This is a genomic window from Streptomyces sp. NBC_00354 (assembly GCF_036106915.1).
In the GTDB taxonomy this organism is placed as follows: Bacteria; Actinomycetota; Actinomycetes; order Streptomycetales; family Streptomycetaceae; genus Streptomyces.
In genome coordinates this window covers 3,592,450-3,704,256 of the sequence record NZ_CP107983.1, presented here as the reverse complement: position 1 = coordinate 3,704,256, position 111,807 = coordinate 3,592,450, and the positions used below count along the sequence as shown (strand labels likewise).

The 111,807-nt window shown below is 71.1% G+C and carries 110 protein-coding genes and 4 tRNA genes (1 of these 114 only partly in view); 71 read left to right on the top strand and 43 right to left on the bottom strand.

Annotated elements, in window-relative coordinates; translation table 11 throughout:
* Positions 1-450, bottom strand: partial view of a helix-turn-helix domain-containing protein gene (locus OHT74_RS16525; protein ID WP_328620606.1) — the 5' portion only. Its footprint begins 411 nt before the window's first position; 450 of the gene's 861 nt are visible here — the first part of the coding sequence; it begins with the start codon at positions 448-450; its stop codon lies off the left edge, out of view.
* A gap of 156 nt (positions 451-606) precedes the next feature.
* On the opposite strand from OHT74_RS16525, the gene OHT74_RS16520 reads away from it, so the two are divergent.
* The 4 genes from OHT74_RS16520 to OHT74_RS16505 all read left to right on the top strand — a co-directional run bounded on the left by OHT74_RS16520 (position 607) and on the right by OHT74_RS16505 (position 5,797).
* Positions 607-1,014 carry an ATP-binding protein gene (locus OHT74_RS16520; RefSeq protein WP_328620605.1) on the top strand — a complete coding sequence of 136 codons (408 nt, stop codon included), beginning with the start codon at positions 607-609 and terminating at the stop codon, positions 1,012-1,014.
* Between the two features lie 325 nt (positions 1,015-1,339).
* On the top strand, positions 1,340-2,203 hold the full coding sequence (locus OHT74_RS16515) for a helix-turn-helix domain-containing protein (RefSeq protein WP_328620604.1): 864 nt from the start codon (positions 1,340-1,342) through the stop codon (positions 2,201-2,203).
* Positions 2,204-3,351: 1,148 nt separating this feature from the next.
* A complete protein-coding gene (locus OHT74_RS16510; RefSeq protein ID WP_328620603.1) occupies positions 3,352-3,978 on the top strand; it encodes a lasso peptide biosynthesis B2 protein in 627 nt (208 codons plus the stop codon).
* Positions 3,979-4,057: 79 nt separating this feature from the next.
* Entirely contained in the window at positions 4,058-5,797 is a 1,740-nt protein-coding gene (locus OHT74_RS16505; RefSeq protein ID WP_328620602.1) for an asparagine synthase-related protein, read from the top strand.
* On the opposite strand, the gene OHT74_RS16500 is transcribed toward OHT74_RS16505, so the two are convergent.
* Positions 5,781-6,992, bottom strand: coding sequence for a hypothetical protein (locus OHT74_RS16500; protein WP_328620601.1), 1,212 nt, complete (start codon positions 6,990-6,992; stop codon positions 5,781-5,783). The genes OHT74_RS16505 and OHT74_RS16500 overlap by 17 nt on opposite strands.
* A 464-nt stretch (positions 6,993-7,456) precedes the next feature.
* Between OHT74_RS16500 and OHT74_RS16495 the strand changes: the two genes are divergently transcribed.
* Positions 7,457-9,328 (top strand): AMP-dependent synthetase/ligase, encoded by a 1,872-nt coding sequence (locus tag OHT74_RS16495; protein WP_328623330.1) that lies wholly within the window; start codon positions 7,457-7,459, stop codon positions 9,326-9,328.
* 48 nt (positions 9,329-9,376) lie between these two features.
* On the opposite strand, the gene OHT74_RS16490 is transcribed toward OHT74_RS16495, so the two are convergent.
* Both OHT74_RS16490 and OHT74_RS16485 read right to left on the bottom strand, forming a co-directional pair.
* Positions 9,377-10,228 carry a MerR family transcriptional regulator gene (locus OHT74_RS16490; protein ID WP_328623329.1) on the bottom strand — a complete coding sequence of 284 codons (852 nt, stop codon included), beginning with the start codon at positions 10,226-10,228 and terminating at the stop codon, positions 9,377-9,379.
* A gap of 130 nt (positions 10,229-10,358) precedes the next feature.
* Positions 10,359-10,784, bottom strand: a complete 426-nt coding sequence (locus tag OHT74_RS16485) for a GlcG/HbpS family heme-binding protein (RefSeq protein WP_266664944.1) — start codon at positions 10,782-10,784, stop codon at positions 10,359-10,361.
* Between the two features lie 125 nt (positions 10,785-10,909).
* Between OHT74_RS16485 and OHT74_RS16480 the strand changes: the two genes are divergently transcribed.
* On the top strand, positions 10,910-11,341 hold the full coding sequence (locus OHT74_RS16480; protein WP_266664942.1) for a MarR family winged helix-turn-helix transcriptional regulator: 432 nt from the start codon (positions 10,910-10,912) through the stop codon (positions 11,339-11,341).
* A gap of 31 nt (positions 11,342-11,372) precedes the next feature.
* Here the strand turns inward: OHT74_RS16480 and OHT74_RS16475 are convergent, their stop codons facing one another.
* Together OHT74_RS16475 and OHT74_RS16470 are read right to left on the bottom strand one after the other, a co-directional pair.
* Positions 11,373-12,548 (bottom strand): lipase family protein, encoded by a 1,176-nt coding sequence (locus tag OHT74_RS16475; RefSeq protein WP_328620600.1) that lies wholly within the window; start codon positions 12,546-12,548, stop codon positions 11,373-11,375.
* Positions 12,549-12,676: 128 nt separating this feature from the next.
* Positions 12,677-13,687 carry an AraC family transcriptional regulator gene (locus tag OHT74_RS16470; RefSeq protein ID WP_328620599.1) on the bottom strand — a complete coding sequence of 337 codons (1,011 nt, stop codon included), beginning with the start codon at positions 13,685-13,687 and terminating at the stop codon, positions 12,677-12,679.
* 134 nt (positions 13,688-13,821) lie between these two features.
* Here OHT74_RS16470 and OHT74_RS16465 point away from each other — a divergent pair, with 134 nt between their 5' ends.
* On the top strand, positions 13,822-15,606 hold the full coding sequence (locus OHT74_RS16465) for an AMP-dependent synthetase/ligase (protein WP_328620598.1): 1,785 nt from the start codon (positions 13,822-13,824) through the stop codon (positions 15,604-15,606).
* Between the two features lie 42 nt (positions 15,607-15,648).
* Complete coding sequence (locus OHT74_RS16460; RefSeq protein ID WP_328620597.1) at positions 15,649-16,359, top strand: alpha/beta fold hydrolase; 711 nt, start codon at positions 15,649-15,651, stop codon at positions 16,357-16,359.
* 31 nt (positions 16,360-16,390) lie between these two features.
* Here the strand turns inward: OHT74_RS16460 and OHT74_RS16455 are convergent, their stop codons facing one another.
* From OHT74_RS16455 to OHT74_RS16440, 4 genes are all read right to left on the bottom strand, one after another.
* The gene (locus tag OHT74_RS16455) at positions 16,391-17,083 is read right to left on the bottom strand and encodes an LppU/SCO3897 family protein (protein WP_328620596.1); all 693 of its coding nucleotides are present in this window, start codon (positions 17,081-17,083) and stop codon (positions 16,391-16,393) included.
* 141 nt (positions 17,084-17,224) lie between these two features.
* Positions 17,225-17,698 (bottom strand): carboxymuconolactone decarboxylase family protein, encoded by a 474-nt coding sequence (locus OHT74_RS16450; RefSeq protein ID WP_266664930.1) that lies wholly within the window; start codon positions 17,696-17,698, stop codon positions 17,225-17,227.
* Positions 17,699-18,116: 418 nt separating this feature from the next.
* Positions 18,117-18,593, bottom strand: a complete 477-nt coding sequence (locus tag OHT74_RS16445; RefSeq protein ID WP_328620595.1) for an SRPBCC family protein — start codon at positions 18,591-18,593, stop codon at positions 18,117-18,119.
* A gap of 47 nt (positions 18,594-18,640) precedes the next feature.
* Entirely contained in the window at positions 18,641-19,051 is a 411-nt protein-coding gene (locus OHT74_RS16440) for a VOC family protein (protein WP_443047412.1), read from the bottom strand.
* Positions 19,052-19,102: 51 nt separating this feature from the next.
* Here OHT74_RS16440 and OHT74_RS16435 point away from each other — a divergent pair, with 51 nt between their 5' ends.
* A complete protein-coding gene (locus OHT74_RS16435; protein ID WP_266664926.1) occupies positions 19,103-19,546 on the top strand; it encodes a MarR family winged helix-turn-helix transcriptional regulator in 444 nt (147 codons plus the stop codon).
* A 1-nt stretch (position 19,547) separates the two neighbouring features.
* On the opposite strand, the gene OHT74_RS16430 is transcribed toward OHT74_RS16435, so the two are convergent.
* A complete protein-coding gene (locus OHT74_RS16430; RefSeq protein WP_266664924.1) occupies positions 19,548-19,940 on the bottom strand; it encodes a hypothetical protein in 393 nt (130 codons plus the stop codon).
* Between the two features lie 290 nt (positions 19,941-20,230).
* On the opposite strand from OHT74_RS16430, the gene OHT74_RS16425 reads away from it, so the two are divergent.
* On the top strand, positions 20,231-21,910 hold the full coding sequence (locus tag OHT74_RS16425) for a lytic transglycosylase domain-containing protein (protein ID WP_328620594.1): 1,680 nt from the start codon (positions 20,231-20,233) through the stop codon (positions 21,908-21,910).
* Between the two features lie 179 nt (positions 21,911-22,089).
* Here OHT74_RS16425 and OHT74_RS16420 read toward each other — a convergent pair whose 3' ends face one another.
* The gene (locus OHT74_RS16420) at positions 22,090-22,293 is read right to left on the bottom strand and encodes a cold-shock protein (protein ID WP_030162033.1); all 204 of its coding nucleotides are present in this window, start codon (positions 22,291-22,293) and stop codon (positions 22,090-22,092) included.
* A gap of 237 nt (positions 22,294-22,530) precedes the next feature.
* On the opposite strand from OHT74_RS16420, the gene OHT74_RS16415 reads away from it, so the two are divergent.
* The 5 genes from OHT74_RS16415 (at position 22,531) to OHT74_RS16395 (ending at position 28,335) form a co-directional block, all read left to right on the top strand.
* A complete protein-coding gene (locus OHT74_RS16415; RefSeq protein ID WP_266664919.1) occupies positions 22,531-23,394 on the top strand; it encodes a menaquinone biosynthetic enzyme MqnA/MqnD family protein in 864 nt (287 codons plus the stop codon).
* Positions 23,395-23,684: 290 nt separating this feature from the next.
* The gene (locus OHT74_RS16410) at positions 23,685-24,506 is read left to right on the top strand and encodes an MBL fold metallo-hydrolase (protein ID WP_266664917.1); all 822 of its coding nucleotides are present in this window, start codon (positions 23,685-23,687) and stop codon (positions 24,504-24,506) included.
* A gap of 59 nt (positions 24,507-24,565) precedes the next feature.
* Positions 24,566-26,368 carry a protein kinase domain-containing protein gene (locus OHT74_RS16405; protein ID WP_328620593.1) on the top strand — a complete coding sequence of 601 codons (1,803 nt, stop codon included), beginning with the start codon at positions 24,566-24,568 and terminating at the stop codon, positions 26,366-26,368.
* An 87-nt stretch (positions 26,369-26,455) separates the two neighbouring features.
* Positions 26,456-27,655, top strand: a complete 1,200-nt coding sequence (gene mqnC / locus OHT74_RS16400; protein WP_266664913.1) for a cyclic dehypoxanthinyl futalosine synthase — start codon at positions 26,456-26,458, stop codon at positions 27,653-27,655.
* Between the two features lie 29 nt (positions 27,656-27,684).
* Positions 27,685-28,335, top strand: coding sequence for an imidazolonepropionase-like domain-containing protein (locus OHT74_RS16395; protein ID WP_328620592.1), 651 nt, complete (start codon positions 27,685-27,687; stop codon positions 28,333-28,335).
* Here the strand turns inward: OHT74_RS16395 and OHT74_RS16390 are convergent.
* Complete coding sequence (locus OHT74_RS16390) at positions 28,332-28,601, bottom strand: response regulator transcription factor (RefSeq protein WP_328620591.1); 270 nt, start codon at positions 28,599-28,601, stop codon at positions 28,332-28,334. The two genes, OHT74_RS16395 and OHT74_RS16390, sit on opposite strands and share 4 nt — an antisense overlap.
* A 62-nt stretch (positions 28,602-28,663) precedes the next feature.
* Positions 28,664-29,572: a DUF3152 domain-containing protein gene (locus OHT74_RS16385; RefSeq protein ID WP_266664907.1), complete on the bottom strand. Its 909-nt coding sequence runs from the start codon at positions 29,570-29,572 to the stop codon at positions 28,664-28,666.
* 242 nt (positions 29,573-29,814) lie between these two features.
* Between OHT74_RS16385 and OHT74_RS16380 the strand changes: the two genes are divergently transcribed.
* Positions 29,815-30,507, top strand: coding sequence for a demethylmenaquinone methyltransferase (locus OHT74_RS16380; protein ID WP_266664905.1), 693 nt, complete (start codon positions 29,815-29,817; stop codon positions 30,505-30,507).
* Positions 30,508-30,513: 6 nt separating this feature from the next.
* Positions 30,514-31,425 carry a glutaminase gene (locus OHT74_RS16375; RefSeq protein WP_266664903.1) on the top strand — a complete coding sequence of 304 codons (912 nt, stop codon included), beginning with the start codon at positions 30,514-30,516 and terminating at the stop codon, positions 31,423-31,425.
* Positions 31,426-31,458: 33 nt separating this feature from the next.
* Here the strand turns inward: OHT74_RS16375 and OHT74_RS16370 are convergent, their stop codons facing one another.
* Positions 31,459-31,989, bottom strand: a complete 531-nt coding sequence (locus OHT74_RS16370; protein ID WP_266664901.1) for a GNAT family N-acetyltransferase — start codon at positions 31,987-31,989, stop codon at positions 31,459-31,461.
* Between the two features lie 100 nt (positions 31,990-32,089).
* On the opposite strand from OHT74_RS16370, the gene OHT74_RS16365 reads away from it, so the two are divergent.
* A complete protein-coding gene (locus OHT74_RS16365) occupies positions 32,090-33,373 on the top strand; it encodes a geranylgeranyl reductase family protein (RefSeq protein ID WP_266664899.1) in 1,284 nt (427 codons plus the stop codon).
* A 61-nt stretch (positions 33,374-33,434) separates the two neighbouring features.
* On the opposite strand, the gene OHT74_RS16360 is transcribed toward OHT74_RS16365, so the two are convergent.
* Together OHT74_RS16360 and OHT74_RS16355 are read right to left on the bottom strand one after the other, a co-directional pair.
* Positions 33,435-33,716: a hypothetical protein gene (locus OHT74_RS16360; RefSeq protein ID WP_266664897.1), complete on the bottom strand. Its 282-nt coding sequence runs from the start codon at positions 33,714-33,716 to the stop codon at positions 33,435-33,437.
* Positions 33,717-33,921: 205 nt separating this feature from the next.
* Positions 33,922-34,755: a C40 family peptidase gene (locus OHT74_RS16355; RefSeq protein ID WP_266996488.1), complete on the bottom strand. Its 834-nt coding sequence runs from the start codon at positions 34,753-34,755 to the stop codon at positions 33,922-33,924.
* 759 nt (positions 34,756-35,514) lie between these two features.
* Between OHT74_RS16355 and OHT74_RS16350 the strand changes: the two genes are divergently transcribed.
* Genes OHT74_RS16350 through nuoN form a run of 14 tightly spaced genes read left to right on the top strand, consistent with a single transcriptional unit; the run spans position 35,515 to position 51,389 of the window.
* Positions 35,515-35,874 carry an NADH-quinone oxidoreductase subunit A gene (locus OHT74_RS16350; RefSeq protein ID WP_030028256.1) on the top strand — a complete coding sequence of 120 codons (360 nt, stop codon included), beginning with the start codon at positions 35,515-35,517 and terminating at the stop codon, positions 35,872-35,874.
* Positions 35,875-35,889: 15 nt separating this feature from the next.
* Positions 35,890-36,444 carry a NuoB/complex I 20 kDa subunit family protein gene (locus OHT74_RS16345; RefSeq protein WP_030298030.1) on the top strand — a complete coding sequence of 185 codons (555 nt, stop codon included), beginning with the start codon at positions 35,890-35,892 and terminating at the stop codon, positions 36,442-36,444.
* The gene (locus tag OHT74_RS16340; RefSeq protein WP_266664891.1) at positions 36,441-37,187 is read left to right on the top strand and encodes an NADH-quinone oxidoreductase subunit C; all 747 of its coding nucleotides are present in this window, start codon (positions 36,441-36,443) and stop codon (positions 37,185-37,187) included. Before OHT74_RS16345 ends, OHT74_RS16340 begins: the two co-directional genes overlap by 4 nt.
* A complete protein-coding gene (locus tag OHT74_RS16335; RefSeq protein ID WP_328620590.1) occupies positions 37,187-38,530 on the top strand; it encodes an NADH-quinone oxidoreductase subunit D in 1,344 nt (447 codons plus the stop codon). The genes OHT74_RS16340 and OHT74_RS16335 overlap by 1 nt, the downstream gene beginning before the upstream one ends.
* Positions 38,527-39,306 (top strand): NADH-quinone oxidoreductase subunit NuoE, encoded by a 780-nt coding sequence (nuoE, locus tag OHT74_RS16330; RefSeq protein WP_266664888.1) that lies wholly within the window; start codon positions 38,527-38,529, stop codon positions 39,304-39,306. Before OHT74_RS16335 ends, nuoE begins: the two co-directional genes overlap by 4 nt.
* The gene (nuoF, locus tag OHT74_RS16325; RefSeq protein WP_266664886.1) at positions 39,306-40,652 is read left to right on the top strand and encodes an NADH-quinone oxidoreductase subunit NuoF; all 1,347 of its coding nucleotides are present in this window, start codon (positions 39,306-39,308) and stop codon (positions 40,650-40,652) included. The genes nuoE and nuoF overlap by 1 nt, the downstream gene beginning before the upstream one ends.
* Positions 40,649-43,156 (top strand): NADH-quinone oxidoreductase subunit G, encoded by a 2,508-nt coding sequence (locus tag OHT74_RS16320; protein ID WP_328620589.1) that lies wholly within the window; start codon positions 40,649-40,651, stop codon positions 43,154-43,156. The genes nuoF and OHT74_RS16320 overlap by 4 nt, the downstream gene beginning before the upstream one ends.
* Complete coding sequence (gene nuoH, locus OHT74_RS16315; protein ID WP_266664882.1) at positions 43,153-44,523, top strand: NADH-quinone oxidoreductase subunit NuoH; 1,371 nt, start codon at positions 43,153-43,155, stop codon at positions 44,521-44,523. Before OHT74_RS16320 ends, nuoH begins: the two co-directional genes overlap by 4 nt.
* Positions 44,516-45,124, top strand: a complete 609-nt coding sequence (gene nuoI, locus OHT74_RS16310; RefSeq protein WP_266996500.1) for an NADH-quinone oxidoreductase subunit NuoI — start codon at positions 44,516-44,518, stop codon at positions 45,122-45,124. The genes nuoH and nuoI overlap by 8 nt, the downstream gene beginning before the upstream one ends.
* On the top strand, positions 45,121-45,930 hold the full coding sequence (locus OHT74_RS16305; RefSeq protein WP_266664878.1) for an NADH-quinone oxidoreductase subunit J: 810 nt from the start codon (positions 45,121-45,123) through the stop codon (positions 45,928-45,930). The genes nuoI and OHT74_RS16305 overlap by 4 nt, the downstream gene beginning before the upstream one ends.
* On the top strand, positions 45,927-46,226 hold the full coding sequence (gene nuoK / locus OHT74_RS16300; RefSeq protein WP_266664876.1) for an NADH-quinone oxidoreductase subunit NuoK: 300 nt from the start codon (positions 45,927-45,929) through the stop codon (positions 46,224-46,226). The genes OHT74_RS16305 and nuoK (OHT74_RS16300) overlap by 4 nt, the downstream gene beginning before the upstream one ends.
* A 12-nt stretch (positions 46,227-46,238) precedes the next feature.
* Entirely contained in the window at positions 46,239-48,134 is a 1,896-nt protein-coding gene (gene nuoL / locus OHT74_RS16295) for an NADH-quinone oxidoreductase subunit L (protein WP_266664874.1), read from the top strand.
* A gap of 1 nt (position 48,135) precedes the next feature.
* The gene (locus OHT74_RS16290) at positions 48,136-49,737 is read left to right on the top strand and encodes an NADH-quinone oxidoreductase subunit M (RefSeq protein ID WP_328620588.1); all 1,602 of its coding nucleotides are present in this window, start codon (positions 48,136-48,138) and stop codon (positions 49,735-49,737) included.
* 5 nt (positions 49,738-49,742) lie between these two features.
* Complete coding sequence (gene nuoN, locus OHT74_RS16285) at positions 49,743-51,389, top strand: NADH-quinone oxidoreductase subunit NuoN (RefSeq protein WP_266672806.1); 1,647 nt, start codon at positions 49,743-49,745, stop codon at positions 51,387-51,389.
* A gap of 62 nt (positions 51,390-51,451) precedes the next feature.
* Here nuoN and OHT74_RS16280 read toward each other — a convergent pair whose 3' ends face one another.
* From OHT74_RS16280 to fahA, 8 genes are all read right to left on the bottom strand, one after another.
* The gene (locus tag OHT74_RS16280; protein WP_266664870.1) at positions 51,452-52,057 is read right to left on the bottom strand and encodes a Uma2 family endonuclease; all 606 of its coding nucleotides are present in this window, start codon (positions 52,055-52,057) and stop codon (positions 51,452-51,454) included.
* A gap of 105 nt (positions 52,058-52,162) precedes the next feature.
* Positions 52,163-54,865: a fumarate reductase/succinate dehydrogenase flavoprotein subunit gene (locus tag OHT74_RS16275; RefSeq protein ID WP_328620587.1), complete on the bottom strand. Its 2,703-nt coding sequence runs from the start codon at positions 54,863-54,865 to the stop codon at positions 52,163-52,165.
* A gap of 76 nt (positions 54,866-54,941) precedes the next feature.
* The gene (locus OHT74_RS16270) at positions 54,942-55,631 is read right to left on the bottom strand and encodes an ABC transporter ATP-binding protein (RefSeq protein WP_328623327.1); all 690 of its coding nucleotides are present in this window, start codon (positions 55,629-55,631) and stop codon (positions 54,942-54,944) included.
* Positions 55,632-55,749: 118 nt separating this feature from the next.
* Complete coding sequence (locus OHT74_RS16265; protein ID WP_328620586.1) at positions 55,750-56,580, bottom strand: ABC transporter permease; 831 nt, start codon at positions 56,578-56,580, stop codon at positions 55,750-55,752.
* Complete coding sequence (locus OHT74_RS16260; RefSeq protein ID WP_328620585.1) at positions 56,577-57,914, bottom strand: ABC transporter substrate-binding protein; 1,338 nt, start codon at positions 57,912-57,914, stop codon at positions 56,577-56,579. Before OHT74_RS16260 ends, OHT74_RS16265 begins: the two co-directional genes overlap by 4 nt.
* A 14-nt stretch (positions 57,915-57,928) precedes the next feature.
* Positions 57,929-58,156, bottom strand: a complete 228-nt coding sequence (locus OHT74_RS16255) for a 4Fe-4S dicluster domain-containing protein (RefSeq protein WP_030298062.1) — start codon at positions 58,154-58,156, stop codon at positions 57,929-57,931.
* 38 nt (positions 58,157-58,194) lie between these two features.
* On the bottom strand, positions 58,195-58,965 hold the full coding sequence (locus OHT74_RS16250) for a GntR family transcriptional regulator (RefSeq protein ID WP_266664861.1): 771 nt from the start codon (positions 58,963-58,965) through the stop codon (positions 58,195-58,197).
* A gap of 151 nt (positions 58,966-59,116) precedes the next feature.
* Positions 59,117-60,343: a fumarylacetoacetase gene (gene fahA / locus OHT74_RS16245; RefSeq protein WP_328620584.1), complete on the bottom strand. Its 1,227-nt coding sequence runs from the start codon at positions 60,341-60,343 to the stop codon at positions 59,117-59,119.
* Between the two features lie 141 nt (positions 60,344-60,484).
* Here fahA and OHT74_RS16240 point away from each other — a divergent pair, with 141 nt between their 5' ends.
* The gene (locus tag OHT74_RS16240; RefSeq protein WP_266664857.1) at positions 60,485-61,306 is read left to right on the top strand and encodes a Cof-type HAD-IIB family hydrolase; all 822 of its coding nucleotides are present in this window, start codon (positions 60,485-60,487) and stop codon (positions 61,304-61,306) included.
* A gap of 26 nt (positions 61,307-61,332) precedes the next feature.
* Here the strand turns inward: OHT74_RS16240 and OHT74_RS16235 are convergent, their stop codons facing one another.
* Together OHT74_RS16235 and OHT74_RS42140 are read right to left on the bottom strand one after the other, a co-directional pair.
* Positions 61,333-63,333, bottom strand: coding sequence for a CocE/NonD family hydrolase (locus tag OHT74_RS16235; RefSeq protein ID WP_328620583.1), 2,001 nt, complete (start codon positions 63,331-63,333; stop codon positions 61,333-61,335).
* Positions 63,330-63,635, bottom strand: a complete 306-nt coding sequence (locus OHT74_RS42140) for a hypothetical protein (RefSeq protein WP_443047409.1) — start codon at positions 63,633-63,635, stop codon at positions 63,330-63,332. The genes OHT74_RS16235 and OHT74_RS42140 overlap by 4 nt, the downstream gene beginning before the upstream one ends.
* A gap of 190 nt (positions 63,636-63,825) precedes the next feature.
* Here OHT74_RS42140 and OHT74_RS16225 point away from each other — a divergent pair, with 190 nt between their 5' ends.
* From OHT74_RS16225 to OHT74_RS16210, 4 genes are all read left to right on the top strand, one after another.
* On the top strand, positions 63,826-64,836 hold the full coding sequence (locus OHT74_RS16225) for a polyprenyl synthetase family protein (protein WP_266664852.1): 1,011 nt from the start codon (positions 63,826-63,828) through the stop codon (positions 64,834-64,836).
* Between the two features lie 181 nt (positions 64,837-65,017).
* Positions 65,018-66,253, top strand: a complete 1,236-nt coding sequence (locus tag OHT74_RS16220; protein WP_266664850.1) for a LolA family protein — start codon at positions 65,018-65,020, stop codon at positions 66,251-66,253.
* 118 nt (positions 66,254-66,371) lie between these two features.
* Entirely contained in the window at positions 66,372-66,575 is a 204-nt protein-coding gene (locus OHT74_RS16215; protein WP_229337077.1) for a ribbon-helix-helix domain-containing protein, read from the top strand.
* On the top strand, positions 66,572-66,991 hold the full coding sequence (locus OHT74_RS16210; RefSeq protein WP_266664848.1) for a hypothetical protein: 420 nt from the start codon (positions 66,572-66,574) through the stop codon (positions 66,989-66,991). The genes OHT74_RS16215 and OHT74_RS16210 overlap by 4 nt, the downstream gene beginning before the upstream one ends.
* A gap of 35 nt (positions 66,992-67,026) precedes the next feature.
* On the opposite strand, the gene OHT74_RS16205 is transcribed toward OHT74_RS16210, so the two are convergent.
* From OHT74_RS16205 to OHT74_RS16195, 3 genes are all read right to left on the bottom strand, one after another.
* Positions 67,027-68,343: a M28 family metallopeptidase gene (locus tag OHT74_RS16205; RefSeq protein ID WP_266996526.1), complete on the bottom strand. Its 1,317-nt coding sequence runs from the start codon at positions 68,341-68,343 to the stop codon at positions 67,027-67,029.
* Between the two features lie 222 nt (positions 68,344-68,565).
* On the bottom strand, positions 68,566-69,516 hold the full coding sequence (gene rarD, locus OHT74_RS16200) for an EamA family transporter RarD (protein WP_328620582.1): 951 nt from the start codon (positions 69,514-69,516) through the stop codon (positions 68,566-68,568).
* Positions 69,517-69,661: 145 nt separating this feature from the next.
* The gene (locus OHT74_RS16195; protein WP_328620581.1) at positions 69,662-70,516 is read right to left on the bottom strand and encodes an SDR family oxidoreductase; all 855 of its coding nucleotides are present in this window, start codon (positions 70,514-70,516) and stop codon (positions 69,662-69,664) included.
* Between the two features lie 108 nt (positions 70,517-70,624).
* On the opposite strand from OHT74_RS16195, the gene OHT74_RS16190 reads away from it, so the two are divergent.
* A complete protein-coding gene (locus OHT74_RS16190) occupies positions 70,625-70,987 on the top strand; it encodes a winged helix-turn-helix transcriptional regulator (protein ID WP_030298092.1) in 363 nt (120 codons plus the stop codon).
* Between the two features lie 61 nt (positions 70,988-71,048).
* Here the strand turns inward: OHT74_RS16190 and OHT74_RS16185 are convergent, their stop codons facing one another.
* The 5 genes from OHT74_RS16185 to OHT74_RS16165 form a co-directional block, all read right to left on the bottom strand.
* Positions 71,049-72,116: a 2-oxoacid:ferredoxin oxidoreductase subunit beta gene (locus OHT74_RS16185; protein WP_443047408.1), complete on the bottom strand. Its 1,068-nt coding sequence runs from the start codon at positions 72,114-72,116 to the stop codon at positions 71,049-71,051.
* Positions 72,109-74,052, bottom strand: coding sequence for a 2-oxoacid:acceptor oxidoreductase subunit alpha (locus OHT74_RS16180; protein WP_328620580.1), 1,944 nt, complete (start codon positions 74,050-74,052; stop codon positions 72,109-72,111). The genes OHT74_RS16185 and OHT74_RS16180 overlap by 8 nt, the downstream gene beginning before the upstream one ends.
* A gap of 296 nt (positions 74,053-74,348) precedes the next feature.
* Positions 74,349-75,008, bottom strand: coding sequence for a response regulator transcription factor (locus tag OHT74_RS16175; protein ID WP_030161942.1), 660 nt, complete (start codon positions 75,006-75,008; stop codon positions 74,349-74,351).
* Positions 75,009-75,165: 157 nt separating this feature from the next.
* Positions 75,166-76,449: a sensor histidine kinase gene (locus OHT74_RS16170; protein WP_328620579.1), complete on the bottom strand. Its 1,284-nt coding sequence runs from the start codon at positions 76,447-76,449 to the stop codon at positions 75,166-75,168.
* Positions 76,450-76,687: 238 nt separating this feature from the next.
* Complete coding sequence (locus OHT74_RS16165; protein ID WP_328620578.1) at positions 76,688-77,926, bottom strand: sensor histidine kinase; 1,239 nt, start codon at positions 77,924-77,926, stop codon at positions 76,688-76,690.
* 147 nt (positions 77,927-78,073) lie between these two features.
* Here OHT74_RS16165 and OHT74_RS16160 point away from each other — a divergent pair, with 147 nt between their 5' ends.
* From OHT74_RS16160 to OHT74_RS16095, 14 genes are all read left to right on the top strand, one after another.
* Entirely contained in the window at positions 78,074-78,481 is a 408-nt protein-coding gene (locus OHT74_RS16160; protein WP_030163040.1) for an NADH-quinone oxidoreductase subunit A, read from the top strand.
* On the top strand, positions 78,472-79,074 hold the full coding sequence (locus tag OHT74_RS16155) for an NADH-quinone oxidoreductase subunit B (protein ID WP_266664831.1): 603 nt from the start codon (positions 78,472-78,474) through the stop codon (positions 79,072-79,074). The genes OHT74_RS16160 and OHT74_RS16155 overlap by 10 nt, the downstream gene beginning before the upstream one ends.
* Complete coding sequence (locus OHT74_RS16150; RefSeq protein WP_328620577.1) at positions 79,071-80,297, top strand: NADH-quinone oxidoreductase subunit C; 1,227 nt, start codon at positions 79,071-79,073, stop codon at positions 80,295-80,297. The genes OHT74_RS16155 and OHT74_RS16150 overlap by 4 nt, the downstream gene beginning before the upstream one ends.
* Positions 80,294-81,253: a complex I subunit 1/NuoH family protein gene (locus OHT74_RS16145; protein ID WP_266664828.1), complete on the top strand. Its 960-nt coding sequence runs from the start codon at positions 80,294-80,296 to the stop codon at positions 81,251-81,253. Before OHT74_RS16150 ends, OHT74_RS16145 begins: the two co-directional genes overlap by 4 nt.
* Positions 81,253-81,885, top strand: coding sequence for a NuoI/complex I 23 kDa subunit family protein (locus tag OHT74_RS16140; protein WP_328620576.1), 633 nt, complete (start codon positions 81,253-81,255; stop codon positions 81,883-81,885). Before OHT74_RS16145 ends, OHT74_RS16140 begins: the two co-directional genes overlap by 1 nt.
* Positions 81,882-82,478 carry an NADH-quinone oxidoreductase subunit J family protein gene (locus OHT74_RS16135; RefSeq protein ID WP_328620575.1) on the top strand — a complete coding sequence of 199 codons (597 nt, stop codon included), beginning with the start codon at positions 81,882-81,884 and terminating at the stop codon, positions 82,476-82,478. Before OHT74_RS16140 ends, OHT74_RS16135 begins: the two co-directional genes overlap by 4 nt.
* Positions 82,478-82,825, top strand: a complete 348-nt coding sequence (gene nuoK / locus OHT74_RS16130; RefSeq protein ID WP_030298116.1) for an NADH-quinone oxidoreductase subunit NuoK — start codon at positions 82,478-82,480, stop codon at positions 82,823-82,825. The genes OHT74_RS16135 and nuoK (OHT74_RS16130) overlap by 1 nt, the downstream gene beginning before the upstream one ends.
* Complete coding sequence (locus OHT74_RS16125; RefSeq protein ID WP_328620574.1) at positions 82,822-84,822, top strand: NADH-quinone oxidoreductase subunit 5 family protein; 2,001 nt, start codon at positions 82,822-82,824, stop codon at positions 84,820-84,822. Before nuoK (OHT74_RS16130) ends, OHT74_RS16125 begins: the two co-directional genes overlap by 4 nt.
* A 38-nt stretch (positions 84,823-84,860) precedes the next feature.
* Positions 84,861-86,426 carry a complex I subunit 4 family protein gene (locus OHT74_RS16120; protein ID WP_266672794.1) on the top strand — a complete coding sequence of 522 codons (1,566 nt, stop codon included), beginning with the start codon at positions 84,861-84,863 and terminating at the stop codon, positions 86,424-86,426.
* A complete protein-coding gene (locus OHT74_RS16115) occupies positions 86,423-87,970 on the top strand; it encodes an NADH-quinone oxidoreductase subunit N (RefSeq protein ID WP_328620573.1) in 1,548 nt (515 codons plus the stop codon). The genes OHT74_RS16120 and OHT74_RS16115 overlap by 4 nt, the downstream gene beginning before the upstream one ends.
* Positions 87,971-88,214: 244 nt before the next feature.
* On the top strand, positions 88,215-89,078 hold the full coding sequence (htpX, locus tag OHT74_RS16110) for a zinc metalloprotease HtpX (RefSeq protein WP_266664817.1): 864 nt from the start codon (positions 88,215-88,217) through the stop codon (positions 89,076-89,078).
* Positions 89,075-89,467 (top strand): YccF domain-containing protein, encoded by a 393-nt coding sequence (locus tag OHT74_RS16105; protein WP_266664815.1) that lies wholly within the window; start codon positions 89,075-89,077, stop codon positions 89,465-89,467. The genes htpX and OHT74_RS16105 overlap by 4 nt, the downstream gene beginning before the upstream one ends.
* Positions 89,468-89,507: 40 nt before the next feature.
* Positions 89,508-90,488 (top strand): glycosyltransferase family 2 protein, encoded by a 981-nt coding sequence (locus OHT74_RS16100; protein ID WP_266664813.1) that lies wholly within the window; start codon positions 89,508-89,510, stop codon positions 90,486-90,488.
* An 87-nt stretch (positions 90,489-90,575) separates the two neighbouring features.
* Positions 90,576-91,103, top strand: coding sequence for an SMI1/KNR4 family protein (locus tag OHT74_RS16095; RefSeq protein ID WP_328620572.1), 528 nt, complete (start codon positions 90,576-90,578; stop codon positions 91,101-91,103).
* Here the strand turns inward: OHT74_RS16095 and OHT74_RS16090 are convergent.
* From OHT74_RS16090 to OHT74_RS16080, 3 genes are all read right to left on the bottom strand, one after another.
* Positions 91,087-92,334, bottom strand: a complete 1,248-nt coding sequence (locus OHT74_RS16090; RefSeq protein WP_328620571.1) for an APC family permease — start codon at positions 92,332-92,334, stop codon at positions 91,087-91,089. The genes OHT74_RS16095 and OHT74_RS16090 overlap by 17 nt on opposite strands.
* An 18-nt stretch (positions 92,335-92,352) precedes the next feature.
* Positions 92,353-93,780 carry a SulP family inorganic anion transporter gene (locus tag OHT74_RS16085; RefSeq protein ID WP_328620570.1) on the bottom strand — a complete coding sequence of 476 codons (1,428 nt, stop codon included), beginning with the start codon at positions 93,778-93,780 and terminating at the stop codon, positions 92,353-92,355.
* A 202-nt stretch (positions 93,781-93,982) separates the two neighbouring features.
* Positions 93,983-94,471 carry a YajQ family cyclic di-GMP-binding protein gene (locus tag OHT74_RS16080; protein ID WP_030163016.1) on the bottom strand — a complete coding sequence of 163 codons (489 nt, stop codon included), beginning with the start codon at positions 94,469-94,471 and terminating at the stop codon, positions 93,983-93,985.
* 200 nt (positions 94,472-94,671) lie between these two features.
* Here OHT74_RS16080 and OHT74_RS16075 point away from each other — a divergent pair.
* Positions 94,672-94,753 (top strand) — tRNA-Tyr (locus tag OHT74_RS16075).
* 96 nt (positions 94,754-94,849) lie between these two features.
* On the opposite strand, the gene OHT74_RS16070 is transcribed toward OHT74_RS16075, so the two are convergent.
* Complete coding sequence (locus OHT74_RS16070) at positions 94,850-95,419, bottom strand: hypothetical protein (protein WP_328620569.1); 570 nt, start codon at positions 95,417-95,419, stop codon at positions 94,850-94,852.
* A gap of 38 nt (positions 95,420-95,457) precedes the next feature.
* Between OHT74_RS16070 and OHT74_RS16065 the strand changes: the two genes are divergently transcribed.
* The gene (locus tag OHT74_RS16065; protein WP_266996548.1) at positions 95,458-95,895 is read left to right on the top strand and encodes a DUF3574 domain-containing protein; all 438 of its coding nucleotides are present in this window, start codon (positions 95,458-95,460) and stop codon (positions 95,893-95,895) included.
* A 27-nt stretch (positions 95,896-95,922) separates the two neighbouring features.
* Here the strand turns inward: OHT74_RS16065 and OHT74_RS16060 are convergent, their stop codons facing one another.
* Entirely contained in the window at positions 95,923-96,579 is a 657-nt protein-coding gene (locus tag OHT74_RS16060; RefSeq protein ID WP_266664797.1) for an SDR family oxidoreductase, read from the bottom strand.
* Between the two features lie 67 nt (positions 96,580-96,646).
* Complete coding sequence (locus OHT74_RS16055) at positions 96,647-97,957, bottom strand: amidohydrolase family protein (protein WP_328620568.1); 1,311 nt, start codon at positions 97,955-97,957, stop codon at positions 96,647-96,649.
* A gap of 491 nt (positions 97,958-98,448) precedes the next feature.
* Between OHT74_RS16055 and OHT74_RS16050 the strand changes: the two genes are divergently transcribed.
* The 10 genes from OHT74_RS16050 (at position 98,449) to OHT74_RS16005 (ending at position 104,310) form a co-directional block, all read left to right on the top strand.
* Positions 98,449-98,521 (top strand) — tRNA-Thr (locus OHT74_RS16050).
* Between the two features lie 48 nt (positions 98,522-98,569).
* Positions 98,570-98,642, top strand: a tRNA-Met gene (locus tag OHT74_RS16045).
* A gap of 89 nt (positions 98,643-98,731) precedes the next feature.
* On the top strand, positions 98,732-98,896 hold the full coding sequence (gene rpmG, locus OHT74_RS16040) for a 50S ribosomal protein L33 (protein WP_003956487.1): 165 nt from the start codon (positions 98,732-98,734) through the stop codon (positions 98,894-98,896).
* Positions 98,897-99,017: 121 nt separating this feature from the next.
* Complete coding sequence (locus tag OHT74_RS16035; RefSeq protein ID WP_266626489.1) at positions 99,018-99,470, top strand: MaoC family dehydratase N-terminal domain-containing protein; 453 nt, start codon at positions 99,018-99,020, stop codon at positions 99,468-99,470.
* Position 99,471: 1 nt separating this feature from the next.
* The gene (locus OHT74_RS16030; protein WP_328620567.1) at positions 99,472-99,900 is read left to right on the top strand and encodes a MaoC family dehydratase; all 429 of its coding nucleotides are present in this window, start codon (positions 99,472-99,474) and stop codon (positions 99,898-99,900) included.
* Positions 99,901-100,054: 154 nt separating this feature from the next.
* Complete coding sequence (locus OHT74_RS16025) at positions 100,055-100,630, top strand: TetR/AcrR family transcriptional regulator (RefSeq protein WP_328620566.1); 576 nt, start codon at positions 100,055-100,057, stop codon at positions 100,628-100,630.
* A 197-nt stretch (positions 100,631-100,827) separates the two neighbouring features.
* A complete protein-coding gene (locus tag OHT74_RS16020) occupies positions 100,828-102,309 on the top strand; it encodes a DHA2 family efflux MFS transporter permease subunit (RefSeq protein WP_328623326.1) in 1,482 nt (493 codons plus the stop codon).
* A 34-nt stretch (positions 102,310-102,343) separates the two neighbouring features.
* Positions 102,344-102,742, top strand: a complete 399-nt coding sequence (locus OHT74_RS16015; RefSeq protein WP_328620565.1) for a DUF3291 domain-containing protein — start codon at positions 102,344-102,346, stop codon at positions 102,740-102,742.
* A complete protein-coding gene (locus OHT74_RS16010; RefSeq protein WP_328620564.1) occupies positions 102,739-103,878 on the top strand; it encodes a UDP-N-acetylmuramate dehydrogenase in 1,140 nt (379 codons plus the stop codon). The genes OHT74_RS16015 and OHT74_RS16010 overlap by 4 nt, the downstream gene beginning before the upstream one ends.
* A 15-nt stretch (positions 103,879-103,893) precedes the next feature.
* A complete protein-coding gene (locus tag OHT74_RS16005; protein ID WP_266664784.1) occupies positions 103,894-104,310 on the top strand; it encodes a hypothetical protein in 417 nt (138 codons plus the stop codon).
* Between the two features lie 3 nt (positions 104,311-104,313).
* Here the strand turns inward: OHT74_RS16005 and OHT74_RS16000 are convergent, their stop codons facing one another.
* Both OHT74_RS16000 and OHT74_RS15995 read right to left on the bottom strand, forming a co-directional pair.
* Positions 104,314-105,333, bottom strand: coding sequence for an adenosine deaminase (locus OHT74_RS16000; RefSeq protein WP_328620563.1), 1,020 nt, complete (start codon positions 105,331-105,333; stop codon positions 104,314-104,316).
* A 294-nt stretch (positions 105,334-105,627) separates the two neighbouring features.
* Positions 105,628-106,854 carry a pyridoxal phosphate-dependent aminotransferase gene (locus OHT74_RS15995; RefSeq protein ID WP_266664780.1) on the bottom strand — a complete coding sequence of 409 codons (1,227 nt, stop codon included), beginning with the start codon at positions 106,852-106,854 and terminating at the stop codon, positions 105,628-105,630.
* A gap of 192 nt (positions 106,855-107,046) precedes the next feature.
* Between OHT74_RS15995 and OHT74_RS15990 the strand changes: the two genes are divergently transcribed.
* The 7 genes from OHT74_RS15990 (at position 107,047) to rplL (ending at position 111,296) form a co-directional block, all read left to right on the top strand.
* A tRNA-Trp gene (locus OHT74_RS15990) sits at positions 107,047-107,119 on the top strand.
* 105 nt (positions 107,120-107,224) lie between these two features.
* Positions 107,225-107,506 (top strand): preprotein translocase subunit SecE, encoded by a 282-nt coding sequence (gene secE, locus OHT74_RS15985; protein WP_030298162.1) that lies wholly within the window; start codon positions 107,225-107,227, stop codon positions 107,504-107,506.
* An 84-nt stretch (positions 107,507-107,590) separates the two neighbouring features.
* Positions 107,591-108,496 carry a transcription termination/antitermination protein NusG gene (gene nusG / locus OHT74_RS15980; RefSeq protein ID WP_328620562.1) on the top strand — a complete coding sequence of 302 codons (906 nt, stop codon included), beginning with the start codon at positions 107,591-107,593 and terminating at the stop codon, positions 108,494-108,496.
* A 169-nt stretch (positions 108,497-108,665) separates the two neighbouring features.
* Positions 108,666-109,100, top strand: a complete 435-nt coding sequence (rplK, locus tag OHT74_RS15975) for a 50S ribosomal protein L11 (protein ID WP_008739735.1) — start codon at positions 108,666-108,668, stop codon at positions 109,098-109,100.
* An 87-nt stretch (positions 109,101-109,187) separates the two neighbouring features.
* The gene (gene rplA / locus OHT74_RS15970; RefSeq protein WP_030710300.1) at positions 109,188-109,916 is read left to right on the top strand and encodes a 50S ribosomal protein L1; all 729 of its coding nucleotides are present in this window, start codon (positions 109,188-109,190) and stop codon (positions 109,914-109,916) included.
* Between the two features lie 355 nt (positions 109,917-110,271).
* The gene (rplJ, locus tag OHT74_RS15965; RefSeq protein ID WP_030008449.1) at positions 110,272-110,802 is read left to right on the top strand and encodes a 50S ribosomal protein L10; all 531 of its coding nucleotides are present in this window, start codon (positions 110,272-110,274) and stop codon (positions 110,800-110,802) included.
* A 110-nt stretch (positions 110,803-110,912) separates the two neighbouring features.
* Positions 110,913-111,296 (top strand): 50S ribosomal protein L7/L12, encoded by a 384-nt coding sequence (gene rplL / locus OHT74_RS15960; RefSeq protein WP_037792014.1) that lies wholly within the window; start codon positions 110,913-110,915, stop codon positions 111,294-111,296.
* Positions 111,297-111,807 lie beyond the last annotated feature (511 nt).

Below are 111,807 nucleotides of genomic sequence, written 5' to 3'. Positions count from 1 at the left end.
CAGCTCGTCCGACGTGTAGGCGGGACGCAAGGTCCGGAGCAGCGCTCGCGCGTACTCCTCGGTCTGCAACAAGCCATGGATGTTGTGGTTCTGGTACGCGCCGATCTCTACCGCCTTGCCCTCCTTCTTCTTCAAGTCGCGGATCTTCTTCGGGTAGCGGACTTGCTCCAGGTCCGCCTTCATCGCGGAGATCTTGCCGCCTGCATTCAGTACCTCGTCCGCCCTGTCCAGGTACTCGGGGCGGGGGATCCGCTTGCCCGCCTCGACCTTGCGAACAAGGTCCTCCCCGTACTGGATGGCCACCCCGAACTCGGCGGCCCGCATGCCGGCCGACTCACGCCAGGCCTTGAGCTGGCGGGCCAGCGCGGCGAGCACCGCCACGCCCTGTTCGTCCTCCGGGTCTACGTCCCAGCCGGGTTCTTCCGTACCGTCACTGTTGTCCACGCTCATTGCGCGCCCACTTCCGACGAGCCGATGTCCTCAGCGCCCCGTACCCGTCGCGTCGGTCCGGACAGCCGCGACAGCACTGGACAAGCACCGGACAAACGCGGGACGTACAGGCGATGTCGGTTCCCACGGTACGCACCGACGGCCACGCTGAGTGACGTGATTCCTCAACTCGTCGACTTTCACGTCCAGCTGTCCGCGACCCCGCGCGGGGCTCGACTCGGGCGCGTGCTCGCCATCGAACAACTCCGCTCCTGGGGGCTGCCCTTGGAGGTTCCCGGGCAGATCATCGCGGAGCTCTCCGCCAACGCGATCACCCACGGCCGGGTTCCCGGACGGGACTTCAAACTCGCGCTCACCGTCACCCCCGAAACGCTGCTGATCGAGGTGACGGACACCAGGGGTGACCGCATCCCGGAGATCCGCGATACGGGCCGGGGTCTGGTCCTGGTCGAAGCGCTCGCGGACCGTTGGGGCGTAAGGGAAGGGCCGGCTCCGTGCAAGGTGGTGTGGGCGGAGGTCTCGCTCGCCGCCGTGTCCTGGGGTGCCGCGATCCGGCGTGCTTAGACGCATAAAGACCTAAAGAACCGGGGGAAAGAACCAACCAACCCAACCCCACCGGCCCTCGTCGCTCGGTCGGGTGAACTGTGCCAACTGGGCTGGATTTGGAGCCGGTTGCCGGGCATATGCTCGCCCCGACAACAGCAGACATGAGACGGCCCCCGGCGGGACTGCAATCCCGGTCGAGGGCCTGACCAAGCAGGAAGACACAACCTTCCCCATGGCTCTTGAGCACCCTAGCGCGCCTTCGCGCGCCTCGTCCCGAGTACGTGCCGGGACCCCCCGATCCGGTGTCATCCACGTCAACACGTGGCACGCCAGTCACTACACCGTGATCGGCAACCACCTGCTCCAGCACCGCGAGCTGTCGGCGACGGCGATCGGTGTCGCGGCGTACATCCAGTCGCTCCCTGACGGCGCCCCGGTCGGCATCAAGGCTCTCACCGAGCGGTTCACGGAGGGGGAGGCCCGGATCGGCTCCGCCCTGCGGGAGCTGGAGCGCCACGGCTACCTGGAACGCCGAACCGAGCGACTCCCCACCGGCCGGGTGGCAACCCGCACGTACTCGTACAACAAGCCGGCGACCACCTCGGGCGGGCCGCCTCCTCCGCCGGACCGGGAGCCCGTACCGGACCCGGAGCCAGACCCGGACCCGGACGCGGACCCGGACCCGGACCGGGACCGGGACCGGGACCGGGACCGGGAGCCGGTGCCGACACCGGAGGCCGACCCCTCACCGGGGCTGGGGCCGGGGCCGGGGTCCGGGCCGGAGCCGGAGCGGGGGCCTTCGCCCGCGCCGGAGCCGGATCCTGCGCCCGAACCACGGCAACTGCACCCCGGCGCGGCCGATCTGCTCGCCGGCCTTCGCCGCTACGACCCGCGCCTGCTCCTGGCGGAGCGGGACGTGCAGCGCCTCGCACCCGGCGTATCGACCTGGCTGGACCGAGGTGCGGACCCGGAGGCGGTCGGGCTGGCCCTGACCGCGAACCTCCCCGAGCCGATGCGCAGCCCCGCCTCCGTACTGGCCTACCGCCTCACGGCGCTGCTCCCGCCCCGCCTGCCACAAGCCCCGGCGGCGAGGCCGGCCAGACGGCCGGACCCCTTCCAGACCTGCGACGGCTGCGAACGCGCCTTCCGTGCCCCGCACCCAGGCCGCTGCCGCGACTGCCCGCCCGAGGCGTGCCAGGCTGCTTGAGTCGGGCCGACTTGCCGTGCCCGGCGTGGAGTTCGGGTGAATGTCGGCGCTCGCTGATACGTTCGAATCGCAACGCCAGATCGGGTTCGACTCACGGGGAGAGATCTGAATGAACATTGCGAAGCGGATAGGTGCGGCCGCTGCCGCCGCCCTCACCATCGTCGGGGGCACGGTCGCCTTCGCGTCCTCGGCCAGTGCGGCGGCTCGTGGCAGTGCCGCCACTGGACCGAGGGCACGGCCTGCGCCCGGACGGTCTCCAACGGCTATGACGTCCAGTGGTACAAGCAGCCGGAGGCCGGCGGCGCCCACCACGTCGACTTCAGCCTGGAGTGCACGAACGGGTACACCTACGGCGACCCGGGGTCCTTCTGGATCGACTCGTACCAGACCCGCAGCTACGTCTTCCCGGTCGGCGTCCGCGGCTCGTGCCGCGCCGTGGTCACCGACTACACCTCGGGCAAGACCTTCTACTCGGGCTACGCGACCAAGCTCGGCTAGTCCGCGCAGCAGGCCCGCAGTTCCCTTCGCCGCCCGCGATCCGCGGGCGGCGAAGGGGTTTTCGGCCGGTCAGACGGCCGGATCCGTTCCAGACCTGCGACGGCTGCGACCGCGCCTTCCGGTCCCGGTACGAGCCGCTGCCGCGACTGCCCGCCACCGCCCCAAGCGCGCGCGGCTGCCTGAGCCGGGCCCTCTCCGGGGTTGTCGTGCTGCGCCGTCCGGCCGCTCCGGCGGGATGTCGCCACGGTTGCGGCCTCGGGGCGTGGTCGGCTGGCCGGCGTCCCCACTGATCGACATCGAAAGGTGGACCGGGTGATGTCGTGATCAACCTGCCTGCGCCAAGGTGAATCCTGCTGGTCAGACCGCCGCGAGAGCTGCTTCGCGGTGTGCGCAGCCCGGTTGCGGGGCATTCGGCGCAGAGTAGCCTGGACTTGATCGACACTGCCCGATATCGGAGGTAGACGATGTTTGTCCGAAGGCTGTGGCGCCGTAAACCGCATCGGCTTTTTCTTCTCGGCAACGGCCGTTTGATCCGAGGCTTCAGTGGGGGTCTCTACGACGGCCACGGATATCAGTCCTGATACAGCCCACCGTGTCGAACTCGGCCTGCCGCAGAGTCCGTGCGGCAGACCGAGTTTGGAGTATGCGCGGTGGTGGAAGAGACCGACACCCTGGTGGCCATTACGCGGGTTCTGTCACCGCATTGCCGTGTCACCAGGACGTCCAGCGGTGCCCTGATCGCCGACTGGAGGCGGCGGACCCGTTTTCTCGGCATGACGACGACGGACGTTCAGAAATTCGTTGAGGGAAGCTCCGAGGAACGCGCCGAACTCGTCACGGATCTCATCCGTGCCGGGTGCGCGACGGATCACCGGAAGGCGTACTCGGACGTCGAGGTCGGGCTCTGGCTGCGCGGAGTGCACCTGTCGATCCGGACCATGGGATTCGGGCGCGTGCTTCGACTCCTCTCCTTGGCGGCCCCGGTGTACGCACGTGCGGACGCCCCTTCAGTGGAGGAGGTGGCGCGGCTGAAACGAGCAGTGCGATCACACAGTCACAGAAGCTGGTTCGTGAACGACGACTGCAAGACCGAGGCCGTGACGGCCTTCGTCCTTCTGCGGCGGTGCGGCTTGAACGCCGTGCTTCACGTCGGTGTGCGCGAGTACCCGTTCGCCTTGCATGCCTGGAGCTCTTCGGCGGGCGTGTGCATCCCTGATGCCGATCCGCGGGGGCACGCGTACGCGCCGGTTCTCTCGATCAGTTGCGGCGGGCAGTGACGTGCAAGCACTCCGCCTTGATTGGGCCGAGGGTGCACCGAGGCTCCGGGCGGCCGAGGCCATGGCTCGGCAGGGACTCGTGACCACGGTCTCCTCACGGGTCGGCACTGCGGTGGTCGTCGGCTGGGTCGGCTCGGTCCGTGACCGTGTGGCGGGCGCGCGCGGGCTCCTGGACGACGTCGGCCGACCGGGCGCCACACCACGTCTGCCGATCGGCGACTATGCGGCTGTCCTGGTGTGCCGCGACCGCATTGTGCTGATGCGTGACGACCATGCGCGCATTCCCCTGTTCTTCAGGGAGTCCGGCGGGCGCGTGAGCGCGGTGAGTACGTCGGCGCGCTGTCTGGGCGACTTCGAAGCGCTGGAACGCAGCTACTTCTGCCGGTTCCTGACGGGGAACATGGCGCAACCGCACTCGGAACTCACCCCGTTCTCCGGTGTGCACCGGATCCTCGGCGGCGAGGTGGTGGAGCTTTCGATCACCGGGCAGATGCGCGGTCGGGTGCGCAGACGCGTCGGTGAGGCCCACGACCTGCGGAAATCGACAGGAGACGGGCTCCGTCTCAGCGGGGCCGCGAAGGACCTGCGCCTCGTACTGGAGAAGGCCGTCGGGCGCCGAGTGGGCAGAAGGACGGCATGCCACGTCTCCGGCGGCACCGACTCCACCAGCATCGCGTTGCTCGCAGCCCGCCTGCTGGGCGCGGGACAGGGCCGTCGTGGGGATCTCGTCCTGCTCGCCGGGCGCTTCGACGGAGGAGAGCTGGCCGGGGAGCAGCCGTACCTGGACGAGGCAATGAAGGAGATCTGCCGTCATGCACCGGCAGCCCGCCCGGTGATTGCGGATGTCGGCGACGTGGCTGACTTCGACGACTTCGAACACCACGCGGGAGACGCGGACGAGCCCCATGCGCACGCCTTTCGCGCCCCGTTCTGGAGCAGGCTCCACGGCAAGGCGGCGGAACTCGGCTGCGACACTCTCATGACCGGTTGCGGGGCCGATCCGATCGCGGACGCCAACCCTCTTCACCTCCACAGACTGGCCCGCACAGGGCAGCTCCGGCAGATGACGAAGCAGGCACGCGGCTGGGCCGCAGGCACCGAGCGCGGCGTGCGTGACGTCGTCTACGACCACGTCGTGCGGCCGGCCCTTCCACTGGCAGCCGAACGGATCGCTGCGCTCGACCGCCGCGGGACCGTGCTGGGTGGCCTCGGCCGCTTCGGCCGCCCCCGCTGGCTGCGATACGGATTCGCGCGGGCCCACGGCTACCGTGAGGCGAGCATCGCGGAGAGCCGCTTCGTGTTCGGACGCAGGCCGGAAGAGTCGTTCTTCGAAGCGGCCAACTACCTTGCCGCTCCCGACCCGCTGTCCTGGCAGCGAGCACGGCAGGACGGATTCTTCCTCTCGCACCCCTTTCTCGACCGCGAGGTCATCGCCACGGTGTGCCACTTCCCTGCTGAAGCCACGTTCCATCCGGGCCGTCCGAAGGCGGTTCTGCGCGAGGCCATGGCAGATCTGCTCCCCTCCCGGATCCGCGGCCGAACGGTCAAGATCCCCTTCGACCAGCTCTACGCCCGCGGCTTGCGGGCACACGGCGACGAACTCATCGACCTCTGTCGCTCCGCGAGGCATCCGCTGGTCGCGGAGATGTTCGACATCGAGGTGCTGTGCCGGGCAGTGAGGGAGGCACAGCTCGGCGTGGGGAACGCGGAATCCTGGGATCGGATGAACAGCTCCCTTGCCCTCGTGGCGTGGCTGGAGGGATTGCGCCCGCGCTCCCGCGCGCTCGGTGCGGCAACGGCGGTCATCGATGGCTCTTGATGTCCCACAGCGATCGCTGGATCGGGCCCGTCACGGGATCGACGAGGCCGTACCGGTTCGTCACCTTGCGGTTTTCCGCGTCGGACTGGATACGATCTTCCTCGCCTCGTCGTGTGATTGATGAGAGGACGAGTGCGCCCTGCGTGCCGAACTTCCAATAGATGGAGACGAAACGGGGGTCCATCGTATGTTCGTTGATCGAATTATTTTCGTGCACCCTGCCGCTGTAGATGAGGGAGTCGAAAGCCTTCTGTTTCTTCACCCACTGGGGCACTTTGGCGCCACTCCAGGAATAATCGTCCAATCGGATCGCATCCAGGTTGAGCCGGTCCTTGCGTGCGAGGCTCGCGCTGGCGTAAAAGGCCACTTGGTCGTACGGCGTATCGATGGGTAGCTGCACAACCGTTCGAATGGCGAACGAGTCACTTGCCTCGATCCAGCCTCCAGGGATCATCCATGGCTGCGCCGCCAGCAACTCGCCGGTCTGGTGGGTCTCCCTGCGGGAGAGTGGGTTTTTCTCCAGGGCGTCAATCCACCGCTTGGCATCGTCCCGCCATTGCTGCCGGAGCCGGTCATGTGTGCTCACCGGCACCTTTTGCCCCATGGCGTGGAACTCGGCGCCCATGACGTAGAAACCCACATCGCTGTCGTTTTCGAGCGTGATGTCGACCGGCACGGCGAACGATTTTCCGTCCATGCTCAATTCATGCTTCCCCACGGCCAGCTTGATGACTGGCCTGGCCCCGTGCTGGTATGGCTGATAGAGGTTTTGGTAGCCAAAGTTGGCGATCGCGAATGCGGTGGAGGCGATGACCGCCATGGCCAGCCGCTTCGGAGCGGGGATCTTGACCGGTGTCCGCCACACCGCGAAGACGGCCCATGCGGAACCTGCAGTGAGAAGGCTCGACACCGCCATGTAGTACGGGGAGTCGCCGTTCGCCACCTCAAGCAGGACCATGAGATTGCTCAACGCTGCCGCGACCGTGCCGGCCAGCGCGACGATTCCGGAGTGGGGGAAGCTGCCGCCCCGGAACCAGTAGTCCACGACCGCGGCGCTGCCCAGCAGTGCGGTGGCCGAGGCTGCGAGGAGGCCGGCGCCGGTGATGCGGCCCATGAAGGTCAGGGCCTCGCTGAGGTCTTCGATACCGAACCGACCCAGGTAGGCCGCCGTCAGGAGGAGGACCAGCAGGATCAATACCGGGGTCGTCCGTGACCGTTGGGTTCTCATCGGTACCCGTCGCGCCCGCAGGCGCGAGGCAGATCCGGACTTGGGTGGAGTCCTCACGTGATCAGCTCCTGAGACTGCAGGCCATACGGGGTGATCCGGATGCGCCGATGACGACCGCGACCGGCACGGTGTCGCCTTCCCGCACCGTTCCGGGCGGTCCAGCGCTGCGCCGAGGGGCTCGAGCACCATCGTCCGTGCCGATCCGTGGGATCACCATCCGGATGCCTCTGGACGGCCCAACCGGAAGCGTCCGTGCCGGGTGGTCCCCAGGGGTCGTGCCACAGCCGGTGGGCGGACCGGTGGTGCGGGTGGTGTGGAGGAGTCGCGTGGGTTCGGGCTTGCCTGGTCGGAGGGGTGGTCAGCGGCGTTTCCGGTGCATAGATTACCGGCGGTAACTCCCCAGTCGAGCCGAGGAGAGCGCCGTGGAAGCCGTGGGAACCGTGGGGGCCGGGCCGAGGCTGGTACCACCCGTGCTGACCGTCGTCGACGGGGTCGTGCGGCAGGTGGAGGTGCCCGCGCTGGCCGGGGTGCCGGGGAGCGGGTCGCTCGGGGACATCCCGTTCCAGAACGCCCGTGAGGCCCCCGGCGAGGTGGTGCTCGCCCGCAAGGAGCGGGACGGGAGCTGGCGGGACGTCACCGCCGCCGAGTTCGCGGCCGAGGTCATGGCCGTCGCCAAGGGGCTGATCGCCGAGGGGCTGCGCGAGGGCGACCGGCTCGCGATCATGGCCCGGACCACCTACGAGTGGACCCTGCTGGACTTCGCCGGATGGGCCGCAGGGCTGGTCACCGTGCCCATCTATCCGACCTCCTCCGCGCTCCAGGCCCGCTGGATCATCCAGGACTCCGGCGCCGTGGCCTGCGCCGTCGAGGACACCGCGCAGGCCCGCATCATCAGCGCCGAGCGGGCGCACCTGCCCTGGCTGGCGCACCTGTGGGAGTTCGACACCGGCGCGCTGGCACGGCTGGTCAAGGCCGGCGAGGACCTGCCCGACGCGGTGGTGCACGCGCGCCGGTCCGTCCGTACGCCGGACTCGGTGGCCACGCTCATCTACACCTCCGGCACCACCGGACAGCCCAAGGGCTGCGTGATCACGCACGCCAACTTCTTCGCAGAGGCGGACAACGCGGTCGAGCTGCTGCATCCCGTCTTCAAGTCGGTCAGCACGGACCCGGCCTCCACGCTGCTCTTCCTGCCGCTGTCGCACGTGTTCGGGCGGATGGTGGCCGTCGGCTGCATGCGGGCGCGGGTGAAGCTCGGGCATGCGCCGAGCATTCAGACCGAGGACCTGCTCGCCGATCTCGCGGGCTTCCGGCCGACGTTCCTGCTGGCCATCCCGTACGTGCTGGAGAAGGTCTACAACACCGCGCGGGCCACGGCCGAACGGATGGGCCGGGCCTCGTCGTTCGACCGGGCGGCGCGGATCGCGCAGCGGTACGGGGAGATCGTCGAGGGCCGGACCCCCGGGGTGAGCCTGCGGGCGGCGCGGGCGCTGTACGACCCGCTCGTCTACCGGCGGATCCGGGCGGCGCTGGGCGGGCGCGTGCGGTACATCCTGAGCGGGGGCTCGCCGCTCGGGCGGCGGCTCGCGGCGTTCTACACCGGAGCCGGGATCGAGGTCTTCGAGGGGTACGGGCTCACGGAGACGACCGGGGCCAGCACGGTCACCCCGCCGCTGAAGCCGAGGCTCGGGACGGTGGGGTGGCCGCTGCCGGGCACGGCGGTGCGGATCGCGGACGACGGTGAGGTGCTGCTGCGGGGGCGCCACGTGTTCGCGGGGTACTGGAACACCGCCGCTCACGGGGGCGTGGGGGCCGGGGGCTGGCTCGCCACCGGGGACATCGGGGAACTGGACGGGGAGGGGTACCTGACGATCACCGGGCGGAAGAAGGACCTGATCATCACATCCGGCGGCAAGAACGTGGCCCCGGCCCCGCTCGAGGACTGGCTGCGGGCGCACCCGCTGGTCGGCCAGTGCATGGTGATCGGCGACAACCGGCCGTACGTCGTGGCGCTGATTACGTTGGAGCCGGAGGGGCTGGCGCACTGGCGGCAGATGCGGAAGAAGACGTCGATGCCGATGCGGGAGCTGGTGCAGGACGAGGAACTGCGGGCGGACCTCCAGCGGGCGGTGGACGAGGCGAACCAGCTGGTGTCGCGGCCGGAGTCGATACGCCGCTTCGCGGTGCTGCCGGGGGAGTTCACGGAGGCCCGTGGTCATCTGACGCCGTCGCTGAAGCTGAAGCGGGGCGTGATCGCCCGCGAGTTCGAGCGGGAGATCGACGCCCTGTACCGCCGCGCATGACCGCATGACCGGATGACCGCATGACCGCATGACCGCCGGGCCGGGGGGCTACGGGGCGTGCTGGGCGGGCTCCCCGATCGGCCAGGCGATCTCGAAGCGGTTGTCGGGGTGGTCCGGCGTCCCCGTCCAGCGGCGGTAGACCATCCGGACCGGGCCGGCGAAGTCGAAGCCATGTGCGCTGACCCAGTCGGCGACGGCATCGTACGCGGTGAGGATCGCGGGGAACCCGGCCGCCGGGCCGGTCACCTCCGTGCAGGCGAAGGTGCTCTCCGGGAGGTCGTGGACGGACATCCCCTCGGGCAGGTCGGTGGGCTGCGCGCCGTCCGCCCAGAACGGGATGCAGGCCTCGACCAGCGTCTCGTTCTCCTCGTCGCACACCCCGTGGTAGCGGACGAACGCCGGACCGGTGAAGGTCAGCGGGCCGCGGCCCGCGACGGCGTACATGTCCTGGAACGCGGTTCGGAGGAACCCGTCGAGGCCGGAGTTCTTGAGGGTCGCGCCGCGCACGAGGACGCGTTCGGCGTCGCTCTCGCGGACGGTGACGCGGTGGTTCATCTCTGCTCCTTCGGACAGGCGGGTCAACAGGCCGTGGACGAGGGCGCGCTGGACGGCCAGGCGGCTCTCCGCGGCTTTCAGGTGCGCGGCCAGTGCGGGGGCCAGGTCGGCCCCCGCCTCGGCCCGCGCGAGCATCCCGCGCACCTGCTCGACCGGGATGTCGAGTTGCCGCAAGACCCGGATCAGCTGGGCCGTCCGGACCTGGTCGCGCCGGAAGTAGCGGTAGCCGCTGTCCGGGTCGACACGGGCGGGCGGCAGTACACCACTGGCGTCGTAGTGCCGCAGGGCGGTGACCGTGAGGCCGCTGGCCTGCGCGAACTGCCCGATCGGCAGCAGGTTCGTCATGTCCACGAGGAAGACTGTGCCGTCTCGGGTAACCCGAGAGTCAACGTCCCGGCACGGGCTTGCGCCGGAGCCGAACCGGCCCCCGGGTGCTGTCTCTCGGATCGGCCCGGCAGGATCCGAAGGGCAGGCCCTACGCCGGGATGGCCGCCAGGCCCGCCTCGGCGATCTTGACATCGTCCGACCAGTGGCCGCCCGAGACGCCGATGCCGCCGACGAGCTGGCCGTCCACGACGATCGGCAGGCCGCCGCCGAACGTGACCAGGCGGTCGATACCGGTGCGGGCGCCCACCGACAGCTGCGCGTCGTTCTCGACGAACTCGTGCCAGTCGGTGGTGCTCAAGCCGAAGGCGGCCGCGGTGTAGGCCTTGTCCTGGGCGATCTGGATGGTCATCAGGCCCGAGCCGTCCATCCGGGCGAACGCGCTGAGGTGGCCGGACTCGTCGACCACCGCGATGGCGAACCGCAGCTCCGTCTCCCGGGCCGCGGCGAGGGCGGCGTCGACGATGGCGCGTGCGAGGTCGTTGCTGAGGGCGGGGCGGGTGCGGACGGCAGTCATGTCGGGCTCCTTGCAGAGGTGGCTGGCAGCTATTCGTATGCATGCAGCTAACAGCATGCGAATAGCTGTACGCAAGCTGCCTGCCATCTCGGCGAGAACTGGCGACCGTCTCCTACACTCGGCGCATGCATTACTCCGAGCGACTGTTGGTCTTCATCAAGCAGGCCGAGCGCGTGACCCAGGCCGCGAAGGAGGCCGCCGTGCGCGAGGCGGGGATCACCGCTGCGCAGCAGGGCGCACTCGCCGTGCTCAGCGACAACCCCGGGATCAACGCCGCCGAGCTCGCGCGCAAGCTCTCGGTGACTCCGCAGACGATGAACAGCCTGCTCGGCCGGCTGGAGGCGCGCGGCCTGGTCGCCCGTACCCCGCACCCGGTCCACGGCACGCTGATCGAGATCCGGATGACCGAGCGCGGCGCGGAGGTGTTCGCCCAGGCCGACGCGCTGGTGGCGAAGCTCGACGCCCGGCTCGCCGAGGGGCTTTCCGGGGACGAGTCGGCCGCCGTACGGGATCTGCTCACCCGGATCATCCGGAACGCCGAGACCCCAGGTCTCTGAGTCCTGGGGCCCGGGCCAGTGGGTCAGTGGGTCAGCAGTTCGGGTGCGTCGGGCGGCCGGCGAAGCGGTCCGCCAGCCAGTTGCCCGCCGCCGGGGAGTGGGTGATCACGCCGCTGACGTGCTCGCCGACCCAGATCGTGTCCCACTCCACGTTCGCGCCCTTCGCGCACCACTCGGAGCGCAGCTGCCGCCCGACGGCGTACGGGATGAGCTCGTCGCCGAGCGCGTGGTACTGGTGCACCGGCGCGGCCGGAGCCGTCCGCCCGAGCCTGCTCTGGTTCAACCGGGCCTGCCAGTCCGGCTGTTCGAGGGGGTTGCGGGTGGTGAGGTCGGAGATCCGCTTGAAGGATCCGGCGATCGCGTCGATCGCCACGCAGTTCTCCTTCATGCCGGCGACCAGGGCCTTGCCCGCCGGATTGAGGTACGAGTCGAGCCGCAGCTCGGGGAAGGCCGCGTCCTGACCGGCCGCCGCCATGAAGATGAGGCCGGAGCCGTACGAGCCGTTGTTGAAGTCGGCCACCTTCATCAGGTCGGCCGGGACTCCGCCGGTCGCCGTGCCCTTCACCTTCAGCTCGGGGGCGTACGAACCCTGCAGCTCGGCGGCCCAGCTGCTGGCCTGGCCGCCCTGGGAGTAGCCCATGATGCCGACCGGGGTGTCGGCGGATAGGCCCGCCTCCGGGAGGCGCTCGGCGGCGCGCGCCGCATCGAGCATGGCGCGGCCGGCCGAGGGGCCGACCGTGTAGGTGTGGACGCCCGGGGTGCCGAGGCCCTCGTAGTCGGTGACGACCACGGCCCAGCCGCGCAGGGTGAGCTGCTGGATCAGGTTGGCCTCCATGGCCGTGCCGTACGGGAGGTTGTTGCTCGGCGCACAGGAGTCGCCCATGCCGACGGTGCCGACGGCGTACGTGACGAGCGGGCGCGGGCCGGTCCGGCCGTCCTGCGGGACGATCACGGTGCCGGAGACGGTGTTCGGGGCGCCGTCGGCGGTGGTCGAGCGGTAGTGGATCTTCCAGGCCCTGGTGCCGGTCGGCTGGCCGGGCAGCGGGTGGAAGGCCGAGGGGGCGACATCGACGATGTCACCGGGCCGGCCGGCTCCGGCTTCGGACGCGGCGGCCGTGGCGGGGATCCCGGCCGAGACGGCGGCCAGTGCGGCTACGGCGGTTACGGCGGCGACGACGGTCCTGCGGGTGGGGGTTCGCGAACGCATGGGCGGCTCTCCCAACGGAACGTTTCGTGCGGGGGGTGGGTGAGGAGAAGGTAGTGACCGACCGGTCGGCACGTCGCTGACCGCGCAGCTCACCTTTCCTGGCCCCGGATCGCACCCGCCCGCCGTCCTCAGCCGCCCGACGCGATCCGGTACGCACCCGGCGTCGTCCCCGTCCAGCGGCGGAACGCGCGGTGGAAGGCGGTGTCCTCCGAGAAGCCCAGCCGGGCCGCCAGTTCCGCGATCGGCTCCCCGCTCTCCGCCAGCCCCGCGATCGCCGCGTCCCGCCGCACATGGTCCTTCAGCTGCTGGAACGAGGTCCCCTCCTGCCGGAGCCGGCGCCCCAGCGTCGCCGGGGACACCGCCAGCCGCGCCGCCACCTCCCCCAGCGCCGGCAGCCGCGGAGAGGTGCGCAACTGCCGTGCGAGGGCCCGGCGGACCTGCTCCGCGACCGTCGTCCCGTACTCCGGCCGCGACAGCAGGTCGAAGGGGGCCCGGCGCAGCATCGCGTCCAGCGCGGCCTCGTCCCGTACGAGCGGTGCGGCCAGCCAGTGCGCGTCGAAGGCGGCGCCCGTACGGTCCGCCCCGAAGCGGACCGGACAGCCGAAGAGGATCTCGTACTCGGCCTCGTGCGGCGGCGGAGGGTACGCGAACGCGGCGTACGCGAGCGGGATGCGCCGCCCGACCAGCCAGCTGCTCAGCCGGTGCCAGATGGCGAGCACGCACTCGGTCAGGAAGCGCTCCTCGTCCCGCGCGAAATCGTTGTGCACGGTGAACCGTGCCTCGTGTTCCGTTACCTCCAGGGCCAGTTCGGGGCCGCCCGGGAAGAGGCCGTAGAAGGTCGCGGCCCGCTCCACGGCCGTGCCGAGGTCCCGGCAGCCGAGCGAGGCGCAGCACATCATCGCGAACGTGCCCGGGCGGCTCGGTACCGCGGACAGCCCCAGGAACTCGTCCTGCGTGGTCCGGTACAGCGCCCGGAACAGCCGGGCGAACTGCGCCGGCGTGATCCGCGCCCGGTCGTCGCCGAGCAGCAGCGGAGGGATCTGCGCCTCCTGGAGCAGCGGCACGGTGTCGATGCCGCTGCGCGCCGCCCCCGCGAGCACGGCGCGGACATGGTGCACGGTGATCGTCCGCCTCCCCATGGGTCCGACGGTAGCCCCAATGAGCGCCGGGGTCAGCGGGGGTGACGCTTCCGGTCATGTCGCAGGGCATGCAGGCCTGCCTAGCGTCGTCCGTACGTACGTACCTCGGACGTACCCCCAGGGAGGCGAGGGCGATGGACGCTGTGCGACCGGAGACGCTGGCGGTGTTCACGGAGTGGACGGGGGAGCGGTACGGCGGCGAGACCGCCCTGCGGTTCAGAGGGGACGGGGGCTGGACCACCGTCACGTACGCCGAACTGCGCGCCCGCGTACGGCAGACCGGGCGGGCGCTGCTCGGGCTGGGGGTCGCGCCGGGGGAGCGGGTGGCGGTCCTGGCCGAGACCCGGCCGGCGTGGACGTACACCCACTTCGGGATCCTGGCGGCGGGCGCCGTCCTCGTACCGGTGTACCCGACGGCGGGGGACGAGGAACTGGCCTGGGTCCTGGCGGACTCGGAGGCGGTGGCCGTGGTCTGCGACGACGCGGCGCAGGCGGACCGGGTGGAGGCGCTGCGGGCGAAGCTGCCGGCGCTGGACCAGCTGCGCGCGGTCGTACGGATGGATGCGCTGCCGGGGCTGCCGGGTCTGCCGGGGCTGCCGGGGATCGAACCCGCCCCGGAGGCGGAACTCCTGGAGCGGGCCCGGCAGGTGGCCCCCGGCGCCGACGCGTCGATCGTCTACACCTCGGGGACGACGGGCCTGCCGAAGGGCTGCCGCCTCACGCACGGCAACCTGGGCGCCATCCAGGACGCGACGCTCCCGCTGACCCGGGGCGGACCGGGCGACTGCACTTACCTGTACCTGCCGCTGGCGCACCTGCTGGCACAGCTGATCCAGTTCACGACCCTGCTGCAAGGCGGTGAGCTGTGCTACTTCGGCGGCCGGATCGAGGACGTGCTGTCCGAGCTCGCCGAGGCACGGCCCACCCATCTCCCGTCCGTACCGCGCCTGTTCGAGAAGGTCCACTCGGTGGTGCTGTCCCTGGCGGAGTCCCAGGAGGGCGGCGCCGAGCGCTTCCGGGAGGCGGTACGGCTCGGGGTGCTGGCGGCGGAGGGCCGGCTTCCCGCCTCCTCGCGGGCGGCGTACGAGGAGGCGGAGAAGAACCTGTACTCCCTGGTCAGGGCCGCCTTCGGGGGCCGGCTGAACTGGGCGCTGACCGGGGGAGCGCCGATCGCCCCGGCGACCCTGGACTTCCTGAGGGCCTGCGGGATCGCGGTCTACGAGGGCTACGGAATGACCGAGTCCGGCGGGGTGATCAGCCTGAACCACCCGGCGGCCGTCCGCCACGGCACGGTGGGCCGGCCGATCGCGGGCTGCGAGGTCCGCATCGCGGCGGACGGCGAGGTGCTGGCCCGGGGGCCGATGGTCTTTCCGGGCTACCACGCGAACCCGGCCGCGACGGCGCAGGCGCTGGACGCGCAGGGCTGGCTGCACACCGGGGACCTGGGGGAGCTGGAGGCCGACGGGTTCCTGTCGATCACGGGCCGCAAGAAGGAGCTGATCATCACCTCGTCGGGGAAGAACATCACCCCGACGGAGGTCGAGTTCGCCGTCCAGCGTTCCCGGTACGTGTCGCGGGCGGTCCTGATCGGCGACCACCGGCCCCACCCGGTCGCCCTGATCACCCTGGATGCGGAGGAGATCACGGCGTGGGCGAAGCGGGAGGGCATCGGGCTGGACCCGGCCGGGGCGGCCGCCCACCCGGCGGTCCGCGCCCTGGTCGAGGAGGCGGTGACGGCGGCCAACGCCACGGTCTCCCGCCCGGCCCGCATCCGTGCCTTCCACGTCCTGCCCGAGGACTTCACCATCGAGGCGGGCACCTTGACCCCGACCCTGAAGCTCCGCCGCACGGCGGTGGCGGAGCGGTACGCGGCGGAGATCGACGCGCTGTACGGGGACGGGCCGGACCGCCGCGGCTGAGGGAGGACCGGGACTGTCGGAGGGGCCCGCTACGGTGCCGCCATGGCGAACTTCGTACTGGTGGCAGGTGCTTGGCTCGGCTCGTGGGCGTGGGAGGAGGTGTCCGCGCAGCTGCGCGCGGCGGGGCACGAGGCCCACCCGCTGACGCTGTCCGGCCTGGCCGAGCGGCAGGGCGTACCGGCCGGACAGCAGACGCACGTCCGGGACATCGTGGCGGAGGTCGAGCGCCTCGACCTCCGCGAGGTGGTCCTCGTCGGCCACAGCTACTCGGGCATCCCGGTCGGCCAGGCGGCCGAGCGGATCGGCGACCGGCTGGCCCGGGTGGTGTTCGTGGACGCCAACGTCCCGGTGGACGGCGGGTCGTTCGTATCGGGCCGGCCGGACGGCCGGGCGACGGTCGAGGCCGCGATCGCCGCCCACGACGGCTTCTGGCCGCCGCTGACCGCGGCCGACTGTGCGGGCCAGGGCCTGGACGCGGAGCAGATCGGCCGCATCGTGGCGGGCTCGACCCCGCATCCGGGCGCCACCCTGATGGAACCGGCGCAGCTCAAGGGCCCACTGTCCGAGCTTCCGGCGGTGTACGTGAAGTGCTTGCTGGACGGCGATGACCCGGGCCCGGAGGTGGCCGCGCTCCTCAAGGGCGAGCGGTGGAGCCTGGTGCGGATGGAGACGGGCCACTGGCCGATGTTCTCGCAGCCGGCGGAGCTGGCGGAGGTGCTGCTGGCGGTGGCGGCTGCGGCTCGGGAGAACTGAGGCCGGCGGGGCGGGCGAGGCGATCGAGGCCTCAGCCGCGGGCGTACGACCCGAGGCCGACCAGGCAGTACACGTACTCGTTGATGGTGATCCCGCCCCGGCTGTAGCGGTACGAGAACGCGTACTGGGTCTTCGGATTGCTGTTGCAGCGGTCCAGCTCCGAGGTCAGCGGGATGCTCTCGATCACCTTGTAGTGCGCGTCGGACGCCGAGCAGGAGACCTCCTCCACGCCGGTGACCTTCGTTGGGGTCGTCGAGTCGGGGAGGGTCCCGTTGAGGCAGGTTCCCCGGTCGAACGGACTGGGGGCCGGCTCCTCGGAGGGCGGGGCGAGCGGATCGCTCGAGCTGTTCACCGGGGGCGGGGCCGGGGCCGGCGACCACGAGCTGTACGAGGGCGTGGGCGTGGGCGTGCGGTTGGCGGTGCTGTCGCCGTCGTCACCCCCGCTGTTCAGCAGGATCGCGCCGATGACGATGGCGACGACGATTCCGAGTGCCACGAGGCACCCCCGCGAGCTCGACGCGGGCGCCGGCGCCGGTCCGGGCCCCGGGGCGACCCGGATGCGCAACAGCACCTCGTCCTGGCCGAGCCGGGCCCGCACGAGATCGCCGTCCCGGGAGGGCGGAATCCTGAGCCGGGCCGCGCCGGTCGCCAGCGTCACGGTCAGAATCACACCGTGGGCGGCCTGCTGCGGGGTGATGGTGATCGGGATCTCCTGAGACTCCACCGGCTGCTCCACGGGGCTAGGGGACGACTGCCTGACGGGTCCTCATCGAGTGTGCAGGACCGGCGTGTCGGGACGCAGTCGTTCCGCCGGGACGGCCCGACCGCCGTGGTGGAGGCAGCGGCCGGGCAGACCCGCTCGTGATCAGCCGAACTGGCCCGGCTGGTAGTCGCCCGCCGGCTGCTGGACGATCACGTTCATCCGGTTGTAGGTGTTGATCAGGGCGATGAGGGAAACCAGGGCGGCCAGCTGGTCCTCGTCGTAGTACTTGGCGGCTTCCGTCCAGGCCTCGTCCGTGACACCGCCGGCGGCGTCGGCGATGCGCGTGCCCTGCTCCGTCAGCTCCAGGGCCGCCCGCTCGGCGTCGGTGAACACCGTCGCCTCACGCCAGGCCGCGACCAGGTTGAGCCGCACGGCGGTCTCCCCGGCGTGTACGGCGTCCTTGAAGTGCATGTCGGTGCAGAAGCCGCAGCCGTTGATCTGGCTGGCCCGCAGCTTCACCAGCTCCTGCGTGGGGGCCGGCAGCGTCGAGTCCGAGATGACCTTGCCCGCCGAGTTGATGTACCGCGCGAACTTGGCGGCGACGGCGTTGCCGAAGAAGTTGAGTCGAGCTTCCATCGTGATCTCCTTGCCGTATCGACCGTTACACAGCTCTGACGGAACAGCCCGGGCGGATGTGACAGCTCACCGACGCGGCCGGATGTGACGCCCGTCTCACCTGGTCGGGTGTGGGGGGCGGGTCCTGGGGGCGGGGCCGAAGGCCATCGCGAAGCGACGCGACGACGTAGGAGGAGCGCCCTTGAGGGACCGGCACGACACGGAAGGACAGTGGACTGCCGGGAAACCCCCGGACTCCCTCTGATACCGGACGCGGGCACCCGTCCGCGGGAGACCCCGCGCAGGAACGCAGCCCAGGCCGTCGGCGCAACACCCGGCCCCGGCCCCGGCCCGGCCGCGACCCGACCCGGCCCGACTGTCACCACGGCCGTCGCCCCGGTCGGGCCGTCGCCCCGCCCCGCCCCGCCCCGGCCCGCCGTCATCCCCCGCCCGTCAGGGCCTCGTCCTGGTTCGCCAGGACCTCGTGCCAGGCCGACTCGTGGGCGTCGCGGGCCGCCTCGTCGTAGAAGCCGGCGTGGGTGAGGTGCAGCCGTGTGCCGATCGGGTGGGGGCTGAGCTCGACGGTGACCACCGTCTCGGCGCCGGCCGTGCCGGCCCGGCCCGTCAGCCAGGTCAGCTCCACCAGCCGGTCGGGCACCAGGCGCAGGAAGCGCCCGTAGTGCGGATGCCTGGTCCGTGGAGCCCCCGGCTCCGTCGCGGACTCCGTTTCGAAGAAGAACGGCGCGTTCACCTCGGCCGTCATCACCACCGAGCCCGGCGCGGCGAACCAGCGGTCGAACTCCTCGGTCCACGCCGCGTACAGGGTGTGCTCGGAGGCGATCATCGCGCGCTCGACGGTCAGCCGGTGGGGGCGCTCCGTCAGGTCGGGGACGCGGATCGGTGCGGTGTCGGTCATGGCACCTCACCGTAGTGAGCGGCGGGCCCGGCGCCCGGGTGCGACGCTCAGTACGACTGGAGCTCCCACAGGTTGCCCTCGGGGTCGCGGACATGGGCGCTGCGCAGGGTCGGGCCCCACTCCGGGCGGTCGGTCGGCGGGCCGGCCGGGGTGGCGCCGCGGGCCAGACAGGCGGCGTAGGCGGCGTCCACGTCCGGGACGCGGCTGACCAGCATCGTGCGGTCATCGGGGCCGGCGGGACCGAGGGGAACCGCCGTGGCGGCCATCGCCGTACGGTCGAACAGCGCCAGCACGCCTTGCCCGTCCACGTCCCACGAGGCGTACGGGCCCTCGGCGCCGCCACGGGTGCGCGTCGCGCCGAGCAGGGCGGGGAGCAGGGCGTCGTAGAAGCGGAAGGCGTCGCCGAAGCGGGCGACGAGCAGGCGGGTGTGCAGGGCGTCCATGGGGGCTCCGATCACGCGCAATCAGTAGGGTGACACCAATGGTTGGTGTCACCCTACAATGTGGCCGTGGTTGCCCCCTCGACGCCCCGACTGACCGCCCTCACCCCCTACTTGCTCTCCACGGTGGGCAAGGAGGCCCGGGCCCTCGTCGCCGAGCGGGTCGCCGCGCGCGGTCTGCGGCTGTGGGACATGGCCGTGCTCGCCGCCCTCGCCGATCACGGGCCGCAGCCGCAGCGCGATCTCGCCGAGCGGCTCGAGCTGCACCCGAGCGACGTGGTCAAGGTGCTCGACGGACTCGCACGGCTCGGACACGTCGACCGGGAGCGCGACACGGCCGACCGCCGCCGGGTCCTGGTGAGCATCAGCGAGCCGGGCCGGCGGCTCCTGGGCGAGCTGACCTCGGAGGTCGCCGCCGTCCGCGACGACCTGCTGGCCCCTCTCGGCGAGGCAGAACGGGCCACCCTGCACGCGCTTCTGCTGCGCGTGCACACGCACGCGGCGAGCCGGTGATTCAGCGCTTGGGCAGGGCTCGGAGTACGGCCAGTTCCTCGGTGTGGCGGCGCATGGCCAGGCTGACGGTGCCCGAGGTGTACTGGAAGAGGCCGACGGCCGCGAGCGGGAGGGAGACCACGAGCATGCCGAGCAGGTCGGCCGAGTCCCGTGCGGCCGCGCAGCGGTCGCCCTCGGCGTCGGCGTAGCTGCGCTTCCCGGAGTCCCCCTCGTCGTAGAAGACGCGGGAGGCGCACGTCCTGCTGCTGCTCGAGCCGCTGAGGCTGAAGGGGGCGAACAACTGGTAGGCGAGCCAGAGCCAGATGCCGCCCGTCGCGATGAACAGGAAGACCCCCAGGGTCCGCTTGCGCTCCGCCCGCTCGCGGAAGGCCGTCTCGTACGCGTCAGCAGTCATGGGCGCCGAATCTAGCCGAATCCGGCAGCGTGTCCGGATCCTTTCCTTCACGTGCGGTGCCGCGCGCTCGCGAGCCAAGAGCGGTCAAACCGGCGAGTATTGGGGTGATTCCGGCGAGGACTTAGATCCTTTGTTCGTTCGGCCGTGAGGACTCGGTGAAGCCGAGACGAATGGTGTGTCACATCTACCAGGGCGGCGGCGAGTCGTATCCGAATACCTGATAGACAGTGGATATCCACGGCTCGACCCGCCGTATACCTTGTCGGCCGCCTTGGGGGGATCGCCGTACTGTGAAGCCGCTTCACCGTCACCTCGTCAACACCTCGCGCAAGGTCCTGTGCACGGCCGCGCTCGCGGCCAGCCTGACGACCGCCGCAGTGGTGACCAACACGTCCACCGCCGACGCGGGCGAGTCCGAGCCCACCCCGGACAGCCCCCAGGCCACCGACCGCGGCGACGCCCGCCTCGATCTGCCCGACCCGCTCGCCGACCCGGCCGTACCGCCCACCGCGGGTACCGGCGCGGGCGAGGGGGCCAGCGGCATTCCCGCGACCGCCCTCGACGCGTACCGGCGCGCCGAGGTCTCCGTGGCCGCCGCGCTCCCCGGCTGCAAGCTGCCCTGGCAACTGCTCGCCGGCATAGGCCGGGTCGAGTCGGTGCACGCCTCCGGCTACGGCCTCAAGGCCGACGGCTACACCGAGAAGCCGATCCGCGGCCCCCGCCTCGACGGCAACGGCTTCGCCGAGGTCAAGGACACCGACAAGGGCGAGTTCGACGCGGACGCCGTCTACGACCGCGCCGTCGGCCCGATGCAGTTCATCCCGTCCACCTGGGCCACGTGGGGCGCCGACGGCAACGGGGACTCCAAGCGCGACCCGAACAACATCTACGACGCGGCGCTGGGCGCGGGCCTCTACCTGTGCGCCGGCGACCGGAACCTCTCGGACCAGGCGCAGCTCGACCGGGCGATCCTCAGCTACAACAACTCGCGCGAGTACGTGAACACCGTGGTCGGGTACATGCACCAGTACCAGAACGGTGCTGCCGGGGTGCCGAACCCGCCCGTCGGGAACTACCCGACGTCGCCCACGACGACGCTGCCCACGCCGTCGCAGACGAAGCCGAGCACTCCGAGTACGCCGACGCCGAAGCCCACGCCGACTCCGACCCCGACGCCCACGCCGTCGAAGCCGGCCGAGCCCCAGAAGCCCACGCCTGCCCCGACCCTGGCCAAGCTGGAGCTGCTCGGCAGCCCGGAGCTCAAGGCCGAGGCCGGGTCCGCGTTCACCGCGGTCCCGCGGATCAAGGCGGTGCTCAGCGACGGCAAGCCGGCCGCGGCGAAGCCCATCCTGTTCGAGCTCAAGGGCGACACCACGGGCAGCTTCATCGGGGCCGCGGGCAAGACCTTCCTCGTGGTCGAGACCGACGCCGAAGGCATCGCGGCCCTGCCCGGCCTGAAGGCCGGGGCCAAGGCGGGCGGGTTCACCCTGCGGGTGGCGGCCTACAACACCGAGGCCCAGCTCACGGTGAACTTCACCGGTACCGTCACGGCGAAGCCGGCCCCGGTCGCGGACAAGCTGACCCGTACCGACGCCGACGCGGCGAAGCCGCTGGAGGTCGTGGCGGGGACCAGTTTCACGGGCGTGCAGGTCACGGCCACCGCCCAGGACAAGGCGGTGGAGGGTACGCAGGTCACCGCCGGGCTGGTGGAGAAGAGCCAGGACGGCGCCGCCTGGGTGCCGGTGGACCCGGCGAAGGCCAAGGGGCCGTGGTTCAAGGACAAGGACGGCGCGAAGGTGACCAGCCTGCTGCTGGCCCCGACCGGCGCGGACGGCAAGATCGCGCTGCCGGAGCTGTTCACCACGGACGTCGCCCCGGGCACGTACCACCTCCGCCTGATCACGAAGGACAACGTGGTCCTGATCCTGGACCTGAAGATCACGGCAGCCCCGACGGCGCCTCCGGCGTAGCGGGCCCGCGCTCAGACGCCGACCGCCCCGGTCACCGTGCAACGGTGACCGGGGCGGCTTGCGTACAAAGGCCTTAAAAGCGTTCAAAGCAAAGGCAGGAGCCCCGCGACCTCCGTCGGAACGGAGGAGGCAGGGCTCCTTGGGTACTGCTATCCAACCGCGAGAGTTGGCCCAGGCGACTAGGCCGGGGTGACGTTCTCCGCCTGCGGGCCCTTCGGACCCTGCGTGACGTCGAAGTTCACCATCTGGTTCTCCTCGAGGGAGCGGAAGCCAGAGGCGTTGATCGCGGAGTAGTGGACGAAGACATCCGGGCCGCCGCCGTCCTGGGCGATGAAGCCGAAGCCCTTTTCAGCGTTGAACCACTTCACGGTTCCGGTAGCCATGAGCCCTCCTATGGGCCAAAGGGTCGCCCTGCTCCAGAACCTGCTAAGAAGTCTGAAAACTACAAAAGCCTGCGGGTCACATTCTCCGCAGGCCTCGTACTGCAAGGGAAACCAAACTGCAACTTGCGACGAGCCTAGCACGCACCCTGCGGCGGAGACCAGAGGGAAAGATCACGTCACCCGGACGTTTGAGGCCCGCCCGAAGGCTGACGGAGATCCGGGGGCTAGTCTCGCGATGTGGACGTCTATCGCAGCCGGCCCCGCGTCGGCCACATTCAGTTCCTGAACTGCCTTCCCCTCTACTGGGGGCTGGCCAGAACCGGCACGCTGCTGGACCTGGAGCTGACCAAGGACACCCCCGAGAAGCTCAGTGAGCGGCTCGTCCAGGGGGACCTGGACATGGGTCCGATCACCCTCGTGGAGTTCCTCCGCAATGCCGACCAGCTCGTCGCGTTCCCCGATCTCGCGGTCGGCTGCGACGGCCCGGTCATGTCCTGCGTGATCGTTTCGCAGGTGCCGCTGGAGCAGCTGGACGGGGCCCGGGTCGCCCTCGGCTCGACCTCCCGTACGTCCGTACGCCTCGCCCAGCTGCTGCTTTCCGAGCGGTACGGGGTCCAGCCGGACTACTACACCTGCCCGCCCGACCTGGGCCTGATGATGCAGGAGGCCGACGCGGCCGTGCTGATCGGCGACGCCGCGCTGCGCGCCTCGCTGCACGATGCGCCGCGGCTCGGCCTCGACGTGCACGATCTGGGGCTGATGTGGAAGGAGTGGACCGGACTGCCGTTCGTCTTCGCCGTCTGGGCCGCCCGCAAGGACTACCTCGCCCGCGAGCCGGTCGTCGTGCGCCAGGTCCACGAGGCCTTCCTCGACTCCCGCGACCTCTCCCTCGAGGAGGTCGCCAAGGTCGCCGAGCAGGCTGCCCGCTGGGAGGCCTTCGACGCCGATCTCCTCCAGCGGTACTTCACGACGCTCGACTTCCGCTTCGGACCCGAACAGTTGGCCGGCGTAAGGGAATTCGCCCGTCGTACGGGACCGACCACGGGCTATCCCGCGGATGTCGCGGTGGAGCTGCTGAGCGGGGACGGCGCCCGCATCTGATCACCTCCGGCCCCTTCTGCTGATCGAATTACCGGGCGGTGGCCCGGGTTCCGGTAGGGGGATATGTCGTTTCCCGGGAATTCCCCCTCTTTTCGCTTTTCTGTCCGCTTCCCGTCCGCCCCGCCGGAATGCGCGGATCCAGATGCGCGGACCCGCCGGAGTGCCCGATGCGCGCCGCCCGCGCAGGTGCGGGGCCGCGCCGCGCGGGACACCATGGACACAAGAGGAGGGGCACCACCTCCTCGGGCGGCCGCGTTCGTTCTCATGCCAGGGGGCCATGGGAGTGCGCCATGACCAATCGCAAGGTCGCCCCGGACATCACGGTCCTCGGAGACAGCCTCGAAGTGCCCGGGATCGGCTTCCTCCCGGTCAACGCGTACGTCCTGCACGCCCGGGAGCCCGTCGTCGTCGACACCGGGCTGGGTCTGCCCGACCGGAACTTCCTCGAGGTGCTGGGCGCGGCCGTCGACCCCGCCGACGTCCGGTGGATCTGGCTGACCCACCCCGACCGGGACCACACCGGCGGGATCTTCGCCCTGCTGGAGGCCGCCCCGAAGGCGAAACTCGTGACCACCTTCCTGGCCGCCGGGATCATGTCCTGCGAGCGGCCGCTGCCCATGGACAGGATCTTCCTGCTCAACCCGGGGCAGTCCCTGGACGTCGGCGACCGCTCGCTCGCCGCCTTCCGGCCGCCGCTCTTCGACAACCCGGCGACCGTCGGCTTCTACGACGACCGCTCGCGGGCCTGCTTCAGCTCCGACTGCTTCGGTGCGCCCATGCCGGACGCGGACACCGCCGACGGCGGCGATGCCGGGGCCGTCGCAGCCGAGGACCTGCGGGCGGCGCAGCTGCTGTGGGCCTCGGTGGACAGCCCGTGGGTGCACGTAGTGGACCGGGACCGCTACCTCGCCTCGCTGGCGCCGCTGCGGGAGATGGACCCGGAGATCGTGGTCTCCACGCACCTGCCGCCCGCCGCCGGGATCACCGGGCGGATGGTCGAGACGGTGAGCCTCGCGGCGGGCATCGACCCGTTCGTCGGCCCCGACCAGCAGGCCCTCGAGCAGATGCTCGCCGGGTTCGAGCCCGCGGGATCCGCCCCGGCGGGCCGGTGACACCCCCTAAGGTGCTCTAGGCGATCAGCGCTCAGGGACCGACGGGGGAGGGGGACGCGATGCAGCCGCTCGAAGCCGGCGAACCGCGGACCATCGGCGCGTACCGGCTGCTCGGCCGGCTCGGCTCGGGTGGCATGGGGCGGGTCTACCTGGGGCGCAGTACGGGCGGCCGGACGGTGGCCGTCAAGATCGTGCACCCGCACTTCGCCTCCGACGAGGAGTTCCGCGCCCGGTTCCGCCGCGAGGTCGAGGCCGCCCGGCGGGTCGGCGGCGAGTGGACCGCGCCCGTCCTGGATGCGGACCCGGAGGCCCCGGTCCCGTGGGTGGCCACGGGGTATGTGGCGGGACCCTCCCTGGGCGGCGCGGTGGCCTCGCACGGTCCCCTTCCGGAGGCCTCCGTACGGGCCATCGGCGAAGGCCTGGCCCGCGCTCTGGTGGCCGTCCACGGGCTGGGGCTCGTCCACCGGGACGTGAAGCCGTCGAACGTGATGCTGACCCTCGACGGCCCCCGGCTCATCGACTTCGGGATCGCCCGCGCCACGGACGGCACGGCCTCGCTCACCTCCACCGGCGTCTCCATCGGCTCGCCCGGCTACATGTCCCCCGAACAGATCCTCGGCAAGGGGATCACCGGGGCGGCCGACGTGTTCTCGCTCGGCGCGGTGCTGGCCTTCGCGGCGACCGGGCAGCCGCCGTTCACCGGGGACAACTCGGCGACCCTGCTCTACAAGGTGGTCCACGAACCGCCGGACCTCGACGCGGTACCGGCCGGCGGGCTCCGCGAGCTGATCGCCGGCTGCCTGGCCAAGGCGGCGGCCGACCGGCCCGCGCCCGAGGCGATTGCGGAGGCGCTCGCCGGAGCCCTGCGCGCCCCCGGATGGCTTCCCGCGCCCCTGGTGGAGGAGGCCAGCCGCGCGGCGGTGGCGCTGCTCGACCTGGAGGCGGCACCGGCCGGCCCTGCCGAGGTGGCCGCCCCGGCACCCGTCTCCGAATCCGCTTCGGGGCCGGTGCCGTTCACGGCCTCCTCGTACGGGGGACCGGCGGTCGGTTTCGGGGCGCCGGATCCCTCGTACGGGAGCGCGGCCGTGTCCGGCGCCGGCTCGGCGGGCAGCTCGTACGGCCCGTACGGTCCGCCCGCGGACGCGGTGCACGGCCCCTACGGGCCGCCGCCGGGCGCCGTTCAAGGGAGCCCCACCGAGACCGCCGGCGGCGGTGTGCCGCAGCCGCGGACCGCGCCCGACCAGGCGCGCCAGGTCAGCTTCGCCGCGGCCGGGCGGCGGTTCAGCTGCTCACTGGTCCTCGCGGCGACGGCCGTCCTGGCCGTGCTGTCCGGCGGCGGGCTGTACGGGCTGGGGCTGCTGCCCGGCACGGGCGGCGACTCCGATCACCACGCGTCGGGCAACTCCGCCGCCACGCCCCCGGCGACGGCGGAGTCCCCCGCCCCGACGGGCTCCGGCACGCCGTCGGGCACGCCCTCGGCGGTGACGCCGACCGGCACCCGGGGCGACGTCCCCAAAGAGCTCACCGGCACCTGGAAGGGCACGGTCACCACCGCCCGCGCCGGGGTCTCCAGCGAGTTCGAGATCACCATCAAGGGCGGCAAGGTCGGCGAGGCCGTCGCCCGGGACAAGTCGATCCTCCCGATCTTCGGCACCGACTGCAGCGGCGACTGGAAGCTCGCCTCCGCCACCGACCGCTCCCTCGTCCTGGACACCGCGGGCGGCCCCAACCCGGCGCCCGGCATCTGCTCCAACGGGTCCGCCGACGAGCGCTTCACCCTCAACGCCAACGGGACGCTCCACTACAAGTCGGGCGACGGCCCGGCCGGAAACCCCGAAGGCGACCTGACCCGTATCCCCTGAAATCCGCGGACGGCCCCTGGCGTAGGCTGGATCGGTCCGTACGTCTTGACACACCGCCTTGACACACCGCCGAAAGGTGACGCACCGGTGACCGACCAGGCCGCTCTCCAGTCTGTCCTCGACCGCGCCGCCGCAGGGGGCCGGATCACCAAGGAAGAGGCGCTCGACCTCTACCGGCACGCCCCGCTGCACGCGCTCGGCCAGGCGGCCGACGCGGTGCGCCGCCGCCGCTACGCCGGCACCGAGCACATCGCGACGTACATCATCGAGCGCAACATCAACTACACCAACGTGTGCGTCACGGCGTGCAAGTTCTGCGCCTTCTACGCGGCCCCGAAGGACACGAAGAAGGGCTGGTCCCGCGACCTCGACGACATCCTGCGCCGCTGCGCGGAGACCGTGGAGCTCGGCGGCACGCAGGTGATGTTCCAGGGCGGGCACCACCCGGACTACGGCGTGGAGTACTACGAGGAGCACTTCTCCGCCATCAAGAAGGCGTTCCCGCAGCTGGTCATCCACTCCCTCGGCGCGTCCGAGGTCGACCACATGGCCCGCATCTCCGGCGTCTCCGCGGAGGAGGCCATCCGCCGCATCCACGCGGCCGGCCTCGACTCGTTCGCGGGCGCCGGCGCCGAACTCCTGCCGGAGCGTCCGCGCAAGGCGATCGCCCCGCTGAAGGAGTCCGGCGAGCGCTGGCTGGAGATCATGGAGATCGCCCACAAGCTGGGCGTGGAGTCCACCTCCACCATGCTGATGGGCACCGGCGAGACGAACGCCGAGCGCATCGAGCACATCGCGATGATCCGCGACACGCAGGACCGGACGGGCGGCTTCCGCGCCTTCATCCCGTACACGTACCAGCCCGAGAACAACCACCTCAAGGGCCGGACCCAGGCGACGGTCTTCGAGTACCTGCGCATGATCGCGATCGCGCGGCTCTTCCTCGACAACATCGCCCACATCCAGGGCTCCTGGCTCACCGTGGGCAAGGAGGCGGGCCAGCTCTCGCTGCACTACGGCGCGGACGACCTCGGCTCGATCATGCTCGAGGAGAACGTGGTCTCCTCGGCCGGGGCCAAGCACCGCTCCAACCGCCAGGAGATCATCGACCTGATCCGCAAGGCGGGTCGTGTCCCCGCGCAGCGCGCGACGACGTACGAACACCTGCTGGTGCACGACGACCCGGCGAACGACCCGGTCGACGACCGCGTGGTCTCGCACATCTCGTCCACCGCGATCGAGGGCGGGACGGCGCACCCCGAGCTGAAGCTCATCTCGACGAACTGACGACGAACTGACGACGGACTGACGCGCCCGTGCTGACCCTCCACACCGCCGAACTCCTCGTCCCGGGGGCGGGTTCCGCCGCGCTGCCCGGCGGGGCGGTCCTCGTCGACGGCGACCTGATCGCCCGCGTGGGCCCGTACGCGGAGCTCGCCGCGGAGTTCCCGCACGCGCGGGTCCGGCGCTGGCCCGGGGTGCTGACCCCGGGGCTGCTCGTGCGCGGGGCGGACGTGCTGCTGGAGCGCACGTACTACCCGGACGACCCGTACGAGGTCACCGAGCTCGGCGCCGACCCGATCACCGGCGCCGAGGCGCTGGCCGATCTGAAGCTGACCGAGTCCCGCTGGGGCAACAGCGCCCGCCGGGCCACGCAGAAGCTGCTGGCCCGCGGGGTGGTGGCGGTGGCCGGGCGGCTCACGATCCCGGTGGTGCGGACGGCGGTGGTCCGCTCGGGGCTGACGCTCCTCCCGCCGGTGGCCGCGGTGTCCTCGGACCTGCCGTCGCTGGACCCGTTCGCCGGCCGGGACACGGCCGAACAGGCCTTCTTCGGCATCCTGGAGCCGGGCGCCCCGGCCCGTTTCGCTGTGTTCACGGCCCCCGACGCCGAGGCGCTGCTCGCCCAGGGCGCCACCACCTGCGTGGCCACGGTCATCACCGGCCGCCTCCTCCACCGGCGCCGCTAGGTTCTGACGCCCTCGCGGGCCAGGGCGGCCAGGAGGCAGGCCTGGAGGCGGCTTATCCCGCCCAGCTTCGCCCGTATGTTGTGGACGTGGAACTTGACCGTGCTGACGGACAGTTGCAGCTCGCCGGCGAGTTCCGCGTTGGAGGCGCCGGTCGCCAGGCACAGGAACACGGCCGACTCCTGCTCGGTGAGCTGGACCTCCCGCCGCACCTCCTCACCCCTTCGGGGCGGAAACCAGGCCGGGACGCTGAAGCTGACGACGCGCACGGTTTCCACTCCTCGCCCCCGGCCGATGCCCCTGCGGTCAACTCATCGGCTCTTCCTGTGCTCTAAGGGACGAGTGGGCCCGACAGGTAGGTTCCCTTCTGGTCGAACGGCCAGGCATTTGCCTGGCAGCCGAGCAGCCCCTTGATCTGCTGCATCATCGCCGGAGCGGGCTTGCCGGGGCCCGGGCAGGTCTCGTGGTCGCGGCCTATCTCGTGGCCCACCTCGTGGTTGACGATCAGCGCCCGGTACTCCTCCACAGGGCCCTTGAACTGCGGAGATCCCTCCTGCCAGCGCTTGAGGTTCACCACGACCGTATGGCCGGCCCGGCAGTTGGTCTCGCCGACGAGCTCGGGGGTGACCACCTCGCACAGCCGGTCGGTGGTCGAGGGCGTCGCGATCTTCACCGTGAAGTCCACGGGCTGGCCGGCCCCGACGAGCTGGAAGCCGTACGCCGGGTCCTTGGTCCAGCCGCGCGGGTCCCCGAGGATCGCCTCCACCGACTGGGCGGCGGCGTTGGGGTCGACCCCGCTGCCCTCCTCGACCTCGATCCGCCAGCGGCGGGCGGGCCCCTTGCCCTGCGGCTGCCCCGAGCGGGAGGAGGCCGCGAACACCCCCGGCCCGGACTGCGGGACCGGGGCGGTCGAGCCGGCGCCGCCCGGCTTCTGCGACGCGGCGCCCGGGCTGGATGCTGCGGCGGAGGGCTGCCCGGGCGCGGGCGAGCCGGACGAGGCCGACGGGGACGGAGCGGCGGCGGCGGGATCCTGGTCGGGTGATGCGGCAGCCGGCGCGGCCACGCTGTCGGAGACGGAGGCGGCGTCGTCCAGCGGCACGATCGCGTACGCGGTCGCCGAGACGGCGACCACCGCGGCCGAGCCGAGGACCGTCCGGCGCAGCCGCCTGCGCCGCTCGGCCCGGCGCTGTGCGCGGGGGCCGAGGGCGGAACTTCGACCGGTGGAATGGCCTGCCGGCATCGTGAACCCTTTGTTCGGCAATATCTTCGGGATCTTCACGAACGTGTTCGTGAAAATGCTCGTGAATGTCGTGTTTCGGTAGGCCTTGTCGGGCCGTACCAGCCAGTCAACGCGGACGCGCGGGCTCCGCGTAACTGTCCTTCGGGCCAGTTGTGCCCCCGGCGGTGGGGCGTGGGGGCGCCTGCGAGAATGGCCCGGTATCCGCCCACCCGCACCGCACCGCACCTGAGGGGCCAACGCCAGTGACCCGCGCTTCCCTGGACAAGCAGCCGCACGAAGTCGCCTCCATGTTCGACGGTGTGGCGGCGAACTACGATCTCACCAACGACGTCCTCTCCCTCGGGCAGGCCCGCCTGTGGCGCAAGGAGGTCGCCAAGGCGGTCGGTGCGCGCCCCGGGCACAAGGTGCTGGACCTGGCCGCCGGAACCGCCACCTCCTCGCTGCCGTTCGCCGCGACCGGCGCGTACGTCGTCCCGTGCGATTTCTCCCTCGGCATGCTCCGCGAGGGCAAGAAGCGGCACGCCTGGCTGCCGCTGACCGCGGGCGACGCGACGAAGCTGCCGTTCAAGGACGACGTCTTCGACACCGTGACGATCTCCTTCGGGCTGCGCAACGTGCAGGACACGGACGCCGCGCTGCGCGAGCTGTACCGGGTGACCAAGCCCGGCGGCCAGGTCGTCATCTGCGAGTTCTCGCAGCCGACGTGGGCGCCGCTGCGGACGGTGTACGTGGAGTACCTGATGCGCGCCCTGCCGCCGGTGGCCCGCGCCGTGTCCTCCAACCCCGACGCGTACGTGTACCTCGCCGAGTCGATCCGCGAGTGGCCGGACCAGCCGGCGCTGGCCGCGCTGCTGCAGAAGGCCGGCTGGTCCAAGGTCGCCTGGCGCAACCTGAGCGGCGGGATCGTCGCGCTGCACCGCGGTTTCAAGGCGTAGGAAGCAGTGGACTACCAGGCCCTGCTGGAGCAGATCGCGGCGGACGTCGCCCCCTTGGTGGGCAGCGGCACACCGGCCGAGTACATCCCGGCGCTCGCGTCCGTGGATCCCGGGCAGTTCGGGATGGCCGTCGCCGATCTCGACGGCAACGTCTTCGGGGTGGGGGACTGGCACGTTCCGTTCTCCACCCAGTCCATCACCAAGGTCTTCGCCCTGGCCCTGGCGCTGGCCGAGGGCGGCGACAGCCTGTGGGAGCGGGTCGGCCGGGAGCCGTCGGGCAACCCCTTCAACTCCCTCGTGCAGCTGGAGTACGAGAACGGCATCCCGCGCAATCCGTTCATCAACGCGGGCGCGCTCGTGGTCACCGACCGGCTGCAGACCCTGACGGGCGACGCGAGCAGCGAGCTCCTGAAGTTCCTCCAGGAGGAGAGCGGGAACCCGGACCTCGGCTTCGACGCGGAGGTGGCGGCCTCGGAGCAGGAACACGGGGACCGCAATGCCGCGCTGGCCCATTTCATGGCCTCGTACGGGAACATCGACAACCCTGTACCGGCGCTGCTGGACCACTACTTCTGGCAGTGTTCGATCGAGATGTCCTGCGCGGACCTGGCGCGGGCGGGCCGCTTCCTGGCCCGCCACGGGCTGCGCGCGGACGGCTCCCGTCTCCTCACGCGCAGCGAGGCCAAGCAGGTCAACGCGGTGATGCTGACCTGTGGGACGTACGACGCGGCGGGGGAGTTCGCGTACCGCGTCGGCCTGCCGGGCAAGAGCGGCGTGGGCGGCGGGATCGTGGCGGTCGTCCCGGGCCGTTGCACGCTGGCCGCGTGGAGCCCGGGCCTCGACCTCCACGGCAACTCCGTCGCAGCGGCAGCCGCCCTCGACCGCTTCACGACCCTGACGGGCCTTTCCGTTTTCTGACGCGCCGCCCGCCCGCCTCGGCGCCGACGGGGGTCACTCGGGGGCGAGGGAGAGTTCGTAGCGGCGGCCCGGGTTGCCGCCCGGGGTGATGAACTCCTCGGCCAGGTCCATGCCGAGCCGCTCCGCCACCGCCACCGAACGCGCGTTCCGGGCGTGGATCATCGCGACCACGTGCGGAACCCCCGCCTCCCGGAGCCGGTCGAGGGTGGCCAGAGCGGCGGCGTACGCGTACCCCTTCCCCCACGCGGAGCGCCCCAGCCGCCAGCCGATCTCGATCTCCCCGACCGGCCCCCACCCCTCCTGCGGCCACGGCTGCGCGCCGGTGAACCCGATCACCGCACCCTCCGCGTCCAGCAGCGTCCACAGGCAGTAGCCGAGCTGTGCATCGTGCATCCGCTGCCGCGCGGTGAACTCCTCGTACAAGGACAGCTCGGCGGGACCGCCGAGGAACTCCATGACACCGGGGTCGTCGAAGACCCCGTGCCAGGCCCGCGCGTCCTCATCGGTGGGCACGCGCAGCTGTACGACGGGGAGCGAGGCGGGCGAAGCAGGCGAGGTGGTCATCGGGGGGCAGCCCTTCGGGTTCGTGATCTCTCTCGCTGCATAGACTGCACATGTCCTGTGCCGTTGGGCACCCCTTATCGAGCCTTCGGGAGACCCCGCAGTGACCGAGCCCCTCTCCGAACACTCCGCGGATGTGATCGTCGTCGGAGCCGGGCCCGCCGGCTCGACCACCGCCTACTACCTCGCCAAGGCCGGACTGGACGTCCTGCTGCTGGAGAAGACGGCCTTCCCGCGCGAGAAGGTCTGCGGCGACGGCCTGACCCCGCGTGCCACCAAGCAGCTGGTGGCGATGGGCATCGACATCTCCGAAGAGGCCGGCTGGCTCCGCAACAAGGGCCTGCGGATCATCGGCGGCGGCCAGCGGCTCCAGCTGGACTGGCCGGAACTCGCCTCCTTCCCGGACTACGGACTCGTCCGCAAGCGGGACGACTTCGACGAGACCCTGGCCCGCCAGGCCCAGAAGGCCGGCGCCCGCCTGTACGAGCGCTGCACCGTCGGCGAGCCCGTCCGTGACCCCCGTACCGGCCACATCACCGGCGTGCACGCGAAGCTGGGCGAGGAGAAGACCCCGGTCACCTTCAGCGCCCCGCTCGTCGTGGCCGCCGACGGCAACTCCTCCCGCCTCTCCCTGGCGATGGGCCTGCACCGGCGCGAGGACCGCCCGATGGGCGTCGCGGTCCGTACGTACTTCACCTCGCCCCGGCACGACGACGACTACCTCGAGTCCTGGCTGGAGCTGTGGGACCGGCGCGGTGCGCAGGACCGGCTGCTGCCCGGCTACGGCTGGATCTTCGGCATGGGCGACGGCACGTCCAACGTCGGCCTCGGCATCCTCAACTCCTCCTCCGCCTTCAAGGAGCTGGACTGGCGCGAGGTCCTCAAGGCCTGGTGCGCGTCCATGCCGGAGGACTGGGGCTACACCCCCGAGAACATGACGCAGCCGATCCGCGGCGCGGCCCTGCCGATGGCCTTCAACCGGCAGCCGCACTACACCAAGGGCTTGCTGCTGGTCGGTGACGCGGGCGGGCTCGTCAACCCGTTCAACGGCGAGGGCATCGCCTACGCGATGGAGTCGGGCCAGATCGCCGCGGACGTCATCGTCCAGGCGCACTCCCGGGCCACCCCCGCGCTGCGCGAACTGACGCTGCACAGCTACCCGAAGGTGCTCAAGGAGACCTACGGCGGCTACTACACGCTCGGCCGCGCCTTCGTGAAGCTGATCGGCAACCCGAAGGTCATGAAGATCGCCACCCAGCGCGGCCTGACGCATCCGGTGCTGATGAAGTTCACGCTGAAGATGCTCGCCAACCTGACCGACCCGGCGGGCGGCGACGCGATGGACCGCATCATCAACGGCCTCTCGAAGGTGGCCCCCAAGGCCTGAGTTGCGCTGCGCCCGCTACGGAGCGGGTCGGGCCGGGGTTCCACCGGTTCGGCCCGCTTCGTCACTCATGGCTCCGCCGGGTCCGGTCCCCGTACGTCGGCCGCCGCGGGCCGTGGACCGTCCGTACGCAGCGGGCCACCAGCACCGTGCCCCACAGCAGCAGCGCGAACGCAACGGCCCAGCCGAGCCCCAGGATGACGGGATGTCCGGGTTTGTGCCACGGGCGGGTGGTGTTCAGCAGCCAGCCGCCGACGGCGAGCAGGAAGAGCCCGGCGGCGGCAGGTACGGCCGCAGGGTCGGCGGTCTCCCCGCCGGAGCCGGGTTCCTCGTACGCGTCGGTCATCTCGGTCCGACACCTCCTGGCCTGAATCGGGCGCTGCGCACCACCATCCTCTCAGGGCGCCGGCGAACGCGGAAAGGGCCGGCACTCCGCCCCCGAGCGGGGGAGTGCCGGCCCTCGGGGCCGTGCTGAGACGTGCTGGGCCGTGCCGAGACGCGCTGAGAGGGGCTCAGGATCCCCTGGGGAACCTCAGGGACGCCGGGGGGCCTCAGAGGACGCGGCGGGCGCCCGTCGGCGGGTCGTAGCTCAGGGAGCGCTCGACGACGCCCGTGCCGGAGTTCTGGGCGCCCACGAACTTGCCGCCGCCGACGTAGATGGCGACGTGGTAGGCGCTGCCGCTGGAGCCCCAGTACAGGATGTCGCCCGGCTGCAGGGCGCTCAGGGAGACCGCGGAGCCCCTCGTGGACTGGTCCTGCGACACGCGCGGCAGGGAGACGCCGGCCTGGCGGTAGGCGGCCTGGACGAGGCCGGAGCAGTCGAACGAGGACGGCCCGGTGCCGCCCGAGATGTAGGCCTTGCCGACCTGCGCGCGGGCGAAGTTCACGATGGCGGCGGCGGAGCCGGTCGCCGGGGCGCTGACGGTGCCCGAGCCCTGCTCGCCGGAGTCGGACGCGGAAGTGCTCTTCAGCGAGGTGCGGTCGGAGCTGCGGGTGGCGCGCTCGGCCGCGGCCTTGCGGTCCGCCTCCTCCTTCGCCTTCTTCTCGGCGTCGGCCTTCTGGGCGTCTTCCTTGGCCTTCTTCGCCTCGGCGGCGGCGCCGGTACGCGCCTGCTCCTCCTGGGAGCGCAGCTCACCGGTGACGGCGGCGGCGGCCGTGTTCTCGGCGGCGGTGGTGACGGCGGAGGAGACGTCGGCGGCCAGGTCCAGGTTCAGGACCGGCATTTCGAGCGTCGTCTCGGTCACGGGCTCGGACGGGGACGCGCTCGCCGTGCCGGCCATCGCCAGGGTGCTGAGGACGCCACCGGCAACTCCGGCGCGGACCGCGAGCTTCGAGGCGCTGCGACGGGGCTTCCGGTGGCTGGGTATGTGAGCGGTGTGGGACATGAGGACAACCGCTATCAGGGCGTCCGGGTTCCCTTCAAGAAACGTGGTCTGCGCCACAGTTGCGCGCGAAGCGGGCTAACCGGGCGCGTCGCGCGTCTTATTGACGCCGTAACGGACTTATCGGACACGCCTTTACAAGGCTGTGATCAAGGGGTTTCTGTAATAAGTCCGAATTGATCCGCGGCCTACCATCCCTGCGCACAGATGGCCAAGCCCTCTTTCGGAACCAAGAATTCGACGTGGCGCAGGTCACAGGAACGTCTCACTGTGAGGGCACTGTGGTCCGTCCGTGACCCAGTCGTGAACTTGCCGTGTGGTGGGACCCCGGCGTTCGTGAATGCGTGCACGCGTCCACCCCCGTCCCCGGAGGCTCCCCCGACCGGGCGACACGGTTTCCTTTACCCTGCAAGACTTGATGGCGCAAATTTGCCTGCACCGGCCATCGTTTGGTAGGGGCAGCCGCCTTCTACCTGCGGTAACGGGGTCGGATGTCACCTTTGGTGATCATGTGGATGCTTCGCGTATGAAGATCACGGCTCATCTGACTTCATGATCGTTCGTCAGGTGGTGGAGATCACAAACTCCTTGTTGTTACCCGTGTCGCAGATCACAGACCAGCGGGCATAAGATGCGCAGCAGTCCGGCTTGTGAACTGCCTCACATGCAAGTGGTCGATCACGGAGTGATCTTCGCGAGGCGGCTCGCTCGGCGCCGGCACAGCGGTCCAACGGTCAAGGACGACTGGAAGGAGCGAGGAGCGTGAATGCGTACGCGCCCATCCTCGTGCTCGGCGCCCTCGGCGCAGGGTTTGCGATCTTCTCCGTGGTCATGGCCACGCTGATCGGCCCAAAACGGTACAACCGGGCGAAGCTCGAGGCGTACGAGTGCGGCATCGAGCCGACGCCCACGCCGGCCGGCGGCGGTCGCTTCCCCATCAAGTACTACCTGACGGCGATGCTCTTCATCGTCTTCGACATCGAAGTTGTCTTCCTCTACCCCTGGGCCGTCACCTTCGACTCCCTGGGGATCTTCGGGCTCGTCGAGATGCTGCTCTTCGTGCTCACCGTCTTCGTCGCCTACGCCTACGTGTGGCGCCGCGGCGGCCTGGAATGGGACTGAGGGGCTGAATTTCCCATGGGACTGGAAGAGAAGCTGCCGAGCGGCTTTCTGCTGACCACCGTCGAACAGGCTGCGGGCTGGGTGCGCAAGTCATCCGTCTTCCCCGCGACCTTCGGCCTGGCCTGTTGCGCCATCGAGATGATGACCACCGGAGCGGGCCGCTACGACCTGGCCCGCTTCGGCATGGAGGTCTTCCGCGGCTCCCCGCGCCAGGCCGATCTGATGATCGTGGCCGGCCGGGTCAGCCAGAAGATGGCGCCGGTGCTGCGGCAGGTGTACGACCAGATGCCCGCTCCCAAATGGGTCATCTCCATGGGGGTTTGTGCATCTTCAGGCGGAATGTTCAATAACTACGCGATTGTCCAGGGCGTCGACCACATCGTCCCCGTGGACATCTATCTGCCCGGCTGCCCGCCCCGCCCCGAGATGCTGATCGACGCGATCCTCAAGCTCCACCAGAAGATCCAGGGCGGAAAGCTCGGCGTGAACAGGGAAGAGGCGGCCCGCGAGGCGGAGGCGGCGGCCCTCAAGGCCCTTCCCACGATCGAGATGAAGGGGCTGCTCCGGTGAGCGACACGAGCGACACCACCCCGGGCACCGACGACAACGGCAACGGGAACAACGTTCCTGCCCCGAGGGGCTCCGCCGGCGGCCCCGAGGTGATCGGCGTCCGCAAGGGCATGTTCGGGGCCCAGGGCGGCGGAGACACCAGCGGCTACGGCGGCCTCCGCCGCACCGTGGCCATGCCCGGCGCGAGCCACCGCCCGTACGGCTCCTACTTCGACGAGGTCGTCGACGAGCTCGAAGGGGCGCTGGAGGAGCAGGACCTGCTCCCGGAGAACGCGATCGAGAAGGTCGTCGTCGACCGGGCCGAGCTGACGCTCCACATCGCCCGCGAGCACCTCGTCCGCGTCGCGAAGACCCTGCGCGACGACCCGGCCCTGCGCTTCGAACTCTGCACCGGCGTCAGCGGGGTGCACTTCCCCGACGACAAGAACCGCGAGCTGCACGCCGTCTACCACCTGCGCTCCATCACCCACGGCCGGGTGGTGCGCCTGGAGGTGAGTGCCCCGGACGCCGACCCGCACGTCCCGTCGCTCGTCCGCGTCTATCCGACGAACGACTGGCACGAGCGCGAGACGTACGACTTCTTCGGCCTGATCTTCGACGGGCACCCGGCGCTCACGCGGATCATGATGCCGGACGACTGGCAGGGCTTCCCGCAGCGCAAGGACTACCCGCTCGGCGGCATCCCCATCGAGTACAAGGGCGCCCAGATCCCGGCTCCCGACCAGCGGAGGTCGTACAGCTGATGTCCACTTCCCATCACAGCTCCTCCGCCGATCACGCCTCCGCGCGCGAGACCACCGAGGGCACCGTCTACACCGTCACCGGCGGCGACTGGGACGAGATCGTCCGGTCGGCGGCCAAGGCCGACGACGAGCGGATCGTCGTCAACATGGGTCCGCAGCACCCGTCCACCCACGGAGTGCTCCGGCTGATCCTGGAGATCGACGGCGAGACGGTCACCGAGGCCCGCTGCGGCATCGGCTACCTGCACACCGGCATCGAGAAGAACCTCGAATACCGGAACTGGACGCAGGGCACCACCTTCGTGACGCGCATGGACTACCTGACGCCGTTCTTCAACGAGACGGCGTACTGCCTCGGCGTCGAGAAGCTGCTCGGCATCACCGACCAGATCCCGGACCGCGCCACCGTCATCCGCGTCCTGCTGATGGAGCTCAACCGGCTCTCCTCCCACCTGGTGTGCATCGCCACCGGTGGCATGGAGCTGGGCGCGACCACGATCATGATCTACGGCTTCCGCGACCGCGAGCTGATCCTCGACATCTTCGAGCTGATCACCGGCCTGCGCATGAACCACGCGTTCGTCCGCCCCGGCGGCCTCGCGCAGGACCTGCCCCCGGGCGCCGTCGACCAGCTGCGCGACTTCCTCAAGATCATGAAGAAGAACCTGCCGGAGTACGACAAGCTCGCCACCGGCAACCCCATCTTCAAGGCCCGCATGCAGGACGTCGGCTACCTCGACCTCACCGGCTGCATGGCGCTCGGCGCCACCGGCCCGATCCTGCGCTCCGCCGGCCTGCCGCACGACCTGCGCAAGGCGGATCCGTACTGCGGCTACGAGACCTACGAGTTCGACGTGCCGACCACCGAGACCTGCGACTCGTACGGGCGGTTCCTGGTCCGCCTGGAGGAGATGCGCCAGTCCCTGCGGATCGTCGAGCAGTGCCTGGAACGGCTCGAGCCGGGCCCGGTCATGGTCGCCGACAAGAAGATCGCCTGGCCGGCGCAGCTCGCGATGGGCCCGGACGGCCTCGGCAACTCGCTCGATCACATCAAGAACATCATGGGCACCTCCATGGAGGCCCTCATCCACCACTTCAAGCTGGTGACCGAGGGCTTCCGGGTGCCGGCCGGGCAGGCGTACGCGGCCGTCGAGTCGCCGAAGGGCGAACTCGGCGTCCACGTCGTCTCCGACGGCGGCACCCGCCCCTACCGGGTCCACTTCCGCGACCCGTCCTTCACCAACCTGCAGGCCATGGCCGCGATGTGCGAGGGCGGCCAGGTCGCCGACGTCATCGTCGCCGTCGCCTCCATCGACCCCGTGATGGGAGGCGTCGACCGATGACCACTGCGTTCTCTGGAGGGGACACCCCCCAGGCCCCCCTGTCTCTGGGCATGCCCCAGCTGCCGGCACCCGACTTCCCGGCCGACGTACGCGCCCGGCTCGAAGCGGACGCGCAGGACGTCATCGCCCGGTACCCCGACAGCCGCTCCGCGCTGCTGCCGCTGCTGCACCTGACCCAGGCGGAGGAGGGCTTCGTCTCGCGCACCGGCATCCGGTTCTGCGCCGAGGTGCTGGGCCTGACCACCGCCGAGGTCACCGCCGTGGCCACCTTCTACACGATGTACCGGCGGGGGCCCTCCGGCGACTACCAGGTCGGCGTCTGTACGAACACCCTGTGCGCGGTCATGGGCGGCGACGCCATCTTCGACGAGCTCAAGCAGCACCTCGGGGTCGGCAACAACGAGACCACCCCCGACGGCAAGGTGACCCTCGAGCACATCGAGTGCAACGCGGCCTGCGACTACGCCCCCGTGGTGATGGTCAACTGGGAGTTCTTCGACAACCAGACCCCCGAGTCCGCCAAGGCCATGGTCGACGACCTGCTCGCCGGCCGTCCCGTCGCGCCGACCCGGGGCGCGCCTCTGTGCACGTACAAGGAGACCGCCCGGATCCTGGCCGGCTTCCCGGACGAGCGCGAGGGCGCGGTCGAGGCGAGCGGCGGGGCCGGCCCCGCTTCCCTGATCGGCCTGCGCATCGCGCGCGGCGAGAGCACGCAGCTCGGCAAAGTCGTGCACCCGCGTGGTGAGGCTCCGGCTGCCACCGAGGAGGGGGAGTGATGACGGTGACTGCCGAAATGCATGAGAACGGCGCCCCGGAGAAGCTGCTGGCGCCCGTGCTGTCGGCCTTCTGGGACGAGCCGCAGTCGTGGACGCTGGAGACCTACCGGCGGCACGACGGCTACGAGGGACTTCGCAAGGCACTTGCGATGTCGCCCGACGAGGTCATCGCCTACGTCAAGGACTCCGGTCTGCGCGGGCGCGGCGGCGCGGGCTTCCCCACCGGAATGAAGTGGCAGTTCATCCCGCAGGGCGACGGAAAGCCGCACTACCTCGTCGTGAACGCGGACGAGTCGGAGCCGGGAACCTGCAAGGACATCCCCCTTCTCTTCGCCAACCCGCACTCCCTCATCGAGGGAATGATCATTGCCTGCTACGCGATCCGGTCGGAGCACGCCTTCATCTACCTGCGCGGCGAGGTCGTGCCGGTGCTGCGACGCCTGCACGAGGCGGTGCGCGAGGCGTACGAGGCCGGCTACCTCGGAAAGGACATTCTGGGGAGCGGCCTCGACCTCGACATCACGGTGCACGCGGGGGCGGGCGCGTACATCTGCGGTGAGGAGACGGCACTCCTCGACTCCCTCGAAGGCCGGCGCGGTCAGCCCCGGCTGCGTCCCCCCTTCCCTGCCGTCGAGGGGCTCTACGCGTGCCCCACTGTCGTCAACAACGTGGAGTCGATCGCCTCGGTTCCCGCGATCCTGAACAAGGGCAAGGACTGGTTCAAGTCGATGGGGACCGAGAAGTCCCCCGGCTTCACCCTGTACTCGCTCTCCGGGCACGTCGCCGGACCCGGCCAGTACGAGGCCCCGCTGGGCATCACCCTGCGCCAGCTGCTCGACATGAGCGGCGGGATGCGCCCCGGGCACCGGCTGAAGTTCTGGACCCCGGGCGGCTCGTCCACCCCGATGTTCACGGACGAGCACCTCGACGTCCCGCTGGACTACGAGGGCGTCGGTGCGGCCGGCTCCATGCTCGGCACCAAGGCGCTCCAGTGCTTCGACGAGACGACCTGCGTGGTGCGGGCCGTCACCCGCTGGACCGAGTTCTACGCCCACGAGTCCTGCGGCAAGTGCACCCCCTGCCGCGAAGGAACGTACTGGCTGGTCCAGTTGCTGCGCGACATCGAGGCCGGCAAGGGCGTCATGTCCGACCTCGACAAGCTGAACGACATCGCCGACAACATCAACGGCAAGTCGTTCTGCGCGCTCGGCGACGGCGCCGCCAGCCCGATCTTCTCCTCGCTCAAGTACTTCCGTGCGGAGTACGAGCAGCACATCACGGGCAAGGGCTGCCCCTTCGACCCCAGGAAGTCGACCCTCTGGGCTGACACGGAGGTGAACGCATGACCGTCACCACTAACGCTCCCGCCGGTGGCGGCGAGGCGGCGGTGCCGCCGGAGAATCTGGTCTCCCTGACCATCGACGGCATCGAACTGTCGGTGCCCAAGGGGACCCTGGTCATCCGGGCCGCCGAGCAGATCGGCATCGAGATCCCCCGGTTCTGCGACCACCCCCTCCTCGACCCGGTCGGCGCCTGCCGCCAGTGCATCGTCGAGGTCGAGGGCCAGCGCAAGCCGATGGCCTCCTGCACGATCACCTGCACCGACGGCATGGTCGTCAAGACGCAGCTGACCTCCCCGGTCGCCGAGAAGTCCCAGCGCGGGGTGATGGAGCTGCTGCTCATCAACCACCCGCTGGACTGCCCGGTCTGCGACAAGGGCGGCGAGTGCCCGCTGCAGAACCAGGCGATGTCCCACGGGCAGAGCGACTCGCGTTTCGAGGGCAAGAAGCGCACGTACGAGAAGCCGGTCCCGATCTCCACGCAGGTGCTGCTGGACCGCGAGCGGTGCGTGCTGTGCGCGCGCTGCACCCGCTTCTCCAACCAGGTGGCCGGCGACCCGATGATCGAGATGCTCGAGCGCGGCGCGCTCCAGCAGATCGGCACCGGCGAGGGCGACCCGTTCGAGTCGTACTTCTCCGGCAACACCATCCAGATCTGCCCCGTCGGCGCCCTCACCTCGGCCGCGTACCGGTTCCGCTCCCGCCCGTTCGACCTCGTCTCCTCCCCGAGCGTGTGCGAGCACTGCGCGGGCGGCTGCGCGACCCGGACCGACCACCGCCGCGGCAAGGTGCTGCGCCGGATGGCCGCCGAGGACCCCGAGGTCAACGAGGAGTGGATCTGCGACAAGGGCCGCTTCGGGTTCCGCTACGCGCAGCGCCCGGACCGCCTCACCACCCCGCTGGTGCGCGGCACGGACGGGGTCCTCGCCCCGGCCAGCTGGCCCGAGGCCCTGGAGGCCGCGGCCGCCGGGCTCGCCGCCGCGCGCGGCCGGGCGGGGGTCCTGACCGGCGGCCGGCTCACCGTCGAGGACGCGTACGCGTACGCCAAGTTCGCCCGGGTCGTCCTCGACACCAACGACATCGACTTCCGGGCCCGGATCCACAGTGCGGAGGAGGCCGAGTTCCTGGCCGCCACCGTCGCCGGCACCGGCAAGGACCTCGACGGTACGGGGGTGACGTACTCCGTGCTGGAGGCGGCGCCCGCCGTCCTGCTCGCCGGCATCGAGTCCGAGGAGGAGGCCCCCGGCGTCTTCCTGCGGCTGCGCAAGGCCCACCGCAAGCACAAGCAGCGGACCTTCGCCCTCGCCCCGTTCGCCACCCGGGGCCTGGAGAAGGCGGGCGGCACCCTGCTGGCCGCCGCCCCCGGCACCGAGCCCGACTGGCTGGACGCCCTTGCCACCCGGACCGGCCTGGAGGCCGGCGGGGCGGAGGCCGCCGATGCGCTGCGGCAGCCCGGCGCGGTCGTCGTGGTCGGGGAGCGCCTCGCCGGCGTGCCCGGTGCGCTGACCGCCGCCGTACGGGCCGCGGCCGCCACCGGCGCGCGGCTGGTGTGGATCCCGCGGCGGGCCGGGGAGCGGGCCGCCGTCGAGGCGGGCGCGCTGCCGTCCCTGCTGCCGGGGGCCCGTCCGGCCACCGACCCGCGGGCCCGCGACGAGGTCGCCACCGCCTGGGGGCTGGACGACCTCCCGCACCGCTACGGCCGCGACACCGGCCAGATCGTCGAGGCCGCGGCGGGCGGTGAGCTCTCCGCCCTGCTGGTCGCGGGCGTCGAGATCGCAGACCTGCCGGATCCGGCCCGGGCGCTGGTCGCCCTCCAGGAGGCCTTCGTGGTCTCGCTGGAACTGCGGCCCGGGCAGGTCACCGACCACGCGGACGTGGTCTTCCCGGTCGCCGCCGTCGCCGAGAAGGCCGGCGCGTTCATCAACTGGGAGGGCAGGGTCCGGCCGTTCGAGGCCGCGCTCAAGCCCGACCAGATGACCCGCCCGCTCGCCCCCGCCGACGCCCGCGTGCTGCACATGCTGGCCGACGCGGCCGACCGGCCGATCGCGCTGCCCGACGTACACGCCGTACGCCGCGAGCTCGACGCGCTCGGCCCGTGGACCGGGGAGCGGGCCGCCGGACAGTCCGCGGACACCGCGCCGCAGCCCCGCCCCGGGGCGGGCGAGGCGGTCCTCGCGGGCCACCGGCTCCTCCTCGACCAGGGCCGGCTCCAGGAGGGCGACGACGCCCTGGCCGGCACCCGGCACGAGGCGAGCGCCCGGCTCTCGGCCGCCACGGCCGCCGAGACGGGCGTCAAGGACGGCGACGTCCTCGCGGTGACCGGCCCGGCCGGCTCCGTGGAACTGCCGCTGCGGATCACCGAGATGCCCGACCGGGTGGTCTGGCTCCCGCTGAACTCCACCGGCCGCGGCGTCCTCGCCGACACCGGGGCCCACCCGGGCACCCTCGTACGGATCGGCCCGGCGACCCCGGCCGACAGCAGCGGCACCGATGCGGAGGTGGGCGCGTGAACGCGGTACAGCTCGCTGCCGAGGACCTCTCCCTGTTCGGCAGGGACGTCTGGTGGCTGGTCGTCGTCAAGGCGGTGTTCTGCTTCGCCTTCCTGATGGTGACCGTGCTCTTCTCCATCGTGTGGGAGCGCAAGGTCGTCGCCTGGATGCAGCTGCGCATCGGCCCCAACCGGCACGGCCCCTGGGGCATGCTCCAGTCGCTCGCCGACGGCGTGAAGCTGATGCTCAAGGAAGACATCATCGTCAAGCGGGCCGACAAGGTGGTGTACGTCCTGGCCCCGATCATCGCGGCGATCCCGGCCTTCATGGCCATCGCGGTGATCCCCTTCGGGCCTCCCGGCGACGAGGTCTCGATCTTCGGCCAGCGGACCACGATGCAGCTGACCGACCTGCCGATCGCGATGCTCTACATCCTCGCGGTCGCCTCGGTCGGCATCTACGGCATCGTCCTGGCCGGCTGGTCCTCGGGCTCGACGTACCCGCTGCTCGGCGGACTGCGCTCCTGCGCGCAGATGATCAGTTACGAGATCGCGATGGGCGCGGCCTTCGCCTCCGTCTTCCTCTACTCCGGGTCGATGTCGACCTCGGCGATCGTGGAGGCGCAGGCCGACCGCTGGTACATCGTGCTGCTGCCGGTCTCGTTCATCATCTACGTCATCACCATGGTCGGCGAGACGAACCGCGCGCCGTTCGACATGCCGGAGTCCGAGGGCGACCTCGTCGGCGGCTTCAACACCGAGTACTCCTCCATCAAGTTCGCGCTGTTCATGCTGGCGGAGTACGTCAACATGGTCACCGTCTCGGCGGTCTCGGTCACGCTCTTCCTGGGCGGCTGGCGGGCCCCGTACCCGATCAGCCACTTCTGGGAGGGCGCGAACCACGGCTGGTGGCCGATGCTCTGGTTCGTCATCAAGGTCCAGCTGCTGCTGTTCTTCTTCATCTGGCTGCGCGGCACGCTGCCCCGCGTGCGCTACGACCAGCTGATGAAGCTCGGCTGGAAGGTCCTGATCCCGGTCTCCGTGGTCTGGCTGATGCTGGTGGCGACCGTCCGGGCGCTGCGCAACGAGAGTTACGACTTCTCGGAGATCGTCCTGTACGTCGGCGGCGCCGTCGTCGCGATCCTGCTGCTGTCCTTCGTCGCGGACCTCTTCCGCGACCGCAAGGAGAAGGCGGCCGCGGAGCAGGCCGACGAGGCCTCCGCGGCCGAGCCGTTCGACCCGCTGGCGGGCGGGTTCCCCGTACCGCCCAAGCCCGGCCAGCACCTGGCACCCGTACCGCGCAGGCGGCCTCGCAGTGAGCGGGAGCTGATTGTCAGTGGCGGGACGAATACTGACAGTGACCGAGAGGAGGGTGCTGAGAATGCCTGACGCGGACCGGAACGAGAAGAACGACACGTGGCAGAACCCGGTGGCCGGCTTCGGCGTGACCTTCAAGGCCATGTTCAAGAAGCGCCTCACCGAGCAGTACCCGGAGCAGCAGAAGACGACCGCTCCGCGCTTCCACGGACGGCACCAGCTGAACCGGCACCCGGACGGTCTGGAGAAGTGCATCGGGTGCGAGCTGTGCGCCTGGGCCTGTCCCGCCGACGCCATCTACGTGGAGGGCGCGGACAACACCGAGGAGGAGCGGTACTCCCCGGGTGAGCGGTACGGCGCGGTCTACCAGATCAACTACGCCCGCTGCATCCTGTGCGGGCTGTGCATCGAGGCCTGCCCGACGCGGGCGCTGACGATGACGAACGAGTTCGAACTGGCCGACGCCAGCCGCGAATCGCTCATCTACACCAAGGAGCAACTGCTCGCCGGCCTGACCGAGGGCATGGTGGAGTCGCCGCACTCGATCTTCCCGGGCATGGACGAGCAGGACTACTACCGCGGGCTGGTGACCGGGGCGGCTCCCGGCACGCAGCGGCAGGTGGCCGTCTCGAAGGGCGAGCAGGCGGCGCCCTCCGAGGGGGTGGGGGCGTGAGCACCATCGCCGCGGCCACCCTGACCTCCACGGGCGAGGCGGTCCAGTTCTGGGTCCTCGGCACTGTCGCCGTCATCGGCGCGCTGTCCACGATCCTGATGAAGAAGGCCGTGCACAGCGCGCTGAGCCTGGCCGGGACGATGATCATCCTGGCGGTCTTCTACCTCGCCAACGGGGCGTACTTCCTGGGCGTGGTCCAGGTCATCGTCTACACCGGCGCGATCATGATGCTCTTCCTCTTCGTGGTCATGCTCGTCGGAGTCACCGCCGCCGACTCGCTGAAGGAGACCCTCAAGGGGCAGCGCTGGCTGGCCGCCCTGTGCGGGCTCGGCTTCGGCGTCCTGCTGATCGCCGGCATCGCCAATGCCGGGCTCAGCCACTTCAACGGGCTCGGCCGGGTCAACTCCGCCGGGCACGTGGAGGGGCTGGCCACGCTGATCTTCACCAAGTACGTGTTCGCCTTCGAGATCACCGGCGCGCTGCTGATCACGGCCGCCGTCGGCGCGATGGTCCTCACCCACCGCGAGCGCACCGAGCGGGCCGCCACGCAGCGCGAGCTCGCCGAGCGCCGCGTCCGCGAGGGCGTGCAGCTCCCGCCGCTGCCCGCGCCCGGCGTCTACGCCCGGCACAACGCGGTGGACGTCGCCGGTCTGCTGCCGGACGGCACGCCGTCCGAGCTGACCGTCAACAAGACGCTGCGCGCCCGCGGCCAGATCCGGGACGTCTCCAGCGAGGCGCTGAACGACCTGAAGGCGCTGGAGCAGGCGTCGGCCGAGCGGCTCGGCCGTGAGGAGGCCTCGAAGTGAACCCGGTCAACTACCTGTACCTGTCGGCGCTGCTGTTCACCATCGGCGCCGCCGGAGTGCTGATCCGGAAGAACGCGATCGTGCTGTTCATGTGCATCGAGCTGATGCTCAACGCCTGCAACCTCGCCTTCGTCGTCTTCTCCCGGATGCACGGCAACCTCGACGGCCAGATCATCGCCTTCTTCACGATGGTCGTCGCCGCCGCGGAGGTCGTGGTGGGCCTCGCGATCATCGTGTCGCTGTTCCGTACCCGCCACTCGGCCTCGGTCGACGACGCCAGCCTGATGAAGCTGTAAGGGGCGCTCACAGTGGAGAATCTGATTGGGCTGCTGATCGCGGCGCCCCTGCTCGGAGCGGTGGTGCTGCTCTGCGGCGGCCGCCGCCTCGACAAGGCCGGCCACTGGCTCGGCACCCTGCTCGCCGCCGCCTCCTTCGGCATCGGCGTGGCCCTGTTCGCCGATCTGCTCGGACGCAGCGCCGACGACCGGACCCTGTACGAGAAGCTGTACACCTGGATCCCGGTCGAGGGCTTCCAGGCGGACGTCGCCTTCCAGCTCGACCAGCTGTCGATGACCTTCGTCCTGCTGATCACCGGGGTGGGCACGCTCATCCACGTGTACTCGATCGGGTACATGGAGCACGACGAGCGTCGCCGCCGCTTCTTCGGCTACCTCAACCTGTTCCTCGCGGCGATGCTGCTGCTGGTCCTCGCCGACAACTACCTGCTGCTGTACGTCGGGTGGGAGGGCGTCGGCCTCGCCTCGTACCTGCTCATCGGCTTCTGGCAGCACAAGCCCAGCGCGGCGACCGCCGCGAAGAAGGCCTTCCTGGTCAACCGGGTCGGCGACATGGGCCTGTCGATCGCGATCATGCTGCTGTTCACCACCTTCGGGACCTTCGCCTTCGGGCCGGTGTTCGCCTCCGTGGGCAACGCCACCGAGGGCAAGCTGACGGCGATCGCGCTGATGCTGCTGCTCGCCGCGTGCGGCAAGTCGGCCCAGGTGCCGCTGCAGTCCTGGCTCGGCGACGCGATGGAGGGCCCGACCCCCGTCTCGGCCCTGATCCACGCGGCGACGATGGTGACGGCGGGCGTGTACCTGATCGTCCGCTCGGCCGCCGTTTTCAACGGCGCGCCGGACGCCCAGCTGGTGGTCACCATCGTGGGCGCGGTCACGCTGCTCTTCGGTGCGATCGTCGGTTGCGCGAAGGACGACATCAAGAAGGCCCTCGCCGGGTCGACGATGTCCCAGATCGGTTACATGATCCTGGCGGCGGGCCTCGGCCCCATCGGGTACGTCTTCGCGATCATGCACCTGGTGACGCACGGCTTCTTCAAGGCCGGCCTCTTCCTCGGCGCGGGTTCCGTCATGCACGGGATGAACGACGAGGTGGACATGCGCAAGTACGGCGCCCTGCGGAAGTTCATGCCGGTCACGTTCGTCACCTTCGGCCTCGGCTACCTGGCGATCATCGGCTTCCCCGGTCTGTCCGGCTTCTTCTCCAAGGACATGATCATCGAGGCGGCCTTCGCCAAGGGCGGCACCCAGGGCTGGATCCTCGGCGGGGTCGCCCTGCTGGGCGCCGGCATCACGGCCTTCTACATGACCCGGGTCATGCTCCTCACCTTCTTCGGCGAGAAGCGCTGGCAGCCGGACGCCGAGGGCAACGAACCGCACCCGCACGAGTCCCCGAAGTCCATGACCATCCCGATGGTCATCCTGGCGTTCGGGTCGGTCTTCGCCGGCGCGTTCTTCGAGATCGGCGAGCGCTTCCTGAAGTGGCTGGAGCCCGTCACCGGCTACGAGCACGGCAACTCGCCGGTCAGCGCCATGACGGTGACCGCGTCCACCATGGTCGTCCTCGTCGTCGGCGTCGGCATCGCCTGGTCGATGTACGGCCGCAGGCCCGTCCCGGTCCTCGCCCCGCGCGGCTCGCTCCTCACCCGGGCGGCCCGGCGGGACCTGCTCCAGGACGACTTCAACCACGTCGTGCTGGTGCGCGGCGGGGAGCACCTGACCCGCTCGCTCGTGTACGTCGACCACAGCCTGGTCGACGGGGTGGTCAACGGGACGGCCGCCTCGGTCGGCGGACTGTCGGGCCGGCTGCGCAAGCTGCAGAACGGCTACGCCCGCAGCTACGCGGTCTCGATGTTCGGGGGCACGGCGATCCTCATCGCCGCGACCCTGCTGATGAGGGCGGTGTGAGATGAGTTTCCCGCTTCTGACGGTGACGGCCGCGGTCCCCGCGGTCGGCGCCGTCCTGACGGCGGCCGTCCCGGCCGCCCGCAGGACCGCCGCCAAGTGGCTCGCGCTGCTGGTCTCGCTGGCGACGCTGGCCCTGGCCGTGCTCGTCGCGGTCCGCTTCGAGCCCGGTGGCGCCCGCTACCAGCTCACCGAATCACGTGCCTGGATCCCCGACTTCGGGGTCCGTTACGAACTGGGCGTCGACGGCATCGGGGTGGCGCTCATTGCGCTCACCGCGCTGCTGATCCCGTTCGTGATCGCGGCCAGCTGGAACGACGCCGACCCCCTGGAGGCCGAATCCCCGGCGGACTCGCGCTGGCGGCCGACGCAGGGCTTCTTCGCCCTGATCCTGCTGGTCGAGGCGATGGTGATCATCTCCTTCGAGGCCACCGACGTCTTCCTCTTCTACATCTTCTTCGAAGCCATGCTCATCCCGATGTACTTCCTCATCGGCGGCTTCGGGGACCGGGCGCACGCGGGCAGCGATGAGAACGCGGCCGCGCAGCGCTCGTACGCGGCGGTCAAGTTCCTCCTCTACAACCTGGTCGGCGGCCTGATCATGCTGGCCGCGGTCATCGGGCTGTACGTGGTCGCCGGGAACTTCTCGCTCCAGGAGATCGCCGCCGCCCGCGCCGCGGGCACGCTCGACATGTCGACCAACGTCGAGCGGCTGCTGTTCCTCGGGTTCTTCTTCGCCTTCGCGGTGAAGGCCCCGCTGTGGCCGCTGCACACCTGGCTGCCGAACGCGATGGGCGAGTCCACCGCCCCGGTCGCCGTACTGATCACCGCGGTCGTCGACAAGGTCGGCACGTTCGCGATGCTCCGCTTCTGCCTCGGGCTGTTCCCCGACGCCAGCAAGTGGGCCACGCCGGTGATCCTCGTCCTCGCCCTGATCAGCATCGTCTACGGCGCGCTGGTCGCGGTCGGGCAGCGGGACATCAAGCGGCTGGTCGCGTACGCCTCGATCTCGCACTTCGGGTTCATCATCATGGGCATCTTCGCGATGACCTCCCAGGGGCAGTCGGGCGCAACGCTGTACATGGTCAACCACGGGATCTCGACGGCCGCGCTGATGCTGGTGGCCGGCTTCCTGATCTCGCGGCGCGGCTCCCGGCTCATCGCCGACTACGGCGGTGTGCAGAAGGTGGCCCCGGTCCTGGCCGGCACCTTCCTGATCGGCGGCCTCGCCACCCTGTCGCTGCCGGGCCTCGCGCCCTTCGTCAGTGAATTCCTGGTCCTGGTCGGCACGTTCGCCCGGTACCCCGTCATCGGCATCATCGCCACCATCGGCATCGTGCTGGCCGCGCTCTACACCCTGGTGCTCTACCAGCGCACGATGACCGGCCCCGTGAAGGAGGAGGTCCGCACGATGAAGGACCTGCGCCTGCGGGAGGTACTGGTGGTCGCCCCGCTGATCGCGCTGCTGATCGCGCTGGGCGTGTACCCGAAGCCGCTCACCGAGATCGTCAACCCGGCGGTGGAGCACACCATGTCCGACGTACATCAGAAGGACCCGAAGCCAGAGGTGGCTGTCGAGGCCAAGAACGGGGAGGCGGCGAAGTGAGCACCATGGCTGCTGCCCAAGGGCTGCTGACGCTGGCGGCCGCGGAACCGGTCGACCGGATCCCGGCCCCGCACATCGAGTACGCGCAGCTCGCGCCCACGCTGATCGTGGTGGGCGCGGCGGTCATCGGAGTCCTCGTCGAGGCCTTCGTACCGCGCAAGTCCCGCTACTACGTCCAGGTGTTCCTCGCCGTCGCCGCGCTGGCCTCGGCCTTCGCGGCGGTCGTCGGCCTCGCCGCCGGCGGGTACGGGAGCGACAAGGCGCACATCGCGGCGATGGGCGCCATCGCCGTGGACGGCCCGGCGCTGTTCCTGCAGGGGACCATCCTGCTGGCCTCGATCGTCGCGGTCTTCACCTTCGCCGAGCGGCGCCTGGACCCGGCCGCGCACGGCAACCGGGTGGACTCGTTCGCCGCGCAGGCGGCGTCCGTACCGGGCAGCGACAGCGAGAAGGCCGCCGTCAAGGCGGGCTTCACCACCACCGAGGTCTTCCCGCTGGTGCTGTTCGCGATCTCCGGGATGCTGATCTTCCCGGCGGCCAACGACCTGCTGACGCTGTTCGTGGCCCTGGAGGTCTTCTCCCTCCCGCTGTACCTGCTCTGCGCCGTCGCCCGCCGCCAGCGGCTGATGTCGCAGGAGGCGGCGGTCAAGTACTTCCTGCTCGGGGCCTTCTCCTCGGCCTTCCTCCTCTTCGGCATCGCGCTGGTCTACGGGTACGCGGGCTCGGTCTCGTACGCGGCCATCGCCGACGTGGTCGACGGCACGGTCACGAAGGTCGACCCGGCGCTGGCCGACACCATGGGCAACGATGCGCTGCTGCTGATCGGTGGGGCGCTGATCGTGACGGGCCTGCTCTTCAAGGTCGGCGCGGTCCCGTTCCACATGTGGACCCCGGACGTCTACCAGGGCGCCCCGACCCCGGTCACGGGCTTCATGGCGGCGGCGACGAAGGTGGCCGCCTTCGGCGCGCTGCTGCGCCTTCTGTACGTGGTCCTCCCGGGCCTGCGGTGGGACTGGCGGCCGGTCATGTGGGGCGTGGCCATCGTGACGATGCTGGCCGGCGCGGTGATCGCGGTGACCCAGACCGACGTCAAGCGGCTGCTGGCGTACTCCTCGATCGCGCACGCGGGCTTCATCCTGGCCGGTGTGATCGCGACGTCGGCGGAGGGCGTCCAGTCCGTCCTCTTCTACCTGTTCGCGTACTCGTTCGTGACGATCGGCGCCTTCGCGGTGGTCACGCTGGTGCGCGATGCGGGCGGCGAGGCGACGCACCTGTCCAAGTGGGCGGGCCTGGGCCGCCGTTCCCCGATGACGGCGGCGGTCTTCGCGGTGTTCCTGCTGGCCTTCGCCGGCATCCCGCTGACGTCCGGCTTCGCCGGCAAGTTCGCCGTGTTCAAGGCGGCGGCGGAGGGCGGCGCGGGTGTGCTGGTCGTGGTCGGTGTCATCTCGTCCGCGATCGCCGCGTTCTTCTACATCCGGGTGATCGTCCTGATGTTCTTCAGCGAGCCGAAGGCCGACGGCCCGACGGTGGCCGTCCCCTCGCCGCTGACGATGACGACGATCGCGGTGGGCGTGGCCGTCACCCTGGTCCTGGGCGTGGCCCCGCAGTACTTCCTGGACCTGGCGGGGCAGGCGAGCACGTTCGTCCGCTGACGCCTGCGACACGACTGGGCCCGGCTCCCGATGGGAGCCGGGCCCAGTGGCGTGTGGCGGTGCTATTCGGCGCGGCGGCGCTTCGGGGTGATTGCGGTGAGGTCCAAGTCGATGGGGAACGGGACCGACACCTTGAGGCGGTCGTGGAAGATGCCAGTGGCCACGTACGCCTTCGTAGCCGGGTCGAGCTCGTAAACGTAAACCACCGCCCGGCCCTCCTTGTTTTCCACCCGCCAAAAGTGCGGGATCTTGGCACGGGCGTACTTGATCGGTTTGGTTTCGCGGTCGCGTCCCACTGACTCCGGGGAGACGACCTCGATGGCCAGCCGGACGATCGATGCCGGGAGCCGGGTCTGGTCCGGATCCTCGCTGTCCTCCTCGGCGACGATCACGTCCGGCTCGGGCCTGTTGCGCCGGTCGATGTCGATCGTGAACTCTCTGATCACCTCGAGCCCCACCGGCGCCAAGGATTCGAGCTGTTGCTCGAAGAACCTCAGGGCGCGCATGTGAAAACGAGTCTGCGGACTCACGAAGACCAGGCTCCCGTCGATCAGCTCCGTGTGCGGAGGCAGGTTGGGAAGCCGGTCAAGGTCGTCACCAGTCCAGCCGCCTGCCGGCGGGACGGGCCAGCGGTATCCGGGGTCGGTCTTTTCGGGATCGACGCTCATCGGTAGTGCTCCCATGCGGAGAGTCTCGCGAGTCCGTCCAGCCTATCGCCGGAGTTCTTTCCGAGACCGTCCGCACGTGTGAACGGTGGGCTGATGTTGACTCTGTCAGTGGCGAGCGGCATATGCGCGGACGTCTGCGTCCGGGTCCGAGACGGCCGTGGCCAGGGCCGTGCGGGCCTGTGGGACGCCGCGGTGGGCCCGGAGGGAGAGGACCGCGGCCTTGCGGACGTCCGCGTTGTCGTCCTTCAGGGCATGGGCCAGGGGGTCGACGGCCGTGGCGGGGGTGGCCGCCGAGAGGGCGGTGGCCGCGCCCGCGCGGACCTGCCACGCGGGGTCGGTGAGGGCCGTGACGGCGGTGGCCGCGTAGTCGGCCGGGCAGCCCGTGGCCGCAAGGGCCGCCAGGGCCGCGGCCCGGACCAGTGGGTCCGGGTCCGTGAGGAGCGGGTCCAGCGGAGCGGGGGCCGGGGCGTGGACCGCCGCGAGGCCCTTGGCCACCGCCACCCGGACCTCCCGGGCCGCGTCCAGCGCCGCGCGCGCCAAGGCCTCGACGGCGTCCACCGAGACCAGCGCCCGGACCGCGTGGATACGGACCTCCGGGTCGGGGTCCGCGAGGGACTCCGCGTACAGGCCGGCCTCGCCGAGGCGCAGCGCGCGCAGGGCTTCGAGCGCCGCCGAGCGGACCGCCGGGTCGGGGACCGGCAGGGCTGCGCGCAGGGCGGTCCCGAGTTCCGGGTCGGCCGGCAGGACCTCGAGCAGCTCCCGCAGTGCGGCCGCGGCTGCGGCCCGTACCGCCGGATCCGGATCGCCGAGGCGGGCCGCCAGCTCCGGGCCCGCCCCCGCCGGGACGGTCTCGCCAATCACGGCCACTGCGGCGGCCCGTACCGCCGGATCGGGGTCGGTGAGGTACGGGCGCAGGGCCGCCAGGTCCGGGGGCTCCTCGACGAGCCCGAGGAGTTCGAGGATCCGGGGGGAGGGGCCGGTCGCCCCGGCCGGGACCGAAGCCTCCGCGCCCGCGGCATCCGCCGCCGGGGCCGCCCGGCGGGGGCCCGCCGTCGCCACGCCGACGAGTTCGACCTCGCCCAGGTGGCGGGAGGGGCCGCCCGCCGGCGTGAATTCGGGGACGGGGACCACGTACGGCTCCACCGGCCGGGCCGTGAACTCCATCGCCCCCGAGGCCGACTTGCGCAGGTCCAGGTGGTGCAGCCAGGCCGGGTCGTCGCGCTCCGGGTGGTCGAGCCGCTCGTGGTACAGGCCCCAGCGGGACTCCGTCCGCGCCAGCGACGCCCGGGCCGCCATCTCCGCGCAGTCCCGGATGAAGGACACCTCCGCGCACCGCATCAGCTCGTGCGGGGTCTGCGCCCCCATCTCCTCGATCTCGCCGCTCATCCGGGTGAAGGCCTCCACGGCGAGGGAGAGCTTCGCGCCCGTCTTCGGCGGGGCCACGTAGTCGTTGACGAAGCGCCGCAGTTTGTACTCCACCTGCGGCTGCGGCGGCCCGTCCGGCCGGCGCAGCGGACGGTAGACCAGCTCGTGCGCCGCCGCCACCTGGTCCGCCGGGAGCGGGCCCTCGTACGCCGTGTACTGCGCCGCGTCCTCGCCCGCCAGGTCGCCGAAGACGAACGCCCCGATCATGTAGTTGTGCGGTACGGAGGCCAGGTCCCCGGCCGCGTACAGCCGCGGCACGGTGGTGCGTGCGTGGTCGTCGACGCGCACGCCCGACGCCGAGTGGCCCCCGCACAGTCCGATCTCCGAGATGTGCATCTCGATGTCGTGCGTGCGGTAGTCGTGGCCGCGGCCCGCGTGGAAGGTGCCGCGGGTCGGCCGCTCCGTGGTGTGCAGGATCGATTCGAGGGCGGAGACGGTCTCCTCCGGGAGGTGACTGAGCTTCAGGTACACCGGCCCCCGGTCCGAGGCGAGTTCCGCCGCGAACTCCGACATCATCTGCCCCGACCAGTAGTCGGAGTCGACGAACCGCTCGCCGTGCCGGTTGACCTGGTAGCCGCCGAAGGGGTTCGCGACGTACGCGCACGCCGGCCCGTTGTAGTCCTTGATCAGCGGATTGATCTGGAAGCACTCGATGCCGGTGAGGGCCGCGCCCGCGTGGTAGGCCATGGCGTAGCCGTCGCCCGCGTTGGTCGGGTTCTCGTACGTCCCGTAGAGGTATCCGGAGGCGGGGAGTCCGAGTCGGCCGCAGGGGCCCGTCGCGAGGATGACCGCGCCCGCGCTGACCGTCACGAAGGCGCCGGTACGGGTGTTGAAGGCGGCCGCGCCGATGGCCCGGCCGTCCTCGGGCGACGTGAGGACCCGGACCGGCATCACCCGGTTCTCGATCCGGATCCGCTCGCGCATCTCGCGGCGGCGCAGCTGCCGGTAGAGGACCTTCTTGACGTCCTTGCCCTCGGGCATGGGCAGCACGTACGAGCCGGAGCGGTGGACGCGGCGCACCGCGTACTCGCCGTGCTCGTCCTTCTCGAATTTCACGCCGTACGACTCCAGGCGCTGCACCATCGCGAAGCCGCGGGTGGCGGTCTGGCGGACGGTGGACTGGTCGACGACGCCGTCGTTGGCGCGGGTGATCTCGGCGACGTAGTCGTCGGGCTCGGCGCGGCCGGGGACGACCGCGTTGTTGACCCCGTCCATGCCCATGGCGAGGGCGCCGGAGTGGCGTACGTGCGCCTTCTCCAGCAGCAGGACCCGCGCGCCGCGGCCGGCGGCGGTCAGGGCCGCCATGGTGCCGGCGGTGCCGCCGCCGATGACGAGGACGTCGCAGGAGAGTTCCTCGGCGTCGGCGATCGCGGGGATGTCCATGGTGGGGCTGCCCTTCGGGGGTCGGGAGTCGGGGCCAGGGGCCAGGGGCCAGGGGTCAAGGGCCGGAGGCCGGCGGTCAGAGGGAGGAGAGGATCCGGCGGCGGAAGGCCGAATGATCGGCGGACCGGTCGCGCGGAAGCGGTACGTCGACCACGGTGCCGGCGTGGAGCAGCGCGACGCGGTCGCCCACGAAGAGGGCCTCGTCCACGTCGTGGGTGACGAAGACGACCGTCGCCCCGGTGCCGGCGAGGACGTCGACGAGGAGGTCCTGCATCCCGGCGCGGGTCTGGGCGTCGAGCGCGCCGAAGGGCTCGTCCATGAGGACGGCGCGGGGGCGCGCGGCGAGCGCGCGGGCCAGCTGGACGCGCTGGCGCTGGCCGCCGGAGAGCTGGTGCGGGAGCTTGTGCGCGTGCTCCGCGAGGCCGACGCGGGCCAGCCAGTCCTCGGCGGTCCGCCGCCGCTCGGCGCGGGGCACGCGCCGGATGGCGAGGGGCAGTTCGACGTTCCCCCGCGCGGTGCGCCAAGGCAGCAGGGCGTCGTCCTGGAAGATGAGCGCCCGGTCGGCGTCGGGCCGGGTGATCGGGGTTCCGTCCTGCGTGACGGTGCCGGAGAGCGGGGGCAGCAGCCCGGCCAGGGTGCGCAGCAGCGTGGACTTCCCGCATCCGGAGGGCCCTACGACGGCCAGCACCTCCCCGGCCCGGATCCGGAGGCCGAGCCCGTCGAGCACGGCGCCGCCGCCCGCCCGGCCGAGCCGGACCCCGTCCAGCCGGAAGGCGGCGCCCGGGGGCGTGGTGGTGGTGAGTACGGCCGCGGTTGCGGGCACGGAGACCTCCTGTGAGTCGTTGACTGCCGATCGGCGGCGCGGCGGCAACCGCCCCGGAGGATCAGGGAGCGGTGGGTTCCGGACGAGCCGGGCGGGGCCGGGGGCTTGGTCCCGGGGCCGGGCCCGTGCTGCGGGTCGGGAGCCAGTGGGTCAGGCGGCGGCCCAGGCGTTCCACCGCCGTCGAGGTCAGCCAGCCCAGTGCGCCGATCGTGGCCATGCCGACGAAGACTCCCGGGTAGTCCACCACCGTGTAGTCCTGCCACGTGCGGTAGCCCACCCCGTACTCGCCCGAGATCATCTCCGCCGAGATCACGCAGATCCACCCGACCCCGATCCCGACCGAGAGGCCCCCGAAGATGCCTGGCAGTGCGCCGGGGACGATCACCGACAGCAGGATCCGCCCCCGGCCCCCGCCCATCGTCAGGACCGCCTCCTCCCAGACCGGGGACAACGCCGCCACCGCGTGCCGTGTCGACACCAGGACCGGGAAGAACGCCGCCGTGCACGTGATGAACACGATCCCCTGCTCGTTCGAGGGGAAGAGGAGGATCGCGACCGGGACGAGCGCGATGGCCGGGATCGGGCGCAGTACCTCCAGCACCGGGCCCAGCACGTCCGCCGCCACCCGCGAGCGGGCGATCGCCGTGCCCACCGCCACCCCCAGCACCGCGGCCAGCGCGAAGCCCGACACGATCCGGCTCAGGCTGGAGACGAGGTCCTGCCAGTACGGACCGGTCGACGCCCGATCGGCGAGCTTCGCCGCGACCTCCCCCACCGTCGGGAACTGCCCGAACCGGAGCCACAGTTCCACATCCAGCGAAGTCAGCAGCTGCCACGCCACCAGGGCCGCCCCCAGCGAAGCCACGCGCAGCAGCCGGCGCCCCGGGGTCATGACGCGATGCCTCCGGCTTCGGCGAAGCTCACGATCCGCGCTCCGGATCCCTTGTGCCGGTCGACGTACGACGTGGCGCCCGCCGGCGTGACGAACGCCCGCAGTTCGGAGCCCTCCGCCACCCACACCGCCTTGTCGGCGAACCAGAGGGTCCCGGTCACCGCGTCCGGCACGTACGCCGCCCGGACGTCCGCGCCCTTCAGGGCCTTCAGGAGGGCCGCCGGGGTGTCGAAGGTCCGGGTGGCGGGCTCGTTCTTCAGCCACAGCTCGGGGCGGGCGGGCGCCGCCGCCGGGTAGTCCGCGTCCGGCACGGCGCGCTTCAGCGGCGCCGGGTCCACGAACGCGTCGACGTCCACGTCGCCGACCAGCTTCGCGTCCTTGAGGACCGGCACGTCCTCCTTCAGCGCCGCCAGCAGCTCCGGCCGCAGCGCCGGGTCGAAGGTCGCGATCCCGTTCGCGCCGTTGTACAGGTACACGACCTCCGCCGGCAGCCCGGTCTCCTTCGCCACCGACTCGGCCGCCGCGACCGGCTGCGTCCGCAGGTACTCGGTCGCCTTGCGCTGCGCCCGCAGGAAGTCGTCCAGTACGCCGGCCCGTTCGGTCGCGAACTTCTGCCGGACCGTGACCCCGTGGAAGGTCGGCAGGTTCAGCTCGGCGCCGTCGTAGAGCGCCTTGGCCTTCCCCTCGTACGCGAGCTGCCCCGGCCAGGCCACGAACTGCGACAGCGCGTCCGCACTGCCCGCCTGGAGGGCCGAAGCGCCCACGCTGGGCTGCTGGTTGAGCTTCTGGATGCCGCTCGAAGGGTCGATCCCGGCGCGCTGCAGGGCCCGTACGAGGGTCCCGTCCGCGGCGGAGCCGACCGAGGTCGACACCTTCTTGCCGCGCAGGTCGGCCAGCGACTCGAACTTCGCGTTCGGCGCGGTGACGACGGTGTTGAGGCCGCCGCGCAGGTTGTAGCCGGTCACGGAGACGAGCCGGGTCGGCTGCTTCAGCTCCTTGCCGCGGGCCGCGTTGATCAGGAGCGGGAAGTCGCCCATCGAACCGATGTCGATCTTCCCGGCGGTCATCTGGGCGGTGATGGGCGCGCCCGTGGCGTAGTCCTGCCAGTCGACCACGTACGTGACGCCGTCCTGCTTGCCGCGCGCCGCGAGCTCCTGCTCGAAGTAGCCGAGGGAGCGCAGCAGGGTGCCGGCGGTGACGGTGTTGATGGTCTTGGACTGGTAGCCGACGGTCACGGTCACGGTGCTGGGGCCGTCGGCCCCGGACGCGCTGCTGCACGCGGTGGCCGGCAGGGCGAGGAGCAGGGTCAGGGCGAGGGATTTCGAACTGCGCATCGCAAGAGGGCCTTTCACCGGAGCAGGTACGGCATGTTGACGGTCACCGCGCCCGTGGGACAGCGGGCGGCGCACGGGCCGCAGTACCAGCACTCGTCCACGTGCATGTACGCCTTGCCGCTGTCCTGGTGGATCGCGAGGGAGTCGAGCGGGCACATGTCGACGCAGAGGGTGCAGCCGTCGATGCACAGGGACTCGTCGATGGTCACGGGCACGTCGCCGCGCTGGGGGACCAGAGGCATGGCTGTCTCCAGGAAGGAAGGTGAGGGAAGGCGGGGGCTCAGAGGGAGCGGCGGAGCAGGCCGCTCATGGTGATCCGGTCGCCGCGGAAGCGGATGAACTCCAGGTCCACGGGCCGGCCGTCGCCCAGATGGGTGAGCCGCTCCAGCATCAGCACGGCGGTCCCGCGCGGGGCCTGGAGGACGGCGGCGGAGTGCGCGTCGGCGTTGACGGCCTCGAGGGTGATCTCGGCGTGGCCGAGGGGCTGTCCCGTCAGGGACTCCAGCAGCCGGAAGACGTCGGTGTTCTCCAGGTCGCAGCCGAGCAGTTCGGCGCCGATGTCCAGGGGGACGTACGTGAGGTCGAGGGAGAGCGGGAGCCCGTTCAGGCGCCGCAGCCGCTCGATGTAGAGCACGTCCGCGTGCTCGGGAAGCCGCAGCCGGCCGGCGACCGGGGCGGGGGCGCGCACCGGGCCGACGGTACGGACCTCGTTGGTCACCCGGCCGTGCTCGTGCAGGGTTTCGGCCAGGCCCTGGAGGCGGTCGAGGCCGTGCGGGTACTTCTCGCAGACGACGACTGTCCCGACCCCGGGCCGGCGTTCGACGAGCCGCTCGCCGCGCAGCAGGTCGAGGGCCTGGCGGACGGTGTTGCGGCCGGCTCCGTAGTCGGCGGCGAGGGCGTCCTCCAGGGGGAGGACCCCGCCGGGGTAGCCGCCGGCCAGGATCTGGTGGCGCAGCAGGTCGGCGAGCTGCCGCGCCTGGTCCGCGCGCAGTCGCCGCCGGCGCGCGGCGGCGACCGGGACGGTGTGCTCACGGGTGCGTTCGGCTGGCATGGCACGGAACATACCGACGGCCCCCGGCCGGTGGTGTTGCCGCAGTGTTGCGCCACCGCGAGGGCTCAACGGCAGGGCTGTGACCTGCTGCGACGCCGGGGTGGCGGAAAGATCCGCCACCCCGGCCAGGCTGTTCGTCCCGAGGGGCGGACTAGCGGGATCCCACAATGCGGCCGGTGACCTCGCCCAGGCCCACGCGGGTGCCCTCGGGGCCCGGGGCCCAGGCGGTCATGGTGACGGTGTCGCCGTCCTCGAGGAAGGTGCGCTTGCCGTCGGCGAGCTCGATGGCGTCGCGCCCGTTCCACGTCAGCTCCAGCAGCGAGCCGCGCTGTCCGACCTCGGGTCCGCTGACCGTGCCCGAGCCGAAGACGTCGCCGGTGCGCAGGGAGGCGCCGTTGACGGTCATGTGCGCGAGCTGCTGGGCGGCGGTCCAGTACATCGTCGCGAACGGCGGCTGCGCGACCTCCTGCCCGTTGATGGACACGGTGATGTGCAGGTCGAAGCCGCCGGGCCGGTCGGCGTCGGCGTCCTCGAGGTAGGGCAGGAGGGGGAAGTCGCGGGCCGGCGGGGCGACCCGGGCCGCCTCCAGGGCCTCCAGCGGGGTCACCCAGGCGGAGACGGAGGTGGCGAAGGACTTGCCGAGGAAGGGGCCCAGCGGCACGTACTCCCAGGCCTGGATGTCGCGCGCCGACCAGTCGTTGAGCAGGAACAGCCCGAACACGTGGTCCTCGAAGGCGCCCAGCGGCACCGGGCTGCCCAGCTCGGACGGGGTGCCGACGACGAAGCCGACCTCGGCCTCGATGTCGAGCTTGACGGACGGGCCGAAGACGGGCGCCGGGTCGGCCGGCGCCTTGCGCTGCCCGGAGGGGCGGACGACATCGGTGCCGGAGACGACGATCGTGCCGGAGCGGCCGTGGTAACCGATCGGCAGGTGCTTCCAGTTGGGGGTGAGCGCGTCCCCGTCCGGGCGGAACATCCGGCCGACGTTGGTGGCGTGGTGCTCGCTCGCGTAGAAGTCGACGTAGTCGGCGACCTCGTACGGCAGGTGGAGGGTGACGGCGTCCAGCGGGACGAGGTGCGGCTCGACCGTCACGCGGTGGCCGGGGTCGGTCACCCAGGCGGTCAGCGCGCGGCGCACATCGCGCCAGGCGGTGCGGCCGGCGGCCAGCAGCGGGTTGAGCGAGGACTGCCCGAGCAGCGCGGCGTACGGGGAACCGAGCGCGACCGCGGCCGCCCCCGCGTCGAGCACGTGTCCGCCGATGCGCACGCCGATGCGACGGCGCCCGGGCTCCGCGGAGGTGGAGAAGACGCCGTACGGGAGGTTGTGCGGCCCGAACGGGTCGCCCTCGGGCACATCGAGGGGGCTCTGCTGGGGCATGGGGTACTGCCTCGCTTTCGACGCGGTCCGGGGGTGTCCCGGTGGGCTGGTTGATACGTTACGTGGCCAGTGGGGCATGCGGGAGGCCGGATACGGGCTCTATTTGTAGGACTTGTCCAAAGGGGTCCGTATCCTTGCGCCGTGACTTCCGCCCCGCTTTCGGCCCTCCCCTATGCCTTGATCGCCACTGACCTGGACGGGACCCTGCTGCGCGCCGGAGACACCGTCTCCGCGCGGTCGTACGCGGCGCTCGCGACGGCGCGCGCCGCCGGCGCCCAGCACATCATCGTCACCGGACGCCCCGTCCCACAGGTCCGGCACGTCCTGGACGACCTCGGCTACACAGGGCTCGCGGTGTGCGGGCAGGGCGCGCAGGTGTACGACACGGCGTGCGCGCGCCTGTTGCACTCCATTCCGCTGGACCGGGACCTGGCGGACGTGGCGCTCGGGAAGATCGAGGCGGAGATCGGTGAGGTGTACGCGGCGGTCAACCAGGAGGGGGTGGACGCCGAGATGCTGATAGGGCCGGGCTACCGGATGTGGCACCCGCACCTCCCGACGGTCCGGGTGCACAGGCGCAGTGACCTGTGGGCCGCACCGATCAACAAGGTGCTGCTCCAGCACCCGGAGCTGGACGACGACGAGCTGACGCGGGTCGCCCGTTCGGTGGTCGGCGACCTGGTGAACGTGACGATGGCGGGGGAGCACACGGTGGAGCTCCAGCCGCCGGGCGTCAGCAAGGCCAGCGGGCTGGCGCTGGCGGCGGAGCTGCTGGGCGTCGGCCCGTCGTCGACGATCGCCTTCGGCGACATGCCGAACGACATCCCGATGTTCGCGTGGGCGGCGCACGGCGTGGCGATGGCCAACGCCCACCGCGAACTGATGGCCGTGGCCGACGAGCTGACCCTCTCGAACGAACAGGACGGCATCGCGGTGGTCCTGGAACGCCTCTTCCCCGGCTGATCCGGCCCCGCCGGCCCCGCCGGCCGTCAACCCGCCGCCCGCGGCAACCGACGCTCCCACGTCCGGTGGAAGACCACTTCGTCCCCCTCCCGGCACACCACCTCGTTCGACGTGACGAAGCCGCCCTCGTCGCACGAGACCTCCGACCGGGTCTCCACCCGTACGTCCCAGCCCAGTTCCGGCCGGTGCAACCGGATCCGCCAGTCCGAGCGGGTCCGGGCCGACAGCGGGTCCGCCGAGTCGATCTCGTACACCTCCAGCGCGTCCTCCCCGTACTCCAGCCCGTCCGGATACACCCGCGTCCCCCCGTACCGCGGGTCCACCTCCAGCCGCCACCGCCCGCGCGCGACGTCCCGTACGACCAGCCGCTCCGGCCGCGGCTCGTCCAGCGTGGCCGGGACGACGACACCCAGCGGCTCCGACTGCTCCGGCGGCTCGAAGCCGATGTGCGGATCCGGGTCGGCGGCGGCACGGACCGGCAGGACCAGCGCACTGCCCGCCGGATCCAGCGTCCACCCCGCCTCCGACCCGGCCCGCGGCCAGATCCACGGCCAGTACGCCGAGGACAGCGCGAGCCGGATCCGGTGGCCCGCCGCGAAGCGGTGCCCGATGGCGTTCAGCTCGAACACCACGTCCTCGTACGCACCCACCGGCCACGGCACCGCCTTGTCCCGGCCCAGCCGGGCCGAGAGGTTCAGCGCGCCCCGGGTGACCAGCGTCGAGGAGCCGTCGGGCGCCACGTCGCACAGCCGGGCCACCACCTGCCCGTACGGGACGTCCATCCGCAGCCGGGCCGTCACCTGCGCGCGGCCCAGGATCTCCACCGGCTCGCGCCCCACCGGGAACTCGAAGCAGGCCGACTTCGCGTCCTCCTCCCGTTGGTCCGGCGGCAGGTCCGCGGCGTTGCCGAACGGGAGGAACCGCCCCGCGTCCAGCCCCGTGTGCTGCGGGGAGGCCACGGCCACCGGCGCACCCTGGAGCGCGTACGTGACGGGGGTGATGGCGGGGGAGGGCCACTCGGCGTCCCCGACCCAGCGGCCCGGCAGCACCTCGTACGTGGTGGCCGGCGGATGGGACTCCGAGATCCAGGAGCGCAGCAGGGGCTCGTCCATCACCCCGTTGTCTGCGCCCTTCAGCCAGTGGTCCCACCACCGCAGGGTCTCCTGGAGGAAACCGATCGCCGGCCCGGGCGGCAGCCCCCGGTCCGGGTACTGGTGCGACCAGGGGCCGATCAGCCCCCGCACCCGTTCGGCGGGCAGATGGGAGACCAGCCGCAGCACCGCGTCCCGGTACGGGTCGTGCCAGCCGCCCACCGCGAGGACGGCCGCGCCGATCGCCGGGTAGTCCTCGCAGACGCTGCCGTGGCGCCAGTAGCCGTCCCGCGTCTGGTGGGCCAGCCAGGTGTGGATCAGGGGTTCGACGGATTCCAGCCGCGCCAGCCACTGCTCGCGCCAGCCGTCTCCGACGAACAGCGGGTCCGGCGGGCGCGCCGCGAAGGCCAGCATGGTCGCCGCCCACGCGTGCATGTCCACGGCCAGCACCGAGCCGCCCATGTAGTGGACGTCGTTGTCGTACCGGTCGTCCGTCGAGCAGACCGTGACGACCGCCTTGAGGGCCTCCGGTGCCAGTGCCGCGATCTGGAGGGAGTTGAACCCGCCCCACGAGATCCCGAACATCCCCACCGACCCCGTGCACCACGGCTGCGCCGCCAGCCACTCCACCACCGCGACCCCGTCGGCCAGCTCCCGCGCGTCGTACTCGTCGCCCGGGTTCCCGCCGCTGCAGCCGTGGCCGCGTACGTCCACCCGTACGGAGGCGTAGCCGTGGCCCGCGTACCAGGGGTGGCGCTGCCGGTCCCGCGGGGCGGTCCAGTCCGTCAGCCGGTACGGCAGGTACTCCAGCAGGGCCGGCACCGGCTCGTCCGTGACCGGGCGCCAGATCCGGGCGTACAGCTCCACGCCGTCGGCCATCGGGATCCGGACGTCCTCGTGCGTGGCCTCGTGCGGGAACTCGGTACGGATGATCATGCGGAAACCACCTCGTCGGCCAAGCGGCCCATGGTCAGCCACCCGGCGGCGGCCAGAAGGGTGGCGAGCGCGCCCGCGGCGAGGAGCCCTGTGACGATGCGGCGCACGGCGCGGCGCATCACGTCGGGCGCGAGGGCGTACTCGGCCGAGTGCTCTCGTCCGGCCGGATGGCGGCGGCCGAGTACGTACGGGACCAGACCCGCGGTCATGCCGAAGGCGTGGTCGTCGGCGGGCGGCGGCCGGTCCGCTTCCGGGTCGACCGGTTCCGCAGGTTCCCCTATTTCGGTTGCAGTTCTGGACAAAACGCATTCTCCGGTTGTTTCGGTTCTTGACGAACATACCGGTGTGTATCGGGCGCTGCGCGGGTGGCGACATGGCGGGCGCTCTCGGTGATCGAAAACAGACCGGATACGCTGGCTTGAGTGATGGCAGCGACACATCGACAATCCAGGTGATCGTCAGCGTGATCGTCAGCAGACAGGAGTACCCCTCGTGACCGTCGTCGGGCCGTTCGGACTGAGCGTGCGGGACCAGGCTCTTGAGACCGATGTCCAGGCCGGACTGGCCGCCGTCGAGGCGGGTCTGCTGGAGGCCACCAAGAGCGAAGTCCCCTTCATCACCGAGGCCGCACAACATCTGGTCCGGGCCGGAGGCAAGCGGTTCCGGCCGCTGCTGGTGATGCTCGCCTCGCGGTTCGGTGATCCCTACGCGCCCGGGATCGTGCCCTCCGCGGTGGTCGTCGAGCTCACCCACCTGGCGACGCTCTACCACGACGACGTCATGGACGAGGCGGACGTGCGCCGCGGTGTGGCCAGCGCCAACGCCCGCTGGGGCAACTCGGTGGCCGTCCTGACGGGTGACTTCCTGTTCGCCCGCGCCTCGCACATCCTGGCCGACCTCGGACCGGAGGCCGTGCGCATCCAGGCCGAGGCCTTCGAGCGGCTGGTGACGGGCCAGATCCTGGAGACGGCCGGCCCGCGCGACGGCCGCGACCCGGTCGCCCACTACCTCGACGTCATCGCCGGCAAGACCGGCTCCCTGATCGCGGTCTCCGGCCGGTTCGGCGCGCTGATGTCCGGCGCCGACGAGTCGGTCGTCGACATCCTGACCCAGTACGGCGAGCGCCTCGGCACCGCCTTCCAGCTCGCCGACGACGTCCTCGACATCGCCTCCGACTCGCACGAGTCCGGCAAGACCCCGGGGACGGACCTGCGCGAGGGGATCCCGACGCTGCCGGTGCTGCGGCTGCGCGAGATGGCGGCCCAGGGCGGCGACCCCGACGACCTGGAGCTCGTGGGGCTCCTGGACGGCGATCTGGCCGACGACGCGCTGCACGCCGAGGTGCTCGCCCGGCTGCGGGTGCACCCCGCGCTGGAGCAGGCCCGCCGCGACACCATCCGGTACGCGCAGGACGCGCGGGCCACGCTCGCCCCGCTGCCGGAGTGCTTCGCCAAGTCGGCGCTCGAGGAGCTGTGCGACGCGGTGGTGCACCGCGCCGGCTAGGAATTGTCCGGCAGAGGTGAGGGCCCGGCATCCCCTACGGGTGGGGGATGCCGGGCCCTCGTCTTGTCATCCCTGGGGCGTACGCGGAGTTGGCCCCGGGGAGTGACGCCCCGACCCCCACCCCTTTGGTCAGATGGAGACACACCAGAACGGGTGACGGTGACAAAGAGGTAGGGCAGACATGGCAACGAACGCAAAGACCCGCAAGGCCGCCCGGTACGCCGTACCGGTCGCGGTGGCGGGTGTGGCCGCCGCGACCGTGGCGATGGTCCCGGCCTTCGCGAACTCCGGCAGCCCGGACCTGCCGAAGGTGACGGCACAGCAGCTCATCGAGAAGATCGCCGCCTCGGACGTGCAGCAGCTGTCCGGCAGCGCGAAGATCAGCACCGACCTGGGCCTGCCGACCCTGGCGAGCGGCCTGCTCGGCGGCGGGGGCGTCACGGGCGGTTCGGCCAACCCCGAGGACAAGATCGCGCAGCTGGCGAACGGCACGCACACCGTGCGCGTCGCGGCCGACGGCCCGGACCGCCAGAAGCTCACGTTCGTGGACGGCAAGGACGAGTACAGCCTGATCCACAACGGCACCGACGTCTGGGGGTACGACAGCAAGGCCAACGAGGTCTGGCACGAGAAGGACACCGAGGGCGCGGCGCAGGGCAAGGACCGGCAGGGCAAGGACCACAAGAAGACGGCCGACCGGATGGGCGGCGCCTCGCCCCAGCAGCTGGCCCAGGACATCCTGACGGCCGCCGGCCCGACCACGGACGTCAGCGTGGGCGACACCGCGCAGGTGGCCGGCCGGGACGCGTACCAGCTGGTGCTGAAGCCCAAGCACGGCGGATCCACGGTCGGCTCGGTCAAGATCGCGGTGGATGCCAAGAACGGCGTGCCGCTGCGGGTGCAGCTGCTGGCGGCCGAGGGCGGCAAGCCGATCGTCGACGCCGGGTTCACCAAGGTGGACTTCGCCAAGCCGTCCGCCGACACCTTCGCGTTCACCGCGCCCAAGGGCGCCAAGGTGACCGAGGGCGCGGCCGAGGCGGGCAAGGGCGGCGCCGGCCACGGCAAGGAGTTCAAGGGCCTGGAGTCCTTCCCCGGCCTCGACGCCCTGACCGGCGGCGCGGACCTCGCGGGCGGCAAGGGCGGCGAGACGAAGGTGCTCGGCGAGGGCTGGTCGACGATCGCCCGGATCGACACCGGCGCCGGCAAGAGCCTGAAGGACATCGAGAATGACAAGAACGCGCCCAAGGAGGCGAAGCAGTTCCTCGACTCCCTCGGGGGCAAGGTCACCGGCAAGTTCGGCGAGGGCCGGGTCTTCAAGACCCGCCTGGTCAACGCCCTGATCACCGACGACGGCAAGGTCTACGTCGGCGCGGTCACCAAGGACGCGCTGGTGAAGGCGGCCGACGCCAACAAGTAGCCGCAGCAGGGCGGGTGCGAGCGTAGGACTGTCCGAAGGGTGGGCGGGGACTGTGTCCCTGCCCACCCTTCGGCCGTTCCGGCCCCGTGTACAGCAGGCCCGCTGTACCGTGAAAAGCATGTCGAGACACGTCACCATCCGCCTGGACGAAGAGTTCCACGAGCGCCTCAAAGCGCGCGCGGCGGCGCTGGGGACGACGGTCACCGCGCTGATCACCGAGGTGACGGAGCGCGAACTCGACGAGGACCGGAAGAACTTCCTTTCCGGCATCGAGGAGTTCGCCGACCACTGGAGCTACTTCCAGGAGCGGTTCGGCAATTGAAGATCACCATGGAGTGGGCCTGGACCGCTCTGGCCCACCATCTCCCGTCGGATCCCGCCGTGTGGGATCCCTCCGGGGTGGCCGCCGCGGTCGCCCGGCACCAGAACGACCTCGTCCTGGTGCCCGAACAGCCCGCCCCGGACACCGCGTGGCGGGCCGCCGCGTTTCTGCACACCCTCGCGGTGTGCCCCGCGCTGGAATCGCCGATGAACGAGTTCTACGCGGCCGCCGCCACCCGCTCGTATCTGCGGGTGGCGGGAGCCAGGCAGCTGCCCTCGCCGGAGGACCTCGGCGATCTGGTGGAGGCGGCGAAGCTGGGCCGCGCGGACATCGGCGCGGTGGCCGAGGAGCTCCGCGCGCTGATACAGGAGCCGCTGACGGTCCCGCCGCAGGCCCGCACGGAGGACGCGTCCTGAGTCGGCGCGCCCCCGGGGCGAGCGCTGGAAGATGATCAGAAGGTGATCTTCCAGCTGTTGATGTAGCCGACGTCCTGCGCCGCCACGTCCTTGGCCTGGAGCTTCCAGACGCCGTTGGCGACCTCGCTCGAGGCGTTGACGGTGTACGTCTGGACGAGGTTGTCGGCGCTGCCGCCGCTGCGGTTGTGGAGGTTGTAGACGGTGCCGTCGGGGGCGACGAGGTCGACCACCAGGTCACCGCGGTAGGTGTGGACGATGTTCACGTCGACCTTGGTGGTGGCCGGGGCGTTGCCCGTGACGCCGGAGACCGTGATCGGCGAGGTCACCGCGGCGCCGGGGGAGTCCGGGATGTTCACGTCCGCCGTGTTCTCGAAGGACTGGCCCGGCGGGACCGGAGTGGCCGCCCCGAGGTTCCAGATCGCGTAGGCGATGGCGTCGGAGTTGCGGTCCAGGGCGGTGTCGTTGATGTTCGCCGAGGTGTCGCACGAGGAGTGGTAGCAGCGGTCGAAGGCCTGCCCGGAGGTGCCGCCCCACTTCTGCGCCTGCGCCGCCGTCTTGGTGTAGTCGGCGCCGGAGAACAAGCCGCCGACCGGGATGCCCGCGCTCTTGAACGGGGCGTGGTCGGAGCGGCCGTCGCCCTCGGTCTCGATCTCCGTCGCGACGCCGATCCCCGCGTAGTAGTTCTTGAAGGTCTGCTCGATGGTCGGGTCGTCGTCGTAGACGAAGTAGCCCGGGTTCGGCGAGCCGATCATGTCGAAGTTCAGGTAGCCGGAGATCTTCGCCTTCTCGGCGCTCGGCAGGTTGTTCACGTAGTACTTCGACCCGATCATGCCGAGCTCCTCGGCGCCCCACCAGCCGAACCGCAGGTGCTTGGTGGGCTGGAGCTGTGCGCGCGAGACGGCCAGGGCCGTCTCCAGGATGGCGGCCGAGCCGGATCCGTTGTCGTTGATGCCGGGACCGGCGGTCACCGAGTCCAGGTGCGAGCCGGACATCAGCACCGAGTTCGGGTCGCCGCCCGGCCAGTCGGCGATCAGGTTGTAGCCGGTCGCGCCGCTGCTGGTGAAGGTCTGCAGGGTGGTCGTGAAGCCGGCCGCGTCGAGCTTGGCCTTCACGTAGTCGATCGAGGCCTTGTACCCGGCCCTGCCGTGGGCGCGGTTGCCGCCGTTGGCGGTGGCTATGGACTGGAGCTGCGCCAGGTGTGCCTTGACGTTGGCCACCGGGATGTCGGGCGGTGTCGGCGCCGCGGCCGCTGCCGTGGGGGCGGCGAGTGCGGCGGGGGCGGTGGAGGCGAACAGGCCGGCGACCGCGATCGCGGTCACGGCGGCGAGGCGCCGGGAGACGGACAGGCTCATGTGGGGGACTCCGGGATTCCGTTGGGGATTGAACGGAACGTGCGGGGTGGCGCAAGTGAGCGATCGTGCGTCAGTGCGAGCCTGATGTTCAGTGGAAGTGTGACTGTCCGTCAAGACCGAGATTCGGTCAGGGTGGTTCGGAAAACGGACGATCCCCGCTACGAGAGTTCCGTAGCGGGGATCGTGGGGGTATGGGGGCGGGACGCCCGGTGTGACGCGGTGCTACGCGGGCTCGGGCTCCGGGGCCGTCGCCGGCCGAGCGGCCCGGGCCGCTTCGAACCGGGCCCGGTTCTTGCCCGCCGTACGCAGTGCATCCCAGGTCAGCAGCGCGAGCGCGGCCCAGACCAGGGAGAACCCGGCCCAGCGCTCGGGCGGCATCGCCTCGTGGAAGTACACGACGCCGAGCCCGAACTGGAACACCGGGGCCAGGTACTGGAGCAGCCCGAGCGTGGACAGCGGGACCCGGATCGCGGCCGCCCCGAAGCAGACCAGCGGGATCGCGGTGACCAGCCCGGTCGCGGCGAGCAGCGCCCCGTGCCCGAGGCCCTCTGTGGCGAAGCTCGACCGGCCTTGCGCGCCCAGCCACAGCAGATAGCCGAGGGCGGGCAGGAACAGCAGCGCGGTCTCGGCGGCGAGCGACTCGACCCCGCCCATGTTGAGCTTCTTCTTGATCAGGCCGTAGGCCGCGAAGGAGAAGGCCAGCACCAGCGAGATCCACGGCGGCCGCCCGTACCCGACGGCGAGCACCACCACCGCGGCGACGCCGATGCCCACGGCCGCCCACTGCGCCCGGCGCAGCCGCTCACCGAGTATCAGCACGCCGATCGCGATGGTGACGAGCGGGTTGATGAAGTAGCCCAGGCTGGCCTCGACGACCGCGCCGTTGTTCACGGCCCAGATGTACAGGCCCCAGTTCACGGAGATCACCGAGGCGGCGAGCGCGGTCAGGGCGAGCTTGCGGGGCTGGCGGAGCAGCTCCCGTATCCAGCCCCAGCGGCGCATGGCCAGCAGCAGGATCCCCACCACGCCCAGCGACCACACCATGCGGTGGGCGAGGATCTCGACGGCCCCGGAGGGCTTGAGCAGCGGCCAGAAGAGGGGGACCAGCCCCCACATTCCGTATGCGCCGAATCCGTAGAGCAAACCCGTGCGCTGCTCGTTCTCCGCCTTCACGGGGCCTCCAGTCGCAATCCAGCCAACTTCACGAAGGTAACGCCGGACGAGCCGGATGTCATGCCCGTAGGCGGGAGATACTCATGACACCTCCGAGGCCTTGTGCGACCGGGGCGGCGCGGGCTCACGCCGTGGCCGGCCCGGCTCAGGCCAGGGCGGAGGTGATCGCGTGGGCCACCGGGGTCGTCGGACGGCCGATGAGCTGGGACAGGTCCCCGCCGGTGTGGGCCAGCCGGCCGCGGGAGATCGCCGCGTCCACGTCGACGAGGATCGCCGCGAAGCCCTCGGGGACCCCGGCGCCGGTCAGGATCGACAGGTGCGCGTCGGCCGGGACCTCGGTGTACGCGACCTCCTTGCCGGACTGCGCCGCGATCTCGGCCGCGTACTCCGCCAGGCTCCACGCGGTGTCGCCGGAGAGCTCGTACACCTGGTTCAGGTGGCCCTCGCCGGTCAGGACGGCGGCCGCCGCGGCCGCGTAGTCCGCCCGTGCGGCGGAGGCGATCCGGCCCTCGCCCGCGCTGCCCACGACCGCGCCGTGCTCCAGGACGGTGGGGAGGTGGTGCGTGTAGTTCTCGTGGTACCAGCCGTTGCGCAGGAAGGTGTACGGGAGGCCGGAGCCGAGGATGGCCTCCTCGGTGACCTTGTGCTCGGCGGCCAGGTCGAAGTCGGCCTCGGGGCCGCCGAGGATCCCGGTGTACGCGAGCTGGGCCACGCCGGCGGCCTGCGCGGCCTCGATCACCGCGGTGTGCTGCGGTACCCGGCGGCCGACCTCGTTGCCGGAGATCAGCAGGACGCGGTCGCCGGAGCGGAAGGCGGCGGCCAGGGTTTCGGGGGCGTCGTAGTCCGCGACGCGCACCTCGACCCCGCGCTCGGCGAGGTCGGCTGCCTTCTCCTTGCTGCGGACGACGACGGCGACGCGCTCGGCGGGGACCCGGTTCAGCAGTTCCTCGACGACGAGGCGGCCGAGGGCTCCGGTGGCTCCGGTGACGACGATGCTCATGGGGTGCGCTCCTTGCGTTGGGGGCCGCGTCTTGCTTCGCGGTACGGCACCACACTAAAAGGAAGCGCTAACTATGCGTAAGTACCCACTTCGAAGTAAGGTACTGGCATGAAGGTAAGTGTGAAGGCCCCGATGTGCCCCTCCCGCGGAGTGCTGGAGCACGTCACCAGCCGCTGGGGCGTACTGGTCCTGGCCGCCCTCGTCGAGCGCTCGTACCGGTTCAGCGAACTGCGCCGGGAGGTGGGCGGCGTCAGCGAGAAGATGCTGGCCCAGACCCTGCAGACGCTGGAGCGCGACGGATTCCTGCTGCGCGACGCCAAGCCCGTGATCCCGCCACGGGTGGACTACTCGCTCACCGAGCTGGGGCGCGAGGCCGCCGAGCAGGTGTGGGCCCTCGCCCGGTGGACCGAGCGGCGCACCGCCGACGTCCAGGCGGCCCGCGCCGCGTACGACGAAGCCCGGAGCTCCTGAGGCTGGAGCTCCGGGCCGGGCCGTCGCCGGTACGGGCGTACAGGGGTACGGGTCGCAGGCGTCAGCCGACGACCGTCCACGTGTCGTTGCCGGCCAGCAGGGTGCTGAGGTCGCCCTTGCCCTTGTTGTCGATGGCCGTGTCGAGCTGCTCGGCCATCAGCGTGTCGTAGACCGGCCGCTCCACGCTGCGGAACACCCCGATGGGCGTTTGGTGCAGGGTGTCGGGGTCGGCCAGCCGGGACAGCGCGAACGCGGTGGTCGGGCCGGTGCTGTGCGCGTCGTGGACCAGGATCCGGGACTCGTTCTCCGGGGTCACCGCGACGACCTCCAGCTCCCCGGTGGCCTGGTTGCGTACGACGCCCTTGTGCCCGTCGACGCCGAAGCGGATCGGCTGCCCGTGCTCCAGCCGGATCACCGCCTCCTGCGCCTGCGTGTTGTCCTTCAGGACCTCGAAGGCGCCGTCGTTGAAGATGTTGCAGTTCTGGTAGATCTCCACCAGCGCCGTGCCCTGGTGGTCCGCGGCCGCCCGGAGCACCTCGGTGAGGTGCTTGCGGTCGGAGTCGACGGTCCGGGCCACGAAGGAGGCCTCGGCGCCGAGCGCCAGGGACACCGGGTTGAAGGGTGCGTCCAGCGAGCCCATCGGCGTGGACTTGGTGATCTTGCCGACCTCGGAGGTCGGCGAGTACTGGCCCTTGGTCAGCCCGTAGATCCGGTTGTTGAAGAGCAGGATCTTGAGGTTGACGTTGCGGCGCAGCGCGTGGATCAAGTGGTTTCCGCCGATGGACAGCGCGTCGCCGTCACCGGTGACCACCCACACCGACAGGTCGCGGCGCGAGGTGGCCAGGCCGGTGGCGATCGCCGGGGCGCGGCCGTGGATGGAGTGCATCCCGTACGTGTTCATGTAGTACGGGAAGCGGGAGGAGCAGCCGATGCCGGAGACGAAGACGATGTTCTCCTTCGCCAGTCCGAGCTCGGGCATGAACCCCTGGACGGCCGCGAGCACCGCGTAGTCGCCGCAGCCGGGGCACCAGCGGACCTCCTGGTCCGACTTGAAGTCCTTCATGGACTGCTTGGCCTCGGCCTTGGGGACGAGCGAGAGCAGGTGGGGGGCGTCGGTCACCTCAGTCATTGATGGCCTCCTCGAGAACCTTCGCGAGCTGCTCAGCCTTGAACGGCATTCCGTTGACCTGGGTGTACGACTGGGCGTCGACCAGGTACTTCGCCCGGATCAGGGTGGCGAGCTGCCCGAGGTTCATCTCCGGCACCACTACCTTGTCGTAACGCTTCAGGGCCTCCCCGAGATTCCTCGGGAAGGGGTTGACATGGCGCAGATGCGCCTGCGCGACCGGGACCCCGGCGTTCCGCAGCCGGCGGACGGCGGCGGTGATCGGGCCGTAGGTGGAGCCCCAGCCGATGACGAGGGTGCGGGCCTGGTCGGGGTCGTCGACCTCGAGGTCGGGGACCTCGATGCCGTCGATCTTGGCCTGGCGGGTGCGGACCATGAAGTCGTGGTTGGCCGGGTCGTACGAGATGTTGCCCGTGCCGTCCTGCTTCTCGATGCCGCCGATCCGGTGCTCCAGTCCGGGCGTCCCGGGGACCGCCCACGGGCGGGCCAGCGTCTGCGGGTCGCGCTTGTACGGCCAGAAGACCTCGGTGCCGTCCGCGAGCTGCTGGTTGGGGCTCGTCGCGAAGGGCGTCTTCAGGTCCGGGAGGTCCGCGATGTCCGGGATCTTCCAGGGCTCGGAGCCGTTCGCGAGGTACCCGTCGGAGAGCAGGAACACCGGCGTCCGGTACGTCAGCGCGATCCGCGCCGCGTCCAGGGCCGCGTCGAAGCAGTCCGCCGGGGTCCTCGGGGCCACGATCGGCACCGGGGCCTCGCCGTTGCGCCCGTACATGGCCTGGAGCAGGTCCGCCTGCTCGGTCTTGGTCGGCAGGCCCGTGGAGGGGCCGCCGCGCTGGATGTCCACGATCAGCAGCGGCAGCTCGAGCGAGACCGCGAGCCCGATCGTCTCGGACTTGAGCGCGACTCCGGGGCCGGAGGTGGTGGTCACGCCGAGGGCGCCGCCGAAGGCCGCGCCGAGCGCCGCGCCGATGCCGGCGATCTCGTCCTCGGCCTGGAACGTGCGCACGCCGAAGTTCTTGTGCTTGCTCAGCTCGTGCAGGATGTCAGAGGCCGGGGTGATCGGGTACGAGCCCAGGTAGAGCGGCAGGTCGGCCTGCCGGCCCGCCGCGATCAGCCCGTAGGCGAGGGCCAGGTTCCCGGAGATGTTGCGGTACGTGCCGGTCGGGAAGGCCCGGGTCGCCGGGGCCACCTCGTAGGAGACCGCGAAGTCCTCCGTCGTCTCGCCGAAGTTCCAGCCGGCCCGGAAGGCGGCCACGTTCGCCTCGGCGATGTCGGGCTTCTTCGCGAACTTCTGCCGCAGGAAGTTCTCCGTGCCCTCGGTGGGCCGGTGGTACATCCAGGACAGCAGACCCAGCGCGAACATGTTCTTGCTGCGCTCGGCCTCCTTGCGGGAGAGCCCGAAGTCCTTCAGCGCCTCGACCGTGAGGGTCGTCAGCGGCACCGGGTGGATGTTGTAGGCGCCCAGCGAGCCGTCTTCCAGCGGTGAGGTCTCGTAGCCCACCTTGGCCATCGGGCGCTTCGTGAATTCATCGGTATTGATGATGATCTCGGCGCCGCGCGGGACGTCCCCGATGTTCGCCTTCAGCGCCGCCGGATTCATCGCCACCAGCACGTTCGGGGCGTCGCCCGGCGTCAGGATGTCGTGATCGGCGAAATGCAGCTGGAACGAGGAGACGCCCGGCAGGGTGCCGGCAGGGGCGCGGATCTCGGCCGGGAAGTTCGGCAGCGTGGAGAGGTCGTTCCCGAAGGAAGCCGTCTCCGAGGTGAACCGGTCGCCGGTGAGCTGCATACCGTCACCCGAGTCACCTGCGAACCGGATGATCACCCGGTCGAGGCGGCGTACTTCCTTGCCGCTCGGGTCCGGGGGCGTCCGTTGTTCGCCGACTACGGCCCCTTCGGCCCCGTCGGCCTGTTCGGCTGGGCTACTGACCTGGCTGGTCACTGAACTGGACCTCCTTCGAGGCTTGGCGTTCCCGCTCCCAAGGTCAACCCTACGTCGGTAGGAGTGGCCTCCTCGGGGGACGCTCGTATTCTGGACCGTCGTCTGCGGCGGTCTGTCGAGAGAATTCCGCGGGATTCCGCGGAATTCCGAGAGATTCCGAGATTGCGTGCCGTGCAGAAATAGTGCGAGCTCCCTGCGGCCAGGTGCGGTATCGCCGTACCTGACAGACTGTCAGTTGATCAAGACTTTGATCAATGCCCCCGTGTTTCGATCAGTTCGATCAAGAGGTGTTCCGATCAGGACCGCAGGTAGGTGAGGACGGCCAGGACTCGCCGGTGGTCCCCGTCGCTCGGGGACAGCCCGAGCTTCATGAAGATGTTGCTGACGTGCTTCTCCACCGCTCCGTCGCTGACCACGAGCTGCTTGGCCACCGCCGAATTGGTCCGGCCCTCGGCCATAAGGCCCAGCACCTCGCGCTCGCGCGGGGTCAGCCCCGCCAGCACGTCCTGCTTCCGGCTGCGCCCGAGCAGCTGGGCGACCACCTCGGGGTCCAGGGCGGTCCCGCCCCGGGCCACGCGTACGACGGCGTCCAGGAATTCCCGCACGTCGGCCACGCGGTCCTTGAGCAGGTACCCCACTCCGGTACTGGAACCGGCCAGCAGTTCGGTGGCGTACTGCTCCTCCACGTACTGCGACAGCACGAGCACGCCTATCCCGGGGTGCTCCCGGCGCAGCCGTACGGCGGCCCGCACGCCTTCGTCGGTGTGCGTCGGCGGCATCCGTACGTCGGCCACCACCACATCCGGCAACGCGTCCTCGGCCGCCAGTTCCGCCACCGTCTTGATCAGGGCTTCCGCGTCCCCGACGCCCGCTACGACGTCATGCCCCCGGTCGGTCAGCAACCGGGTCAGGCCCTCACGCAGCAGCACCGAATCCTCGGCAATGACCACCCGCACCCTGTCTTCCACGATCCAGCAGCTCCCGCGTTCACACGTTCCCCGATGTCCCTGACTCAGCCAAGCATCCCAGCCTCGAGGACGGATGTAGGCGAGACCGGATCAACGCGTGGCAGCGGGAGCCGAAGTCGTGGTGCCGAGGAGGTTTGTCCGCGATCTACCCGGTACGCCAGGGGAGCTCGGCGGTGACGGTGGTGCCGCTGCCGGCCGGCGAGTCCACGACCAGCACCCCGTCCACGGCGTCCAGCCGCTCGGCGAGGCCCGCCAGCCCGGTGCCCGTGCCGTCGGTGCTCGCGCCGCCGCGCCCGTCGTCCGCGACCTGGATCAGCAGCCGGTCCCCGGACTTCCACACGTCCACACCCGCGGTACGGGCCCCGGAGTGCTTGCTGATGTTCTGCAGCAGCTCCGAGACGGTGAAGTACGCGATCCCCTCGACGGCGGAGGCCGGCCGGCCCGGCAGGTCCACGGACACCCGCACCGGCACCGCGCACCGGGAGGCCACGGAGGACAGTGCCGCGTCCAGACCGCGGTCCGTCAGCACGGCCGGGTGGATCCCGCGGGCCAGGTCGCGCAGCTCCTGGAGTGCGATCTTCACCTCCCCGTGTGCCTCGTCCACCATCCGGGCGGCGGCGCGGGGGTCCTCGCCGAGCTTCTCCTTCGCCAGCCCCAGGTCCATGGCCAGCGCCACGAGGCGGGCCTGCGCTCCGTCGTGCAGGTCCCGCTCGATGCGCCGCAGGTCGGCGGCGGCGGTGTCGACCACGACCCCGCGGTCCGACTCCAGCTCCGTGACGCGGTGGTCGAGGCGCGAAGGCCCGAGCAGCGCGCCGACGAGGACGCGGTCGACGGTGGTGAGGGCCCGTACCACCCACGGCGTGACCAGGGTGAGGCCGAGCCCGACCAGGCAGGTGAGGGCGACGTCGAGCGGCGTGTCCAGGTACATGGTGTAGTCGCCGTTCTGGAACAGCTGCAGCCCCGGCCAGTCGGTGTAGGCCGGGAAGACCCAGAACCACACCGGGTACAGCAGGAAGGCCCATCCGTACGCCCAGAACACCAGTGCCACGGTGAAGGCGAAGATCGCCCACGGGAGGTGGATCACCGAGTACAGCGCGTGCCGCCAGGCGCTGCCGCTCTTGAGCAGCGCGCCCATGGCGGCGAGCGGACCCCGCTTCTTGGCCCGGACGGGCGCGGGCTCGGCGATGTCGACCCCGAGCAGGCCGCGCACCCGGGCCCGCTCGACCCTCCCGAACCCGCGGCACATGGCGAGCACCCCGGCGAGCACCGGGACCCCGAGGAAGGTGACGAGCAGCCCGGCGCCGAGGCTGACGCCGGTGATCGCGAGCGAGAAGTACAGCACGCTCAGCGGCAGCCCGAGCATCAGGTACCCGAACTCCCGCCACGTCTGCCCCTCGACCGGAGCCCGCAGCACCCCACCGATCCGCATGATCCCAACCCGCCCTTCCCCTGCCCGACAACCCACCCCCACCCTCCCGCGCACCCCTGCCCCGGATCCATCGGGCAGGTAGGCGTCCCGGCAGGGGGGATAACCCCACCACCGCCCACTCCCAGCCCCGCGCCTGCCTCTCTTCCGGCCCCTGCGCCGGGCACGTAACCGGACGGGACCCCCGCCCACACCCCGGACGGGAGTCCCGATCACACAGCCCGCAGCCCAATCCCCGGCTTCAGCCGCGCCCACGCCACGGCAACTCCGCCGTCACCACCGTCCCCTCCCCCTCGGGGGAGTCGACGACGAACACCCCGTCCACGGCCCGCAGCCGTTCCGCCAGCCCCGCCAAACCCGACCCCCCCACCGCATCGGCCCCGCCCCGCCCGTCGTCCGACACCCGTATCAAAAGCCGCGCCCCAGCAGCAGCCTCGGCCCCGGACCCGACCCCCGCCCCTGCCCGGCCGCCCGCGGCCGCCGTCCGCCACACCTCCACGCTCGCTCCCCGCGCCCCCGCATGCTTGCTCACGTTCTGCAGCAGCTCCGACACCGTGAAGTACGCGATCCCCTCGATCGCGGCCGCAGGCCGCTCCGGCAGATCCACCGCCACCTTCACCGGCACCACGCACCGCGACGCCACCGACGACAGCGCCGCGTCCAGCCCCCGGTCCGTCAGCACCGCCGGGTGGATCCCCCGGGCCAGGTCCCGCAGCTCCTGCAGGGCCAGCTTCACTTCCCCGTGCGCCTCGTCCACCATCGCCGCCGCCCCCTCGGGATCCTCCAGCAGCTTCTCCTTGGCCAGGCCCAGCCCCATCGCCAGCGCCACCAGCCGCGCCTGCGCGCCGTCGTGCAGGTCCCGCTCGATGCGCCGCATGTCGGCCGCCGCCGTGTCGACGACCACCCCCCGGTCGGACTCCAGCTCCGCGATCCGCCGCTCCAGCTCGTCCGAGGGCGAGAGCAGCCCTCGGACCATCAGCCGGTCCACGTTCGACAGCCAGCGCACCACGTACGGCAGCACCGGCCACAGCACCAGCAGCCCGACCAGCGCCACCGCGAAGGTCAGCACCCCCCACGGCAGCCGCACCAGCTCGTACAGCACGGTCCGCCAGGCCACCGGGTCCTTCACGCCCGCCCACAGCCAGGGGAAGAACCCGCCGGCCCGTCGCGGCCCCGGCAGCGGAGTCGGCTCCTCCACCCGTACGCCGAGCAGCGCGCGCGCCCTCGCCCGCTCCAGCCGTCCCAGCTGGCGGGACGCGAGCAGACCACCTGCGAGCAGCGGGAGACCGATCGCGGTCACGGACAGGCCGCCCGCGGTCGCCACCATGGTCACGGTGTAGACGAACCCGACGAGTGCGAGCGGAAGATTGCTCAACAGATGGACGGTCTCTTTCCACGCCACGGCCCCCAGGGCCGGGCGTACGGGAGGAGGCCGGTCGTTGTCGGGATCCTGGTGGGAGACTTGAATGCGCGCGGTCATGCGCCCCAGCCTGCCAATATCGCCCCGCGGGTGCCATGGGGCAGCCGGGCCGCAGTAAACGGGGGATAACCCCACCCCGTGTGAACCAGGCCCTAGACTCCCGTCCGTACCAGATCGTCGACAGTGGCCAAGGAGCGAGGAACGGACGTGCCCGACCCAACGGTATCGACCGTAACCGTGCTCGCGGCGGACTATTTCCGGAGTTATTCGGTCGTCGGCCTGCTGGCCGTACTCGGTGTGCTCTTCGTGGCCGTCGCGTTCGGCGCGGGCCGCCTGCTGAGACCGGTCGTCCCGACGCCTGAGAAGCTGCTGACGTACGAGTGCGGTGTGGACCCCGTCGGCGAGGGCTGGGCGCACACCCAGGTCCGCTACTACGTCTACGCGTTCCTCTACGTCATCTTCGCCGTCGACTCGATCTTCCTCTTCCCGTGGGCGACGGTGTTCGCCGCCGCCGGTTACGGCGCCACGACGCTCGTGGAGATGTTCATCTTCCTGGGCTTCCTGGCCGTCGGCCTGCTCTACGCGTACAAGAAGGGCGTCCTCGAATGGACGTGACACCGGCCGTGACGCCGGCCGAGCCCCAGCTGCTCCCGGAGCCCAAGCGCCTGGGAGTCCTCTCCCGCCTCGCCCCGGAACCCATGAAGGTGGTCCTGAACTGGGGCCGCCGCTACAGCCTGTGGGTCTTCAACTTCGGCCTCGCCTGCTGCGCGATCGAGTTCATCGCCGCGTCGATGGCCCGGCACGACTTCATCCGGCTCGGCGTCATCCCCTTCGCGCCCGGCCCGCGCCAGGCGGACCTGATGATCGTCTCGGGCACGGTGACGGACAAGATGGCCCCGGCCGTGAAGCGGCTCTACGAGCAGATGCCGGAGCCGAAGTACGTCATCTCCTTCGGCGCCTGCTCCAACTGCGGCGGGCCGTACTGGGACTCGTACTCGGTGACCAAGGGCGTCGACCAGATCATCCCCGTCGACGTCTACGTCCCCGGCTGCCCGCCGCGCCCGGAGGCGCTGCTGCAGGGCATTCTCAAGCTCCAGGAGAAGATCGCTCGGGAATCGCTGGCGGACCGCTATGCGGCGGGACCGTCGGTCGCGCAGCTCACCAGCGGCCTGATCACGCCGCCGCCCGCACCGGGGGCCGACGCATGAACCTCTACGACTCCCTCCCCGACGCGGCTGCGACGATCTTCGGCGCGGAGGCGGTGGCCGAGTACGCGTACGACGTCCTGACCGTCGACGTGCCGGTCGGCAGCTGGATCCCGTCGCTGGAGATCGCCCGGGACAAGCTGGGCTGCACGTACTTCGACTGGCTGAGCGCGGTGGACGAGCCGGGCACCGGCTTCCGGATCTGCGCCCACGTCGTGTCCCTCGAGAACCACCGCGTACGCCGCCTGCTCCTGCGTACGACGGTCCCGCACTCGGCGCCCTCCCTCCCCTCCGCGGTCGCGATCTACGCGGGCGCGGAATGGCACGAGCGCGAAACGTACGAGATGTTCGGGGTCGTCTTCACCGACCACCCGCACCTCGTCCCCCTCCTCCTCCCGGAGAACTTCGAGGGCCACCCGCTGCGCAAGGACTTCGTCCTCGCCGCGCGCGTCGCGAAGGCCTGGCCGGGCGCCAAGGAGCCGGGCGAGGCGCACGACCCCGACGCCCCCAAGCGCCGCCAGATGCTCCCGCCGGGCGTCCCGGACCCCAACGACTGGGGCCCGCTCAAGGGCCAGCTCCCGCCGGCCCCCGCCCGCCCGGCCCGCACCGCCCGCGCCCCCCGCGAGGGCGCCCCGACCCGCCGGCCCCGCCCGGCAACGGCCGGCCAGGCGCCCGCGCCGGCGGAAGCCGCAGCGACGCCGGCCGCCCCGGGAGCAGCCGCCCCGGCCGAGGCCGAGTCGCAGCCCGTGGCCCCGCGCCCGGCGCGCCGTACCCGCACGGCATCGGAGGGCTCGGCGAGCCAGGCCGTCCCGCCGACGGAAGCCGGAGCGACGCCGGCCGCCCCGGGAGCCGAAGCCCCGGCCGAGGCCGAGTCCCAGGCCGTCCCCCCGGGGCAGCCGGAAACCGAGGACGCGCCGCAGGCCGACGCCCCTCCGCGCCCGGCCCGGCGTGCCCGTTCGGCAGCCGACGGCTCCGCGAGCCAGGCGGCCGCCGGGCGCACGGTGGCGCCGGGCAGGCGCCCGGCCCCCCGCAGCGCGGATGCCCCCTGGCACAACCCCCAGCCCGCCTTCGCGGACCAGGACTCGGCACCGGAGCCGGCACCGGCACCGGAGCCGAAGCCCGGCTCTGCACCCGCGGCCGACCCGGGCCCGAAGGCCGACCCGGGCCCGAAGGCCGGAACCGGCCACACCCCTGAATCCGAATCCGACAACGGAGGCGACGCGTGAACGACGTCCTCGACGTCGCCCTGCGACTCATCGTCGTCTTCGCCGTCTTCCTCGTGCTCCCGCTCGTCGTCGGGCAGACCGAGCACAAGGTGATGGCGCACATGCAGGGCCGCCTCGGCCCCATGTACGCCGGCGGCTTCCACGGCTGGGCCCAGCTCGTCGCCGACGGTGTGAAGTTCGCGCAGAAGGAAGACGTCGTCCCGGCCAACGCAGACCGCCGTATCTTCCAGCTCGCCCCCGCCGTCGCCCTGCTCCCGTACCTCCTCGTCCTCATCGCCATCCCCATCGGCCCGGGCGAAGGCGCGGTCGGCCAGGCCATCGACGCCGGGCTGTTCTTCGTACTCGCCGTCATGGGCGTCGGCGTCCTCGGCAGCCTCATGGCCGGCTGGGCCTCCGCCAACAAGTTCTCCCTGCTCGGAGGCCTGCGCACCGCCGCGCAGCTCCTCGCGTACGAGCTCCCCATGCTGCTCGCCGCCGCCTCCGTCGCGATGGCCGCCGGGACCGTGTCCCTCCCCGGCATCGTCGGCGCCTTCCAGTGGTGGTGGCTGCCCTGGCAGATCACCGGCGCGCTCGTCTTCTTCATCGCCGGCCTCGCCGAACTCCAGCGTCCCCCCTTCGACATGCCCGTCGCCGACTCCGAGATCATCTTCGGCGCGTACACCGAGTACACCGGCCTGCGCTTCGCGCTGTTCCTGCTCGCCGAGTACGCCGGCATCGTCGTCCTCTGTGCCCTCACCACCGTCCTGTTCCTCGGCGGCTGGCACGGGCCGATCGCCGACGGCTGGGTCTGGACCCTCCTCAAGACCGCGGTCCTCGCCTTCGTCGTGATCTGGCTCCGCGTCACCTACCCGCGGCTGCGCGAGGACCAGCTCCAGAAGCTCGCCTGGACCACACTCATCCCGCTCGCGCTCGCCCAGATCGCGCTCACCGGCATCGTGAAGGTGGCGATCCAGTAATGCCCATCCCCGGATCCGGCCTCGCCAAGGGCCTCGCCGTCACCCTGCGCACGATGACGAAGCGCGCACACACCGCCCAGTACCCCGAGGTGCAGCCCGAGCTCCCGCCCCGCACCCGCGGGGTCATCGGCCTGTTCGAGGAGAACTGCACGGTCTGCATGCTGTGCGCCCGCGAGTGCCCCGACTGGTGCATCTACATCGACTCCCACAAGGAGACGGTCCCGGCCGCCGCCCCCGGCGGCCGCGAGCGCAGCCGCAACGTCCTCGACCGCTTCGCCATCGACTTCTCCCTCTGCATGTACTGCGGCATCTGCATCGAGGTGTGCCCCTTCGACGCCCTCTTCTGGTCGCCGGAGTTCGAGTACGCGGAGACGGACATCCTCGAACTCACCCACGAGCGCGACAAGCTGCGCGAGTGGATGTGGACCGTCCCGGCCCCGCCCGCCCTGGACCCGGCCGCCGAGGAGCCCAAGGAGATCGCCGCCGCCCGCAAGGCGGTGGAGAAGGCCGAGGCCGCCGCCGCGGCAGCCGCCGCTGCCGCCGAGCCCGCCGCACCTGCCGAGCCCGCCGCACCTGCCGAGCCCGCCGCGCCCGAGACCGATGCCCCGAACACCCCGGAGGGAGACGCGTGACCCCCGCAGCCACCGCCCTGGCCGCCGCGGCGACGGGCAACGGGTTCCTCTCCCCGACCGGCGTCGAGGTCGCCTTCGTCCTCGTCGGCCTCGCCACCCTCGGTGCGGCCGCGATCACGGTCACCACCAAGCAGCTCGTGCACGCCGCCCTGTGGCTGGTCGTCGCGCTCGGCGGGATCGCCGTCGAGTACCTGCTGCTGACCGCCGAGTTCATCGCCTGGGTACAGGTCCTGATCTATCTCGGTTCCGTGGTCGTCCTCCTCCTCTTCGGGCTGATGCTCACCAAGGCCCCCATCGGCCGCTCCCCGGACGCCGACTCGAACAACCGCTGGGTCGCCCTCGGCGTCGCCCTCGTCGCGGCCGCCGCGCTCGTCTGGGTCGTCGTCGACGCGTTCCGCACCACCTGGATCGATCTCGACGGCCCCGCCCAGGGCTCCACCCAGGTGACCGGCGAGATGCTCTTCCAGCACTGGGTGCTCCCCTTCGAAGCCCTGTCCGTCCTCCTCCTCGCGGCCCTGATCGGCGCCATCGTGCTCTCCCGCAGGGACGCCGCCGACGGTGAGCCCGACGACAAGAAGGGGCAGCAGCGCTGATGCACCTCGCCTATCCCGCCGTGCTCGCGGCGCTCCTCTTCTGCACGGGCCTGTACGGAGTGCTCGCCCGCCGCAACGCCATCCTGGTCCTGATGTCCGTCGAGCTGATGCTCAACGCCGTCAACCTCAACCTGGTGGCCTTCGACGTCTGGCTGCGCGACACCCTCCACGCCGGCCAGGCCCTCACCCTCTTCACGATCGCCATCGCCGCCGCCGAGATCGGCATCGGCCTCGCGATCGTGCTGATGGTCTACCGCAACCGCGGCACCTCCGACGTCGACCGGCTGCGCGACACCGCCGAGGGCCACGAACCCGCCCCGAACAACCAGAGCGAGGTCACCGCGTGAGCACCACGACCCTCGCGGTCCTCGTCCCGTTCCTGCCCTTCCTGGGCGCGGTGGCGGGACTGCTGCTCGGCCGCAGCGCACCCGGGTTCGTCCGGCCCCTCGCGGTCCTTCCGGCGCTGGCCGCGGCCGTGCTGGCCGTGCTCGTCGCCGTCCGCCAGGGCGGCGGCAAGCCGATCGTCGCCTCGACGGAGCTGACCCCGACCGGCTCGGTGCCGATCGACCTCGCGCTCTACCTGGACGGCTTCGCCGTGCTGGTCGCCGTGCTGGTCGGCGTCGTCGCCACCTGCGTACAGCTCTACTCGACGGCGTACCTCCGCGAGGACCCGCGCTACCCGTCGTACGCCGCTCTGGTGTCACTGTTCACCTCCGCCATGCTGCTCGTCGTCTACTCCGGCGACCTGATGGTGCTGCTGGTCGGCTGGGAGATCATGGGCATCTGCTCGTACTTCCTCGTCGGCCACTACTGGGAGACCGAGGCGGCCCGCTCCGCCTCCCTCAAGGCCTTCCTCGTCACCAAGCTCGGTGACGTCCCCTTCCTGATCGGCCTGTTCGCGCTCGCCGCCGACGCCGGCTCCTTCGAGATCACCAAGATCCTGGGCACCGTCGCCGCGGGCGGGCTCGACCACCCGACGCTGATCGCGCTCCTCCTGCTCGCCGGCGTCGCAGGCAAGTCCGCACAGTTCCCGCTGCACACCTGGCTCCCGGACGCCATGGCGGGCCCCACCCCGGTCTCCGCGCTGATCCACGCCGCGACGATGGTCGCCGCCGGTATCTACTTCGTCGCCCGCCTCCTCCCGGTCTTCGCGGCCTCCCAGGCCGCACTGGTGGTCATGGCCGTCATGGCGGCCGTCACGATGCTCGGTTCCGGCCTCGCCGCCCTGGCCCAGGACGACATCAAGCGCGTGCTCGCCTACTCGACCGTCGGCCAGCTCGGCTACATGCTCGGGGCCCTGGCCGTCGGCGACCGCGGCGCCGCCATCTTCCACCTCCTCTCCCACGGCGCCTTCAAGGCGCTCCTGTTCCTCGGTGCAGGCGTGATCATCCACGCTGCCGGGACGAACTCCCTGGCCGCCATGTCCCGGATGGACGGCCTGGCCAAGCGCATCCCCGACGCCTTCTGGACCATGACGATCGCGCTGCTCGCGCTCGCCGCGATCCCGCCCTTCGCCGGCTTCTTCTCCAAGGAAGCCGTCCTCGTCGCCGCCGAGCACGCCGCCGGCGGGCACTCGGAGTCCGCTCCCAGCGCCGCCGGCTGGGTCGTGCTCGTCGCCGGCGTGCTGACCGCCCTGCTCACCGCCGCCTACGCCACCCGGCTGTGGCTGATGGCCTTCCGCGGCCGGGGCGCCGCCGCCCCCGACCACGGCAAGGAGCCCGTCGCCATGACCGGCGTGCTGTGGCTGCTCGCGATCCCGACGATCGGCTTCGGCCTCGCCGCCGGCCCGATCGCCGACTGGTTCGACGGCAACGAACTCACGCCGTCCCTGACCACCTCGGTCCTCGGCACGGGAGCCGCCGCCGTCGGCGCGGTGCTGACCTACGCCCTGTGGCAGCGGGCCACGGCCAAGGCCGCCGCCGTCGGCTACGGAGCCGGCGCGTCCGCCTCCTCCGCCGCCGCGGAGTCCGCCGCCGAGACCCCCGAGGTCGCCGAGGTCACCCACGACCACCCCGCCGTCCCGGCCGGAGCAGCCCCCGACCCCGGCCGGGCGCTGCTCGGCCCGCTGCACCGGCACGCGGCCGACGGCTTCCACCTCGACGCCGTCTACGACCGGGTGTTCGTCCGCCCCGTCCGCGCCGCCGCGAGCCTCGTCCGCTTCCTCGACCGCGAGGTCGTGGACACGTACGTCAGCGGCGCGGGCGCCGGCCCCCGGCTGCTCGGCAGCCTCGTACGCCGGGCCCAGACCGGCAACGTGCAGAGCTACCTGAGCGCCCTGCTCGCCGGCGCCGTGGTCCTGGCGATCGCCACCGCCGTCCTCGCCAACGTCAACGCCGGATCGTGAGCCGTGAGTCAGCCGTGATTGATATCAGCCCGTCCGTGATGCAGTTCCTTCTGGCGTTCGTCGTGGCCGCACCGCTCCTCGGCGCCGCCGCGGCCCTCCTGCCGGCGCCGCCCGGCCTCAAGGGCAAGAGCCCCGAACAGGCCGTGCTGCGCCACGGCGTGACCGTGACCGGCGTGATCCTCGCCGCGGCCATCGCCCTCGCTCTGGGCTTCGACCGCGACGCCCCGGCCCGCTTCCAGGCGACCACGGACATCAGCTGGATCCAGGCGCTGAACGTCCGGATCCACCTCGGCATCGACGGCATCTCGCTCCCCCTCCTCCTGATGACCGCGCTGCTGTTCTTCCTCTGCGCGCTCTACAGCTACTTCAAGTTCCCCGAAGGCCCGTCCCCGAAGGCTTTCGTCGCGCTGCTCCTCGTCCTCGAGTCCGGCACCCTCGCGACCTTCGCCGTCCTCGACCTGCTGCTGTTCTTCCTCGCCTTCGAGATGGTCCTCATCCCGATGTACTTCCTCATCGCCCGCTGGGGCGGTGCTCAGCGGCAGGCCGCCGCCTGGAAGTTCATCCTTTACACCCTCCTCGGCTCCGTGGTCATGCTGCTCGGACTGCTGCTGATCGGGCTGAACAGCGGCACCTTCGACATGGTGGCCCTCGCCTCCGACAACGGCCGCGAACTGAGCCACACCACCCAGCTCCTGGCCGTCCTCGCCATCGGCATCGGGCTCGCCGTGAAGACCCCGATGTGGCCGCTGCACAGCTGGCTGCCCGACGCCCACACCGCCGCGCCCACCGTGGGCTCCGTCCTGCTGGCCGGCGTGCTGCTCAAGATGGGCACGTACGGGTTCGTGCGCATCCTGATCCCCGTCACGCCCGACGGCATGGCGACCTTCGCCCCCTACCTGGGCGCTTTCGCCGCCATCGGCATCATCTACGGGTCCCTCGCCTGTCTCTCGCTCGCCCGCAAGGGCAACAAGGGCGACCTCAAGCGCCTCATCGCGTACTCCTCCGTCGGCCACATGGGCTTCGTCCTCCTCGGCATCGCCTCGATGACTCCCACCGGCGTGAACGGCGCGCTGTTCGCCAACATCGCGCACGGTCTGATCACCGGCCTTCTCTTCTTTCTTGTCGGTGCGCTCAAGGACCGTTACAAGACCGCCGATCTGGACACCCTCGCCGGAGCCACCGGCGCCGCCCTCTACGGCCGCGCCCCCCGCCTCGGCGCCCTCCTCGCCTTCGCCGCCGTCGCCTCCCTCGGCCTGCCCGGCCTCGCCGGCTTCTGGGGCGAGATGCTGGCCCTGTTCGGCGCGTTCGACCCGGCGCAGGGCCTGTCCCGGCCCGCGTTCCTCACCTACATGGCCTTCGGCGCGTTCGGCACCCTGCTCACCGCCGCCTACCTGCTGATCGTCGTACGGCGCATCTGCATGGGCGACCCCAAGGCCCGGCCCGAGCCCGGGCCCGCGCTCGAACTCGCGGACATCCAGCGCTACGAGTTCGCCGCCTGGACCCCGCTCGCGGCCCTCACCGTCCTCGCCGGCCTGTGGCCCGCTGTCCTCCTCGGCCTCACCGACCCGGCCGTCCAGAAGCTCCTCGCAGGAGGCAACGCATGACGGCCCTGTCCGCCCTGTCCGCGGCCACGGCCCCGGCCGCCGAGACCGCGAGCCTCGTCCAGAGCGTCGACTGGCTCGCGATCACCCCCGTGGTGCTCCCCGCCGCCGTCGCCCTGGTCGTCCTGGTCGCCGACCTCTTCGTACCGGAACGGCTCAAGCCGCTGCTCGGCTGGCTCTCCGTCGCCGGCCTCGCCGCCGCGATCGTCACCCTGCTGCCGCTGCGCGCCGGCGACCGCGCCACCTTCTGCCTCACCACCGACCCCGCTGCGTGCAGCTACACCGCCGACCACTTCACGCTCGTCATCCAGTTCCTGGTACTGGCCGGCGCCCTGGTCACCGCCCTGCTGTCGGTCACCACCGTCCGCGACGCGCGCATGCCGGCCGGCGAGTACTGGTTCCTGCTGCTGTCCTCCGCCGCCGGCGCCGCCCTGCTGCCCGCCTCCCGCGACCTCGCCACCCTGATCGTCGCCCTCGAAGTCGCCTCGCTGCCCGCCTTCGCCCTCGTCGGCATGCGCCGCGGCGACCGGCTCTCCTCCGAAGCCGCCCTCAAGTTCTTCCTGTCCTCCGTCACCGCCACCGCCGTGTCGCTGATGGGGATCAGCTTCGTCTACGCCACCACCGGCTCCCTGCACCTCACCCAGGTCGCCGACCGCCTCGAGGACGTCGCCGGGCAGTTCGACACCCTCGCCATGGCCGGCGTCGCACTCACCCTCGTCGGCTTCGCCTTCAAGACCGCCGCCGTCCCCTTCCACTTCTGGGTCCCGGACACGTACGTCGGCGCGCCGCTGCCCATCGCGGGCTACCTCTCCGTGATCGGCAAGGCCGTCGGCTTCACCGGCCTCATCCTCGTCACGGTGATCGCCTTCCCGGCGTACTCCGACATCTGGGGCCCGGCCCTCGCCGTCCTTGCCGCGCTCACCATGACGCTCGGCAACGCCGCCGCCCTGCGCCAGCGCGCGGACCGGCCGGGCAGCGCCGTCCGGCTGCTCGCCTGGTCCTCGGTCGGCCAGGCCGGCTACCTGCTGGTCCCGATCGCGGCCGCCGCCTACTCCGACCGCGACCAGATCGGCTCCACCGTCGCGTACGCCCTCATGTACGCCGCCGTGAACCTCGGCGCCTTCGCCGTGGCCGCGCTGGTCGCCCGTACGAAGCCGCTGAACCGCATCAGCGACTACCGCGGCCTGTACGCCGAGCGCCCGGCGGCCGCCCTCGCGCTGGCCTTCTTCCTGCTCTGCCTGGCCGGCCTGCCGCCGGGCCTCATCGGCCTCTTCGCCAAGGTCACCGTCTTCCGTTCCGCGGTCGACGCGGGCCTGGGCTGGCTGGCCGTGGTCATGGCGGTCAACGTCGTCATCGCCCTGTACTACTACCTGCGCTGGACGGCGCTGCTCTTCCGCGCCCCGGAGGGGCCCGCCGAGGCCGCCCGTACGAAGGCCCCGTGGCCGGTCACCGCCGCGATCGCGATCACGGCCGTCACCGCCGTGGTGCTCTCGGGTGCCCCGCAGCTCGTCCTGCGCTTCGCCGCGGGCAGCCTGTTCCCGCAGTAGCCCGCCCCGGCAGACCCGCACGCAGGCTCGTACGCCGGCCCGGCCGTACGCCGTGACCCGTACGGAGCAACGCCCGCCGCCGCACCGCCGCCCCGGACACCGGGGCGGCGGCCCCGGCACGCCCTGGGAACCAGATGCCCTCACCTCGCGTTGACCGAGAAGGGAGGGTCCACTGGACCGTAGGCCCTCAGATCCGCAGATCCTGGACGGGGGTCCCCCTGCCGCACCATTTGGAGGGCGTACCGTGCACCGCCGGCACAACGGGCTGAAGACCGCCGTACTCCTCGGCGGGCTGTCCGCACTCATCATCGTCATCGGAAGCTTCTTCGGGCGGGGCGGCCTGATCATCGCCGTCCTCGTCGCCCTCGGGACGAACGCGTACGCGTACTGGAACAGCGACAAGCTGGCTCTACGCGCGATGCGCGCCCGCCCCGTCAGCGAGTTCGAGGCCCCCCAGCTCTACCGCATGGTGCGCGAGCTCTCCACCTCCGCGCGCCAGCCCATGCCACGGCTCTACATCTCGCCGACCGATGCGCCGAACGCCTTCGCCACCGGCCGCAATCCGCGCAACGCCGCGGTCTGCTGCACCGAAGGCATCCTGCGCATACTCGACGAGCGCGAGCTGCGCGGGGTGATCGGTCACGAGCTGAGCCACGTCTACAACCGCGACATCCTGATCTCGTCCGTCGCCGGAGCCCTCGCCTCCGTCATCATGTTCCTGGTGAACTTCGCCTGGCTGATCCCGATCGGCCGGTCGAACGACGACGAGGGGCCCGGCATCCTCGGCATGCTGCTGATCATGATCCTGGGCCCGCTGGCCGCATCCGTGATCCAGCTGGCCATCAGCCGTTCGCGCGAGTACGAGGCCGACGCGGCAGGCGCCCAGCTCACCGGCGACCCGCTCGCCCTGGCCGGCGCCCTGCGCAAGCTGGACGCCGGCGTCAAGCAGCTCCCGCTGCCCCCCGAGCCCAGGCTGGAGACCGCGAGCCACATGATGATCGCCAATCCGTTCCGTCCGGGCCAGGGCCTTTCTAAGATGTTCTCCACGCACCCACCGATGGCCGAGCGCATCGCCCGGCTCGAACAGATGGCAGGCCGTAGTCAGTGAAGACCATCCTCAACATCATTTGGCTCGTCCTCAGCGGCGTCTGGCTGTTCCTGGGCTACTGCCTGGCGGGCGTGCTCCTGTGCATCACCATCATCGGCATCCCGTTCGGCATCGCGGCCTTCCGTATCGCCGTGTACGCCCTCTGGCCCTTCGGCTACACCACGGTCGAGCGCCGGGACGCGGGCGCGGCGTCCTGCATCGGCAACGTCCTGTGGCTGGTCCTGGCGGGCTGGTGGCTGGCCCTCAGCCACATCGTCACCGGCATCGCCCTGTGCGTCACGATCATCGGCATCCCGTTCGGCATCGCCAACTTCAAGATGGTCCCGCTGGCCCTGCTCCCGCTGGGCCGCGAGATCGTCCCGACCGACGCGCCGTTCGCCTCCCGGTAGACGACGGGGCGGCGAGGGAACTCACGGGCAGGGAGAACCAGTGTCGGCTGCGAGCACGGCCACGACCCTGTCGGTCATCGTGCCGATGTACAACGAGGAAGAGGCCCTCCCCGCCCTGGTGAGCCGCCTGCGGCCGGTGCTCGACGACACCGGGGTCCCGTACGAGGTCCTCGCCGTCGACGACGGCAGCACCGACCGGACCGCCGAACTCCTCGAGAAGTTCCGTACGGACTGGCCGGAGCTCCGCATCGTGCGGCTGCGCGGCAACTCCGGCCACCAGGCCGCCCTGCGCGCCGGGCTGCACAGCTCGGTCGGGGCGTACGTGGCCAGCATCGACGCCGACCTCCAGGATCCGCCGGAGAAAATACCGGAGATGCTGGACCTGGCCCGGTCGCAGAACCTCGACATCGTCTACGGCGTCCGCTCCGACCGCAGCACCGACACCGGCTTCAAGCGCCGCACCGCCGCCGCCTACTACTGGCTCATGCGCCGCATGGTCGGCAAACAGGTGCCCGCGCAGGCCGGGGACTTCCGGCTGCTCAGCCGCGAGGCCGTGGAGGCCCTCAAGGCCCTGCCCGACCAGCAGCAGGTCTACCGGCTGCTGGTGCCCTGGCTCGGTTTCCCGAGCGGGCAGGTCACGTACCGCCGGGGCGAACGGGTGGCGGGCGAGACCAAGTACCCGCTGAGCAAGATGATCCGCCTCGCCGTGGACGGCATCACCAACTTCTCCGCCGCCCCGCTGCGGCTGGCGACCTGGCTCGGCGTCATCAGCTTCGTCACCTGCCTCGTCATGATCGCCTGGACGCTGGTGGTGTTCCTGCTCGGCAAGACCGTGCCCGGCTGGACCTCGCTGTTCGTCGGCATGCTGTTCCTCGGCGGTGTGCAGCTGATCTGCGTCGGGCTGCTCGGCGAGTACATCGGCCGGATCTACACCGCCGTACAGCGCAGGCCCACGTACTTCATCGGGTACGACTCGGCGCGCGACGACTCCGGCAAGGAGCCGGGCGAGACGCGGAACTGACGGTCGCTCCGAGCCCGGCGTGCTGACTCCCGGGGGGCGTCGGCGCAGGCCAGGGCGATTGTCAGTGGCGTGGGTCACTATGAACGCATGAACGAGACCGAGCAGTTGCTGGAGCAAGTCGCCCGACACGTCCGGGGCTTCGGACCCGAGGGCGGCACCTTGGTGCCCGGGCGCCTGCCGGCTCCCGTGGACCCGGGGGCGCTGCGTCGGGCCGAGGGCATACTCGGCTTCGCCCTGCCCCCGCTCCTGGCCGGTCTCTACACCCGGATCGCGGACGGCGGGTTCGGCCCGGAGTACGGACTGCTCCCGCTGGAGGCCGCCGTCACGCAGTACACCGCGATGCGCACCTCGGACTGGGGCTGGCCCGAGGGCGTCCTGCCGATAACCGACTACGGCTGCGCCATGCTGGGGTGCGTGGACTGCCGCTCCGAGACCGCAGAAGTCCTGCTGTTCGAGCCGAATCCGGGCGATCCCGACCTCGCCTGGTACGCGGACTCGCCCGCCCTCGCCGCCTGGCTGCGCGGCTGGCTCGACGGCACCGCCTGGTTCTGCGACGACTCGGAGGAGGCGGGTCTGGAGATGACTCTCTGGACGGAGTTCAGATCCCGGGTCTGAGCCGGCCGCGCACCCCGTAGGCGGCGGCCCCCACGGCCAGCACCGCAGCCCCCGTGACCGCCGTTGCAGGGGGCAGCGCGCAAGCCAGCACGACACAGCCGGACAGCCCGACCGCTGCCACGGCCCGGCCCTTGACACCTGAATCGAGAGTCCACGCGGAAGCGTTCGCGATTGCGTAGTAGGCCAGCACCCCGAATGAGGAGAAGCCGATCGCACCCCGCAGATCGGTGGTCGCCGCGAGCACCGCGACCACCGCACCCACGGCCAGCTCCGCATGGTGCGGCACCTGATGCCGTGGATGTACGGCGGCCAGCGCGCGGGGGAGATGGCCGTCCCGGGCCATCGCCAGGGTGGTCCGCGACACCCCGAGCACCAGGGCCAGCAGCGAGCCCAGCGCCGCCAGGGCCGCACCGACCCGGACCACGGGGGTCAGTCCGGGCTGTCCGGCCGCCCGAACCGCGTCGGCCAGCGGGGCCGTCGAAGCCGCCAGGGCGTCGGCGCCCAGCACCGACAGCGCCGCCACCGCCACCGCGGAGTACACGAGCAGGGCGATCCCCAGGGCGAGGGGCACCGCCCGCGGGATCGTGCGCTCCGGATCACGCACCTCCTCGCCCAGGGTGGTGATCCGGGCGTATCCCGCGAAGGCGAAGAACAGCAGGCCGGCCGCCTGGAGCAGGCCGCCGGGGCCGCCCCCGGAGAGGCCGCCGAGCCGTCCCGCGTCGGCCGCGCCGGAGGTCAGGCACACCACCACGACCCCGGCCAGCACGGCCAGGACCGCCGCCACGATCACCCGCGCGATCCGGGCGGACTTCTGCACGCCTCCGTAGCTCGCTGCGGTCAGCGCCACCACCGCCGCGACGGCCACGGCATGCTGCTGCCCAGGCCACACATACGCCCCCACGGTGAGCGCCATCGCCGCACACGAGGCCGTCTTGCCGATGACGAAGCCCCAGCCGGCCAGATATCCCCAGAACGGGCCGAGCCGTTCCCGCCCGTACACGTAGGTCCCGCCGGAGGCCGGATACCGGGCGGCCAGCCGCGCCGAGGAGTGCGCGTTGCAGTAGGCGATCAAGGCCGCCACCGCGAGGGCCGCGAGCAGCGCGCCCCCCGCCGGCCCGGCCGCGCCCGCCGCCGGGGCGAGGGCGGCGAAGATACCCGCCCCGACCATGGCGCCCAGCCCGACGACGACGGCGTCGAAGACTCCCAGCGTGCGCTTCAGCTCGTTGTCCACGGGCGGAGGGTAACCGCCCTAGATGACGCCTTCCCGTCCGGTCAGCGGGGTCCGGTTCTGTTCCCAGCCGTGGAGGGCGGTCAGGCAGGCGTGGTCCAGGTGGCGGAGCCCGCTGAGGTCGAGGCGTACGGGCTGTCCGGCCGGCAGTGCGTCCAGCGCGTCGAGCAGCTTCGGCAGCCGCAGGAAGCTGGCGCTCCCCATCACCTGGACGCGGAGCTCCCCGCCCTCCCACACCTCCTCGATGTGCACGTGGGAGGTCTCCCAGGCCGCCTTGACCACGGCCAGCCCCAGCCCGACCAGCACCCCCTCGAAGAGGTTGGTGGCCACGATCGCGCCGGCCGTCGCCACCAGCACCACCGCCTCGCCCCGGTGCGTCCGCCACAGGCCGGCGACGGCCCGGGCCGGCAGCAGCTTCCATCCGGCGTGCAGCAGCACCCCGGCCAGTGCGGCGAGCGGCACCACTTCGAGCAGCTGGGGGAGCGCGACGGCGAACAGCAGCAGCCAGCCGCCGTGCAGGACCCGGGACGCCCGCGTGCGGGCCCCTGCCTCCACGTTGGCGGCGCTGCGCACGATCACGGCGGTCATCGGCAGCGCACCGAGAAGTCCGCAGACGGTGTTGCCGACGCCCTGGGCCATGAGTTCCCGGTCGTAGTGGGTCCGGGTCCCGTCGTGCATCCGGTCCACTGCGGCGGCGCTGAACAGGGTCTCGGCAGAGGCGATCAGCGCCAGGGCGATCACGGTTCCGAGGGCCCCGGCGGAGGCCAGCAGCCCGAAGTCCCCCCAGCCGGGCGGGGCCACGGCGTCCAGGACCCCGGTCACGGTCACCTTCTCGACGGGCAGCTGCAGCAGCATCGACATGGCGGTGGCGGCCGCCACCCCGACGAGCGCGCCCGGTACGAGCCGCAGCCGGGCAGGCATCCGGCGCCACGCCGCGAGGACGGCGATGGTCCCGGCTCCGAGCGCCACCGCGGACCAGTTGGCCTGCCCGGCGAGCCCGGGCACCGCGGCCAGTTTCTCCAGGGTTCCGCCGGGGGCCCGCACGCCGCCCAGGGCGTACAACTGCCCCGCGATCAGCACGAGCCCGATCCCGGCCAGCATCCCATGCACGACGGCGACGGAGATCGCCCGGAACCACCGCCCGAGCCGCAGCGCCCCCATGCCCAGCTGCAGCACCCCGGCGGCCAGCACCAGGACCCCGAGCGCGCGGGCACCGTGTGTGTGCACCGCCTCGTAGACGAGCACGGTGAGCCCGGCGGCCGGCCCGCTCACCTGGAGCGAACTCCCCGGGAACCACCCGGTGACCAGCCCGCCCACCACCCCGGTGACGATCCCCAGCTCGGCCGGCACACCTGAGGCGACGGCCACGCCGACGCAGAGAGGCAGCGCGACGAGCGCCACGACGACGGACGCCCCGAAGTCTTCGCGAAACGTGTCGACCCCAGGCATCCGAGAACCTCCGCTATCCCGCGGTGATGATTGCCACCAGAGTGGTGGGCGCGCGCAGGGCTCCCCAAGTGCCCATCGGGGGCCGCTGAGGCGCATGCGCCGCGCACGCCGGGCACATGATCCGCACGCCCCCGGAAACGGCCGCGGCCCGGCGGTCCTGGAAGGACCGCCGGGCCGCCGGACGGCAGGTGGGGAACCGCGATCAGCGGTAGTTCACGAACTGGATCGCGAAGTCCAGGTCCTTGCCCTTGAGCAATGCCTGGATGGCCTGCAGGTCGTCACGGCTCTTGGAGCTGACACGCAGCTCCTCGCCCTGCACCTGGGCCTTGACGCCCTTGGGGCCCTCGTCCCGGATGATCTTCGCGACCTTCTTGGCGTTCTCCTGGGAGATGCCCTCCTCGATGGAGGCGAAGATCTTGTACTCCTTGCCGGACAGCTGCGGCTCGCCGGCGTCGAGCGCCTTCAGTGAGATCCCGCGCTTGACCAGCTTGGTCTCGAACACGTCGAGGACGGCCTTGACGCGCTCCTCGGAGTTCGCCTCCATCAGGATCTTCTCGCCGGACCAGGCGATGGTGGCGCCGGTTCCCTTGAAGTCGTAGCGCTGCGAGAGTTCCTTGGCGGCCTGGTTGAGGGCGTTGTCGACCTCCTGCCGCTCGACCTTCGAGACGATGTCGAAACTGGAGTCGGCCATGTGCTGTGGCTCCTTGAAATCGGCTGTCATTGCCCCGGAGGGCGCGGCCGGACATCCCCGGCCCGCTCCGCAAAGCCTAGCCACCGCACCCACCCGCAGCGCTGATCAATCCAGTGGCGAAGCACCCTCGCACATCAGGTATTGTTTACGTCGTTGCCAGGGAGCGCCGCCGCAAGGCGGAAAAAACGGCAACGTCTCTTGGCGGTGTGCCCGAGTGGCCAAAGGGAGCAGACTGTAAATCTGCCGGCTCAGCCTACCCAGGTTCGAACCCTGGCGCCGCCACGCGATGTGAGACCCCCGTTACTGCGGAAACGCAGTGACGGGGGTCTTCTCGCATGCTCGGTGATCCGAACGTGGGGGTTCCGCGTCCGGATCCGGTCAGGGCGTGAGAGACACGCGCCAGGACCAAGTGGTGCGGCGCGGGTGAGCCGGGAGGGCCAGGCGGCCGGCCGACCAGAGGAGGACCTCCGGGGCCGGGCCGGACGGGGAGTCCGGGAAGAGGCGGGCCAGGACCGGGGCCGAGAGGCCGGCCGGCGGGAGCCAGGGGAGGGCGAGGCCCTGGGCGATGTCATACGTGTGGAGCAGGATCTCCGCCACGCCCATCGCCGCGAAGCCGCCCGGATCGCAGGGGCCCCAGTGCCAGGCCCGCGCGGACTCCGGCGCCGCGTCCACGGAGGTGCCCAGCAGCCGGGCCGCCGCCGAGATCACCTGGAGGACCGCCCCGGGTGGGGTGGCCTCCCGTACGCGCAGGTCCAGCGGCAGATAGGCGTCCGAGGGCAGTGCGGCCACCTGGGCGGCGTACGCCATCAGGTCGTGGGCGACGTGCGCCGCCGTCGTCCAGCAGGTCCAGTCGAGCGAACCTGCCTTCACCTGCCAGTCCCGTCCGGTGTGCGGGGTCAGGGCCGCCACCATTTCGGCTGCCGCCCGTTCGACGTCGGAGCCCGCCATCGGCCGCATCGTCCTGATCTCCTGTTCGTTCTCCGGTCGTGAACTTCATTTCTGACACGCGCGGGAAGGTCGGCGGCGGCGTGCTCCTCGCCCTCCTCGGGGCCGGGATCCCGGCCCTGGTCGGGGCGGCACTGGACAGCCATGTGGGCGAGCCCTACCAGGAAACCAGGCTCTACTTCGGGACCGAACGCCCGGGCGGCCGGGACCCGGTCGCGGAACAGGAGTTCATGCGCTTCCTGGACCGCGAGATCACCCCCGCCTTCCCCGAGGGCCTCACCCTCCAGGACGGGCACGGCCAGTGGCAGCGGGACGGCAAGGTCATCCGGGAGACCTCGTACGAGGTGGTGCTGCTGTACCCGGAGAAGGAGGCCGACGAGCGCAGCGCGCGCATCGAGCGGATCCGGCAGGCCTACGAGGACCAGTACCAGCAGGACTCCGTCGGGCGCTCCGACGACAAGGTGACCGCCGAGTTCTGAGGGCGCCTCAGGGAGCCAAGGACCCCCTCAGTTGCCCGCGACGTCCTTGACGGCCACAGCCACCGGGGTCGAGCCCTCGACCAGCTCCAGGGTCAGGCCTGCCGTCGCCGGGGTCTCGATCAGCTCCGCCAGCACGGCCGCCACGTCGTCGCGCGTCACCGACCCGCCGCCCGTCCGCACCTCGAGCCGCACCTGCCCCGCCCCCGGATCGTCGGTCAGCGACCCGGGCCGCAGGACCGTCCACTCCAGGCCCAGCCGCGTCCGTACGTGGTCGTCCGCCTCGCCCTTCGCCCGCAGGTAGACGTCGAAGACGTCGTCGCCCTCGTGGTACGCATCCGCACCCATCGAAGAGACCATCAGGAAGCGCCGCACCCCCGCCCGTTCGGCCGCGTCCGAGAACAGCACCGCCGCGCCCCGGTCGACGGTGTCCTTGCGCACGACACCGCTGCCGGGCCCCGCGCCGGCCGCGAACACCGCCACGTCCGCGCCCTGCAGAATGCCCGCCACATGCTCGACCGAAGCCGACTCCAGGTCGCAGAGCACCGGTTCGGCGCCCGCCTCCCGCAGGTCGTCGCCCTGCGCCCGGTCGCGGATGATGCCCGCGACCTCGTACCCGCGCGCGGCGAGCAGTTGCTCCAGCCGCAGCGCGATCTGACCGTGTCCACCCGCGATGACGATGCGCATGCCCCGACCGTACGACGAGCCGGCCGCCCCCGCCCGCGAAAGTGTCCACCGGCGGGCCGGCGAACCTTCAGGGACCGGGCTCCACCCGGCCCTGCCGGGGCAGGTCCAGAGCCACCGCGACCGCCGAGTCGCAGTACTCCCGTACGGCACTCGTCCGGGCTACCACCCGGCCCCGGTGGATCACGATCCGGCTGTAGGCCAGGGACAGCACGCTCGAGATCCGGTCCCCCCGTACGGCGAGCAGCTCCGCCGGGAACCCGGCCTCCAACCGGACCTCCGGCAGGCCCATGGCCTCCCGGGCGGCGCCGCTGACCGACGCGTAGGCCTCCGCCGCCCGCAGCCCGCCCTGGGAGGCCAGCAGGAACGCGGCCTCCAGCGGGTCGCCGCGGCCGACCGGGTTCCCGGCGTCCCGCAGCGCCCCGCTGCCGGCCGCGACGCGGACCCCGGCGGCGCGCAGCAGCCGGACGGGCGCGGTGCGCAGGCCGCGCCGTTCCAGGGCCGCGCAGTCGCCCTGGGGCAGGCAGGTCACCCGTACGCCGGCCGCGGCCAGCTGGTCGGCGGCCCGGTGCGCCACGTCCAGCGGGAGCCGGGACAGCCCGCCGCAGGGGCCGATCGTCACCCCCGGGCGCAGCCCGCCGGCCATCGCCGCGAGCCGGGCCAGGCGGCCGGGATCGTCACCGTCCGTGTGCAGGTCCACGGGGCAGCCGTGCTCGGCGGCGAGTTCCAGGACGGCTTCGAGGAAGCCCGTCGGGTCGGGATCCAGGTCCGGGCAGCCGCCGATGACGGAGGCGCCCATCTTCACGGCGTCCCGCAGCATGGCGAACCCGTCGGCTCCGGCGACCCCGGTGAGGAGGCGGGGCACGGCGACGCTGGTCAGGTCGGTGAGCCCGCGCAGCGAGCGGCGGGCCTGGAGCACGGCCTCCATGGGGCCGAGGCCGTGCACGTCGCCGATCCGGACGTGGGAGCGCACGGCCGTGGCGCCGTGCCCGAGCTGGAGCAGGGCGGCCTCGGTGGCTCGGCGCTGCACCTCGTCGGGGGCGTACGAGACGGGTCCCTCGCCGTCGGCGGTCAGTGCGGTGTCCCCGTGGGCGTGCGGCTCGGCGGGGGCGGGGAGCAGCAGATAGCCGCCGAGGTCCACCCGGGAGAGGGCGGGAGCGGGGAGGCTGCCCGCGGTGCCGACGGCCTGGATCCGGCCGCCGCCGAGCCGGACGTCGACCGTACGGCCGTCCGTGAGGCGGGCCCCGGTGAGCAGGAGGGTGGTGGACTCGGCGGCGGCCGCGTTCGCGTTGCCGGTGGGGCGCTGTGGCCCGTGGCCGCCGCTCTCCCCGCGCCCCTTGCGCGGGGACGAGGACGGCTGCTGCGGCTGGCTGTCGGACATCGCGCTCCTGCGGTGGCTCGGGCGGTTCCTGGGCCGGGTGGCCGCGGCCTGCGGCCCAAGATCACGCAGCGTGCTCAGAGCCTAGGGCGCAGGGCTCTCCGCTTCACGGAAGAGCGCAATAGTCGTACCGGCGTGGTGCCCACGCGCCGCGGCGCGCGCCTGCGCGCCCTGTCGGCAGCGCCCGGCCCGTCGGGCTTGGTGTGCTCCAGGTGCCCCGGGTGCGTGGCCTCGTAGGGCGGCCTCGGGTGTGTCTCCCGGAGCGGGCCGAGTCGAACGGGCCGACGAACGGGTCGCGTCCAACGGGCCGCTTCGCGTGCGCTCGACGTGCCGCCGGGGGTGGCGGGTTTGTGAGCCCGGACACAATCTGCCCCGAAAAGGGCTCCGGGACCGCCTGCGGGCTGATCAAGAAAGCCTTGCCCGCCCCCTCGGAGGCCAGTCCCCGCAAAGGATTTGGGCGATGGGCGGGCAACCGTGTAATGTCTTCATCGCTCGCCCCAATAGCTCAGTCGGTAGAGCGTCTCCATGGTAAGGAGAAGGTCTGCGGTTCGATTCCGCATTGGGGCTCTGGTGAGAGAGGTCCCCCACCCTCGGGTGGGGAGCTGATCACATCAAAGCGGCGTAGCTCAGTCGGTAGAGCAAGCGGCTCATAATCGCTGTGTCACCGGTTCAAGTCCGGTCGCCGCTACCCAACAGTAGCCGATTGCGGGGTCGGTCTCCCGATCGGCTACTCTTTTATGCGTTCATCCGTCCCATAGTCCGTCAAGGAGCACTCACGTGGCTGCCACCGACGTCCGCCCGAAGATCACGCTGGCCTGCGTGGAGTGCAAGGAGCGGAACTACATCACCAAGAAGAACCGGCGTAACAACCCGGACCGTCTTGAGATGAAGAAGCACTGCCCGCGCTGCAACTCGCACACCGCGCACCGCGAGACCCGCTGACCCCAGCGAAGTCTCGAATAACAGGCACCGTCATGAGGTCGTCCCCTTCATTGGGGGGCGGCCTCGTGTCGTTTCCGTGATCATTTCCGTGACCGTCTTTTTCAACAGGAGGTAGGGAGCCATGGCGCTCGACCAGTCCTTCGTGGGGCGTAGCTACCCGCCCACCGATCCGTACGAGGTCGGCCGGGAGAAGATCCGCGAATTCGCGGTTGCGGTGGGTGACGCGAATCCCGTCTACACCGACCCCGAAGCAGCCAAGGCGTTCGGCCACCTGGATGTGATCGCTCCGCCGACTTTTGTGTTTGCGATCACGTTCGCGGCGGCCGGCCAGGTCGTGGAGGACCCGCAGCTGGGTCTGGACTACAGCCGCGTCGTGCACGGCGACCAGAAGTTCGCGTACTCGCGCCCCGTGCGTGCCGGTGACCGGCTCTCGGTGACCTCCACGATCGAGGCCGTGAAGTCGATGGCGGGCAACGACATCATCGACATCCGCGGCGAGGTCCACGACGAGACCGGCGAGCACGTGGTGACGGCGTGGACGAAGCTCGTCTCCCGCGCCCCCGAGGAGGCCTGAGATGACTGCGCAGATCAAGTACGCCGACGTCGAGGTCGGCACCGAGCTGCCGGCGGCGTCCTTCCCCGTATCGCGGGCCACGCTCGTGAAGTACGCGGGTGCCTCGGGCGACTTCAACCCGATCCACTGGAACGAGAAGTTCGCCAAGGAGGTCGGACTGCCGGACGTCATCGCGCACGGCATGTTCACGATGGCCGAGGCGATCCGCGTGGTCACCGACTGGGTCGGCGACCCGGGCGCGGTCGTGGAGTACGGCGTGCGGTTCACGAAGCCGGTGGTGGTCCCGAACGACGACGCGGGTGCGGTGATCGAGGTCACGGCCAAGGTCGCGGCGAAGCTGGAGGGCAACCGCGTGCGGGTCGACCTGACGGCGATGAGCGCGGGCCAGAAGGTTCTGGGCATGTCCCGAGCCGTGGTCACCCTGGCCTGACCCTCCCCAGGCCCCGCCCGGACCCGGTGCCGCCGCCTGCGCCATTGCGGCTGCGGCACCGTTGCCGGGGGCTCTGCCCCCGGACTCCCGAGCTTCGAACGTCGGCGGGCCGGAAGTGTTGACGAAGTTAGTGATTGAGTACTAACTTTGAAATATGGCAAGGATGAGTGCGGACGAGCGGCGCGAGAGCGTCATCCGGGCGGCGATGCACGAGTTCGCCCGGGGCGGCTACTACGGGACCTCCACCGAGGCGATCGCCAAGCGCGTCGGGGTGTCGCAGCCGTACCTGTTCCGGCTCTTCCCCAACAAGCCGGCGATCTTCCTCGCCGCCGCCGAGCGCTGCCTGCGGGACACCCGTGAGGTGTTCGCAGCCGCCGCCGAGGGGCTCGAGGGCGAAGAGGCCACGCACGCCATGGCCAGCGCGTACGTCCGGCTCATCGCCGAGGATCCGGACAAGCTCCAGATGCAGCTCCAGATGTACGTCACCGTCGCCGCCGCCGAGGCTGCCGGCGACCACCAGCTCGGTGAGATCGTCCGCAAGGGCTGGATGGACCTCTGGGACACCGTCCACGTGCCCCTCGGCGGCGACGTGAACGAGACCACGACCTTCATGGCCTACGGGATGCTGATCAACAACCTGGCTGCGATGGGCTTCCCGCCCGGGCACCGGGTCTGGGAGGGGCTGTATTCCTCCGCCCGCGTGAAGGGCCTGGACCGGCCGGGGGAGTGAGCCCGGGTCCGGTCCGCCCATCCTGCGCGTCATGCGTCACGTACCCATGCGCGTGAAAGTTAGTCAGCAATAACTAACAGTTCGGTCCTCACCCTCAGGGGGAAATCGTGAACGGCACGCAAGGCACGCAAGGCACGCAAGGCACGCAAGGCACGCAAGGCACGCAAGGCACGCAAGGCACGCAAGGCACGCACGACATCCAAGGCGCGCAGGGCACCCAAGGCACCGCCCTCCGCGGTCCCGCCGTCTGGGCCCTCGTCCTCACCTCCGTGGCCGGCTTCATGGCTGCCCTCGACAACCTCGTCGTCACCACCGCCCTCCCCGCCATCCGCAAGGACCTCGGCGGAGCGCTGGAGGACCTGGAGTGGACGGTGAATGCGTACACGCTCACCTTCGCCGTCCTCCTCATGTTCGGCGCGGCCCTCGGCGACCGCTTCGGCCGGCGCCGGCTCTTCATGTCCGGCCTCGCGATATTCACCGGCGCCTCCGCCGTCGCCGCCCTCTCGCCCGGCATCAACGAGCTCATCGCCGCCCGCGCCGTCCAGGGCGTCGGCGCCGCGATCATGATGCCGCTCACCCTCACCCTGCTCACGGCCGCCGTCCCGCCTGCCCGCCGCGGCATGGCCCTCGGCATCTTCGGCGCCGTCGGCGGCCTCGCCGTCGCCAGCGGCCCGCTCATCGGCGGCACCCTCACCGAACACATCTCCTGGCAGTGGATCTTCTGGCTGAACGTCCCGATCGGCCTCGCCCTGATCCCGCTCGCCCGCCTCAAGCTGACCGAGTCCACGGCCCCGGGCGCCCGTCTCGACGTACCGGGCACGCTCCTCATCAGCGGCGGCCTCTTCGGCATCGTCTACGGCCTCGTCAACGCCAACGCCCACGGCTGGACCAGCGCCCCGGTGCTCACCAGCCTGATCGCCGGTACCGCGCTCGTCGGCGGATTCGTCGTCCACGGCTTCCGCCACGCGAACCCGATGCTGCCCATGCGCCTCTTCCTGGGCCGCGGCTTCCTCGGGATCAACGCGGCCAGCCTGCTGATGTACCTGGGCATGTTCGGCTCGATCTTCCTGCTCAGCCAGTTCCTCCAGGGCGTCGCCGGCTACACGCCCACCCAGGCCGGGGTGCGCATGCTCCCCTGGACCGCCATGCCGATGATCGCCGCCCCGATCGCGGGCATCCTCTCCGACCGGATCGGCGGCCGCCCCGTCGTCGCCACCGGGCTCGCCCTGCAGGCCCTCGGTCTCGGCTGGTTCGCGATGATCCTGAGCACCGACGTCTCGTACGCCGCCCAGCTCCCGGCGCTGATCCTCAGCGGTATCGGCATGGGCCTGTTCTTCGCCCCCGCCTCCAACATCCTGATGTCCACGGTGTCCCCCGCCGACCAGGGCAAGGCCTCCGGCGCCAACAACGCCCTGCGCGAGGTCGGCGGCGCCCTCGGTGTCGCGGTCCTGGCCTCGGTCTTCTCCGCCCAGGGCGGCTACGAGTCCCCGCAGGCCTTCACCGACGGAACCGTGCCCGCACTGTGGATCGGCGCCGCCGCGGTGGCCGTGGCAGCCGCCTTCGCCCTCCTGGTACCGGGCAAGGGAGCCCGCAGGACCGCCGCCCCCGCCGCCCCCGTCACCCCCGCCCCCGTCCTCGCCGACAAGGTCCTCGCCGACAAGGTCCCCGCCACGCGCTGACCGGCACCGGACCGCAACGAAAGGAGTGCATGTCATGCCCGACATCCCCTGGTCCACGCCCACCCCGCCCGCTCCCGACGCCGAGGTCTACGTCATGGCCTCCCGCTTCGAGACCGAGACCCTTGTCGGCGCCTTCCGGTTCTTCCTCAAGTCGCCCGGCATCATCCGCCAGATCCGCTCCGCCCCCGGCGCCCACGGCGTCGCCCTCCGCGCCCGGGTCTTCAGCCGGACCTTCCTGACCCTCTCCGCCTGGCAGGACCGCGACGCGCTCTACCGCTTCGCCCGCAGCGAGCCGCACCGCTCCAGCTCCCGCGCCGCCGCCGCGTTCATGCGGGAATCGGCCTTCGCCTTCTGGACCGCCCCGGCCTCCGCCCTTCCGGTCACCTGGGCCGAAGCCGAGCACCGGCTCGCCGAGGAGGCCGCCCGCTCATGACGTACGGTCCGTGGCCCCGCAGAGATGCGAGGGGCACGGACCGTACTCTTGTCCACGTGCAGGAACTCCACGACGCCCCCCTCGCCCCCCTGACCACGTTCCGCCTCGGTGGCCCCGCCACCCGTCTGGTCACCGCGACCACCGACGCCGAGGTGGTCGACGCCGTCCGCACCGCGGACGAGAGCGGCACCCCGCTCCTCGTCATCGGCGGCGGCAGCAACCTGGTCATCGGCGACCGCGGCTTCGAGGGCACCGCCCTGCGCATCGCGACCACCGGCTTCCATCTGGGGTCCCCCGTGCCGGAGGCCGGCGGAGGGACCACCCTGGAGCTCGCCGCCGGCGAGAACTGGAGCGACGCCGTCGCCCGTGCCGTCGAGGCGGGCCTGGCCGGCATCGAGTGCCTCGCCGGCATCCCCGGCTCCGCCGGTGCCACCCCGATCCAGAACGTCGGGGCGTACGGCCAGGAGGTCTGCGACACCATCACCGAGGTCGTCGCGTACGACCGCACCCGGCGCGAGACGGTCACGCTGACCGCCGCCGAGTGCGCCTTTTCGTACCGCGACAGCCTCTTCAAACACCAGCCGGATCGGTACGTCGTCCTCCGCGTCCGCTTCGCCCTGGAGGACGCGGGCGGCCTGTCCGCGCCGATCAAGTACCCCGAGACCGCCCGCGCCCTCGGCGTCGAGGCCGGCGACCGGGTCCCGGTCACTCAGGCCCGCGAGACCGTACTGCGCCTGCGCGCCGGCAAGGGCATGGTCCTCGACCCCGCCGACCACGACACCTGGTCCGCCGGCTCCTTCTTCCACAACCCGATCCTGAGCGACGAGGCGTACGCCGCCTTCCTCGCCCGCGTCCAGGACCGGCTCGGCCCCGAGACCGCCCCGCCCGCGTACCCCGCCGGAGAGGGCCGTACGAAGACCAGCGCGGCCTGGCTGATCGACAAGGCCGGTTTCACCAAGGGCTACGGCACCGGCCCCGCCCGGATCTCCACCAAGCACACCCTCGCGCTGACCAACCGCGGCGAGGCCACCACCGAGGACCTCCTCACCCTGGCCCGCGAGGTCGTCGCGGGCGTCCACGCGGCCTTCGGCGTCACCCTGGTCAACGAGCCGGTGACGGTCGGCGTCAGCATCTGAGGAGTCCCGGCCGCCATGCTCTGTCCACTGCACGGGGCCGGTACGGACCCCACCCGCCTGGTGGGACGCACGATCAGCAGGATCGTTGCGTCCTGGCACATCTACGAGGGCGAACGCTCCGAGGCGCCGCTCGACGTCTGGCTGATCGACAGCGAGGGCGATTCCACCAGGATCAGCACCGGGTCCGACCGGTGCCTCATCGTCGAATCCGCGCCGCCCCACGAGCCGTACGACATGGGGGAGTGGGGCCGGATCGAGGTCGGCGAGGACCTCGGCGACCACCCCTTCCTGCGGCACCTCGGGGACACGGTGGCGACGGTGGCCGAGTTCGCGGCGCCGGAGACCGGGCGCACGCAGCTGGAGATCGGCTTCCCCGACGGCGACCGGGTACGGGCCGACTGCTGGGAGGGCGACCTGCGGCTCACCCGGTGACCGTCAGGAAGCCAGCCAGTGGTCGATCCCGGCCAGCAGCTTGTCCTGTACGTCCTCAGGCGCCGCCGAACCGCGCACCGACTGCCGGGCCAGCTCGGCGAGCTCGGCGTCCGTGAAGGCGTGGTGGCGGCGGGCGATCTCGTACTGCGCCGCCAGCCGGGATCCGAACAGCAGCGGGTCGTCCGCGCCGAGCGCCATCGGCACCCCGGCCTCGAAGAGGGTGCGCAGCGGGACGTCCTCGGGCCGCTCGTAGACCCCGAGCGCGACGTTCGACGCCGGGCAGACCTCGCAGGTGATCTGCCGGTCCGCGAGCCGCTTGAGCAGGCGCGGGTCCTCGGCGGCCCGTACGCCGTGGCCGATGCGGGAGGCGTGCAGATCGTCCAGGCAGTCCCGGACGGAGGCGGGTCCGGTGAGCTCGCCGCCGTGCGGGGCCGCGAGCAGGCCGCCCTCGCGGGCGATGGCGAAGGCCCGGTCGAAGTCGCGGGCCATGCCGCGGCGCTCGTCGTTGGAGAGCCCGAAGCCGACGACGCCGCGGTCGGCGTAGCGGACGGCGAGGCGGGCGAGGGTGCGGGCGTCGAGGGGGTGCTTCATCCGGTTCGCGGCGATGAGGACCCGCATGCCGAGCCCGGTCTCGCGGGAGGCCGTGTCGACGGCGTCCAGGATGATCTCGACGGCAGGGATCATGCCGCCGAGCAGGGGGGCGTAGGAGGTGGGATCCACCTGGATCTCCAGCCAGCCGCTGCCGTCCCGTACGTCCTCCTCGGCCGCCTCGCGGACGAGGCGCCGGATGTCCTCGGGCTCGCGCAGGCAGGAGCGGGCGGCGTCGTAGAGGCGCTGGAAGCGGAACCAGCCGCGCTCGTCGGTGGCGCGGAGCTTGGGTGGCTCGCCGGCGGTGAGGGCGTCGGGGAGGCGGACGCCGTACTTGTTGGCGAGCTCCAGGAGGGTCGATGGGCGCATCGACCCCGTGAAGTGCAGGTGGAGGTGGGCTTTCGGCAGAAGCGTGAGATCGCGTACGTGCTCCATCTGGTGATCCTGCCGTACCGCCGCGCTCGGCGGGAGGGGGTTTTACCGATCGGGGGCTTGCTCGAACGTCTGCGCGAGGCGGGAGGTGGTGGCGGGGCCGCTGCGCGGGGCCTGCCCGGGCGCCGCCCCGACCTGCGCCTCAAACACCGGCGGGGCCGGAAGGCCGGGCTCCGTCCGCACCGGTGCCGCGAACGGCGGTGCGGCTCCATGGCCCGGCCCCGATGTGCCTGAGCGGCGGCTCCCCGTGGGGGAACCGCCGCTCGGACCGGGCTGCGTACCGCCGGAGGGCTAGGCCTAGGCCTTGGCCTCGGCGAGGAGCTTCTGGATGCGGGACACGCCCTCGACCAGGTCCGCGTCGCCCAGGGCGTACGACAGGCGCAGGTAGCCCGGGGTGCCGAAGGCCTCGCCGGGGACGACCGCGACCTCGGCCTCGTCCAGGATCAGGGCCGCCAGCTCGACGGAGGTCTGCGGGCGCTTGCCGCGGATCTCCTTGCCGAGCACGTCCTTGACCGCGGGGTAGACGTAGAACGCGCCCTCGGGGGTCGGGCAGAACACACCGTCGATCTCGTTCAGCATCCGCACCATCGTCTGGCGGCGGCGGTCGAAGGCGGTGCGCATCTCGTGGACGGCCTCCAGGTTGCCGGAGACGGCGGCCAGCGCCGCGACCTGGGCGACGTTGGAGACGTTGGAGGTGGCGTGCGACTGGAGGTTGGTCGCGGCCTTCACGACGTCCTTCGGGCCCACGATCCAGCCCACGCGCCAGCCCGTCATCGCGTACGTCTTGGCGACACCGTTGACGATGATGCACTTGTCGGCCAGCTCGGGGACGATCGCCGGGAGGGAGACGAACTTCGCGTCGCCGTAGACGAGGTGCTCGTAGATCTCGTCGGTCAGGACCCACAGGCCGTGCTCGACGGCCCAGCGGCCGATGGCCTCCGCGTCGGCCTCGGAGTACACGGCTCCGGTCGGGTTCGACGGGGAGACGAACAGGACGACCTTGGTGCGCTCGGTGCGGGCGGCCTCGAGCTGCTCGACGGACACGCGGTAGCCGGTGGTCTCGTCGGCGACGACCTCGACCGGGACACCGCCGGCGAGGCGGATCGACTCGGGGTAGGTGGTCCAGTACGGAGCCGGGACGATGACCTCGTCACCCGGGTCCAGGATGGCGGCGAACGCCTCGTAGATCGCCTGCTTGCCGCCGTTGGTCACCAGGACCTGCGACGCATCGACCTCGTAGCCGGAGTCGCGCAGCGTCTTGGCGGCGATCGCGGCCTTCAGCTCGGGCAGACCCCCGGCCGGCGTGTAGCGGTGGTACTTCGGGTTGCGGCAGGCCTCGACCGCCGCCTCGACGATGTAGTCCGGGGTCGGGAAGTCGGGCTCGCCCGCGCCGAAGCCGATGACCGGGCGCCCGGCGGCCTTGAGGGCCTTGGCCTTGGCGTCCACGGCGAGGGTGGCGGACTCGGAAATGGCGCCGATACGGGCGGACACCCGGCGCTCGGAGGAAGGCGTTGCAGAGGTCATGCGGCCAATCGTCCCAGACGCCCCAGAGGCGCCGCACACCGTTTCAGTCATCGGACGGAGCAGCCGGAAATGTGCTCTGTTCGACGTCAGGGCCCGGACCACGTACACTCACCTGTCGTTGGACCCCGCCGATCACTCCAGAGCGCGAGCACTCCGTGCACTCGTCTGGATGCGGTAGGTTGGGGGACGCAAAGGGTCGTAGCTCAATTGGTAGAGCACTGGTCTCCAAAACCAGCGGTTGGGGGTTCGAGTCCCTCCGGCCCTGCTCCACACTCCTTCTCGGATGTGTGCGCAGGTACGTACTTCGATGCAACGCCGTGCGGCGCAACCGGGCGCGGCTACGGCCACGACCCGGATTCAGGTGAGAGACGTGACGGACGCCCTGGGCTCCATCGACATGCCTGACGCCGAGGACGACACCCGCGAGAAGAAGGCCCGAAAGGGCGGCAAGCGCGGGAAGAAGGGTCCTCTGGGCCGGCTTGCACTGTTCTACCGCCAGATCGTCGCGGAGCTCCGCAAGGTCGTCTGGCCGACGCGCAATCAGCTCACGACGTACACCACCGTGGTGATTGTCTTCGTCGTCATCATGATCGGTCTGGTGACCGTGATTGACTATGGGTTCCAGGAAGCCATCAAGTTCGTCTTCGGCTGATCCCCGCGGAGGGCGGCGCCTTGATGGGTGCCGCCCGTTTTCGCATGTTCGACCACCTTTTGTATCCAGGAAGAAGCCGCCACCGTGTCTGACCCGAACCTGAACGCGAGCCCCGACTCCGTCGAGTCCGTCGAGGACGCGCTCGACATCGTCGAGGCGGCAGACGCTGTGGACCCCGACGAGGTCGAGCTCGCCGACGCCGAGGCCGGTGTCGCCGCCGAAGAGGCCGCGCTGCACATCGAGGACGAGGTCGACGCCGAGTCCGAGGACGACGCCGAGGTCGAAGAGGCTGCCGACGAGGACGAGGAAGCGGCCGACGAGGCCGAGGCCGAGGCCGCCGCGGACGAGGTCGAGGCCGAGCCCGCCGAGCCCGTCGACCCCATCCAGGCCCTGCGCGAGGAGCTGCGCCTCCTGCCCGGCGAGTGGTACGTGATCCACACCTACGCCGGCTACGAGAAGCGCGTGAAGGCCAACCTCGAGCAGCGTGCCGTCTCGCTGAACGTCGAGGAGTTCATCTACCAGGCCGAGGTGCCCGAGGAAGAGATCGTCCAGATCAAGAACGGCGAGCGCAAGAACGTCCGGCAGAACAAGCTGCCCGGCTACGTTCTCGTCCGCATGGATCTGACGAACGAGTCCTGGGGCGTCGTCCGCAACACCCCCGGTGTCACCGGCTTCGTCGGCAACGCGTACGACCCGTACCCGCTGACGCTGGACGAGATCGTCAAGATGCTCGCCCCGGAGGCGCAGGAGAAGGCCGCCAAGGCCGCCGCGGAAGAGGCCGGCCTGCCCGCGCCCGCCGTCAAGCGCACCATCGAGGTCCTGGACTTCGAGGTCGGCGACTCGGTCACCGTCACCGACGGCCCGTTCGCGACGCTGCAGGCGACCATCAACGAGATCAACCCCGACTCGAAGAAGGTCAAGGGCCTCGTCGAGATCTTCGGTCGCGAGACTCCGGTCGAGCTCAGCTTCGACCAGATCCAGAAGAACTGAACTGATCTTCTGAAGCAAGCTTCCGGACAGGTCAGATCGCCCCGCAAAGGGCGGTCTGACCTGCTCGGTTTTTAGCCCCGCTCCGATACCCGTTATTGTGGTGCGGTATGCCTCCATCCGGATGACCGGATCGGCGGCGAAAAACTCTCACTAGGACCCGGAGAGAGCAATGCCTCCCAAGAAGAAGAAGGTCACGGGGCTTATCAAGCTCCAGATCAAGGCCGGCGCGGCCAACCCGGCTCCGCCGGTCGGCCCCGCGCTCGGTCAGCACGGCGTCAACATCATGGAGTTCTGCAAGGCCTACAACGCCGCGACCGAGTCGCAGCGTGGCATGGTCGTGCCGGTGGAGATCACGGTCTACGACGACCGCTCCTTCACCTTCATCACCAAGACTCCGCCGGCCGCGCGCCTGATCCTCAAGGCCGCGGGCATCGAGAAGGGCTCCGGCGAGCCGCACAAGACCAAGGTCGCCAAGCTCACCGGCGCCCAGGTCCGCGAGATCGCCGAGCTGAAGATGCCCGACCTGAACGCCAACGACGTCGATGCCGCGATGAAGATCATCGCCGGCACCGCGCGCTCGATGGGCGTCACGGTCGAAGGCTGATCCAGCCACCCCAGTACCACCAGTGGTAGGGCCAAGCGCTGGTCCGCACCACGACTCCATGCCTGAAGCCGAAATACAGGAGCAGAAGTGAAGCGCAGCAAGACTCTCCGCGCTGCGGACGCCAAGGTCGACCGGGAGAAGCTGTACGCCCCGCTCGAGGCCGTCCGTCTCGCCAAGGAGACCTCCGCGACCAAGTTCGACAGCACCGTCGAGGTCGCCTTCCGCCTGGGTGTAGACCCGCGCAAGGCCGACCAGATGGTCCGCGGCACCGTGAACCTCCCGCACGGCACCGGCAAGACCGCCCGGGTCCTGGTCTTCGCGACCGGTGACCGTGCTGCGGCCGCGGAAGCCGCCGGCGCCGACATTGTCGGCGACGACGAGCTGATCAACGAGATCGCCAAGGGCAACCGCCTGAACGAGTTCGACGCCGTTGTGGCCACCCCGGACCTCATGGGCAAGGTCGGCCGCCTCGGTCGCGTGCTCGGTCCCCGTGGCCTCATGCCGAACCCGAAGACCGGCACCGTCACGATGGACGTCGCGAAGGCTGTCACCGAGATCAAGGGTGGCAAGATCGAGTTCCGCGTCGACAAGCACTCGAACCTGCACTTCATCATCGGCAAGGTCTCCTTCTCCGATGAGCAGCTGGTCGAGAACTACGGCGCGGCCCTCGACGAGATCCTTCGTCTGAAGCCGTCCGCCGCGAAGGGCCGCTACATCAAGAAGGCCGCCCTGAGCACCACGATGGGCCCCGGCATCCAGCTGGACTCGAACCGCACCCGGAACCTCCTCGTCGAGGAAGACCCGGCCGCTGTCTGAGCCCCACGCTGAGCCTCCGGCTCACCTGAGTGGCTGAAACGGGCCCCTCGCCCCCTCACAGGGCGGCGAGGGGCCCGTTTTCTCGCTTTCGGAAGGCCTTGGACGCTGACCGATTTGCCTGACCGGTGCCGGGTCACGTAGTCTTCACCAGAAGCCAAAGACCGCTGGTCGTTGCCGTGCCCGCAAGGGTTCGGCGGCCGAAGGATCCGCTGACTGCGGACGACCCGCGTAGGTGACTGTGGAAGGTTCCCGGAATTCGTTCCGGTTGAGCCACGCCCTGGCGCCTGCGCCGGGGCGTTTCTTATTTCAGCCCCTTCTGAGCGGTCCTCATCACCCGGAAGGAGGCGAACGCACCATGCCGACGCCCAACAAGGCTGCATCGGTAGCCGAGCTCAAGGACGCGTTCCAGAGCTCGAACGCCGCCGTGCTGACCGAGTACCGGGGTCTCACCGTCGCGCAGCTCAAGACGCTGCGTCGCTCCCTCGGTGAGAACGCCCAGTACGCCGTGGTGAAGAACACGCTGACCAAGATTGCGGCCAACCAGGCCGGGATCACCGCGCTGGACGAGCACTTCGCTGGTCCGACCGCGGTCGCCTTCATCACCGGTGACCCGGTGGAGTCGGCGAAGAGCCTGCGTGACTTCGCCAAGGACAACCCGAACCTCATCATCAAGGCGGGTGTCCTTGATGGTAAGGCGCTCACCGCCGATGAGATCAAGAAGCTTGCGGACCTCGAGTCCCGCGAGGTTCTGCTCAGCAAGCTGGCCGGCGCGTTCAAGGGCAAGCAGTCTCAGGCTGCCTCGCTCTTCCAGGCGCTGCCGTCGAAGTTCGTCCGCACCGCGGAAGCGCTTCGCGTCAAGCTCGCCGAGCAGGGCGGTGCCGAGTAATTCGGCTCGCGCACTGATCCACGCCGCCTAGTGCGTGGGTCGTAGCGGGCCGTTACGCCCGCCTCTATATACATCCGGCACCTGCCGAATTAGTGGAAGGATCGCCCATCATGGCGAAGCTCTCTCAGGACGACCTCCTCGCCCAGTTCGAGGAGATGACCCTCATCGAGCTCTCTGAGTTCGTGAAGGCCTTCGAGGAGAAGTTCGACGTCACCGCCGCCGCGGCCGTCGCGGTTGCCGGCCCGGCCGGTGGCGGCGCCGCTGTCGAGGCCGTCGAGGAGCAGGACGAGTTCGACGTCATCCTCACCGGTGCCGGCGACAAGAAGATCCAGGTCATCAAGGTCGTGCGTGAGCTGACCTCCCTGGGTCTGAAGGAGGCCAAGGACCTCGTGGACGGCGCTCCGAAGCCGGTCCTCGAGAAGGTCGCCAAGGAGGCCGCTGACAAGGCCGCCGAGTCCCTCAAGGCTGCCGGCGCGGCTGTCGAGGTCAAGTAACACCTCTGGGGCCCTCTGGGGCCCCAACCAAGGGCGATCACCCGTAAGGGTGGTCGCCCTTTGGCGTACCCGCAGTGCCTGACTTGCCCTGGTCTCGTTGGGGAGTAGGGTGATCATCGTTGCCCCGCGGTCGGGTCCGGAGATGATCCGCACGGAGCAGGGGGCCTTGACGAACGGCACGCGGCGCGCAATTCTCAGACCCGTTGCGGGATCGGTCCGCCCGATCCGGGATCCGGGACACGGATCCGAGATCCGAGGCATGGATCGGCTACGAAGAGGGCAGTACTGATACGCGCTCTGTAGGTACGAGCCGCAATGTTGGACGCAGGGTTGCAGGGTTGGTTTTAACGACATGGGGAAGGCCTGTTGCCGGTTTCCGGAAACCTGGTCTGGACATCAGTGAGCCAAGTGGCTACACTGACCCTTTGCGCTGCCTGTTAGCTGCCCCCTGCCCGTCGCCAGGGGCATGCCCACGCTTGAGCACACTTGATTGATACGCCCTGACCAGGCC

What these genes read in the sequence shown, in the direction of transcription:
- OHT74_RS16490 (WP_328623329.1), bottom strand. Translation starts at nt 10,228, where the DNA reads ATGACGAACCTGCTGCCGATCGGGCAGTTCGCGCAGGCCAGCGGCCTC.
- OHT74_RS16485 (WP_266664944.1), bottom strand. Translation starts at nt 10,784, where the DNA reads ATGACTGCCGTCCGCACCCGCCCCGCCCTCAGCAACGACCTCGCACGC.
- OHT74_RS16480 (WP_266664942.1), top strand. Translation starts at nt 10,910, where the DNA reads ATGCATTACTCCGAGCGACTGTTGGTCTTCATCAAGCAGGCCGAGCGC.
- OHT74_RS16475 (WP_328620600.1), bottom strand. Translation starts at nt 12,548, where the DNA reads ATGCGTTCGCGAACCCCCACCCGCAGGACCGTCGTCGCCGCCGTAACC.
- OHT74_RS16470 (WP_328620599.1), bottom strand. Translation starts at nt 13,687, where the DNA reads ATGGGGAGGCGGACGATCACCGTGCACCATGTCCGCGCCGTGCTCGCG.
- OHT74_RS16465 (WP_328620598.1), top strand. Translation starts at nt 13,822, where the DNA reads ATGGACGCTGTGCGACCGGAGACGCTGGCGGTGTTCACGGAGTGGACG.
- OHT74_RS16460 (WP_328620597.1), top strand. Translation starts at nt 15,649, where the DNA reads ATGGCGAACTTCGTACTGGTGGCAGGTGCTTGGCTCGGCTCGTGGGCG.
- OHT74_RS16450 (WP_266664930.1), bottom strand. Translation starts at nt 17,698, where the DNA reads ATGGAAGCTCGACTCAACTTCTTCGGCAACGCCGTCGCCGCCAAGTTC.
- OHT74_RS16445 (WP_328620595.1), bottom strand. Translation starts at nt 18,593, where the DNA reads ATGACCGACACCGCACCGATCCGCGTCCCCGACCTGACGGAGCGCCCC.
- OHT74_RS16430 (WP_266664924.1), bottom strand. Translation starts at nt 19,940, where the DNA reads ATGACTGCTGACGCGTACGAGACGGCCTTCCGCGAGCGGGCGGAGCGC.
- OHT74_RS16420 (WP_030162033.1), bottom strand. Translation starts at nt 22,293, where the DNA reads ATGGCTACCGGAACCGTGAAGTGGTTCAACGCTGAAAAGGGCTTCGGC.
- OHT74_RS16410 (WP_266664917.1), top strand. Translation starts at nt 23,685, where the DNA reads ATGACCAATCGCAAGGTCGCCCCGGACATCACGGTCCTCGGAGACAGC.
- OHT74_RS16405 (WP_328620593.1), top strand. Translation starts at nt 24,566, where the DNA reads ATGCAGCCGCTCGAAGCCGGCGAACCGCGGACCATCGGCGCGTACCGG.
- OHT74_RS16385 (WP_266664907.1), bottom strand. Translation starts at nt 29,572, where the DNA reads ATGCCGGCAGGCCATTCCACCGGTCGAAGTTCCGCCCTCGGCCCCCGC.
- OHT74_RS16370 (WP_266664901.1), bottom strand. Translation starts at nt 31,989, where the DNA reads ATGACCACCTCGCCTGCTTCGCCCGCCTCGCTCCCCGTCGTACAGCTG.
- OHT74_RS16360 (WP_266664897.1), bottom strand. Translation starts at nt 33,716, where the DNA reads ATGACCGACGCGTACGAGGAACCCGGCTCCGGCGGGGAGACCGCCGAC.
- OHT74_RS16355 (WP_266996488.1), bottom strand. Translation starts at nt 34,755, where the DNA reads ATGTCCCACACCGCTCACATACCCAGCCACCGGAAGCCCCGTCGCAGC.
- OHT74_RS16345 (WP_030298030.1), top strand. Translation starts at nt 35,890, where the DNA reads ATGGGACTGGAAGAGAAGCTGCCGAGCGGCTTTCTGCTGACCACCGTC.
- OHT74_RS16335 (WP_328620590.1), top strand. Translation starts at nt 37,187, where the DNA reads ATGTCCACTTCCCATCACAGCTCCTCCGCCGATCACGCCTCCGCGCGC.
- nuoE (WP_266664888.1), top strand. Translation starts at nt 38,527, where the DNA reads ATGACCACTGCGTTCTCTGGAGGGGACACCCCCCAGGCCCCCCTGTCT.
- nuoF (WP_266664886.1), top strand. Translation starts at nt 39,306, where the DNA reads ATGACGGTGACTGCCGAAATGCATGAGAACGGCGCCCCGGAGAAGCTG.
- OHT74_RS16320 (WP_328620589.1), top strand. Translation starts at nt 40,649, where the DNA reads ATGACCGTCACCACTAACGCTCCCGCCGGTGGCGGCGAGGCGGCGGTG.
- nuoI (WP_266996500.1), top strand. Translation starts at nt 44,516, where the DNA reads ATGCCTGACGCGGACCGGAACGAGAAGAACGACACGTGGCAGAACCCG.
- OHT74_RS16290 (WP_328620588.1), top strand. Translation starts at nt 48,136, where the DNA reads ATGAGTTTCCCGCTTCTGACGGTGACGGCCGCGGTCCCCGCGGTCGGC.
- nuoN (WP_266672806.1), top strand. Translation starts at nt 49,743, where the DNA reads ATGGCTGCTGCCCAAGGGCTGCTGACGCTGGCGGCCGCGGAACCGGTC.
- OHT74_RS16280 (WP_266664870.1), bottom strand. Translation starts at nt 52,057, where the DNA reads ATGAGCGTCGATCCCGAAAAGACCGACCCCGGATACCGCTGGCCCGTC.
- OHT74_RS16275 (WP_328620587.1), bottom strand. Translation starts at nt 54,865, where the DNA reads ATGGACATCCCCGCGATCGCCGACGCCGAGGAACTCTCCTGCGACGTC.
- OHT74_RS16265 (WP_328620586.1), bottom strand. Translation starts at nt 56,580, where the DNA reads ATGACCCCGGGGCGCCGGCTGCTGCGCGTGGCTTCGCTGGGGGCGGCC.
- OHT74_RS16260 (WP_328620585.1), bottom strand. Translation starts at nt 57,914, where the DNA reads ATGCGCAGTTCGAAATCCCTCGCCCTGACCCTGCTCCTCGCCCTGCCG.
- OHT74_RS16255 (WP_030298062.1), bottom strand. Translation starts at nt 58,156, where the DNA reads ATGCCTCTGGTCCCCCAGCGCGGCGACGTGCCCGTGACCATCGACGAG.
- OHT74_RS16250 (WP_266664861.1), bottom strand. Translation starts at nt 58,965, where the DNA reads ATGCCAGCCGAACGCACCCGTGAGCACACCGTCCCGGTCGCCGCCGCG.
- fahA (WP_328620584.1), bottom strand. Translation starts at nt 60,343, where the DNA reads ATGCCCCAGCAGAGCCCCCTCGATGTGCCCGAGGGCGACCCGTTCGGG.
- OHT74_RS16235 (WP_328620583.1), bottom strand. Translation starts at nt 63,333, where the DNA reads ATGATCATCCGTACCGAGTTCCCGCACGAGGCCACGCACGAGGACGTC.
- OHT74_RS16220 (WP_266664850.1), top strand. Translation starts at nt 65,018, where the DNA reads ATGGCAACGAACGCAAAGACCCGCAAGGCCGCCCGGTACGCCGTACCG.
- OHT74_RS16215 (WP_229337077.1), top strand. Translation starts at nt 66,372, where the DNA reads ATGTCGAGACACGTCACCATCCGCCTGGACGAAGAGTTCCACGAGCGC.
- OHT74_RS16205 (WP_266996526.1), bottom strand. Translation starts at nt 68,343, where the DNA reads ATGAGCCTGTCCGTCTCCCGGCGCCTCGCCGCCGTGACCGCGATCGCG.
- OHT74_RS16195 (WP_328620581.1), bottom strand. Translation starts at nt 70,516, where the DNA reads ATGAGCATCGTCGTCACCGGAGCCACCGGAGCCCTCGGCCGCCTCGTC.
- OHT74_RS16190 (WP_030298092.1), top strand. Translation starts at nt 70,625, where the DNA reads ATGAAGGTAAGTGTGAAGGCCCCGATGTGCCCCTCCCGCGGAGTGCTG.
- OHT74_RS16185 (WP_443047408.1), bottom strand. Translation starts at nt 72,116, where the DNA reads ATGACTGAGGTGACCGACGCCCCCCACCTGCTCTCGCTCGTCCCCAAG.
- OHT74_RS16170 (WP_328620579.1), bottom strand. Translation starts at nt 76,449, where the DNA reads ATGCGGATCGGTGGGGTGCTGCGGGCTCCGGTCGAGGGGCAGACGTGG.
- OHT74_RS16165 (WP_328620578.1), bottom strand. Translation starts at nt 77,926, where the DNA reads ATGACCGCGCGCATTCAAGTCTCCCACCAGGATCCCGACAACGACCGG.
- OHT74_RS16155 (WP_266664831.1), top strand. Translation starts at nt 78,472, where the DNA reads ATGGACGTGACACCGGCCGTGACGCCGGCCGAGCCCCAGCTGCTCCCG.
- OHT74_RS16150 (WP_328620577.1), top strand. Translation starts at nt 79,071, where the DNA reads ATGAACCTCTACGACTCCCTCCCCGACGCGGCTGCGACGATCTTCGGC.
- OHT74_RS16140 (WP_328620576.1), top strand. Translation starts at nt 81,253, where the DNA reads ATGCCCATCCCCGGATCCGGCCTCGCCAAGGGCCTCGCCGTCACCCTG.
- nuoK (WP_030298116.1), top strand. Translation starts at nt 82,478, where the DNA reads ATGCACCTCGCCTATCCCGCCGTGCTCGCGGCGCTCCTCTTCTGCACG.
- OHT74_RS16120 (WP_266672794.1), top strand. Translation starts at nt 84,861, where the DNA reads ATGCAGTTCCTTCTGGCGTTCGTCGTGGCCGCACCGCTCCTCGGCGCC.
- OHT74_RS16115 (WP_328620573.1), top strand. Translation starts at nt 86,423, where the DNA reads ATGACGGCCCTGTCCGCCCTGTCCGCGGCCACGGCCCCGGCCGCCGAG.
- OHT74_RS16095 (WP_328620572.1), top strand. Translation starts at nt 90,576, where the DNA reads ATGAACGAGACCGAGCAGTTGCTGGAGCAAGTCGCCCGACACGTCCGG.
- OHT74_RS16085 (WP_328620570.1), bottom strand. Translation starts at nt 93,780, where the DNA reads ATGCCTGGGGTCGACACGTTTCGCGAAGACTTCGGGGCGTCCGTCGTC.
- OHT74_RS16080 (WP_030163016.1), bottom strand. Translation starts at nt 94,471, where the DNA reads ATGGCCGACTCCAGTTTCGACATCGTCTCGAAGGTCGAGCGGCAGGAG.
- OHT74_RS16070 (WP_328620569.1), bottom strand. Translation starts at nt 95,419, where the DNA reads ATGGCGGGCTCCGACGTCGAACGGGCGGCAGCCGAAATGGTGGCGGCC.
- OHT74_RS16060 (WP_266664797.1), bottom strand. Translation starts at nt 96,579, where the DNA reads ATGCGCATCGTCATCGCGGGTGGACACGGTCAGATCGCGCTGCGGCTG.
- OHT74_RS16055 (WP_328620568.1), bottom strand. Translation starts at nt 97,957, where the DNA reads ATGTCCGACAGCCAGCCGCAGCAGCCGTCCTCGTCCCCGCGCAAGGGG.
- OHT74_RS16035 (WP_266626489.1), top strand. Translation starts at nt 99,018, where the DNA reads ATGGCGCTCGACCAGTCCTTCGTGGGGCGTAGCTACCCGCCCACCGAT.
- OHT74_RS16030 (WP_328620567.1), top strand. Translation starts at nt 99,472, where the DNA reads ATGACTGCGCAGATCAAGTACGCCGACGTCGAGGTCGGCACCGAGCTG.
- OHT74_RS16025 (WP_328620566.1), top strand. Translation starts at nt 100,055, where the DNA reads ATGGCAAGGATGAGTGCGGACGAGCGGCGCGAGAGCGTCATCCGGGCG.
- OHT74_RS16015 (WP_328620565.1), top strand. Translation starts at nt 102,344, where the DNA reads ATGCCCGACATCCCCTGGTCCACGCCCACCCCGCCCGCTCCCGACGCC.
- OHT74_RS16010 (WP_328620564.1), top strand. Translation starts at nt 102,739, where the DNA reads ATGACGTACGGTCCGTGGCCCCGCAGAGATGCGAGGGGCACGGACCGT.
- OHT74_RS16005 (WP_266664784.1), top strand. Translation starts at nt 103,894, where the DNA reads ATGCTCTGTCCACTGCACGGGGCCGGTACGGACCCCACCCGCCTGGTG.
- OHT74_RS16000 (WP_328620563.1), bottom strand. Translation starts at nt 105,333, where the DNA reads ATGGAGCACGTACGCGATCTCACGCTTCTGCCGAAAGCCCACCTCCAC.
- OHT74_RS15995 (WP_266664780.1), bottom strand. Translation starts at nt 106,854, where the DNA reads ATGACCTCTGCAACGCCTTCCTCCGAGCGCCGGGTGTCCGCCCGTATC.
- rplK (WP_008739735.1), top strand. Translation starts at nt 108,666, where the DNA reads ATGCCTCCCAAGAAGAAGAAGGTCACGGGGCTTATCAAGCTCCAGATC.
- rplJ (WP_030008449.1), top strand. Translation starts at nt 110,272, where the DNA reads ATGCCGACGCCCAACAAGGCTGCATCGGTAGCCGAGCTCAAGGACGCG.
- rplL (WP_037792014.1), top strand. Translation starts at nt 110,913, where the DNA reads ATGGCGAAGCTCTCTCAGGACGACCTCCTCGCCCAGTTCGAGGAGATG.